Origin of the sequence: Sediminibacterium sp., assembly GCF_051861365.1 — a bacterium.
Taxonomy (GTDB): Bacteria; Bacteroidota; Bacteroidia; order Chitinophagales; family Chitinophagaceae; genus Sediminibacterium.
Genome location: NZ_JBHYCW010000005.1, coordinates 1 through 115343, shown reverse-complemented (window position 1 = coordinate 115343; position 115343 = coordinate 1). Strand labels below are relative to the sequence as shown.

Annotated in this window: 111 protein-coding genes and 1 riboswitch (1 of these 112 running past the window's edge); of the genes, 49 read left to right on the top strand and 62 right to left on the bottom strand. The window is 38.3% G+C overall.

Going from position 1 to position 115343, the window contains the following annotated elements; translation table 11 throughout:
* From ACTIEV_RS03775 to ACTIEV_RS03755, 5 genes are all read right to left on the bottom strand, one after another.
* On the bottom strand, nucleotides 1-742 hold the 5' portion of the coding sequence (locus ACTIEV_RS03775) for a 3-keto-disaccharide hydrolase (protein WP_439516119.1). Its footprint begins 29 nt before the window's first position; only the first 742 of its 771 coding nucleotides appear in the window; the start codon lies at nucleotides 740-742; the stop codon falls past the left edge of the window.
* Between the two features lie 72 nt (nucleotides 743-814).
* Entirely contained in the window at nucleotides 815-1744 is a 930-nt protein-coding gene (locus ACTIEV_RS03770) for an ABC transporter six-transmembrane domain-containing protein (protein ID WP_439516118.1), read from the bottom strand.
* Between the two features lie 98 nt (nucleotides 1745-1842).
* Entirely contained in the window at nucleotides 1843-3309 is a 1467-nt protein-coding gene (locus tag ACTIEV_RS03765; RefSeq protein ID WP_439516117.1) for an SET domain-containing protein-lysine N-methyltransferase, read from the bottom strand.
* A 10-nt stretch (nucleotides 3310-3319) separates the two neighbouring features.
* Complete coding sequence (locus ACTIEV_RS03760) at nucleotides 3320-4474, bottom strand: hypothetical protein (protein WP_322196476.1); 1155 nt, start codon at nucleotides 4472-4474, stop codon at nucleotides 3320-3322.
* Between the two features lie 7 nt (nucleotides 4475-4481).
* On the bottom strand, nucleotides 4482-4976 hold the full coding sequence (locus tag ACTIEV_RS03755) for an SET domain-containing protein-lysine N-methyltransferase (protein WP_322196475.1): 495 nt from the start codon (nucleotides 4974-4976) through the stop codon (nucleotides 4482-4484).
* A gap of 156 nt (nucleotides 4977-5132) precedes the next feature.
* On the opposite strand from ACTIEV_RS03755, the gene ACTIEV_RS03750 reads away from it, so the two are divergent.
* The 3 genes from ACTIEV_RS03750 to ACTIEV_RS03740 all read left to right on the top strand — a co-directional run bounded on the left by ACTIEV_RS03750 (nucleotide 5133) and on the right by ACTIEV_RS03740 (nucleotide 7285).
* Nucleotides 5133-5606, top strand: coding sequence for a RidA family protein (locus tag ACTIEV_RS03750; protein WP_250687054.1), 474 nt, complete (start codon nucleotides 5133-5135; stop codon nucleotides 5604-5606).
* Complete coding sequence (locus ACTIEV_RS03745; protein WP_439516116.1) at nucleotides 5603-6721, top strand: D-TA family PLP-dependent enzyme; 1119 nt, start codon at nucleotides 5603-5605, stop codon at nucleotides 6719-6721. The genes ACTIEV_RS03750 and ACTIEV_RS03745 overlap by 4 nt, the downstream gene beginning before the upstream one ends.
* Nucleotides 6722-6820: 99 nt before the next feature.
* Nucleotides 6821-7285, top strand: coding sequence for a hypothetical protein (locus ACTIEV_RS03740; protein ID WP_439516115.1), 465 nt, complete (start codon nucleotides 6821-6823; stop codon nucleotides 7283-7285).
* A 48-nt stretch (nucleotides 7286-7333) separates the two neighbouring features.
* Here the strand turns inward: ACTIEV_RS03740 and ACTIEV_RS03735 are convergent, their stop codons facing one another.
* Nucleotides 7334-10111, bottom strand: coding sequence for a S8 family peptidase (locus ACTIEV_RS03735; RefSeq protein ID WP_322196472.1), 2778 nt, complete (start codon nucleotides 10109-10111; stop codon nucleotides 7334-7336).
* 260 nt (nucleotides 10112-10371) lie between these two features.
* Here ACTIEV_RS03735 and ACTIEV_RS03730 point away from each other — a divergent pair, with 260 nt between their 5' ends.
* Nucleotides 10372-11184: a M57 family metalloprotease gene (locus tag ACTIEV_RS03730; protein WP_322196470.1), complete on the top strand. Its 813-nt coding sequence runs from the start codon at nucleotides 10372-10374 to the stop codon at nucleotides 11182-11184.
* A gap of 93 nt (nucleotides 11185-11277) precedes the next feature.
* Here ACTIEV_RS03730 and ACTIEV_RS03725 read toward each other — a convergent pair whose 3' ends face one another.
* The 4 genes from ACTIEV_RS03725 to ACTIEV_RS03710 all read right to left on the bottom strand — a co-directional run bounded on the left by ACTIEV_RS03725 (nucleotide 11278) and on the right by ACTIEV_RS03710 (nucleotide 14673).
* On the bottom strand, nucleotides 11278-11745 hold the full coding sequence (locus tag ACTIEV_RS03725; protein WP_439516114.1) for a hypothetical protein: 468 nt from the start codon (nucleotides 11743-11745) through the stop codon (nucleotides 11278-11280).
* A gap of 65 nt (nucleotides 11746-11810) precedes the next feature.
* Nucleotides 11811-12332: a DMT family transporter gene (locus ACTIEV_RS03720; RefSeq protein ID WP_322196467.1), complete on the bottom strand. Its 522-nt coding sequence runs from the start codon at nucleotides 12330-12332 to the stop codon at nucleotides 11811-11813.
* Nucleotides 12280-13521: a DEAD/DEAH box helicase gene (locus tag ACTIEV_RS03715; protein ID WP_322196466.1), complete on the bottom strand. Its 1242-nt coding sequence runs from the start codon at nucleotides 13519-13521 to the stop codon at nucleotides 12280-12282. The genes ACTIEV_RS03720 and ACTIEV_RS03715 overlap by 53 nt, the downstream gene beginning before the upstream one ends.
* A 78-nt stretch (nucleotides 13522-13599) precedes the next feature.
* A complete protein-coding gene (locus ACTIEV_RS03710) occupies nucleotides 13600-14673 on the bottom strand; it encodes an iron-containing alcohol dehydrogenase family protein (protein WP_439516113.1) in 1074 nt (357 codons plus the stop codon).
* A gap of 386 nt (nucleotides 14674-15059) precedes the next feature.
* Here ACTIEV_RS03710 and ACTIEV_RS03705 point away from each other — a divergent pair, with 386 nt between their 5' ends.
* Complete coding sequence (locus tag ACTIEV_RS03705) at nucleotides 15060-16118, top strand: hypothetical protein (RefSeq protein WP_439516112.1); 1059 nt, start codon at nucleotides 15060-15062, stop codon at nucleotides 16116-16118.
* Nucleotides 16115-19711 (top strand): sulfatase-like hydrolase/transferase, encoded by a 3597-nt coding sequence (locus ACTIEV_RS03700; protein WP_439516111.1) that lies wholly within the window; start codon nucleotides 16115-16117, stop codon nucleotides 19709-19711. The genes ACTIEV_RS03705 and ACTIEV_RS03700 overlap by 4 nt, the downstream gene beginning before the upstream one ends.
* Here ACTIEV_RS03700 and ACTIEV_RS03695 read toward each other — a convergent pair.
* The 8 genes from ACTIEV_RS03695 to ACTIEV_RS03660 form a co-directional block, all read right to left on the bottom strand.
* Complete coding sequence (locus ACTIEV_RS03695; RefSeq protein WP_439516110.1) at nucleotides 19708-20913, bottom strand: hypothetical protein; 1206 nt, start codon at nucleotides 20911-20913, stop codon at nucleotides 19708-19710. The two genes, ACTIEV_RS03700 and ACTIEV_RS03695, sit on opposite strands and share 4 nt — an antisense overlap.
* Nucleotides 20895-22157: a YaiO family outer membrane beta-barrel protein gene (locus ACTIEV_RS03690; protein ID WP_439516109.1), complete on the bottom strand. Its 1263-nt coding sequence runs from the start codon at nucleotides 22155-22157 to the stop codon at nucleotides 20895-20897. The genes ACTIEV_RS03695 and ACTIEV_RS03690 overlap by 19 nt, the downstream gene beginning before the upstream one ends.
* A gap of 16 nt (nucleotides 22158-22173) precedes the next feature.
* Entirely contained in the window at nucleotides 22174-22542 is a 369-nt protein-coding gene (locus ACTIEV_RS03685) for a response regulator transcription factor (RefSeq protein ID WP_439516108.1), read from the bottom strand.
* Between the two features lie 49 nt (nucleotides 22543-22591).
* Nucleotides 22592-25561, bottom strand: coding sequence for a PAS domain S-box protein (locus ACTIEV_RS03680; RefSeq protein WP_439516107.1), 2970 nt, complete (start codon nucleotides 25559-25561; stop codon nucleotides 22592-22594).
* A gap of 99 nt (nucleotides 25562-25660) precedes the next feature.
* Entirely contained in the window at nucleotides 25661-26395 is a 735-nt protein-coding gene (gene kdsB, locus ACTIEV_RS03675; RefSeq protein WP_322196459.1) for a 3-deoxy-manno-octulosonate cytidylyltransferase, read from the bottom strand.
* Between the two features lie 36 nt (nucleotides 26396-26431).
* Nucleotides 26432-27253, bottom strand: a complete 822-nt coding sequence (locus tag ACTIEV_RS03670) for a sterol desaturase family protein (protein ID WP_178886543.1) — start codon at nucleotides 27251-27253, stop codon at nucleotides 26432-26434.
* Between the two features lie 197 nt (nucleotides 27254-27450).
* Nucleotides 27451-28566 carry a DNA polymerase III subunit beta gene (dnaN, locus tag ACTIEV_RS03665; RefSeq protein WP_439516106.1) on the bottom strand — a complete coding sequence of 372 codons (1116 nt, stop codon included), beginning with the start codon at nucleotides 28564-28566 and terminating at the stop codon, nucleotides 27451-27453.
* A 113-nt stretch (nucleotides 28567-28679) separates the two neighbouring features.
* Nucleotides 28680-29096: a response regulator gene (locus ACTIEV_RS03660; RefSeq protein WP_439516105.1), complete on the bottom strand. Its 417-nt coding sequence runs from the start codon at nucleotides 29094-29096 to the stop codon at nucleotides 28680-28682.
* A gap of 74 nt (nucleotides 29097-29170) precedes the next feature.
* Here ACTIEV_RS03660 and ACTIEV_RS03655 point away from each other — a divergent pair, with 74 nt between their 5' ends.
* The 4 genes from ACTIEV_RS03655 to nagA are packed head-to-tail and all read left to right on the top strand — an operon-like array spanning nucleotide 29171 to nucleotide 32548.
* Nucleotides 29171-29653 carry a regulatory protein RecX gene (locus ACTIEV_RS03655; RefSeq protein ID WP_322196457.1) on the top strand — a complete coding sequence of 161 codons (483 nt, stop codon included), beginning with the start codon at nucleotides 29171-29173 and terminating at the stop codon, nucleotides 29651-29653.
* A 38-nt stretch (nucleotides 29654-29691) separates the two neighbouring features.
* A complete protein-coding gene (locus ACTIEV_RS03650; RefSeq protein WP_416194684.1) occupies nucleotides 29692-30624 on the top strand; it encodes a lipid A-modifier LpxR family protein in 933 nt (310 codons plus the stop codon).
* A 28-nt stretch (nucleotides 30625-30652) separates the two neighbouring features.
* On the top strand, nucleotides 30653-31444 hold the full coding sequence (locus tag ACTIEV_RS03645) for an amidohydrolase (RefSeq protein ID WP_439516104.1): 792 nt from the start codon (nucleotides 30653-30655) through the stop codon (nucleotides 31442-31444).
* Between the two features lie 3 nt (nucleotides 31445-31447).
* A complete protein-coding gene (gene nagA / locus ACTIEV_RS03640) occupies nucleotides 31448-32548 on the top strand; it encodes an N-acetylglucosamine-6-phosphate deacetylase (RefSeq protein WP_439516103.1) in 1101 nt (366 codons plus the stop codon).
* A gap of 113 nt (nucleotides 32549-32661) precedes the next feature.
* Here nagA and ACTIEV_RS03635 read toward each other — a convergent pair whose 3' ends face one another.
* The 3 genes from ACTIEV_RS03635 to ACTIEV_RS03625 all read right to left on the bottom strand — a co-directional run bounded on the left by ACTIEV_RS03635 (nucleotide 32662) and on the right by ACTIEV_RS03625 (nucleotide 36030).
* On the bottom strand, nucleotides 32662-34140 hold the full coding sequence (locus ACTIEV_RS03635; protein WP_439516102.1) for a S41 family peptidase: 1479 nt from the start codon (nucleotides 34138-34140) through the stop codon (nucleotides 32662-32664).
* A gap of 6 nt (nucleotides 34141-34146) precedes the next feature.
* The gene (thiL, locus tag ACTIEV_RS03630; RefSeq protein ID WP_439516101.1) at nucleotides 34147-35181 is read right to left on the bottom strand and encodes a thiamine-phosphate kinase; all 1035 of its coding nucleotides are present in this window, start codon (nucleotides 35179-35181) and stop codon (nucleotides 34147-34149) included.
* A gap of 66 nt (nucleotides 35182-35247) precedes the next feature.
* On the bottom strand, nucleotides 35248-36030 hold the full coding sequence (locus ACTIEV_RS03625) for an inositol monophosphatase family protein (protein WP_439516100.1): 783 nt from the start codon (nucleotides 36028-36030) through the stop codon (nucleotides 35248-35250).
* Between the two features lie 104 nt (nucleotides 36031-36134).
* Between ACTIEV_RS03625 and ACTIEV_RS03620 the strand changes: the two genes are divergently transcribed.
* The 6 genes from ACTIEV_RS03620 to mtgA all read left to right on the top strand — a co-directional run bounded on the left by ACTIEV_RS03620 (nucleotide 36135) and on the right by mtgA (nucleotide 41579).
* A complete protein-coding gene (locus tag ACTIEV_RS03620) occupies nucleotides 36135-37286 on the top strand; it encodes a glycosyltransferase family 2 protein (protein WP_439516099.1) in 1152 nt (383 codons plus the stop codon).
* Nucleotides 37287-37347: 61 nt separating this feature from the next.
* Nucleotides 37348-38883: a GH3 family domain-containing protein gene (locus tag ACTIEV_RS03615; protein ID WP_439516098.1), complete on the top strand. Its 1536-nt coding sequence runs from the start codon at nucleotides 37348-37350 to the stop codon at nucleotides 38881-38883.
* Complete coding sequence (locus tag ACTIEV_RS03610) at nucleotides 38880-39506, top strand: peptidylprolyl isomerase (protein ID WP_322196449.1); 627 nt, start codon at nucleotides 38880-38882, stop codon at nucleotides 39504-39506. The genes ACTIEV_RS03615 and ACTIEV_RS03610 overlap by 4 nt, the downstream gene beginning before the upstream one ends.
* Before the next feature lie 76 nt (nucleotides 39507-39582).
* A complete protein-coding gene (locus ACTIEV_RS03605) occupies nucleotides 39583-40236 on the top strand; it encodes a LysE family translocator (RefSeq protein WP_322196448.1) in 654 nt (217 codons plus the stop codon).
* Nucleotides 40237-40319: 83 nt separating this feature from the next.
* On the top strand, nucleotides 40320-40841 hold the full coding sequence (locus ACTIEV_RS03600) for a hypothetical protein (protein ID WP_322196447.1): 522 nt from the start codon (nucleotides 40320-40322) through the stop codon (nucleotides 40839-40841).
* A 12-nt stretch (nucleotides 40842-40853) separates the two neighbouring features.
* Nucleotides 40854-41579, top strand: coding sequence for a monofunctional biosynthetic peptidoglycan transglycosylase (gene mtgA, locus ACTIEV_RS03595; protein ID WP_322196446.1), 726 nt, complete (start codon nucleotides 40854-40856; stop codon nucleotides 41577-41579).
* Nucleotides 41580-41582: 3 nt separating this feature from the next.
* Here mtgA and ACTIEV_RS03590 read toward each other — a convergent pair whose 3' ends face one another.
* The 11 genes from ACTIEV_RS03590 to ACTIEV_RS03540 all read right to left on the bottom strand — a co-directional run bounded on the left by ACTIEV_RS03590 (nucleotide 41583) and on the right by ACTIEV_RS03540 (nucleotide 50669).
* Nucleotides 41583-42170 (bottom strand): ATP-binding protein, encoded by a 588-nt coding sequence (locus tag ACTIEV_RS03590; RefSeq protein WP_322196445.1) that lies wholly within the window; start codon nucleotides 42168-42170, stop codon nucleotides 41583-41585.
* A 33-nt stretch (nucleotides 42171-42203) separates the two neighbouring features.
* The gene (locus tag ACTIEV_RS03585; protein ID WP_416194685.1) at nucleotides 42204-42527 is read right to left on the bottom strand and encodes a four helix bundle protein; all 324 of its coding nucleotides are present in this window, start codon (nucleotides 42525-42527) and stop codon (nucleotides 42204-42206) included.
* Nucleotides 42528-42678: 151 nt separating this feature from the next.
* Entirely contained in the window at nucleotides 42679-43299 is a 621-nt protein-coding gene (gene pnuC / locus ACTIEV_RS03580; protein ID WP_322196444.1) for a nicotinamide riboside transporter PnuC, read from the bottom strand.
* A 44-nt stretch (nucleotides 43300-43343) separates the two neighbouring features.
* Complete coding sequence (locus tag ACTIEV_RS03575; protein ID WP_322196443.1) at nucleotides 43344-44015, bottom strand: DUF4377 domain-containing protein; 672 nt, start codon at nucleotides 44013-44015, stop codon at nucleotides 43344-43346.
* A gap of 71 nt (nucleotides 44016-44086) precedes the next feature.
* A complete protein-coding gene (locus tag ACTIEV_RS03570) occupies nucleotides 44087-44620 on the bottom strand; it encodes a DinB family protein (RefSeq protein ID WP_322196442.1) in 534 nt (177 codons plus the stop codon).
* A 146-nt stretch (nucleotides 44621-44766) separates the two neighbouring features.
* A complete protein-coding gene (locus tag ACTIEV_RS03565) occupies nucleotides 44767-45366 on the bottom strand; it encodes a NifU family protein (protein ID WP_178886563.1) in 600 nt (199 codons plus the stop codon).
* A gap of 522 nt (nucleotides 45367-45888) precedes the next feature.
* On the bottom strand, nucleotides 45889-46713 hold the full coding sequence (locus ACTIEV_RS03560) for a hypothetical protein (RefSeq protein WP_322196441.1): 825 nt from the start codon (nucleotides 46711-46713) through the stop codon (nucleotides 45889-45891).
* Nucleotides 46714-46721: 8 nt separating this feature from the next.
* Complete coding sequence (locus tag ACTIEV_RS03555; protein ID WP_439516097.1) at nucleotides 46722-47351, bottom strand: c-type cytochrome; 630 nt, start codon at nucleotides 47349-47351, stop codon at nucleotides 46722-46724.
* A gap of 385 nt (nucleotides 47352-47736) precedes the next feature.
* Nucleotides 47737-48315, bottom strand: coding sequence for a response regulator (locus tag ACTIEV_RS03550; protein WP_439516096.1), 579 nt, complete (start codon nucleotides 48313-48315; stop codon nucleotides 47737-47739).
* Nucleotides 48316-49141: 826 nt separating this feature from the next.
* Nucleotides 49142-49984: a hypothetical protein gene (locus tag ACTIEV_RS03545; protein ID WP_439516095.1), complete on the bottom strand. Its 843-nt coding sequence runs from the start codon at nucleotides 49982-49984 to the stop codon at nucleotides 49142-49144.
* A 79-nt stretch (nucleotides 49985-50063) separates the two neighbouring features.
* Entirely contained in the window at nucleotides 50064-50669 is a 606-nt protein-coding gene (locus tag ACTIEV_RS03540; protein ID WP_439516094.1) for a hypothetical protein, read from the bottom strand.
* A 254-nt stretch (nucleotides 50670-50923) separates the two neighbouring features.
* On the opposite strand from ACTIEV_RS03540, the gene ACTIEV_RS03535 reads away from it, so the two are divergent.
* The 5 genes from ACTIEV_RS03535 to ACTIEV_RS03515 all read left to right on the top strand — a co-directional run bounded on the left by ACTIEV_RS03535 (nucleotide 50924) and on the right by ACTIEV_RS03515 (nucleotide 55202).
* A complete protein-coding gene (locus ACTIEV_RS03535) occupies nucleotides 50924-51430 on the top strand; it encodes a hypothetical protein (RefSeq protein WP_439516093.1) in 507 nt (168 codons plus the stop codon).
* Between the two features lie 87 nt (nucleotides 51431-51517).
* Nucleotides 51518-52231 carry a 5-oxoprolinase subunit PxpB gene (pxpB, locus tag ACTIEV_RS03530; RefSeq protein ID WP_439516092.1) on the top strand — a complete coding sequence of 238 codons (714 nt, stop codon included), beginning with the start codon at nucleotides 51518-51520 and terminating at the stop codon, nucleotides 52229-52231.
* The gene (locus ACTIEV_RS03525; RefSeq protein ID WP_439516091.1) at nucleotides 52228-53184 is read left to right on the top strand and encodes a biotin-dependent carboxyltransferase family protein; all 957 of its coding nucleotides are present in this window, start codon (nucleotides 52228-52230) and stop codon (nucleotides 53182-53184) included. Before pxpB ends, ACTIEV_RS03525 begins: the two co-directional genes overlap by 4 nt.
* Nucleotides 53185-53286: 102 nt before the next feature.
* Nucleotides 53287-54030, top strand: coding sequence for a 5-oxoprolinase subunit PxpA (locus ACTIEV_RS03520; RefSeq protein WP_439516090.1), 744 nt, complete (start codon nucleotides 53287-53289; stop codon nucleotides 54028-54030).
* Nucleotides 54027-55202 carry an NRAMP family divalent metal transporter gene (locus ACTIEV_RS03515; protein WP_439516089.1) on the top strand — a complete coding sequence of 392 codons (1176 nt, stop codon included), beginning with the start codon at nucleotides 54027-54029 and terminating at the stop codon, nucleotides 55200-55202. Before ACTIEV_RS03520 ends, ACTIEV_RS03515 begins: the two co-directional genes overlap by 4 nt.
* On the opposite strand, the gene mnmH is transcribed toward ACTIEV_RS03515, so the two are convergent.
* Entirely contained in the window at nucleotides 55183-56313 is a 1131-nt protein-coding gene (gene mnmH, locus ACTIEV_RS03510) for a tRNA 2-selenouridine(34) synthase MnmH (RefSeq protein ID WP_439516088.1), read from the bottom strand. The genes ACTIEV_RS03515 and mnmH overlap by 20 nt on opposite strands.
* A gap of 39 nt (nucleotides 56314-56352) precedes the next feature.
* Here mnmH and ACTIEV_RS03505 point away from each other — a divergent pair, with 39 nt between their 5' ends.
* Nucleotides 56353-56847, top strand: a complete 495-nt coding sequence (locus ACTIEV_RS03505; RefSeq protein ID WP_439516087.1) for a SixA phosphatase family protein — start codon at nucleotides 56353-56355, stop codon at nucleotides 56845-56847.
* A 113-nt stretch (nucleotides 56848-56960) separates the two neighbouring features.
* Here the strand turns inward: ACTIEV_RS03505 and ACTIEV_RS03500 are convergent, their stop codons facing one another.
* Together ACTIEV_RS03500 and ACTIEV_RS03495 are read right to left on the bottom strand one after the other, a co-directional pair.
* Nucleotides 56961-57851, bottom strand: coding sequence for a DMT family transporter (locus ACTIEV_RS03500; RefSeq protein WP_439516086.1), 891 nt, complete (start codon nucleotides 57849-57851; stop codon nucleotides 56961-56963).
* A gap of 32 nt (nucleotides 57852-57883) precedes the next feature.
* Nucleotides 57884-58939, bottom strand: coding sequence for a glycosyltransferase (locus ACTIEV_RS03495; RefSeq protein ID WP_439516085.1), 1056 nt, complete (start codon nucleotides 58937-58939; stop codon nucleotides 57884-57886).
* Between the two features lie 228 nt (nucleotides 58940-59167).
* Between ACTIEV_RS03495 and ACTIEV_RS03490 the strand changes: the two genes are divergently transcribed.
* The gene (locus ACTIEV_RS03490; RefSeq protein WP_178886588.1) at nucleotides 59168-59416 is read left to right on the top strand and encodes a hypothetical protein; all 249 of its coding nucleotides are present in this window, start codon (nucleotides 59168-59170) and stop codon (nucleotides 59414-59416) included.
* Nucleotides 59417-59491: 75 nt separating this feature from the next.
* On the opposite strand, the gene ACTIEV_RS03485 is transcribed toward ACTIEV_RS03490, so the two are convergent.
* The 6 genes from ACTIEV_RS03485 to ACTIEV_RS03460 form a co-directional block, all read right to left on the bottom strand.
* Nucleotides 59492-60769 (bottom strand): pyridoxal phosphate-dependent aminotransferase, encoded by a 1278-nt coding sequence (locus tag ACTIEV_RS03485; protein WP_439516084.1) that lies wholly within the window; start codon nucleotides 60767-60769, stop codon nucleotides 59492-59494.
* A gap of 218 nt (nucleotides 60770-60987) precedes the next feature.
* Nucleotides 60988-61452 (bottom strand): helix-hairpin-helix domain-containing protein, encoded by a 465-nt coding sequence (locus ACTIEV_RS03480; RefSeq protein ID WP_322196411.1) that lies wholly within the window; start codon nucleotides 61450-61452, stop codon nucleotides 60988-60990.
* A 12-nt stretch (nucleotides 61453-61464) separates the two neighbouring features.
* Nucleotides 61465-62466, bottom strand: coding sequence for a virulence RhuM family protein (locus ACTIEV_RS03475; protein WP_439516083.1), 1002 nt, complete (start codon nucleotides 62464-62466; stop codon nucleotides 61465-61467).
* A 63-nt stretch (nucleotides 62467-62529) separates the two neighbouring features.
* Entirely contained in the window at nucleotides 62530-64743 is a 2214-nt protein-coding gene (locus ACTIEV_RS03470) for a DNA/RNA helicase domain-containing protein (protein ID WP_439516082.1), read from the bottom strand.
* Entirely contained in the window at nucleotides 64740-65069 is a 330-nt protein-coding gene (locus ACTIEV_RS03465) for a nucleotide pyrophosphohydrolase (protein WP_322196408.1), read from the bottom strand. The genes ACTIEV_RS03470 and ACTIEV_RS03465 overlap by 4 nt, the downstream gene beginning before the upstream one ends.
* A gap of 260 nt (nucleotides 65070-65329) precedes the next feature.
* Nucleotides 65330-68518: a WD40/YVTN/BNR-like repeat-containing protein gene (locus ACTIEV_RS03460; protein ID WP_322196407.1), complete on the bottom strand. Its 3189-nt coding sequence runs from the start codon at nucleotides 68516-68518 to the stop codon at nucleotides 65330-65332.
* 258 nt (nucleotides 68519-68776) lie between these two features.
* On the opposite strand from ACTIEV_RS03460, the gene ACTIEV_RS03455 reads away from it, so the two are divergent.
* Nucleotides 68777-70036, top strand: coding sequence for a DUF5690 family protein (locus ACTIEV_RS03455; RefSeq protein ID WP_322196406.1), 1260 nt, complete (start codon nucleotides 68777-68779; stop codon nucleotides 70034-70036).
* Nucleotides 70037-70238: 202 nt separating this feature from the next.
* Here ACTIEV_RS03455 and ACTIEV_RS03450 read toward each other — a convergent pair whose 3' ends face one another.
* Together ACTIEV_RS03450 and msrB are read right to left on the bottom strand one after the other, a co-directional pair.
* On the bottom strand, nucleotides 70239-70436 hold the full coding sequence (locus ACTIEV_RS03450; RefSeq protein WP_250686998.1) for a hypothetical protein: 198 nt from the start codon (nucleotides 70434-70436) through the stop codon (nucleotides 70239-70241).
* 277 nt (nucleotides 70437-70713) lie between these two features.
* Entirely contained in the window at nucleotides 70714-71274 is a 561-nt protein-coding gene (gene msrB, locus ACTIEV_RS03445; protein WP_322196405.1) for a peptide-methionine (R)-S-oxide reductase MsrB, read from the bottom strand.
* Nucleotides 71275-71453: 179 nt separating this feature from the next.
* On the opposite strand from msrB, the gene ACTIEV_RS03440 reads away from it, so the two are divergent.
* The 3 genes from ACTIEV_RS03440 to ACTIEV_RS03430 all read left to right on the top strand — a co-directional run bounded on the left by ACTIEV_RS03440 (nucleotide 71454) and on the right by ACTIEV_RS03430 (nucleotide 73844).
* On the top strand, nucleotides 71454-72032 hold the full coding sequence (locus tag ACTIEV_RS03440; protein ID WP_250686996.1) for an adenylate kinase: 579 nt from the start codon (nucleotides 71454-71456) through the stop codon (nucleotides 72030-72032).
* Between the two features lie 184 nt (nucleotides 72033-72216).
* Nucleotides 72217-72921: a murein L,D-transpeptidase catalytic domain family protein gene (locus ACTIEV_RS03435; protein ID WP_178886597.1), complete on the top strand. Its 705-nt coding sequence runs from the start codon at nucleotides 72217-72219 to the stop codon at nucleotides 72919-72921.
* 71 nt (nucleotides 72922-72992) lie between these two features.
* Nucleotides 72993-73844 carry a helix-turn-helix domain-containing protein gene (locus tag ACTIEV_RS03430; RefSeq protein ID WP_178886598.1) on the top strand — a complete coding sequence of 284 codons (852 nt, stop codon included), beginning with the start codon at nucleotides 72993-72995 and terminating at the stop codon, nucleotides 73842-73844.
* A gap of 83 nt (nucleotides 73845-73927) precedes the next feature.
* Here ACTIEV_RS03430 and ACTIEV_RS03425 read toward each other — a convergent pair whose 3' ends face one another.
* On the bottom strand, nucleotides 73928-76390 hold the full coding sequence (locus tag ACTIEV_RS03425; protein ID WP_322196404.1) for a TonB-dependent receptor: 2463 nt from the start codon (nucleotides 76388-76390) through the stop codon (nucleotides 73928-73930).
* Between the two features lie 179 nt (nucleotides 76391-76569).
* Here ACTIEV_RS03425 and ACTIEV_RS03420 point away from each other — a divergent pair, with 179 nt between their 5' ends.
* Nucleotides 76570-77259, top strand: coding sequence for an alpha/beta fold hydrolase (locus ACTIEV_RS03420; RefSeq protein ID WP_322196403.1), 690 nt, complete (start codon nucleotides 76570-76572; stop codon nucleotides 77257-77259).
* On the opposite strand, the gene ACTIEV_RS03415 is transcribed toward ACTIEV_RS03420, so the two are convergent.
* Together ACTIEV_RS03415 and ACTIEV_RS03410 are read right to left on the bottom strand one after the other, a co-directional pair.
* Entirely contained in the window at nucleotides 77253-79625 is a 2373-nt protein-coding gene (locus tag ACTIEV_RS03415; protein WP_439516081.1) for an ATP-binding protein, read from the bottom strand. The genes ACTIEV_RS03420 and ACTIEV_RS03415 overlap by 7 nt on opposite strands.
* A 2-nt stretch (nucleotides 79626-79627) precedes the next feature.
* Nucleotides 79628-79828 (bottom strand): hypothetical protein, encoded by a 201-nt coding sequence (locus ACTIEV_RS03410; protein ID WP_439516080.1) that lies wholly within the window; start codon nucleotides 79826-79828, stop codon nucleotides 79628-79630.
* Nucleotides 79829-79874: 46 nt separating this feature from the next.
* On the opposite strand from ACTIEV_RS03410, the gene ACTIEV_RS03405 reads away from it, so the two are divergent.
* A complete protein-coding gene (locus ACTIEV_RS03405) occupies nucleotides 79875-80558 on the top strand; it encodes a hemerythrin domain-containing protein (protein WP_439516079.1) in 684 nt (227 codons plus the stop codon).
* 81 nt (nucleotides 80559-80639) lie between these two features.
* On the opposite strand, the gene ACTIEV_RS03400 is transcribed toward ACTIEV_RS03405, so the two are convergent.
* The 4 genes from ACTIEV_RS03400 to uvrB all read right to left on the bottom strand — a co-directional run bounded on the left by ACTIEV_RS03400 (nucleotide 80640) and on the right by uvrB (nucleotide 85971).
* A complete protein-coding gene (locus ACTIEV_RS03400; RefSeq protein WP_250686989.1) occupies nucleotides 80640-81551 on the bottom strand; it encodes an OmpA family protein in 912 nt (303 codons plus the stop codon).
* Between the two features lie 92 nt (nucleotides 81552-81643).
* Nucleotides 81644-83284 (bottom strand): AMP-binding protein, encoded by a 1641-nt coding sequence (locus tag ACTIEV_RS03395; RefSeq protein WP_439516078.1) that lies wholly within the window; start codon nucleotides 83282-83284, stop codon nucleotides 81644-81646.
* A 20-nt stretch (nucleotides 83285-83304) separates the two neighbouring features.
* Entirely contained in the window at nucleotides 83305-83874 is a 570-nt protein-coding gene (locus ACTIEV_RS03390; RefSeq protein ID WP_439516077.1) for a 1-acyl-sn-glycerol-3-phosphate acyltransferase, read from the bottom strand.
* 57 nt (nucleotides 83875-83931) lie between these two features.
* Nucleotides 83932-85971 carry an excinuclease ABC subunit UvrB gene (uvrB, locus tag ACTIEV_RS03385; RefSeq protein ID WP_322196398.1) on the bottom strand — a complete coding sequence of 680 codons (2040 nt, stop codon included), beginning with the start codon at nucleotides 85969-85971 and terminating at the stop codon, nucleotides 83932-83934.
* 141 nt (nucleotides 85972-86112) lie between these two features.
* Between uvrB and ACTIEV_RS03380 the strand changes: the two genes are divergently transcribed.
* The 5 genes from ACTIEV_RS03380 to ACTIEV_RS03360 all read left to right on the top strand — a co-directional run bounded on the left by ACTIEV_RS03380 (nucleotide 86113) and on the right by ACTIEV_RS03360 (nucleotide 91068).
* Entirely contained in the window at nucleotides 86113-87198 is a 1086-nt protein-coding gene (locus ACTIEV_RS03380) for a PAS domain-containing sensor histidine kinase (RefSeq protein WP_322196397.1), read from the top strand.
* Between the two features lie 230 nt (nucleotides 87199-87428).
* On the top strand, nucleotides 87429-88028 hold the full coding sequence (locus ACTIEV_RS03375; RefSeq protein WP_322196396.1) for an energy transducer TonB: 600 nt from the start codon (nucleotides 87429-87431) through the stop codon (nucleotides 88026-88028).
* Between the two features lie 164 nt (nucleotides 88029-88192).
* Nucleotides 88193-89323, top strand: a complete 1131-nt coding sequence (locus tag ACTIEV_RS03370) for a hypothetical protein (protein WP_322196395.1) — start codon at nucleotides 88193-88195, stop codon at nucleotides 89321-89323.
* A 141-nt stretch (nucleotides 89324-89464) separates the two neighbouring features.
* Nucleotides 89465-89803, top strand: a complete 339-nt coding sequence (locus ACTIEV_RS03365; protein WP_322196394.1) for a YciI family protein — start codon at nucleotides 89465-89467, stop codon at nucleotides 89801-89803.
* Complete coding sequence (locus ACTIEV_RS03360) at nucleotides 89803-91068, top strand: RNA polymerase sigma factor (RefSeq protein ID WP_322196393.1); 1266 nt, start codon at nucleotides 89803-89805, stop codon at nucleotides 91066-91068. The genes ACTIEV_RS03365 and ACTIEV_RS03360 overlap by 1 nt, the downstream gene beginning before the upstream one ends.
* Nucleotides 91069-91112: 44 nt before the next feature.
* Here the strand turns inward: ACTIEV_RS03360 and ACTIEV_RS03355 are convergent, their stop codons facing one another.
* The 11 genes from ACTIEV_RS03355 to ACTIEV_RS03305 form a co-directional block, all read right to left on the bottom strand.
* Complete coding sequence (locus ACTIEV_RS03355; RefSeq protein ID WP_322196392.1) at nucleotides 91113-91694, bottom strand: DUF4136 domain-containing protein; 582 nt, start codon at nucleotides 91692-91694, stop codon at nucleotides 91113-91115.
* 219 nt (nucleotides 91695-91913) lie between these two features.
* A complete protein-coding gene (locus tag ACTIEV_RS03350) occupies nucleotides 91914-92645 on the bottom strand; it encodes a hypothetical protein (RefSeq protein ID WP_322196391.1) in 732 nt (243 codons plus the stop codon).
* A gap of 27 nt (nucleotides 92646-92672) precedes the next feature.
* Nucleotides 92673-93440 (bottom strand): hypothetical protein, encoded by a 768-nt coding sequence (locus tag ACTIEV_RS03345; protein WP_322196390.1) that lies wholly within the window; start codon nucleotides 93438-93440, stop codon nucleotides 92673-92675.
* 80 nt (nucleotides 93441-93520) lie between these two features.
* Nucleotides 93521-94306 carry a HEAT repeat domain-containing protein gene (locus ACTIEV_RS03340; RefSeq protein ID WP_322196389.1) on the bottom strand — a complete coding sequence of 262 codons (786 nt, stop codon included), beginning with the start codon at nucleotides 94304-94306 and terminating at the stop codon, nucleotides 93521-93523.
* Nucleotides 94303-94821 (bottom strand): RNA polymerase sigma factor, encoded by a 519-nt coding sequence (locus ACTIEV_RS03335; protein ID WP_322196388.1) that lies wholly within the window; start codon nucleotides 94819-94821, stop codon nucleotides 94303-94305. Before ACTIEV_RS03335 ends, ACTIEV_RS03340 begins: the two co-directional genes overlap by 4 nt.
* A 174-nt stretch (nucleotides 94822-94995) precedes the next feature.
* Complete coding sequence (locus tag ACTIEV_RS03330) at nucleotides 94996-95781, bottom strand: hypothetical protein (protein ID WP_178886616.1); 786 nt, start codon at nucleotides 95779-95781, stop codon at nucleotides 94996-94998.
* Entirely contained in the window at nucleotides 95778-96149 is a 372-nt protein-coding gene (locus tag ACTIEV_RS03325) for a hypothetical protein (RefSeq protein ID WP_439516076.1), read from the bottom strand. The genes ACTIEV_RS03330 and ACTIEV_RS03325 overlap by 4 nt, the downstream gene beginning before the upstream one ends.
* 10 nt (nucleotides 96150-96159) lie before the next feature.
* Entirely contained in the window at nucleotides 96160-96558 is a 399-nt protein-coding gene (locus tag ACTIEV_RS03320) for a hypothetical protein (RefSeq protein ID WP_178886618.1), read from the bottom strand.
* A 148-nt stretch (nucleotides 96559-96706) separates the two neighbouring features.
* Nucleotides 96707-97294, bottom strand: a complete 588-nt coding sequence (locus ACTIEV_RS03315) for a peptidylprolyl isomerase (protein ID WP_178886619.1) — start codon at nucleotides 97292-97294, stop codon at nucleotides 96707-96709.
* Complete coding sequence (locus ACTIEV_RS03310) at nucleotides 97291-98433, bottom strand: esterase-like activity of phytase family protein (protein WP_322196387.1); 1143 nt, start codon at nucleotides 98431-98433, stop codon at nucleotides 97291-97293. Before ACTIEV_RS03310 ends, ACTIEV_RS03315 begins: the two co-directional genes overlap by 4 nt.
* A 63-nt stretch (nucleotides 98434-98496) precedes the next feature.
* The gene (locus ACTIEV_RS03305) at nucleotides 98497-99288 is read right to left on the bottom strand and encodes a serine aminopeptidase domain-containing protein (protein WP_178886621.1); all 792 of its coding nucleotides are present in this window, start codon (nucleotides 99286-99288) and stop codon (nucleotides 98497-98499) included.
* A gap of 160 nt (nucleotides 99289-99448) precedes the next feature.
* On the opposite strand from ACTIEV_RS03305, the gene ACTIEV_RS03300 reads away from it, so the two are divergent.
* From ACTIEV_RS03300 to ACTIEV_RS03230, 15 genes are all read left to right on the top strand, one after another.
* Nucleotides 99449-100606 (top strand): tyrosine-type recombinase/integrase, encoded by a 1158-nt coding sequence (locus ACTIEV_RS03300; RefSeq protein ID WP_178886622.1) that lies wholly within the window; start codon nucleotides 99449-99451, stop codon nucleotides 100604-100606.
* A gap of 148 nt (nucleotides 100607-100754) precedes the next feature.
* Nucleotides 100755-101543 carry a hypothetical protein gene (locus ACTIEV_RS03295; protein WP_322196386.1) on the top strand — a complete coding sequence of 263 codons (789 nt, stop codon included), beginning with the start codon at nucleotides 100755-100757 and terminating at the stop codon, nucleotides 101541-101543.
* Between the two features lie 264 nt (nucleotides 101544-101807).
* Entirely contained in the window at nucleotides 101808-102413 is a 606-nt protein-coding gene (locus ACTIEV_RS03290) for a hypothetical protein (protein ID WP_439516075.1), read from the top strand.
* Complete coding sequence (locus tag ACTIEV_RS03285) at nucleotides 102410-103240, top strand: AAA family ATPase (protein WP_439516074.1); 831 nt, start codon at nucleotides 102410-102412, stop codon at nucleotides 103238-103240. Before ACTIEV_RS03290 ends, ACTIEV_RS03285 begins: the two co-directional genes overlap by 4 nt.
* Before the next feature lie 32 nt (nucleotides 103241-103272).
* Entirely contained in the window at nucleotides 103273-103572 is a 300-nt protein-coding gene (locus ACTIEV_RS03280) for a hypothetical protein (protein ID WP_322196384.1), read from the top strand.
* A complete protein-coding gene (locus tag ACTIEV_RS03275) occupies nucleotides 103565-104059 on the top strand; it encodes an exonuclease domain-containing protein (protein ID WP_322196383.1) in 495 nt (164 codons plus the stop codon). The genes ACTIEV_RS03280 and ACTIEV_RS03275 overlap by 8 nt, the downstream gene beginning before the upstream one ends.
* Nucleotides 104049-105740, top strand: a complete 1692-nt coding sequence (locus tag ACTIEV_RS03270) for a DUF262 domain-containing protein (protein ID WP_322196382.1) — start codon at nucleotides 104049-104051, stop codon at nucleotides 105738-105740. The genes ACTIEV_RS03275 and ACTIEV_RS03270 overlap by 11 nt, the downstream gene beginning before the upstream one ends.
* Nucleotides 105730-107925: a DUF262 domain-containing protein gene (locus ACTIEV_RS03265; protein WP_439516073.1), complete on the top strand. Its 2196-nt coding sequence runs from the start codon at nucleotides 105730-105732 to the stop codon at nucleotides 107923-107925. The genes ACTIEV_RS03270 and ACTIEV_RS03265 overlap by 11 nt, the downstream gene beginning before the upstream one ends.
* A gap of 47 nt (nucleotides 107926-107972) precedes the next feature.
* Nucleotides 107973-108842, top strand: a complete 870-nt coding sequence (locus tag ACTIEV_RS03260; protein WP_439516072.1) for a helix-turn-helix transcriptional regulator — start codon at nucleotides 107973-107975, stop codon at nucleotides 108840-108842.
* The gene (locus ACTIEV_RS03255; RefSeq protein WP_439516071.1) at nucleotides 108817-109215 is read left to right on the top strand and encodes a hypothetical protein; all 399 of its coding nucleotides are present in this window, start codon (nucleotides 108817-108819) and stop codon (nucleotides 109213-109215) included. Before ACTIEV_RS03260 ends, ACTIEV_RS03255 begins: the two co-directional genes overlap by 26 nt.
* Before the next feature lie 310 nt (nucleotides 109216-109525).
* Nucleotides 109526-109721, top strand: a riboswitch (cobalamin riboswitch).
* 117 nt (nucleotides 109722-109838) lie between these two features.
* A complete protein-coding gene (locus ACTIEV_RS03250; protein ID WP_026765173.1) occupies nucleotides 109839-110810 on the top strand; it encodes a ribonucleoside-diphosphate reductase small subunit in 972 nt (323 codons plus the stop codon).
* 25 nt (nucleotides 110811-110835) lie between these two features.
* Complete coding sequence (locus ACTIEV_RS03245; RefSeq protein WP_026765174.1) at nucleotides 110836-113235, top strand: ribonucleoside-diphosphate reductase subunit alpha; 2400 nt, start codon at nucleotides 110836-110838, stop codon at nucleotides 113233-113235.
* A gap of 9 nt (nucleotides 113236-113244) precedes the next feature.
* Nucleotides 113245-113688, top strand: a complete 444-nt coding sequence (locus tag ACTIEV_RS03240; RefSeq protein WP_157611567.1) for a hypothetical protein — start codon at nucleotides 113245-113247, stop codon at nucleotides 113686-113688.
* An 11-nt stretch (nucleotides 113689-113699) separates the two neighbouring features.
* A complete protein-coding gene (locus ACTIEV_RS03235; RefSeq protein WP_051417388.1) occupies nucleotides 113700-114161 on the top strand; it encodes a PAS domain-containing protein in 462 nt (153 codons plus the stop codon).
* 3 nt (nucleotides 114162-114164) lie between these two features.
* Complete coding sequence (locus ACTIEV_RS03230; RefSeq protein ID WP_439516070.1) at nucleotides 114165-114545, top strand: acyl-CoA thioesterase; 381 nt, start codon at nucleotides 114165-114167, stop codon at nucleotides 114543-114545.
* A 473-nt stretch (nucleotides 114546-115018) separates the two neighbouring features.
* Here ACTIEV_RS03230 and ACTIEV_RS03225 read toward each other — a convergent pair.
* A partial coding sequence (locus ACTIEV_RS03225; RefSeq protein ID WP_439516069.1) for an integrase core domain-containing protein occupies nucleotides 115019-115343 on the bottom strand: 325 nt, incomplete at its 5' end.

Below are 115343 nucleotides of genomic sequence, written 5' to 3'. Positions count from 1 at the left end.
AACTCAACGGATTACCCCCGTCATTACCATGATCTTGTAAGATGATGGGTTCTTTGTCGCCATGCTTTTTATAGCTGGCCGGACCAATCCATTCTGTTCCTCCCTTGATCTCTACATTGTTTTGTACCAATACCCCATTGTGAAATACGGTGATTCTTGCGGGTGTTTGTATTTGTCCATCTGCATAAAACTGCGGCGCTGTAAAAATCACATCATAAGATTGCCACTCTCCGGGTTTTCTGCTGGCATTCACCAGCGGAATATGTTGTTTGTAGATGCTGGCTGCTTGTCCGTTTACGTAGGTGGGGTTATTATAAGAATCCAATACTTGCAATTCGTATTTGCCCATGAAAAAAATACCACTGTTCCCCCGTGATTGTCCGTTTCCTGCAATCACCGCCGGTGCTTTCCATTCTATGTGTAACTGGCAACTACCGAAACCTTGTTTGGTTTCAATATCACCCGACATTTTCACTACGGTCAATGATCCATCTTTTTCAATTTTCCAACCGGGCTGTCCACCACCTTTTTTTTGAAAGCTGTTGAGATCTTTTCCATTAAAAAGTACGATTGCATCTGAAGGTGCATCAGTGTTGGTTTTACCGGGTGTAACCACTGTGGGAACAGGCTCCCATTGTTCTGTTTTTTTAGATTCTTTCACCAGACTGTCTATATTCAGTCTTTGTGCCTGTGTAAGGGTTCCGCACAGAATGGCAGTCATCAGCAGTAGCTGTTTTTTCATATGTTCCTTGCTTTGTAGTTGATAAATGAGGGTATAATTTAAGAAGATTTTATCAGATACCCTGATCTGCTTTTAAGCAGCTGTTTCTGACTGCTTCCATACATGAATAGCCACACCATTTTCCTGATCCGGTTCATCGGGATATTCATCTGCTTGCAAGCGAATTCTTTGTGTAATATCATTCAATGCGGCAATCCTTTGTACAGTATATGGAATGGTATCTAAGCCTGAAACAAACTTTAGTATATAGTTATAAATGCCAATGATATTACCGGCCAATACAGTTGTACCTGCTACCTGATTGGTGATTAAAAGCGACAATGCAATCACCACCATCACCATCAATTCCATCATTCCAAAATTCCATGCTTCCTGATCACTGATCCTTATTTGCCATTTACGAAGATTATTGAAATGTTTTCGAATAGCAATTGAGTCGCCTGAAGAAATGACATTGACTTGTTTTTCTAACTCGTCATTCTTCAGTTGTGTCAAACGTTTCATTTTCTTGCCATAAAAATAACTGATAGTCATTACCGGCAAGAGTATAGCGAGACAAAGCAGTACAACTGAGGATTGATAAAAGAATAGTAAGATCATAGACCCCAGAATATTATAGACTGCTTCAATGATATATACCAGATCGAATTCCAGAAAATCTACAAACTCTCTGGCAAGCGTTGAATGAGCACTTAGTTTAGAAACCTCTTTGGCTTTTATTTTTCGCGAAAGAAAATGAGTCACTAGTGAAGTATAAATAGCAGAATAGGTACGGGTATCATAACGATGTCGAATAGTACCAATTACCAACCATACAAAATGTACCAATGACAATAATATCAATCCTCTGTAGGAATGTTCCATCAAATCATTGATCGCCATTCCCAGAAAAAAAGGACGTAATAAAGCCCCTGTCATTTCCAATGAAAACAACACATAGGTAATGCCTAATCTCATTTTGTGCGCTTGCACCAACTTACCCAAAACATTCATTCTAATCATACACATCAGTTCATTACAATACATTCACAATCGCCTGCATCAGACCATTGAAGCAAAAAAATTGGGTTAGTAGTTGGACAATTGAACCAGCGCTTCGTTTAAGAACGACGAGTACTTTCTCTTTGTGTTATGGTATTACCCGTTGTGCCGGTGATCCGTTTTCTGCAGTTGGTGGAACCGCATTGGCATTCAAAAGGCTCCATGTGTTCATCCAAGAATGTGGCGTAATCGAGGGTTAGTTCTTCACCTTGTTCTATATGTCGGATGGCGATGACATTCAAGCCATCATAAGCAGTATTTGGTTGGCAACTGTGGTTTTGCGGAGCCCATGCTGCCGGATCATTATCCCAGAGCAAAAATACTTCATTGCTTACCGGATAAGCATAGCGACGAAAAATTTCTTTTTCAACATCATTCCAATGTGTTTCTACATGACGTTTTGTGACCATGCGTTGAGACTGTTCTTCGCCCATGAAAATCACTTCATTACACATGATAGATCGTGTTGCATAAATACCAAAACCGGACAATGCATTTCCTTTGATCTGATATTTTTTCTGCATGCGTAAGTGACGTGAAATTCCTTCTTCAATCATTTTTTTTAAAAATCCGGCCTGACCAATTCCATCATATTGTAAAATATAATCTGCCGATCCTTCATATCCATCTGTATAAAAAACAGAGCAGGTAAAATTGATTTCCAGGAAATACAAGTGCTGATTTGCATCCATTCTAAAATCCAGTCTGGCATAACCCACGCCATTGAACCCTTTGAAGATTTTAATAGCAGCTTCTTTTAACGCATCACTGATTCTAGTATCCTTACAAGGAATATTGGCAGAAGGATGTAAGGCTGATGTTTTTAATGCATAGGTCTTGAATTGATACCCTTCCGGAAAAATAAATTCAACCGGTTGAAAAGCCGTAGCGGTTTTTCCATTGGCATCAGCCATCACTAAAACCGTGAACTCTCTTCCTTCAATATATTGTTCGATCAATAACTGTGGATATTCCGGCAATAATAGCTGTACCTGTTGCAATAACTCTTCTCTATTGTGCACCAAGGAATGTTCATCAATGCCAAGACTGTCTCCCGCTTTAGAAGGTTTTACAAACAATGGAAAAGGAATATCAACCGTATTCAAATCATCTAAATCATTCACCAATGCGTAAGCAGGTGTAGCAACCCCCTCACAATAAGCCAAATATTTCATGATCTCTTTAGATGGATCATATAATTTGGTATTAGGTCCCGTATAAGGTAACCCTAATAACTCCAAGGTATAGATCACATCAATGGAAGGAACTTCCCATTCCAGATAGCCTTCGCAAAGGTTGACGAATACATCATAGTTTTTGTATTGTAACGCTTTCAGTTGTTTGTAGGTAGTGAGTTTATTCAGAAACACATGATCAACCTCGGCGCCGGGTAGTAATGAAGAAAGATCTCTTGGCGGATCATAATTTTTATAATCGACATTGGTAGTGCTGTAATCGGGTTGCAGTACACAAATTTTTTTACCCTTTGCCCAGTTATTATTCACCGTATCTACTGTTGTTTTCACGAAACTTTATTTAATATCCTGCATACACCGGAGCGGGTTGGTATTTCTCCGTTTGTTTCAATTGATGACGTTTCACTGCTTCTGTAAGAATGGTTTGTATCAGTGTAGTAAAACTTTCATCATTCACTTTTAGGATAGCACCAATGGAAGTATAATCTTCATCCTCACTCAATCCGCATTGAGCATTCACTTCGAGTACATACAATTCTCCGGTATTAGCATCTTGTCGGATATCCACTCTTGTATAACCCGTTCCTTTTACTGACAGGAATGCAGCCAGACTCAGTGCTTTTATTTGGTCTTGAAGTGATGTAGGCGCTTTTTGATATTCATAAAAATTTTCATCGGAAGGCATGGGTGTTTCTTCTTCATAGATCTCCCATAAACGATCAAATGACAAGAATTTTTCTTTTTCGGGAAGAGAGGAATGAAATACTCTTTCCACCGCATCATACACCCTGCAATGATCCGGTTCATACCATGAACCCACAATCATAGTAGTAAATTCAGGACCCTGAATAAATTGTTCTGCTATGATTCCATCGGCCGCCAAATTCCATCCACGGTAGCCTTTGAACATTTCCATCACTTGCTCTTTTAGTTCTTGTTCATTACTTACCACATTGCGAATACCCACGCCCATGCTACCACCGGAAACAGCCGGTTTTACAATCAACGGGATTCCCAATGCTTGAACTACTTCTTTTGTGGCATCTTCCGGTACTAAAATGGTTTTCCATGCTGCAGTAGCAACTCCCCCAGCATCAAAAGCTTTTTTCATCGGGATTTTAGAAGTGGTGATCCGATAAAAATATTCATCAGCACCGGTATAGATCAATCCTGATGATGCTAATAATTGTACCACTGAAATACCGGGTGTTCCATTGACTTCATCGCCATCACAAAGATTAAGTACGATGGGAAAACTTTTTCCGCTTTGCTTTTCATTGAGAATCGTTGCAATGATAGCTGCATAATCTTCCATTGTTACAGGCTGCCATTGCCAATCCATATTCAATGCAGCAAAAACACGTGTATACTCACCGATGCTCTGTGAAAAATCGTAGTAATAATCAATGTTCGGATCATTTGTTACCAAAGAAGGAGCCAGTACCCAAATTTTTAAACGACCATATTCCTCCGCAGTTAATAAATTCATCAACATGTAAATCTTATCTGTTTTTCAGTTGCAGGTGTATAAATGAATTCAAACGATAGGCTTGCAAAATTTCTTCTCTTAATGCAGCAGCACCTTCAATAATACCTAAACAGTTTTTAGCGCCACAAGTACAGTTAAATGCGCTTGCCATTTTCCATTCTGTAGAAGGATAAAAAAATACCATTTCATCACCCGGCTGAACTGCTTTCAACGCTGTCAATTGTAAATTATCTGTATCGAAGAATACATTGGGATCACAACTATGATTGGTATACTGCAAACAATCAGGAGATAAAAGAATATGTTTTCTCAAACCCAATTGTAAAGTTTTATAACTAGGTGTATCTACAATTTCAGCAGCACTGAATTCACAAATGATTTCTCCCTGATCAAAAAAAGCATTGGCGTGTAAAGAAAATTGTCCGGTTGCGGGGTTTCTAACTACCCTTGCAAAATCAACCCGATCATTCTTGAGCGGTTCGGGAATCACGAGTGGGAGTGGTATCATGCCGGGTTTATCGTTGGTTGCTTAAAGTTCTCCAATAGAACAGTATACCTGTATGAATTACAGCGTTTATTAGTCCACATTTTGAATATGAATTATCAACAATGAACAGCTTGTTACAGGATTTAATAACTTGCCGGTAAAGAATCACTGACCATTATGCCACAACATACCCCGGAACAAGCATTTGCCGCATTGAACCTGAGTTTACCTCCCGCTCCTGAACCGCTTGGTTTGTATAAGCCTTGTTTGGTTGATGGCGAGTACTTGTATTTATCCGGACACGGTACTTTACAAAACGATGGCAGCTGGATTGTAGGTATTGTTGGATTGGATATGGACAAAGAAGCAGCTAAGCTGGCAGCCCGACAAGTTGGATTGGCCATGATTGCCACCATTAAAAAAAACATAGGCAGTCTTGATAAAATCAAGCGTGTGATCAAAGTTTTAGGGATGGTCAATGCTGTTCAGGGTTTTGCAGATCATCCTTTTGTAATCAATGGTTGTAGTGAATTGTTTGCTGCGATCTGGGGACCCGATAATGGTATTGGAGTAAGAAGTGCCGTAGGAATGAGCTCCTTACCCGGAAATATTCCTGTTGAAATTGAAGCCATTTTTGAATTACATGTATGAATCATCATCAAGATAACTGGTATACAGTAACTGATCCATCTGTATTGGATACACCCGCATTATTGGTATATCCTGAACGTGTGCAACACAATATTGATGCGGCGATTCATTTGGTAGGTGACCCTTCAAGACTCAGACCACATATCAAAACACATAAAACGCAAGAAGTTACTGAGTTACTGATACGTTCAGGCGTACATCAATTCAAATGTGCTACGATTGCCGAAGCAGAGTTGTTGGGAATCTGTAAAGCAAAAGATGTGTTGCTGGCATATCAACCCGTTGGACCTAAATTGAAACGTTTTCTTGCACTCATTGAACATTATCCGGATACACAATATGCATGTTTAACAGATACGATTGCTGCGGCACAAGAAATAGCGCATGCTGCCCAACAAGCAAATATTGTTCTCCCTGTTTTTATCGATTTGAATGTGGGGATGAACAGAACCGGTATTGCACCGGAAGATGCATTGAGTCTAGTTGATTTTTGTTTACAACAATCATCTATTCAACTTGCCGGATTGCATGCTTATGATGGACATATCCGTCATCCTGATCCCATAGAAAGAAAACAAATTTGCGATGCTGCATTTGCAAGAACAAAAGCTTTGCAAAAAAAGATAGAAGATCAGTATGGGAGCACTTTATCCATTATTGCAGGTGGTAGTCCCAGTTTTCCTATTCATGCGCAAAGAGAAAACATGGTTTGCAGTCCGGGTACATTTGTGTATTGGGATCATGGCTATGCTTCTTTATTTCCTGAACAACCTTTTATTCCTGCAGCATTGGTTTTAACAAGAATTATTTCTTTACCTGCTCCCGGAATGATCTGTACAGATCTTGGTCATAAATCTGTTGCAGCTGAAAATCCATTGGATAAAAGAGTGGTGTTTTTGAATGCTCCTGAATTAAAAGCCATTTCACAAAGTGAGGAACATTTGGTTTTGGCCGCACCTGAAAATCATACTTACCGACCCGGTGATATTTTATACGGATTACCGATGCATATTTGTCCAACCTGTGCTTTATATGAAAGAGCCATTACTATTATCCGGCATCAAGTAGAGGGGGAATGGATGATTCGTGCACGCGATAGAAAAATTCAATACTGAATAAACAGTACCATTATAAACAACTGTAAATCAACTAATAATTGATTGGGTACCAAACTGGCATCCTATTTGCACTATACAGGTATAAAACTTTGAAACATGAAGAAAGTACTATTACTCTTATTGATTTCGTTGGGATACTTGAGTCAAGAGAGTGCACATGCACAAATACGTATCAATGCCAACATTAATATTGGAAACCAGCCTTTATGGGGACCTGTTGGGTATGATTATGTAGATTATTACTATATGCCTGATATTGATGTGTATTATCATGTTCCGCAGCGCCAATTCATTTACCTGGATGGTGGCAGATGGATTTTTGCAGCTTCTTTACCGGGTAGATACAGAGGTTATAATTTATATGCATCCCCAAAAATTGTGATCAATGAGCCCAGACCTTATCTAAGAGCAGATGTATATCGTGTAAAATATAAAAACTGGAAAGGGCCGAAACAAATTGTAATCAGAGACAGTGATGATGATCGTTACAGAAATCATCCGGGTAAAGGCAATGGTCGTGGAAATGGTAACGGAAAAGGGAAAGGAAAAAACAAAGGATAACATATACCCCCTTGATGAAAAAAGCTGTTCGTTCATCGGGCAGCTTTTTTATTGTACTATAAGCCGTCCATTCAGTGTTCGATTATTGGCTTGCATGATCACATAAAAATAAATGCCTCTTTGCAATAAAGGCATGCGAAGCTGATTACGAAATCCTGTTAGGGATTCTTTCATCATCAATCTGCCAAACACATCGTACAAACGAAATTCTCGATTATCAGGATCCGCATCCATAATATTTAACGCAGCGCCCGGCTGTATCGGATTTGGAAATACATAATACGCTGCTGTACCAAAAAGAAGTACTTGCTCCGGTTGTGTATAATAAGTAGCTCCATTTTGCAATTCAATTTTTGCACGATACACATTCAATCCATTATTGGCAGGAGTAGTAATTATTAACTGGTTAGTAGTAACAGGTGCTATTTCGCTAAACGCTGCAAATCCGGAAGCGGTTAATTTTTCAAATACCACTTTTACAACCTGATAAGTTGTACCCAGCTGTAAACTAAGTCTTGCAGCATTCGTACCGGAGGGGTCTGCAATAAATCCACTGATATAACAAGCCACTTGTTGTTGTCTATAATCAAATGTGTAAGCACGTCTTCCTTCTATTTGCGATGGTAGTATGGGTGCTACACTGAAAAAACTATACGGATTATTCTGCTTCAATTGAATCAAAGCGGTATCACTAAGTGTAATAAACGGTTCGAGATATTTTTCTCCAAGTCTATATACGCGATAGCTGTCAACTTTCGCTTTTTGCCAATAGATCAGGAATGAATCTGAACAATTGAAACCAGTATTGATCTGTAAATTGTTAGAGATGCCAACAGTATCACTCAACCAAAATCGCTGTGCTATCTTCATACGTAACTGAATAGCAGCCGCAGTATCAGGTGGTTGCCACTGAAAATAGCGTTGCGCAAGATCCACGCCGTGAGCTACTGTTTGCCAGTTACCATCATTTAATTTGTATTCTAAAGTAGCCGTGTCCGTTATTGTGCTTTCCCAGCGTATTGTATTTTTTCTTGCAGGATCAAGTAAGTCATCTTTTACAGGATAACTAAATACAAAATGTGAACTCGTATCAAATTGCCAGGCAATCACAAATGCTTGTTTAAATAGTGGAATAGATGCTCCTATGATTTTGATGTTATAGTTACCCGGAGGAGGTGTGGCAATGGTTATTTGTTCATGATTATTGAGTGTATCTCTTTTTCTTACTGCAGGTTTACGCAACGAATCTGCGTGTGGAAAGGAATTCAAAACCCAGGGTTGCCATGTTTGAGAACTTGACGGATGTTCTAATACCAAGTCTAAATCATTCACCAACGCCTTGTAGGAATTGCCTTGTCCTGGATGATCTGTCCAGCTAAGTGTTACTTTCAAATTAACCGCCCCATTGGGTATCGTGATTGAATGCAATCGCTGTTCTTGATCACTGACCAAGTCATGCAAAAACCTATTTTCTTGAATGGTTTGTATAGCCCTGTAAGCATTCACCATTCCATATCCCGAAATAAAATCAGGACCGGGTGATTCAATATCATCGGCACTGTTAAATAGAACAGCACGAATCATATCATTATTAGCTTCTCTACTATTTTTTTGCTGATAGGACTGCTGTACTAAAGCAGCAATACCAGAAACGATCGCAGCAGCTCCTGAAGAACCATCCTCACCTAAAGCAACCAATTCTGGTTTTAACCTACCATCATAAGCAGGTCCGCGAGAGCTAAGTGGTGGCACCACTCCAAAAGAATCGATTGCACCAACTGATATAGTATTCTTCGACATTTTAAAACTGCCGGTGAGATTGGCAAAACCATTGATACCTGCATAGTTTCCCGACGAAGAGGTTTGCATGCCCTGATTTCCTGCGGAAAAAACATGCAGTAGGCTGGTCATCTCAACATTTGTCTGTTGATCATACGCGGCAGCATCCGCCCCATAATAGTTTTCGATACCTGTTCCGTAAGAATGATTTTGAACACGCACACGCATCTGCATCAAGTCAGATAATGGATCCGGAAGTAGATTCGCAAAATCTGATGAAGCAATAGAAGCCCCATAAGCAAACCCTTTCCCCGTATAATAAGTATTTCCTCCTCCTGCTGCTATAGTTGCCATAGTAGTGGCATGTGTTTCCATTCTGGGTGATGCCAGCGATGAAGAAAGATAGCGTCCTTTAAAATCGATATCTGCTGTATCTAATTTATTTTCTTTGATTGAAATAGTACGACCACTACCATTGATCGATGGCCATATACGATGTGCAAGATTACCTTTATTGGTAGATAGATCAAATCCGGTCAATTCTCTTTCTAGCCTTGGTTTAGATACGGGCGCAATGAATACAATAGAGGGATCTTGTATTACATGATCTTCCATCCATTTCCATGAGGTTTTGATTTGGATGTATTTGCCGGATACACGCATCACCGTTACCGAATCCCTTGATGCAACCCATTGCTTTACGATGGTTGTATCAAAGGTTTCAATCAGCCATGTTTGTTGTGAGTGATCGCTGCCAGTTCTTGAAGGCATCACAAACCCGGAAGGAAATTTCCAAAGATCATTCACAGGCATCAACTTTCCCTGAGGTAAAAGAGACGCAAGGGTTTTAGTATCCTGTATCCGTACAATAGCAATGGTATCTGCCAGTTTTCTGAGAACCTGTGTATGGGGAGGTAGTTTTCCGGTGCATGCAAATACTTTTTTTGTTGAGTCTTTTTTGAGTGAATGTGATTGAAGTGGTTCAACAAAACTTTTCAGTACATCCGGGATGATTTGTCTGTGCATAGATTGAGTCCGAGCAGACATAGTAATCAGTAACGATAAACAAAGCAAAACACTTCTCATGTATATAGGAGACTGGAATATTAAAGATAGGTAAATCGTTTTTTCAGTTATCTACGTATCTAAAATAAGAACGGACTGCAATTTTTTTCGTGTTTCTGAATCAGTTTGCGGTTTTGCAACGGCGTTGCCCAAATTTGCTTTCGTCTGATTCATACATTGCTTAAATTCAGTCTGAAATCCAATGATGCTGTAAACCATTTGTAAAATCCAAACTAAAACACATGAGAAAAAACATGCGCCTTTCTTTAGCTGTTATTGCTTTATTGATAACAGCTGTTTCCTGTCAAAAAGCAGTTGCTCCCGAGCAAGAAATCCAAAAAGAAGTTACACAAGATGTTATTAACAGTGTAAAAGCACTGGGCTTCTCTTCTGATAATATTATTGCAGAAGATGGCGGTTATATTGTTGAGGGAGATATTTTTATTCCTGCTAATGAACTAAAACGCTCTTTAAATGGAGCCATTCTTCGCGTTGGTGATGTGGAGCAGTACCGAACTACCAATTTGGTAACTGGCTTACCAAGAACCATTACTGTTGCATTGACCAGCAGAATTGATGCCGCTATTTATGGTCCTGTTTTGGATGAAGTGGTTCGTCGATTTAATGCAGAAAATTTACAAATCACTCTTCAAAGAGTAAGTTCAGGAGCAAATATCACTTTCGATCGTGCAAGTGGTAGTTATCTTGCTTCAGCAGGTTTCCCAACTTCTAGCGGACAGCCTTTTAACTCTGTAAAAGTGAATACCAGAGCAATTGGCTCCGGCACCTCTTCTACTTTTATCAATTATGCAGCAACCATTTTTGCACATGAGTTAGGTCACTGTATTGGTTTCCGTCATACAGATTATATGAACCGTGCTTATAGCTGTGGTGGATCTGCCGTGAATGAAGGTGCTTCAACTGTTGGCGCTATTCTGATTCCAGGTACTCCAAGCGGACCCGATCCCAATTCATGGATGTTAGCTTGTATTGGCAGCGGTGTAAACCGTCCATTCAATGCTAACGATAGAACAGCATTAAATTATTTGTATTAATACCCAAAGCATTATTAAATAACAAGCAAGAATGGTTTACAGCAAGAAGGGCGACAGAATCTGTCGCCCTTCTTAATTTCAGTATAAAGATCATTACGCTTCTTTTTCTTTTTTTCTGCTATTTCTTCCAACCGCATAATGTGGTTTCAAGTCTTTATAAATCTGACCAAATTGTTCACTTCCCGATAATGCTGCATTTTTTGAATTATGGAAATACGCCCTGGTTTGCTTCAAAATTTCATTCCCCAACAATAGTTTCGCATCTTCCATTTTAGTTTTTACTTCTTCCAATTCATGTAATAGCTCATTGTATTGCTTGTATAACTGGATATAATTATTACAAGTATTCACATCTACATAAGAAGGAACTGTGGCCGGGTTTTTTCGCATGGATAAAACGGCCTTCTCTACAAACTCTTTCTTTTTATCATTCAACTTGAACATACTTCTGCGTTCAGCAGGCTTTAATTTAATATGCTGCGGAAGCATATTTCTGAGTGCGGCAATATGCTGTCTAAAAGACATTAACTCTGATCCTACAAAGCTTCTGAAAGAGGCCATAAGACGTTATTTTTTACTATAACGTCTATTCAAATTAGAAAATTGCTCATTCCGAGCATTTTAATCTAGCCCTTACGATTAATCAGGTAAGCACCCCCAATCAACATCAATACACCCATTATTTTACCCCAGTTAATGGGACTTTGCTTAAATCCAAATAGTCCGAAATGATCAAATACAAGGGCAAATAATAGTTGTCCGGCTATCACCAACGCAAATACATTGGCTGAACCGATCTGTTGAACGGAAAAAATAATGACAGTTACAAAGAACGCCCCAAGTAAGCCCCCGGAAAATTTATACCACTCTATTTGTTGCAGTTGTTGGGTACTCGGCAATGTTTGTTTGGTGAAAAGAATGATTAATGCCAGCGCAATGGTTCCGACCACAAAAGAAATGAATGCCGCCACCCACTGATTGTTCACGGCTGTTTTTAGCTGACTATTCACGCCCGCTTGCGTGGTAATCGTTAATCCCGCCAACAGGGCAGGATATAAACCAGGTATTTCATGAAATGATGTTTGGTATAAAAGTTTATGACTGTCTTTGTCTCCCGCCTCTTGGTGGACCCGATCTTCTGTTTCCATTGGATCTTCTGTTTTGTCCGCCTTGTCTGGGTGCACGAGGATGATAAGCAGGCGTTGCGCCAAATTCTTCAGGTACTGTTCCTTTTAAAACCGGCTCACCGAGTAGTGTTTCAATGGCGGCAAATTTGTTTTGCTCTTTTTCGCTTACCAGTGTAAAAGCTGTGCCTTTGCTGGCTGCACGGGCTGTTCTGCCGATACGGTGCACATAATCCTCCCCATCATTGGGCACATCAAAATTGATAACGAGATCAATATCTTCTATATCAATTCCCCGACTCAAAATATCCGTAGCCACCAATATGTTTAGCTTCTTATTTCTAAAATCTTGTAGCACCTGCTCTCGTTTGTTTTGATCCAAATCAGAATGAATTTCTTCTGCAGAAAGTTTGGCACGCTTCAATTCTGTTGTCAGCTGTTTTACATTTTGTTTCTTGGAACAAAAAACAATGACATTTTGAAACTTATTACTACCCAACATATCTTTTATGATGGGAATCTTTTGTGGTTCGTATACAATAAAAGCTTTTTGAACGATTTGTTCCGGTGGTTTAGAAATGGCAATATTGATTTCTACCGGTTCACGTAAAATCTTTCTCGCCAGCTCTCTCATTTTCATCGGCATGGTGGCTGAGAAAAGCAGGTTCTGTCTTTCTTTGGGCAGAAAAGAAATGATCTTCATGATATCATCATTGAATCCCATATCCAGCATTCTGTCTGCTTCATCCAATACCAAATACTTCAAGCCTTTGAGCTTTACATATCCCATGTTCAGGTGTGCAATCATTCTTCCCGGTGTACAAACCACAATATCTACCCCCTGTGTCAAAGCTTTCTTCTCGGCATTAAAAGAATCACCGCCACTTCCGCCATATACCGCAATAGAACTTACGTCTGTGAAGTAAGAAAGCCCTTCCAGACTTTCTGCAATTTGAATGGCCAGTTCACGTGTAGGAACAATGATCATGGCATTGATCTCATGAGAATCATGTGGAACCGTTAATAAGCGATGTATTAGTGGCAGTAAAAAAGCAGCTGTTTTTCCGGTGCCGGTTTGTGCAGAAGCAATGATATCTTTTCCTTCTAAAATGGGTACCATCACCTGTTGTTGAACCGGTGTGGCAGTTTCATAACCCATGGCATCGATGCCGTCTAAAATGCGTTGATCAAGTCCTAAATCTGTAAACTTCAAATTGGTCTGTATTTAATTGAATTCCTGTAAAGATACTGTTTAATGTTCGCGTCTTAGAAAACAAACTAGAACCAACCGTTACAGTTTCTCATACAAAGCTCTTAATTTTTCTCGGGTCATAATCTTCTCCCAGTCTTTTCCCAAAGCATTCTCCCACAAGGGTTTCATACCTATTGAAACGTTAATCATCGTATCAAACTGTTCATCTGTGAGTCCTTTACAGATCCCTTGAGGGATATCGATCTTATTTTTTTCAACCATGTATTTGAATTCTTTTACCCCTGCCGGATAGTATTCTTCCAGATGATTCATCACAATACAATTACCAATTCCATGTTTGGTGCCGAGTAAATAGCTGAGTCCATAACTCACGGCATGTGCAACACCCACCTGAGAATACGCAATACTCATTCCACCTGCATAGGAAGCCATCATCAGTTGATCATCGCTCTCATCATCCCAATGATCTTTGGCTACAAATACTTTCTGACAAAGCTCCAATGCTTTCTCGCCATAACTTTTGCTGAATTCATTCAGGTAAGTACCTTCCAAACTTTCGATGCAGTGTATATAACAATCCATTCCGGTATAAAAACGTTGATTCACGGGTGCGTACTTAGTCAATTCCGGATCCAATACAATTTGATCAAAAGGTGTAAAATCGCTGTTCATTCCCAATTTCCTTGTAGGACCGGTAAGTACGGTTGTTCTACTTACTTCTGCTCCGGTTCCACTCAGGGTAGGAATACCCGCTTTATATACTCCCGGAAACTTCACCAGATCCCATCCCTGGTAATCGGCAGAAGAGCCGGGGTTATTCATCATCAGCGATACAGCTTTCGCCAGGTCCATGGTAGAACCACCACCAATACCTATGATACCACTAACGGTTCCAAAGCTTTCCTTTAAACTATTCGCCAAAGCATCTACCTGCGTTGTTTTAGGCTCGTAGGTAACATCAGCAAAAATGATCTTGTCTTTTCCACGCAAGGGTATTCTGTTCACCAATGGCTTACCCTCAAAGAAATGATCGACCAGAAAAATCATGGGTGCATCTGCTTTTCTCCGAGGCGCCAGTATCTCATCTAGCTGGTTAAAAGCCCCTCTACCAAAGACAACATAATCCACCATTTTAAAATTGCGAAAGCTCATATCAAAAATTTTGAATCCCTATAATAGTACAAACATAGTCAGAACGATTTACTTCCTAAAGATCTCTTAGCCAAAACAAGGCTGCCGGCTTAAATTTCAACTAAATTTTATTTGATTAAAGTCATTCGATGGTTTTACAGAATAACTTTGAAAAAACATATTCTCCTTATACCTCAGGTAATAATTAGCTAACTATTTCGTTATTGACTGTTTTATAAGAAACCGGCAATTTTGAGAGCTTTTATGTTCAGATTGCGTAAATTAATGTCTTAAATATTCCCTAGCGGGAGCCAATCATTATTATTTGCCCGATGACTTTAACTGGGACTATTACGTTCTGCTTCACATTCCTATCCGGATCTATTGGAAGGGACTTTCTCAAATTCATGAATCCGGAAAATCTCATGGCAGGTGTGGAGATCATGTCTGTGTGTATTTTGTTGGTCGTAGCATTGATCTATATACAAACGATTGCTAAAAAAAGGCTTTTCTTTCACACCGAACGTATCAAAAGTAATATTGAAGTATGGATCAGTCATATCATTTTGGAGGAAACGATTGAAGGTATTGAGATCCCTAAAAAATTCTTCCGGATGTTAAATGATCCTAAAGCCAGACAGGTAGCGATTGATGAGTTGATCAAATGCAAAAAAAATTTTTCAGGTTCCGTTGCAGATAATATTGTTGCCTTGTACAACAAGTTGGGACTTCGGGAAGATTCTTTATTAAAAATGAAGAATAAGCGAAAATGGTATATACAAGCCAGGGGTATTCAGGAATTGTATTTAATGGATCAAAAAAACCTGTTGACAAAAATTTATCGCGAAACCAATAGTAAACATGAGTTTGTTCGTTCAGAAGCACAGATAGCAGTCATTCATCTGACGGGTTTTAATGGTCTTCGCTTTTTGGATGTGATTAGTTATCCGCTTACTTTGTGGCAACAAATTAAATTGCTGGAACAACTAAAATTATTTGGAAAGAAAGAAGATTTATCTGATAGAATACCCAAATGGTTAGCATCCAAAAACGATACTGTTGTTGTATTTGCACTAAGGCTTGCTGCGGAATATCAGCAGTTTGCTGTTAAAAACAATGTGATAGACTGTCTCGTACACCCAGCTAAAATTGTTCGAACCCAAGCGATCAAGACCCTTATTGTATTATCAGATGAGAAAACACCCTTTATGCTAGTAGGCTATTTTGCAAAAGAAGATTTTGAGAACCAAGCACATATTCTCAATAGTCTTCTGAATATGGCTACCGACGACCAAAAAGACTTTATGATCAGATTATTGGATGCCCCTGATAATATTATTAAAGTAAAAGCTGCTGCTGTACTAGTCAATAATTGTACAAATGGTATGCAAGTCGTTGAACAAAGAGCGGCAATAGAGCCTGAACCGTTTGAAAGAATACTCAGACATGTAAAAAGTGTGAAATGAACTGGGATACAGTTTTAAATATTGTTTTTGATATACTCACGTATGGAATATTTATTTATTCCACACTACTATTATTATCCTATATCGCTATTGCTATTTTTTCAATAGGAGAAACGAGAAAGTACATCCATAAAAATAGTTTTACAGATTATAGGATTCTTGCTTCATCTACGCATGCTCCATCTGTAAGTATTCTTGCGCCGGCTTATAATGAGGGAATGACCATTGTAGAAAATATCAGGTCCTTACTCTCTATATATTATGTAAACCTCGAAGTAATCGTCATCAATGATGGTAGTAAAGATGATTGTTTACAAAAAATGATTCAAGCCTACGATTTGGAGAAAATTGATTATTTCGTTGATTATAAAATTCAAACAAAAGAAGTTAGGGGTGTTTATAAAAGCCGCAATCCTATTCATCATAAACTATTGGTGGTAGATAAAGTAAATGGTGGTAAGGCAGACGCGTTAAACGTGGGTATTAACATCTCTTCCAATAAATACCTTGTTTGCATAGATGTGGATTGTATTCTGGAGCAGGATGCTTTATTAAAAATGGTAAAGCCGTTCCTCGAACAAACTAATGAACGCGTTATTGCTTCCGGTGGTGTTGTTCGTATTGCCAACTCTTGTATTGTTGAAGATGGTCGTTTGGTAAAGGTAAAATTGGCGGAAGATTATTTGCCAAGAATGCAGATACTCGAATATATCCGTGCATTTATTTTAGGAAGAATGGCCTGGAGCCGATTGAATGGATTGATGTTGATCTCCGGAGCATTCGGTGCTTTTGATAAGGAAATTGCCATCAAATGCGGTGGCTATGATCATAATACGGTTGGAGAAGATATGGAATTGGTGGTGCGTATGCGTCGTTATATGGAAGAGCGCAATGAAAAATACCGTGTAACGTATATTCCCGATCCGCTTTGTTGGACAGAAGCACCCAGTTCTTTTGATATTTTAGGCAGACAACGTAATCGATGGACCAGAGGAACGATTGAAACATTGAAGTTTCACAAGAAAATGTTTTTCAATCCGAAATATGGATTGCTGGGGATGCTGAGTTACCCCTATTGGTTTTTCTTTGAAATGTGCGCTCCGGTTATTGAATTCTTTGGTTTTGTGTGCTTCTTTTTATTTGCAGCTTTTGGCATGCTCGACTGGGGTTTCTTCTTTGCCTATTTACTATTCATTGTTTCATTTGGATACCTGTATTCTGCCTTCGCCATCCTCATGGAAGTGATTACTTATCATCAATACAAACGAAGAGTTGATGTTCTGATTTTATTTTTAACTGCATTGACAGAACCTTTTTACTTTCACCCATTTGTTGTGTGGAGCGCTATAAAAGGATATATTGACTATATCAGAAAAAAGAAGAGTTGGGGTGAAATGACCCGACAAGGATTTGCAAAGAAAACAGCTGATACACCACAGCCCATTACAGTTGTAGAAGAAGAAGTACCGGTTATTGATGCCGTACCTGTTGTAGAAGTAGTGCCTGAACCAATACCTGTGGTTACGGAAGAAGCTACTGTAAAAATTTCTTGGTACAGAAGAATTGTAGCTCCTATTTTGAATCAGATACCGGATGTATTATTCCAGTCGTTCCGTTATTATTTGGGGCACATACTTGCATTATTGCTTTTATTCATCATAGCCAGAGGCGTTGAAATTGGATTGGATTATAAAGAGCATGGAGAACCTGAATTTTTCAAACAAGTAATTCTGTATGGCTTAGCAAAAGATATTGCATTCATGTCCTCGTTAACTATTTGGTGTTTTGTTCCATTTACACTCATCTATGTATTTAGTAAAAAAGTAGCACATATCTCTTTTATTGTTTTGGGTTCACTGGCTGTATTAGTTCAGTTGGCATTGTCGCAATACTTTATACAATCATTTGTACCCTTGGGCGCAGATCTCTGGAGTTATTCATGGGCAGATATTCAACAAACAGTGGGTGCATCTGGTGGATTATCATGGATTGCCATAACGGGCTTATTTATCGCAATCACTTTATCCATTTTTGTTTTGATAAAGCTTCCAAAAAGATTGCTTGCAAATGATGGTATTACCGTATTTTTTATTCTGATGATTGTGACTGCAGGTATTAGAGACTTGAATACAGTCACTGCCGAACTCCAACCCGGAAGAGAATACAGTAACAATTTATCTCTCAATAAATCTTATTATTTCTATTCATCCAGCTTCCAGCGATTTTTCCCGAAAGATCTGGAAGAAGATATTTATCGTGACGATTATCAGTCAGACAATATACTTGCTGATACGGAAATTGATACCAAGAATTATCCATTTCTACATAAATCAGATAGTACTAAAAATGTGTTGGGCAGTTTCTTTTCACGGGAAGACTCTATACCTCCCAATATTGTCATACTCTTGGTGGAAGGATTGGGTAGGGCTTTTAGTAATCAAAATGCATATTTAGGTAGTTTCACACCTTTCCTTGATTCGCTTTCAAATAAAAGTTTATACTGGGAGAATTTCCTAAGTACAGGTGGAAGAACCTTTACAGTACTTCCTTCATTATTAGGCTCGCTTCCTTTTGGAAGTAGTGGATTCAATGAATTAGGCGATCAGATGCCAGCACATTTGTCGATTGCTAATTTGCTTAGATACAATGGCTATCAAACTTCATTCTTTTATGGTGGAGAGGCTTCTTTCGATAATATGGAAGCGTTTTTGAAAAAGACGGGAGTAGAAAAAATCTATGATGAAAGAAGCTTTAATGGATCCAAATACCAAAAACTTCCTGCTTCCTCCTCCGGTTTTAGCTGGGGCTATGATGATGAATCCCTCTTTAAACACGTATTGGCGAAATCTGAAGATGATAGCTTACGATCACAGTTGAATATCATCTTAACAGTAGCAACGCATAGTCCATTCCTGATCAATAATCAGCAGGAATACCTGAATCGTTTTGAAAGAAGAATGAGTGAATTAAAATTTGCTGAAGTACAAAAAAGAAATTATCGAAAATACCAAAATCAGTACTCCAGTATTCTATATGTAGATCATGCGATTCGACAGTTTATCTATGAATACAGTAAAAGAAAAGATTTCAAAAGAACAGTATTCATCATAACAGGCGACCATCGTATGCCTGAAATACCTATGAGTACGAAGCTGGATCGTTACCATGTTCCTTTGATCATTTACTCTCCTATGCTCAATAAAGCAGAGAAATTTTCAGCTGTTTCCAGTCATTTTGATATTGCGCCAACATTAACTGCATGGTTAAAATACAATTATGGCTTGGCTATGCCGAATATAAATACATGGTTGGGTACAGGTATTGATACAGGTAAAGTATTCCGAAACAATCACTCTATTCCACTAAAACAAACAAAGCCTGACTTAATTGACTATGTTAGGGGTTCATATATGCTCAATGGGGATGATCTATTTAAGATCAATGGTAATATGGATTTAGAACCGGATCCAACAAATGATAAGAAGTTTCAATTAAAATCTTCCTTCAACCAATTCAAAAGAAAGAATCTTCAGTTCATGCAAGAAAAGAAACTAATTCCTGATAGCCTTATTCAGAAATATACCCGCTATTAATTCTTATCTTTTTTGATACTATCATGATAATCATTCAGTATAGTGGTTACTAGAGGACGGTATAAACGCCAAAAGAAACTTTTACGCTCGAGTGGTTCTCTTTCTGTATACATCATCCATTTGAACAAAGCCACTCCTTTGAAATAAGAGGAAGAGAGTGAAATAGGATTATCACAGAAATCTGCTGAAAAATAAAAGAACCGATAATCGGAATTCATATGTGTAGTGATCGCCGGAAAAGTTGAAGGTATCTTGTATTGTGCCAATTCCGCCTGTCCGGCCTCATTCACATCTATCCTGAAATCTGAGATTACATGATTCACATTTTGATTGACATTGATGATATCGAACCAAAAAGAGTATTTCATTTTTTCTGGCATGCCATAATGATCCACTCCTTCTTGAGAAGCGTAAATATAGGGTAGTCCGTTTTTTAGATGCTTTTCATTTTCCAGAATCACTACCAGATCATTGTCTGCATTAATAAATGCTACTCCACCTTTTCTAAAAGGCCATTGATCATTATGTGTTCTTTTATAATTCTTGATGAGCCAGCTAGGTATTTCCTTGTTAATGGTTGTATCAAAAGATTCAAAATATCGACCAATCCAACCTGACCAGTGAATACCAAAAGTTTGTTCAAACTTATTTCTGATGGCGGGATCTGTTGGAGAACCAATAGAGTTAAACTCGGTGATAATGAGTTTTCTTTTTTGTTTCATTAATTCCAAAAAATAGAGATCCTGTTTACTCATGCCGCCATATACGATACCGGATCTGTCTTGTATATTACCTTGCTTAAACCATTCATTCCGAAAAACACCATAGGCATCTGTAATATAAGCTGCATCAGCATCTACACTCAACTTCTCTAGCTGAGTAGAATCGAATCGCTCCAATCCTTTTAGCTTATATTTTTCATCTTCTAATGGGAAAAAGCCAAAATAATCTTCATTGGGCTCGTAGCGATCGGTATTATTTTTCAAAAATTTTTCTTGATTCAATATCCAATGCAAAGAGAGGTGTTCTTGTCCTGGATATTCCACAACTGTTTTATCAACAATAGCAATCAGCAATTTTCTACCGGGCAGAAAAAACCAAACTACCAACATCCAGAAAGGCAATAGGAATATCACAATAGCGAGTAATCCTCGCCAAGAACTTTTAATAGGGGATTTTTTATTTAAAACCTTCTCAGACATCCAATACTGAATTGATATTGATTACCGATTGTTTTTGGTAGGTACTCTTGGTTCAACCAGCTACCATCAATCGTGAGTACATTAAATTTGGCAAACTTTTTTCTGAATATAAACCCTGCTTTATAAGAGGTTAGTTGCTGTACCCCATTTAACTGAATTACATTGAGTCTATCGTCGGGGGAAACACCATAACCGATATTGAAGCCTAACATATCATCAGCACTGGCATAATAGTAACGAGCAGATAAATTATAAGATGAAGAAACAGTACTAGTAAAAGTACTAGGTGTTATATAGGCTCTTGCACCAAAGAGCCAACTCTTATAGTATTTACCAATATATCCGGTATACACATAAGTAGGATCTCCTGAAAATTTTAGATAACGTACGCCTAATTCTGCTTCATAGCTTTTAGGAAGATTGGCATATAAAGAAAATCCACCTCGCCAACGGGGGAAAACACCAACATTATCAGAATAGGCCAACCCGACATAACTATAGAAAGTATTGGAAATACGCGGATAGGCTTCTAATTCATATTGATATCCATTTGACGCAAAACGATTGGCATAATTGAATCTTCCGATGATAGAACCGATACCGGTATTTCTGCCATAGTCTACACTCACCAGATGCCATGGATCATTAAACTGTTTATCGAAGGTTACAAAATCATAACTTACCCCAATTCTGTTTTTCACTGCATTTTCTCTGATACGATTGGCCAATGCTCTAGCTTCCGTATTATTTTTATTCAGTGATATGACCATCTGAATGGCTTTATCTGCCTCAATGAATCGTCTCATGGAATTCAACACCCGTGCTTTCTTTAGATACAATCCTTCTGACTTTGGATTGTACTTAATACCTTCTTCACAAATGGTTAATGATTTTTCATCCTCATCATTCCAAAATGTCATGTCTGCATAAGCCATGCATGCATCTTCATAACCCGGATTTTGTTTCAATACTTCTTCAAAACAAATCCTCGCGCTATCATAGTTTTTTGTCCAGGTATAGATTCTTCCTAAAAAAACACGCAGATCAGCATAATTAGGGCTTTTTTCTATGGCTTTATACAAATAGGTTTTAGCCTGCGGATAATTATCTTCATCGAATGCGGTTTTACGTGCAGCTTTTAACAATCCATCTGAACTGCTGGTATCTATTTGAGCAACAACAGGAGATACCGAAATGGCTAAGACCACAAAAAGAATTCGGTTTATGTTCACAATAAAAGACATACAATAATATTAATCATTAGGATTTTCCTAATCGTGTCATGAGTCTTTTTACACGAATAGAAAGTTCGTTCAAACTAAATGGCTTGGTGATATAATCATCGGCGCCTAATTCAAAAGCTTCCATTACTACTTTTTCCTGCTCCATAGCAGATAATATAATAATGGGTATTTGCTTCTCTCCTTTTTTCAGTATGGCCGTTAACTCTAAACCCGAGGCATAAGGCATCATAATATCCGAAATAACCAGATCAGGTTGTTCAGATTCGATCTTTGAGATCGCTTCTCTTCCATCAATTGTAGCAATAACCTCATAACCCTCTTTCTTAAGCTTCAGCTCAATCGTTTTCAATAACATGGGTTCATCTTCTGCAACCAGGATTTTCATATTTGTCTTTCAGACTTTAAGGTATTTGATAAAAATACGAGATTTCGGGTTATCGACCCTTGATCTGCTCTTTTTCGTCAATCAATTGGGTTTTCATCTGATCAAATAGAGTACAGACTTCTGTTACTTTAGCCGGTATCTGATCAATGTCTATTCGCTCTCTTGCACTCGATTCTATTTTTCCTAACAATTCAGAAATGTGGGTTGCTTGCAACATAGCAAGCGCTCCTTTCAATTTATGCGCCAACTGATAGAGGGCATCCCATTCTGCTTTTTTGGAAAGTTCAGCAAGCTCGGTCATTTGATCAGGCGTATTTTCAAGGAATAAGTTCAATACATCCAATAGCGAGTCTTTGTCATCCAGACCTTCGAGTAAAGAGAGGTCATATAGTTTCTGGCTATTCATGGCATCATGGTTATCAGGTTCGATTTCCTCTTTGATGAGCAGTCGTATCAATCTTTTGTAGAGATCATCAAAATCAAAGGGTTTCAGCATGAAATCATTCATCCCCACTTGTACTGAACGTTCACGATCGTCTTTTAATGCGGTAGCCGTCATAGCGATGATGGGAATTTGTAATTGTAAAGTTTTCCTGATGTATTCCGTTGCTTCATATCCATCCATCACCGGCATTTGAAGATCCATGATGATCAAATCATATTCGTTCTTCTTTTGTTCCAAAAGATCAATAGCTACCCTGCCATTATTGGCTATGTCTACGGTTCCACCTACTTTTTTCAAAACATAACTTACCAGTTTTTGGTTCACCTCATTGTCTTCTACCACCAAAAAGTATTTATCTTTTAAGAGCTTTGATTCATCTTTTTCTCCTGATGAACCTTGTTGTACTTCATACGGAACCTGGATAATGAATTCAGCACCACTACCTGACTTATTCGCAAATTGGATGGTTCCTCCTTGTAACTCTAATAGTCCTTTACAAATGGATAAGCCCAATCCGGCACCACCATAATTTCTGGCAATCTCCGGACCCGCCTGCATAAATGGCTCAAAAATGATGCTTACCTTTTCATCCGGCACACCTATTCCGGTATCAGATATAGTGAATCGAAGGGTGGCTTTATTGCCATTCTGTTGAGTTACTTCTGTCTTTATGCGTACTTCTCCACTAACTGTAAACTTCACGGCATTACCAATGATGTTCACCAACACCTGGTTCAAACGATAGGGGTCACCAATTACAGTTTCCGGTAGCCCTATATCATGATCAAAAATGAGTTTCAATTCTTTTTGTGCTACTTCATGGTCAAATTGAGATTTGACCTGACTCAGCACATCTCGAATTTGAAATGGAACTTTATCCAATGTAATTTTCCCGGCTTTGATCTTGGAAAAATCAAGAATATCATTCACGATAACCAACAGATTGTTCACCGATCTTTTGATTATAGACGTGAATTCCTTTTGCTGACCATTGAGTTCTGTCTGCAAAAGCAAATTCGTCATACCTTGAATACCATTCATCGGCGTTCGAATCTCATGACTCATATTCGCCAGAAACTGTTCTTGCAACTGTTTGGCCTCTTCTGCATTTTTTCTTGCTTCTATGAGTTTCTGCTGGTATAAAACCCTATCTGTAATATCTGTAGCAATACCACCAATACCGAATATTTTTTTCCTATGATCTAGCAGCGGAAACTTGATCACCAATAGGTTTTTTCTTCCTTCCGGACCAAAGATCCACTCTTCACTTTCTACCGGCTTACGGGTACTGATGACTTCTTCATCCAGACGTTTGTAATGATCGCCTGTTTCTTTCTCACTGAAATCATAATCTGTTTTGCCGATTACCATCTCATCCGTAACACCTATTACATCTTTAAATCGTTTGTTGATATTGATATATTTTCCATCTAAGCCTTTGATAAAAATGAGGGAAGTGGTATTCTCTAATATCGCTTCCAGTCTTAGTTGGTTTTCTTTTCTTCGCTGTTCCGATTCTTTGAGTTCTAACTCAATTTTCTTTTTCTCTGTAATATCTCTCACCATACACTGAAAGCCTTGTATCATTTCATCTTTAAAAATGAGTTGAGATGTCTGTTCTACCCATTTTTGATTACCAGCTTTTGTTCTGATCACAAACTCTAGTGAAGTAGACGCTATTTTACTTTGAAACTGTTGTGTATAATGATTGAACACTTGTTGCATCCAGGAAGGATGCAATAGAAAAGAAAAATCTTTCCCGATGAGTTCTTCCACTGAATATCCCGTCAGATCGCCTACTTGTTGATTTGCAAATGTGATAATGCCATTAATGTCTGTAGTATACATCACCATACCGGCATTCTCAATAAGATTCTTGTAACGTTCATCACTGTAGCCAACAATTTCTTCGGCTTTTTTTCTACGGGAGATATCTCTATTGAGTTGCACAATCAATGACAATACAATAATAAACGCAATGACGGCACCAATCATAGCCGCATAGATACTGTTTGAATAATTTTGTGCATTTGCTTGTAATCTTTCACCAAGAACAACTTCACCACATACCGTTAATCTATTAAGAATATTAAATATAGCCTGAGACTGTTGTGGTCCTTCACCCGTCGAGGAGAGCCTTTTTTTAATAAGTTCTTTTGTCGCGCTATCAGTAAGTACCGCTTTTTGGAAGCGCTCTTTATTCTTGACAAGCTCTTCTAATGTGCTTAATGATGAAGAAGAGAAAGCTGTGTCATTTTTAGTTTTAGAAACTATTTGCGCAAATAAAGTATTTGTCTTCTCATGGAGCTGCTCGATAACGGGTTGCCAGTTTTTATCATTCGTAATCAACAAGCTTCTTGTAGCTGACTCAGCTTGTCCCAACGAGCTTTTTAATTCAGCAATATCTTTTAGAACAGAATAAGTAAAGTCAACTGAGGTCCTGGTTTTATCAAGGTCTTTTTTGATGAGGTAGAGCACAATAGCAAAACTGATCAATGTAAGTACTGCAAAAAAGAATAACCATCGAACCCTTCCATGCATTACTACCGATCTGTTTTTGTTATTCTTGCTCATGCTTACATTGTTCGTAAAATGATCTTGGGGGTATTGTAAAGATAAAGTTTTGCCCTTTGGGAACAGCATCCATCTGACCGGCACAGTATTAAAAATACCTTATTGTTGATGCAGGTATTGCTCGGCTCTTATTAAATCTTCAGGTGTATCAATCTCAACCCCCATGTATCCGGTCACCACCATCTTAATGGGTATGCCATATTCCAGATAACGTAAGCACTCAATTTTCTCAGCGGCTTCCAATGGCGTCATTGGCCAGTTGGTAAAATTGATCAGTGCTTCTTTCCGAAATGCATACACACCAATATGTTCATAATAAGTAATGGCTGCCTCCGTACTTCTTGGATAAGGAATCACACTTCTTGAGAATAATAGGGCATTATTGTTTCTATCCACCACCACTTTTACATAATTAGGATCTTGAATGAATGTTTGGTCTTTCAACACTTGCATCAGTGAAGCTACCTGTACAGATTTCCCTGATTCCCCTTCAAAAACATGCAATAATTTTTCCAAGGGCGCTTTTTGAACAAAGGGTTCATCCCCCTGCACATTTACAACAATGTCAATATCCATGTCTACCACAGCTTCTGCAATTCTGTCGCTACCGCTCTCATGCGGCTTTTTACTCATGATGGCCTTACCGCCATTGGAGACTATTTCCTGATAAATAATATCGCTATCTGTTACCACATATACTTCGTTAAACAACCTTGTTGCCGAAGTATTATCATAAGTATGTCTGATTACCGGCTTGTTCCCCAACACCTGCATGAGTTTTGCAGGAAAGCGAGTAGCGGCATATCGGGCAGGAATAAACGCTGCGATCTTCATGAAACTATTTTCAGCAAAGATGAGCTTTTCTTAGGTTTAGTAATCGGTCTTTACAGATCGGTCAAAAGGTATTTTCAATTGATAGGAAAGATCTTCATCTGTACGATCGTCCAGAACATCCAATCCATAGCGCAACTGTTCAACGGGTGTATAGTTAAAAGTGCCAAAGAGTCTGTCCCAGATCGAAAAAATATTGCCATAATTAGAATCCGTTTGCGGACGTACATAATGATGATGCACTTTATGCATATCCGGAGAAACAATGACCCAACTGATGGCTTTGTCTAACCATAAAGGCAATCGAATATTGGCGTGATTAAATTGCGATAATACTGCACTCAGACTTTGGTACATCATCACCAGCCACATGGGTGCACCACAAACCAATACACCAATGGTTGTGAACACCGCACGAAACACACTTTCTCCCGGATGATGACGATTGGCGGTAGTAGTGTCTACATGGGTATCTGCATGATGTACCATATGGAATTTCCACATCCATTTGAACTTATGCTCAATAAAATGAATGAACCAGGCACCAATCAAATCCAATAACAATAACCCCCCTATCATGAATACCCATACAGGCATTTCTACCAGTTGAAGCAATCCAAATTGATGAGCAACAGCCCAGTCGCTGGATTTGACAATCACCAAAGCAAAAGCAAAATTGATGACAATGGTAGTGATGGTAAAAAAGATATTAATGGACGCGTGTTTCCATTTATTGTACCGAAAACCAAAAAGTGGAATCACGCCCTCTATCAACCAAAAAAAAGTGATCCCTCCGGCAAGAATCAATGCACGGTGCAAACTGGGAATGGTATCAAAATATTGAATGATGTTCTCAAGCATGGTTAACAATTGTATACTCACTAATGTACAAATTAATCAGCAGTACGCGTTTGCTTGTATAAAAAAGAGGAAGTCTCAAAAGTAAAAAGAAGGCTTTGAGAATCGCCTAAATGAAAACTTTCTCCATCAGGTACCCGAATAAAAAGAGGCTGTATCGGACTTTTGATACAGCCTCTCAAACATATCTTTAGAAATGATTAGTTGTTTAACATCAACGGCATTACCAGCATTAGCAGATCTTCCCCTTCTGCTTGTTCTGTAGGTTTAATCAACCCTGCTTTGGTAGGGGTTGACAATTCCATCTTTACATCTTCCGTATCTGCAGCACTTAGCATTTCAATCAGGAATTTGGCATTGAATGCGATTTGAAGGTCTTCGCCATCGTATTGACAGCTCATACGTTCATTTCCTTCAAAACTAAAGTCGATATCCTGAGCGGCCAATTGTAACTCACTTCCTGTAATACTCAATGCTACTTGATTGGTGCTTTTGTTACTGAATACATTTACTCGGCGTAAAGCATTTTGGAAATCCGCTTTATTGACGATCAGTTTGTATGGATTATCGGCAGGGATCACCACTTTATAATCAGGGAAACGCGCATCAATCAATCGACAGATCATTTGAGTAGATCCATGATTCACAAAAAGATGATTGCTGTTATAACTCACAGTGATAGCATCATCGTTATCCGGCAAAGCGTTCTTTAACAGGTTCAACGGTTTTTTTGGAACAATGAATGAATCTGTTTTAGAAGCATGTGCATCTGTACGCTTATATCTTACCAGACGATGTGCATCGGTAGCCACAAATTGAACCCCATCTTTAGAAAGTTCAAAGAAAACACCTGTCATAGCAGGTCTGAGATCATCATTACTTACCGCAAATAAGGTTTTATTGATGGCGGTCAGCAATCCGCTACTGGTCATATCAAAACCTGTGGTATCGTCTGCTGCAGGTTCTTTGGGGAAATTATCCGGATTTTCGCCCATGACTTTATATTTACCATTATCGCTGGTGATTTCCACCGCAAAATTCTTGTCAATATTGAATGTAAGTGGTTGATCTGCAATGTTTTTTAACGAATCCATGAGGATTTTAGCGGGAATACAAACCTTTCCATTGGCCTTACTTTCTACATCCATTTGAACACGCATGACGGTTTCCAGATCGGTTGCTACAACACTCAATTTCTTATCCTGAATTTCAAATAGGAAATCTTCCAGAATGGGTAATACAGTATTGGCATTAATAACACCGCTGATCTGTTGCAGGTGTTTCAAAAGAGAGGAGGAAGAAACGATAAATTTCATTCTGCTGAATTTAGATACGCAACAAACCTAAGGCAAAATGTTAACATTCCGTAACCAAAATTCAGGGGTTATCCGGACAAGAAAAATAGATTGTGAATGAGTTGTGGATTGGATCAGGAAACAGAGCCGATACCTTCTAACAATTCCTGATAACGCACGCGCGTAATGGGCTTCACAATATAATCTGTCACTGAGTTGTATTGTCGAGAGCGTCGGATATCCGCATCATCAACAGAAGAGCTTACCACATATAAAGCCATGGATTTGGGAAACTGGTTGCGGATCTTTTCATATTCTTCGAGGAACTCCCAACCATTCATGATGGGCATATTGATATCCAGAAAAATAACATCCGGTAAATTCGCGGGATCTTTGCTGTTCTCCCCGGAGAAAAAAGCGATGGCTTCGCTGCCATCATAAAAAGAGCGGATATCTTTGGTCATACCCGTCGCCTCCAGCATTTTCTTGGCGGTGAACTGATAGATCTTATCATCATCTATCAAACAAACGGTATGTTGTATCTGACTCATTTGGGATGTATTTCCGAAAACGTTTCCATACAATAACAAATATAATTAATAAAACAGTAATTTAATCAGCTCTCATGTTTTCGAAAAGACTAACTCCAGAACAGGCATGGCAAAAGATCAAACATTTTTGTGCCTATCAGGAAAGATGTCACTTTGAAACCAAAGAAAAACTATTTGGCTTTGGGCTCTCCAAAACCGATGTGGAGACCCTTATTAGCAGACTCATAGAGGAAGATTACCTAAATGAAGCTCGTTTTGCTGCACAATTTGCGGGTGGACATTTCAGAATAAAAAAATGGGGTCGCGTCAAAATCGTCTATGCTTTGAAGCAAAAAAGAGTGAGTTCGGTCAATATTAAATCTGCCTTAAAAGAAATTGATGAGGAAAATTATAAGGCAATTTTAATGAAGTTGGCTGAAGCTAAATGGAAATTATTGAAACATGAACAATATTTAAACCGACAAGCAAAGACTTCTCAATACTTAATGAATAAAGGATATGAGCCAACCTTGGTTCAGGAAACAATTCAACATATTCGTCGTTCTGCAAAAGATTAATTTTATCTTAGTAGCATCCTCTCTCTTGAAAACACTATATGCGCTTTTTGTTTCTGTTTATATGGCTTGTCTTATCCTGCCTTACGCATGCACAGGAAAAAAGATTCTTGCGCAAGGAACTTTCATTTACAACTGAAAATGATGCCTTTTTACTAAAAAAAAAAGACGCTTATTATACCAATGGTTTTTTTGTACAGTATCGTTTCGCCGATACTGCAACTGTTCGTAAAAAAGTACATGCGTGGGAAATCGGGCAGATGATTTTTACGCCCTTGTCTAAAAAAGAAACCATTGCCGATATTGACCGTCCTTATTGTGGTTATTTATATGCCCGGTATAGTCAAACTATTGCCAGCGCCAACGACGCAATATTACAGTGGTATGGTACTTTGGGAGTAATTGGTAGTGCCTCGCTTGCAGAAAAACTACAGAATGAATATCATAAACTGTTGGGGTTTCTGCGCTTTAAAGGATGGGAGTATCAAGTAAGAAACGCTATTGGACTAGATGCAGGTGTCTCTTATGCTTTTACTGCTCTTTCCTTTAATGATATATTCAAGATTGTACCCATTACACAAGCGAATCTGGGTACCACATTCACCAATACTAAAATAGGTGCGGTTTTATTAGCAGGAAGTTTTGAAAAAAATAATAGCAGCATATTTTTTAATACAAGAGTGCATAATGGAAGGTCTGTACCTCAAAAGAAAACAGAAATTTTTCTATACGCCTATCCATCTATTACTTACCAGACATACAATGCTACTTTACAAGGCGGACTATTACACAAAGGTACTGGCGCTGTGCTCGCAGACCCCAAACCTTTTGTATTGGAACAGCGATATGGCATAGCATACGCTAAGGAAAGAATCAGTACCAAAATTGAATTGATCTATCAATCAAAAGAAACTGACAGACAAACACGTTCTCAGGTTTATGGTTCTCTTCAAATTGGTTATCGCATGTTTTAAAACAGCAGTTTCTAGTTAACTTGCATACATGTCATCACTTCATATCTCTTTGATACAAACCAAGCTTTTTTGGGAAAACAAAACTGCCAACTTATTGATGCTGGAAGAAAAGATCAACAGCATTTCACAAAAAACAGAGATCGTTGTATTGCCTGAAATGTTCAGTACGGGATTCAGTATGAATCCACCCGCCTTCGCGGAAACCATGGATGGACCTACTATTGAATGGATGAAAAAGATGGCAGCTGAAAAAAAAATTATTCTGACAGGAAGTGTTATTATTCAAGAAAATAATCAGTTTTTTAATCGGCTATTGTGGGTATTACCCAATGGTACGATTGGTCATTATGATAAGCGTCATCGATTTGCTTTTGCCGGAGAAGATCAACATTATTCCAACGGACATAAAAGACTCATTGCGCAAGTAAAAGGATGGAAAATCAATTTACAGATCTGTTACGATCTACGTTTTCCGGTTTGGGCCAGACAACAATCGGATGATGAGCCGGAGTATGATCTGCTTTTATATGTAGCCAATTGGCCTGAAAGAAGAAACCATGCCTGGAAAACATTACTTACCGCGCGTGCCATCGAAAACCAAGCTTATGTAATTGGTGTGAATCGTGTAGGTGAAGATGGCAATGGTATTTATCATAGTGGCAACAGCATGGTCGTTGATCCACTCGGTGAGGTATTGTATCACAAAGAACATGAGGAAGATATTTTTACCATCATACTTGAAAAAACCACATTGATTGAAATAAGAAATAAATTTCCTTTTTGGAAAGATGCAGATGATTTTCACATCACTCAAGACTAGACCATGGCAGAACGTAATACTTATTATGCAAACCGATTATTTACAGGAAGCAAATGGCTGAATCAATATGTAGTTGTTACGGAACGTGGTGCTATTATTGATATTCTTCCTGCTACTGCTATTCATGAGCCATACACCGCACAGTTCTCATTGATGGCGCCGGCATTTATGGATATTCAGATTTACGGGGCTTATGATCGTTTACTTGCTGTGTATCCCGAAGTAACTTCATTGGAACGTCTATACGAGTATTGTAAAAAAGGGGGTGCTGCTTATTTTCAACCCACCGTTGCCACTAATAGTTACGAGGTATTCAAAAAATGTATTGATGCCGTTCGTGCTTACAAACAAATGGGTGGTAAAGGCTGTATTGGTTTGCATGTTGAAGGCCCTTGGATCAATCCGCTGAAGAGAGGAGCACATCAGGAGCAATACATCCACGCCCCTACATTGGAGCAAGCACGTGAACTACTGGAATATGGCAAAGGTGTTATCACCATGATCACACTTGCGCCGGAGGTTTGTAGTCAGGAAGTATTATCCATGATTCGTTCTTATGGTATCGTGATCTCTGCCGGACACAGCAACGCTACTTATGAAGAAAGTATGTTGGCATTTAAAAACGGAATAGGTGCGGCAACTCATTTATTCAATGCCATGAGTCCTTTACATCACCGTGAGCCGGGATTGGCAGGTGCTATTTTAGACCATGAAACAGTGATGTGCAGTGTGGTACCCGATGGTTATCATGTTGACTTTGCTGCCATTCGTATTGCCAAAAAACAAATGAAGGAAAGATTATTCGCTATTACGGATGCTGTTACCAATACGACCACCGGACCCTACCCACATGCACTCAAAGGCGATTATTATGAATCGGATGGTGTATTAAGTGGGTCTGCTTTGAACATGGTGAAGTGTGTACAAAATCTGGTACATAAAGCCAATATTCAACTGGAAGAAGCTTTCCGAATGGCCAGCCTCTATCCTGCACAAGTAATGGGCTTAGCACACAGAAGTGGAAGAATTGAAAAAGGATATAATACCGCATTGACAGGGCTTAGTGAAACGTTGGATGTAATTGAGGTAGTTGATGGTCCATAGTCTATGGTTCATAGCAAATGGCTCATGGCAAATGGTTAAAAAGGAAGAGGCAGTATCAAAAGTCTGATACTGCCTCTTCCTTTTACTATGGACTATAAGCCATTTGCTATGAACTATCGACTATTGTCTATCATCCTCCTCACTTCACGCAACTTAATATCATATCCTTCACGAATAGCTTTTGAAGAGGGTTTGATAAATGTATCCGGCATGATGCCTCTTCCTTTAGGTCTATTTTTGTCGATCACCAAACGATACAAAGGCAAACTCACTATGAGTCCGGAATGGGGTAATGTGATCTTGGGAATATGCATGGCTGAATTACCATAATATCCACCACCACTTTCTTCTCCCAATACTTTTACATTCGATTGTCCTTGTAAATGCGATATGAACATGGTAGCTGCAGAAAAAGTATAACCACCTTGTATCAAATACAGTTTGCCGTCATAGTGATGTTTTGTAGCCGGTTTATACTGATGTTGTTCATACCTGCGGTAATGAATTTTTCCATCTTGCATTTTCTTTCCGCCAAAATTCATCGCTAACCAATAGATAAATGATGGCTTGATATATCGACTATATTGCATTCGTCTACTGAATGCGACAACACTATCGCCTACTTTAAAAGGTTTGTTGATGAGGTATCTGGTTAAATCAATACTATTGCCAACATTACCACCACCGTTTTCCCTTAAGTCTATCACGAGGTTTGCAATGGAAAGACGATTCAAGGTTTTGAAACTTCGCCTGAAAAACGTTTTGAGTCTTCCTCCTGAAAAAGTGGTTAAACGAATAAAAGCAGTACTATGTAAAGTATCAATCACCATCGAACGCTTATTTAACAACCGGAGTTTTCTCAATTCTCTGCGTGTTAATGTGGGTGTTATTTCGCGTATTTGTTTTTTTGTGGAGTCTTTTATTGGACGATATGCTTTGATACTGGCTTCTTTCTCTTGTCCAAGTGAATCTATGTATTTGATAACATATATCGAATCGCCATCACCCCAAATGGTTTTATACCAACCGGGAAAATTACCACTGATGACCTGACTTTTATGATTGGTGATATACCCATCTGTACTGATATATTGGTAAAGGGTATCTAAAATCTCTACAGGTGATCTTCCATTGATAGCTGTTACAATGGTTCCGCTTTTGAAAATTGAATCATTATTATAAGCACTACCCAATACTACCAAGCTATCATCCCAAGCCTTTAATGCCAATGGAAATTGAGGAAAGCGGTAGCGATTGGCAATTTTACCATATGCTTTTGAAAATCGAACAGTAGTATGTCCACAACGAATGGTTGCAATGAGTTTAGATAATCGGTTTTTATAGTCTACTTCATTCAGTGAATCGGTAATACCTGCAATGGTTGTTTCAAAATAATAATCGATACTGTCTTTAGATGTGTACCAATATAAACTTGGGTGATTTGCTTCCAGCACTTTTTTAAGAATCCGAATATCTTCCTTTAAATCTGCCGCTGCCATTTTAGGAAGTGGAGGAAAAAAGTTTTGCGCAGGTGCTGATGCTGAAACAATCAGCATAAAAACAACGGGTATCGATCTTCGGATAAAATTCATAAGTTTCTACTGCTGAAAAGCATTCCATCCCTGTGCAGTAATATCAAAACTGTTTCCTCCTTTGGTCAATAGCTTACAACCCTCCTCGAGTTCAGCCATGTAACCAATTACACTCATGTCTTCATTGAGTGTAATTTTATCATAGTCCTCTTGTTTCAGTGTAAAGATGAGCTCATAATCTTCTCCGCCATTCAATGCACAAACAGTAGGATCTAAACCAAATTTAAAAGCAGCTTTTCTGCTATCTTCTGCAATAGGTAGCTTTTCTTCATAAATACGACAACCCAATGCGCTTTGTTTACAGATATGTAAAATTTCGCTGCTGATGCCATCGCTTACATCCATCATAGCAGTAGGAACGATATTATTTTGTTCAAAAAAATCAACGATCTCTTTTCGAGCTTCCGGTTTTAATAATCGCCCTACTATATAACTTTCATTCTCTAGATCAGGTTGAATTTTTGGATTTTCAAGATAAATCTTCTTCTCTCTCTCCATCAGTGTAAGTCCCAGATAAGCGCCTCCCAAATCGCCACTCACGCAAATCAAATCGCCTTTTGAGGCAGTACTTCTTTTTACAAATTTTTCTGGTGCCACTTCTCCAATAGCAGTGACTGATATAACAAATCCTTTTGTAGAGGAAGAAGTGTCGCCACCAATGAGGTCTACTTTATGTTTTTCACAAGCAAAGTGAACGCCTTCATAAAATTCAGTAACTGCTTCCAAACTAAAACGATTACTGATACCAATGCTCACGGTGATTTGTGTTGGCGTTGCATTCATCGCATAGATATCACTCAGGTTCACCATCACTGCTTTGTAACCCAGATGCTTCAATGGCGTATACATCAAATCAAAATGAATACCCTCCAGTAATAAATCGGTGGTAATCACTGTTTGTTTACCGAAATGATCGATCACAGCTGCATCATCACCTACACCCAAAATAGTTGACGCATTATGCGTTTCAAAATTCTTGGTGAGGTGTTCGATCAATCCAAATTCACCCAAACTCGCTATTTCTGTTCTTGTTTCACTCATAATTAGGTATAAATGATGAATAATGAATGTCGAATATCGAATATCGAAATTCAATATTCGATATTCTTAATTGCCAACCTGACGCCCATTTACAATCGCTACCAGTTCGTCATGTATTTTGCCGTTGGTGGCTATGATATGTGGCTGGTAGGGTGAGTAATGATTCCCTTTAAAGTCGGTCACTTTACCTCCTGCTTCTTCTACCATTAAAAATCCGGCTGCACTATCCCAGGCTTGTAATTTATGTTCATAAAAACCATCAAAACGTCCGGCAGCAACCCAACACAAGTCAATAGCAGCACTACCCAATCTTCTAACCGGAACGCCTTTTCGGATCAGCTTTTCAAATACTTGTAGCGGACCGTTTTCCATATCTAAATAAGTATAAGGAAACCCTGTCACCAAACAACTTTTAATGACTTCCGTTTTATCACTCACCTGAATTTTTTTATCATTCAATGTGGCACCAAATCCTTTTTGAGCGAAGTAAAATTCATTGATGAATGGATTATACACAGCACCGAGTATCATTTCACCATCTTGTTCAATACCAATACTCACACAACAAATGGGAATGCCGTTTGCGAAATTTACAGTACCATCAATCGGATCAATGATCCATTTATAAGAAGAGTCTTGAATAATTTCTCCTGTTTCTTCACTCAGAATAAAATGATCAGGAAAGTCTTGTCGGATCACCTCAAAAATGGCTTTTTCAGCAGCATGATCTGCTTCTGTAACCAGATTATTGACCCCTTCCTTATTGCTGATCGTAAATTGTCCGTTGAAAAAGTGTTGTAATTGTGCGGCTCCTGCCTCGGTTGCTTTGATAAGTGTTTGTTTCAACATAGGGCAAAAATAACGAACCTGCGGTTAAGGGACAAGAAACAAGACACAAGTAACGAGATTGAATACAGTGCTTCTGAGTATTATTGCATATTGAAAACCATCATTTGACACTCAGTATCATCATAGTTAATTACAATGTGCGTGCTTTTTTGGAGCAGTGTATACGTACTATATTGATGTCGTCCCAGAATATCGATACAGAGATCATTGTAGTGGATAATGGTTCTTCCGATAACTGTATTCCCATTTTACAACCCTTGTTTCCGAAAGTACAGTTTATCAGATCGAATATCAATCTGGGTTTTGCCAAAGCCAATAATCTGGCATTGCAAAAAGCTTCAGGATCATTTGTCCTTTTTTTGAATCCCGATACGCTGCTAACTCCTTTTGCTTTGTCAACCTGTTTGCAGCATTTTGCTACGCATGAACAAACCGGGGCAATAGGTATTCGGATGATCAATGGGTTGGGGGAATTTTTACCGGAAAGCAAAAGAGCTTTGCCTTCACTTTCAACCGCATTTTTTAAGCTTATTGGATTGGCACGTATTTTTCCTTCTTCCGGTATATTCAATCGGTATGCACTCGGACATCTTTCTCCACTACAAAACCATCAGGTAGAAGTACTGGCCGGTGCTTTTATGATGGTTCGTAAAAAAATTTTGGACACGCTTGGTGGATTTGATACTGATTATTTCATGTATGGTGAAGATATCGATCTGAGTCTACGCATTTCCAAAACAGGTTATACACTGCAATACTTAGGAGAGGCTACTATTGTACATTACAAAGGACAAAGCTCAAAACACAGAACTGTTTTTCATACGGCTATCTTTTTTCAAGCTATGAAAATCTTTGCGCAAAAAAATTATCGTCTGGGTTGGATGCTGATCCCTTTTATTCAGTTACTCGGTGTATGGACACAATTCAAGAAAAAGATTTCAAAATCCGGTTCAACCGAGGCTTTATTGCAAGCACATAAAAACTTATTGGTTATATGTAAGAAAGATCACGAATCCGATATCCTTTCTGTTCTTGAGCAACAAAACAGGTCTCACTGTTATTTGTCGAGTGTACATCTTCATCAACAATCCATCAGTATGCTTTCTAATGAAATCAGGCAGTATAAAGCGGAACAAATATTGATCCGTATCCCTGATATGGATATGTCAGATGCCATCAGTTTGATGGAAAAAAATAAAGGCATATTTTTTCGGTTTATTTTTGCCGACTCAGCTACCATTAGCTTTAACAATTGAGCGCTCTGTTTTTACAAGCTTTTAATGTAGTTTCGTATATTCACTTAACCCGATTCTGACGATGGCCATTTTCGATATTAAACTTCCCAATAGGATTCTTAAAGCATTAAGACTGCCGCAAAACAATCCGCGCAGACAGCAGATCAGGGTATTAAAGAAGTTATTACGGAAGGCCCGATTTACGGCTTTTGGTCAACAATATCGTTTTGATGAGATTTTATTAAGTAAACATCCGGGAAAAAAGTTTCAAGAACTGGTTCCTACTTTCAACTACAATAAAATACATCAGGAATGGTGGCATAAAACACTGGAAGGCATACCTGATATCTGTTGGCCCGGTAAGATTCGCTATTATGCATTGAGTAGTGGCACCAGTGAGGCAGCCAGTAAATATATTCCTGTTACCAATGATTTATTGAGTGGCAATAAACTCGTAATGATTCGTCAACTTTTTAGCTTGAGAAATTATGAGAATATCCCTTATAGTTCCATCGGCAAGGGTTGGCTTACCTTGGGAGGCAGCACTGATTTACAAAAAGAAGGTCCGGGTTATTATGCAGGTGACCTGAGTGGTATTACCCAGAAAAAAGCACCTTTTTGGTTCCAGCCATTTTATAAACCGGGAAAAAAGATCGCCAAACAGAAGGACTGGAATAAAAAATTAGAAGAAATCGTTGATAAAGCTCCTGATTGGGATATTGGCTTTATTGTAGGCGTGCCTGCATGGATTCAAATGTGTATGGAGATGGTGATTCAACGATATAAGCTGAACCATATTCACGAAATGTGGCCCAACCTGGCATTCTTTGTACATGGTGGCGTAAGTTTCGAGCCGTATAAAATAGGTTTTGAAAAACTACTTGGTAAGCCCATTACTTATATTGAAACCTATTTGGCTAGTGAAGGTTTTATTGCATATCAGGATCGTCAATTTGCAAAAGGGATGCGATTGGTGACCAGCGAGCATATTTTTATGGAGTTTGTTCCATTTGATGATACCAATTTCAATGCAGATGGTGAAATGATCGACAATCCTGAAGCCTTGATGATTCATGAAGTGGAAGAAGGAAAAGATTATGCGTTACTCATTAGTACTTCTGCGGGTACCTGGCGCTATCTCATTGGTGACACCGTTCGCTTTGTTGATAAAGACCGTTGTGAAATTGTGATTACCGGTAGAACCAAACATTTTCTAAGTTTGGTAGGAGAACATCTCAGTGTCGACAATATGAATAAAGCGATTCAACTCGCCAGTGAAAAGATGAATATTTCTATTCCCGAGTTCACAGTAGCCGGTGTTCCTTATGAAAGCTTTTTTGCACACCACTGGTATGTTGCCTGTGATGATACCGTTGATAAAAAACAATTATTACAGCTGATTGACGGCGCACTTAAAGAATTGAATGATGATTATGCTGTTGAAAGAAAAAGTGCTTTAAAAGAAGTTTTTTTGGATGTACTCTCGGAACATCAATTCATGGAATTTATGCGCTCTAAAGGAAAAGTGGGTGGACAACATAAATTTCCTCGTGTTTTGAAAGGAAAAATGTTGGAAGACTGGCAAGCTTTTTTAAAAAAAGAATTGGTGACTGAATGAGAATATTATTGACCTTATTATTAGCGGTTTGTCTGCTGCAAGCACAGGCACAAGTACCTAAAGACGCATTGCTAAAAAGAAAAGCACCCGAAAGCTTTCAGGTACTCTTCACAACTACAAAAGGTTATTTTATTTTAGAAGCGTATAGAAGATGGTCGCCATTAGGTGTAGATCGATTGTATCAGTTGGTACTCAGTGGTTTTTACAATAACAATATGATCTACCGTGTAGAACCCAATTATGTGGTACAGTTTGGTATATCTGACAAATTTGAATTGAATTTTTTCTGGGATCGAAAAAAAATTACTGATGAGCCTGTGTTGTACCAACACAAAAAGGGAGTCGTAGCGTTTGCCCGTGATATTGCCAACAGCAGGGCTACACAGCTTTTCATCAATATGGTTGACAATCCAACATTGGATACCACTATTCGTTCCGATGTCAAAGGGTTTTCACCGATTGGTAAAATTATCAAAGGAATGGAAGTGGTGGCAAAGTTCAATTCCCAATACGGCAGACGCATAGTCCCGATACAAGATTCCATTTATCTCTATGGTAATGCATACCTACAAGAAAATTTTCCCGGTCTGGATTATATTATTGCAGCACAGATTATTCGCTGAGTTGATCCACTGATCAAACATTCTTCTGATTTTACAATTTTTGCCATTATTTTCGGCATTTAACCAATACCCCTTCATGGTTGCCCCATTTTTAAAAGGAATATTGCTGGGTCTTATCCTTAGTATCTCTGTAGGACCCGTGATCTTTGCCATCATCAAGCAAAGCATCAATAATGGGCATAAAGCAGGTTATTTATTTGTGGCTGGCGTTTCGGCAAGTGATATTTCACTGGTATTGATCTGTAATTTTTTTACTTCCTTATTCAATACAGCTATATCACATAAAACATCCATTGCTATTGCAGGTAGTATTTTCTTAATCGCTGTTGGTATCTATACGCTGTTCTTTAAAAAAGTACATACGGATGAAGAAAATAATATTGCTGATAAAAAATTCAGAAAAAGAGATTACGCTGCTATTTTTTTATCCGGTTATTTCATGAATACACTGAATCCGGGTGTTTTTCTTTTTTGGTTTGCTTGGACTGCCGCTATACTGGCTGATTCACAAACTGCAGAATACCCAAATGAATACCGTTTGATTGTTTTTGGTACCTGTTTGGTATTTGTTTTAGTTTCTGATATCCTGAAAGTAGTATTAGCAGGTAAACTACGTTCCCGATTAACCGCTAAGAATCTACATTACATCAATAAATTATCAGGATTGATACTCATTGGTTTTGGTATTGCCTTGTGTTGGGGTGCTGTTTCTTTATTGAAACAGGTTTAACAATTCTGCAAGTCAGGGAACTTGTTTTCTAATTATCTTTCCTGAACATGAAACTGCTTTCTGTCTTTCTTTTACTGTTATGTATGGAGAAAACATACGCTCAAACCAACATTCTTGTTTTTAAAGAAAAGAACAGGAATGTGAAAAGTTGGGTGCACGATAACTTCATTCATTTTCAATATATAACAACACAATGGATGGATGGAAAGATCAAAAAAATCACATCCGACTCCATCTATATCAACACTTTTGCTTTGAGGCAGATCCCGAATCAATTTGGGTTTCCGACGATCGATACTTCTTGGTTTGGTTTAATGGGCATTCATGTATCAGAGATTATTGGTATGCCGGGAAATCGATATCGAAGTGGTATTATCGGTAATGGAACATTATTTCAGATAGGAGGTTCAAGTTATATTTTAGTCAATATACTGAACAGTATCATTAAAAGTGACAACATATTCCGTAGTGCCAATATTACGAGCATTGGTATTGCAGCAGGTATTATACTCATCGGAAAGTTACAGTCGCTGAAATACCGACCTTATATTCGGATTCGAAAAAAATATTCTATGCAGATCATTTCTACGCAAGCGGTTAAATAGTATCTTGTATTGATGGCTGAAAAAAAATCATTTTGGAAAAAATGTCGCAGTATCATTTGGCGAACGACTGTGTTTCTATTTTTAAGTTCATTGGCATATATCATCATCTGCAGATGGGTGATGCCGCCCATCACCATTACTCAGATTGCCAATAGTTTTTCATATGGATTAAAGCGTGATTATATCTCATGGGATCAATTACCCTATAATATCAAACTTGCTGCTATAGCCAGTGAAGACCAAACTTTTCCCGATCATAGCGGATTTGATTGGGATGCGATTGAAAGAAGTATGAAGCCCAAGAAAAAAGGGAAGAAAACAAAGATTCCACTGGGTGGTGGCGCCAGTACCATTACACAACAAACAGCTAAGAACGTTTTTTTATGGCAGGCCGGAGGTGTAGGGCGATATATCAGAAAAATTCCTGAACTCTATTTTACAAAAATGATTGAATGGATCTGGGGAAAGCAGAGAATTCTAGAAGTATACCTCAATATTATTGAAACAGGACCGGGAATTTTTGGGGTAGAAGCCGCCTCGCAAAAGTATTTTGGTAAACCTGCTGCAAAATTATCAAGAGCCGAAGCTGCAATGATCATTGCCAGTTTACCCAATCCTAAAAAATTTACACCAAAACCTATGAGCAGAAGGGTGAGTTGGCGTTACCCGCAAATATTGAAACAGATGCAGAATATTGAAGATGATGCTGATTTACAACAATTATTAAAAAGCAAATAAAACCTACTTGCGTATAGCATCCACAGCAGCAATAGCCTGCAGCAATCGCTGATCATAATCGCCACTGATCTCAACCCAGGGAGTAGATTGATTCATCATAATGTCTCTATAAATATGATATAGTTCTTGTCTAGGTTTCTCCTCCGGATATTCGCGTAATTCATCCTGTACCCAAGGAAGATCCGGTTTGCATAAAAGATATAGATCGTATTGTCGGTTCACAATTTGATCTAAAATATACTGATGACATTTCTGAAACACATACTCGCACCACACTTTCATCACATACATATCCGTATCAATAAAGAGAAGAGGTTGCCGTGCGGATGTTTGCATGGTTCTACTATTCACCCAAACACCATTGACCATTGACCATGGACCCTGGACCATAGAACTAAACTCATCTTCCAAAGCCAGTTGTCCCTTCGCAATGGTGAGTAGATCTTCAAACTTATAATCAGTTCCGTTCGTCAACAGATATTCCCGAGCAAATTCAGGGCACCAAGCTGTTGCATAATGCTGCGCCAGCAACTCACACAATGTGCTCTTGCCGGTAGACTCGGGACCAAGTATGACGATCTTTTGAATCATGAATACTGAATAATAAATTTTGAATGATAATGATTAATTGATTCTGTTCTTTTGTGTCGTAGAAATGCTTTTTGAGAAAATAGAAATTAACTCTATCGTTTCTGTTATAATCAATTTTATTTCATCATCATCAGACCAACCCATTTGCCGGATAATTAGTAGGTTGTTTTTAGTTTCTCTTAATTCTTTTAATGCGATCTTAAGTTTATGAATAAAATCATTTCTTGACTCTGCTGATTGCGCTTCCCCATAATGAAATGCTGGTGCAGTAGCGCTTCGGATTAATTGTCCAGATAAATGTTTTCCTGCGTATGACGTAGGCATTTTTTCTGCAAACCGAAAGCAGATACAGAAAATCTTATAAGACGTTGTTTAAGATCAAATTTTCTTTCCATCATATATAACTTTGATAGAAACAAAATAAGCAACAATGCCTATCCTCGTATAGCGTATAAATACGCTTTTTTACTGCATATCCCTTCTACATTCATTATTCAATATTTCTAATTTACCGCGCTTTTTTCTTCCATTCTATTAATCCGGAAATGGCAAGGATCAACAAAATCAGAAACTGCACGCTGGTAAATACATAACCTTTCACAAAATACAACGGAATAGAAGCAATATTTGTTGCGATCCACCAGATCCAGCTTTCTGTTTTTTTTCTAGCCATTAACCACATCCCTGTATATGCCGAAGCACTGGCAAATGCATCCGCCCAAGGAATGGCTTCCGGTGCAAAACCAGACTGTAACCAGCTCAAGAGTGCAAACAGTAACAAATAGAAGAAAGCAAAAAACAACAACTGTTGTATCCACTCTTTCCGATTACTATTCGTGATGCGTAAGACGAATTCTTTTTTTATAGCATCTTTTCTGGTCCAAAGAAACCATCCATAAATACTCATGACAGAATAATAGACATTTACACTTGCTTCTCCGAATAGTTGTCCTTTAATACTTAGATAGATATAAATCAGTGTATTGATCAATCCAATGGGATATACCAGTATATGTTCTTTTCTACTAAACCATACACTGCCAATACCCGCCAATACAGCTACAAACTCAAGAAGTGATGTTTGTCTAATGCCTTGTATAAACTGATCAATGAATACTTGAATGCTCATAAAGAAGAGCAAAATACAGATTCAGACTTGAATACAATCAATTGTTAATTCTCCGGAACGATGAATTGCAATAAAAGTTCCTGATCACGGTATAATTGAAGGTTATTGCCTGATAATTGATAGCGGTTCACTGCTGTAAGATGTTTCAGGTACAGCGACTCCATTTCCATATCTGTACAAGCCATTTGTGTAGAGCCTACCCCGGAAATAAAAATACGCTGTTGGTCAAAACTTACTTTACCGAAATAACGGTTACATCCTGCTTTACCGGAGATTCTTCCATTTCTTTTATCAAAAGAAATACTGGGAACAACGTTGTTGCCTACGATTTCCATTTTCCCACTTTTACTGATACGCACCAATGAAAGAGGGCGCTGATCAGGTATCGGCGTATTTTTTAATGCATAATTTTTAGACCGCTCTTTACTAATAATATTTATCAAGTAGTAATTATAAATACTGCCATCTGACGGCGGACGTTCTCTTTTTACACGCATCACTTCCAGCTTATAATGATAGCCTTCTTCGTAAGAAAATCCTTCAATACCGGAATAAAACAAAGCATAGGGCTCATCCGGTTTTTCTTTTATCTGTAAGCATAGTCCCCTTCCTACTCCATAACAATCACCCTTTATATCAGCCACATAGAAAATCATTCGCTGACTAAATGCAAAAGAAGCGCATACAAGTAATAATAAAGTGAAGCAGATTTTCATAATAGTATAACAGTAGCAAAGGTCATACCATAACAAATATGATTCGCATCTTTTAACAGATGGCTGTTCTTTTAATTCAATGAAATCAGTCCGTGCTCTATACTTTTCCCGTGATGAGAAGCATGATAGGCTGTAAAATAAAGCATTTCACGAAGTGTTAATTTTCCTAACAGCGGATGCGGTAATACATATCTGTCTAGCGACAACTCACTTTGTTTCAATGTTTTTCGTACGAGTTTTTGTACCAGCCGCTGCAGCTTTTTCAGTAAGACTTCTTTATCTGCCGGGTTTATTTGCATAGGAGGAACAAATGCGTCGGAAGCTCTACCACCGGCTTGTAGTTTAATGTGATAACGATCTACGAGTGCATCATAGCTACGGGAAGGTCTGTTTGCAATTCCAAATCTCCAGCTGAGTACGAATTTAGGTAAGCCCATCGCCATATTTACAGGTGCCACACTTTTGATCAAATGATCTAGCTGTTGTAAAGCATTCCACTTGTCCTTGGGAGCGTATAACAATTCGCGATCACTCAGATTTCGTATTTGGTCAATAACGTGCAGATAATTTTGTTGCAGCAACTGTGCAAGCGCTTCTTTTTCCATGTTAGACGATTGCAGGATTGGATCTGATAACAAATATAGTTTCCATCTACTATATCACAATGATAACAGCTAAGTCAGGCAATTACCCGCAAAAAAAAGCGTTGTACCCATCTAGATACAACGCTCCAAAAAATCCAACACTTCATTTATTCGGCCTCGGCCACTACTTCTTTCACTTCCGGGATCATTCGCTTCATCATTCCTTCAATACCTGCTTTCAGGGTAATCATGGATGAAGGACACCCACTACAACTTCCCTGTAACATCAGGTTCACAACACCATCATTATAACTCTTGAACTGAATAGCACCGCCATCCATTTCAACAGCAGGCTTTACATAATTCTCCAATAATTCTTTTACGCGTTTTACAATATCATCATCGTCTGCACTCACTGTATTACTTGCTTCCTGCTTCACTTTGGCAACTTCTTCTTCATTGACTACAACGCCGCCATTTTCCAGATACTCTTTCAAGAATTCTTTGATGGTAGGGATCACATCCTGCCAATCTTCTGTGTCAGAGGTCTTAGTAAGGGTCACAAAATTGCTGGCAATAAATACACTTTTGATAAATGGAAAGCTGAACAATTCTTTTGCCAATGGAGACGGACCCGCCAAAGCTTCTTCAGCGAAATCGATACTCTTACCGGGATACAATAGCTTGTTTGCCACAAACTTCATAGTTTCCGGATTGGGGGTCATCTCAGTATAAATGCTGATTACGGGATTGCCTGTTTTAATCATACCTGTTCATTTAAGCGGTGATAAATTATTTATCACTCCACAAAAATAATCAAAATACGAGGGCAATCAGGCGCTTGTAGAGGGTTTTTCGGATATCGAAAACCTGCAAACCCTTACCAAAGCTCAAAACGAGCCGAACCCTCCAATACCGATACCTGTACCGGCTTGGTCTCTTTTTGCTGCGTGAAATAAGGACGCTCTTTTACACAAGATGGTCTCGAAAAAAGCTTTACTCCATCATTTTTAGCTGGATGTGAAAGAAGTGTTGAATGGGTGGGGGCAGCCAATACAACACTTGCTGCACAAGTAGAGTACTAAGTTTTGTAATGCTGCTTTCATGTTTTTATCAATTACCCGACAAAAGTATCCCCGTTTCTGCCGCTTTACAACCGCACAAACATGTGAAATGCACGAATTTGCGGGTTTTTATGTCGGATTTTTATCACATAAAAAAGCCCCGATCTATTGACCGAGGCTGGATTCACACAGGGTTATTCTCTATAACTAACTGATTTTCAAATATTAATATTGAAATGTAGTGTTGGTTACATCATCTGCCATGCCCGTTTCCTTGATCACCGTTTTCCGGGTCAATGGATTTCCCTGGTCATCATAGGTGTAAGTATGGGTTACACTAGCATACTGTTGACCGGCTTTATCATAATGCTTTTCGGTTAATGGATTATTGGGCATCATTAACAGCAAAGGGATATAGGGGTTATTTTCAAACAGTAAGCTGGTATTGTGCTTATTATCATAGGTTTCGATCTCGTATACATCTGATTTCTCTAATACGCCACTGGTATGATCCTGATACCAAGTGGTCATAGATTTGATATCCCCATTGGCGTAATAAGCCAGGTCAAAACGCATATTGGGCGTATTACTGATGGTCCCCATCATGCTTCCATAGGCATCTGTTCTTACCAAACGTCCATCCTGATAAGTATATGCATAATAGGCAATCACTACATTATTAGGTGTTACAATCTCAACCTTCGTAACATTTGAACCCGTATATGTGTACTTATATTTGGTTCCATCTGTTACTTTCATTTCAACCAACTTATCGCCATTATAGGTTAATGTATAAATGTTGGTATCATCGCCACCGCTATTCTTCTGAAGGTCTGTAATTTTTATCGGCTTGCCTTCGGCATTGTATTGAATAGACATATAACTACCATCATCATAACTAATCTTACTCAGTTTTTTGGTATTGCTTGGTGTACCTGGATTATTATCCGGAAGATCTGCTTCAAATTCTTTTGTACATCCCGCTATCAATACAATCGTTGTAATCAATGCCAATAAACGGCCCATCCATCTGTGTATGCCCTTTTTCATCTGCTTAATTATTGTTTAGTAATCTTGATTTCATTCGGTGGAATAGCTGCAGGAACTCGGTTACTAATTGCAGGTAATGACATCAGATACTGATACACAGAGCTCAGATCTTCATCCGTCATCTTAGCGATCATATACCATGGTATGGGCGGCATTACTGGTCTTCCTCCTTCTTGTCCAAGATGCTTACCCGTGCGAATGGTTTTTACAAACACTTCTTCAGTCCAGTTACCAATTCCCGTTGCCTCATCCGGAGTAAGGTTCGCTCCAAAAGTCATTCGCCAAGGACCGGCAAATGCTGTAACATCATGAGACATCTTCACCCAGCTCTGGTCTTTTGCCAAAGCCTCACTCAATGTTGGTATTCCTTTTTCTGATGGATAACCAGACATCAATCTTGTTGTATCTGGAATCGGACCCATTGGTGTCATGATCTTAGGTGAATGACAATCGTTGCATCCTGATACAGTAACCAGGTATTTGCCACGTGCAATCAATTCATCTTTTTCTTTTTTACGAATAGTTGAGATATCATCTTTTTTAGTCTCTTTATCATTACTGCCAGCATCGCTACAGGCTGCAATGATTGCCATTACCAATAGTACTACTACGGTTATCTGCAAGGTTTTACTTTTCATGTTCATGTTTGTCGGTATTAAGTGTTTCGTTTGTGATCTGCAGAAAACAAGCCGCTTTATTGCGATCACGGGGCAAACATAAAACGGCAAATTCCCGCAGCCAATCACACAAAAATGTGGTTGGGATGGAGGGAGGGAGAGCGTTGCAAGCGGTAAGCTGCAAGCTACAAGTGGGGTATAGGATCATTAACCTACTTATAAAACAAAAATACCCGGCAACAAAAGCCGGGTATTTATAATGATGTTCTTCTTTTTTGAAATAGGTCTTACTATAGTAAGGTCGATTTCTCCTGCATTTCCTCGCCGAATTAAAGCCCGACGCTATTTAATTGGAGCTTGTTGCTTATCACTTTCTTGTGTCTTGTTACTTTGTTCTTGTTCCTTCCTACACAATTTTATTTCGAAACGCCTTCGCAACAGCCTCACTCTTACTATTTACATGCAGCTTCTCATAAATTTTTTTGATGTGTGAACGAACCGTATCAATGGCGATAAACATTTCAGAAGCAATCATCTTATAACTATAGCCATTTACTAATAGTAGTAACACCTGTTTTTCTCTTTCAGACAAATCATAGTCTTCACCTTTTTCATTATTCAGAGAAGAGAACATTCTCAATACCTGTGTAGCAATAGAAGATGTCATGGGTGCGCCACCGGTTTGTGCTTCTTGAATATATTCCAATAAGCGCGCAGGTGGTGTTTTCTTCAGTACATATCCATTTGCACCATTGCTGATAGCATCAAATACATTTTTGTTATCATCGAAAACCGTCAACATCAGAATTTTTACATCGGTATCAATTTCACGGATTCTTTTTAATCCTTCAATACCATTGGTTCCCGGCATATCAATATCCATCAATATTACATCGGGTTTGAATGCTCGTACCTCATCTTCTACATTGTTGCAATTCTTAAAGGCAGATAACACTTCAAATCCATCTGATCCATTGATCAACATGTTAGACCTTCACGTAGCTGGGGGTTGTCTTCGTAAATCAATAATTTGGTCATAATTTTCTTTTACTACATCAAAACTACCAGCTATTACTTTGTTAGCCAACCGCATAATAATGTTAGGGTAGTCCATGGCTTATGGTTCATAGTCGATAGTAAAGAAAGTAATAATCATTAAATACTATGGACTATTGACCATGGACGATGAACTAGATCCATGGTCTATTAAAGTTACTACTCTAAGCCCCTGCTTCAAAATATTTACATCGAAAACCACATACTTATGTCATGTGTTTTTAACAGCAAAATCAGGCATTTGGCTGACAGACGGTGATTAATGCGGATAGAATGTGATGAATGTTAAAACAAGTAGGCTGCAACACAATTGGGGTACTTTTTTTCACATGGAAATGCGGTTGAATAAGGGTTTTTATCGATGCATTTTTTGCACCATCAAATTAAAACAATCAGCACATGAAAGGAAAATTCATCACTACCGCACTGATCATAGCAGTGATCGCCGGTGGCAAAAAATCAACTTCACTCGCATAAGGCGAGAACAACCCTAGTAAGGGTTTTCAAATTAGGCAAGTTTGGGTTTTTTATAAGCAGTATGTTAGAAGCAGAGCAAACAGGTTACATAACAAGTGTGTAACCTGTTCTCATTTTAGCACCTACTAAATACATCAAATAAGATTTCGCATATTTATTTCAGAAAAAAATAGAGCCCGATAAGACTACCGGGCTCTTCCCTTGGCAGGGAACCTATAGAAAACAAGAGTAAAAATCACTTCATCATTGGATATTCTTTATTGGATATTCCCCTGTTCTCAAAGCCTGATACCGGCAGAAAGATTCAGATAAAACATGCTTTTACCCCGCTCTGAAAGATCTGGTCTTCCTGCCGTAGTTATAAGGTTTTGTGGCATTACATAAGATGGTGTAATGGCCAGATTACATTTGCCCTTGACAAATACAATGGGCATGGCTATTTCATAGGAAAGTATATTGAACTGGGTAATATTCTCCGTAGTTCTTTGTGTTACAGGAATACCCAATACATTTTTTCTTTCGAGATAGGTATTGCTAAATTGTTGTGTCCCTAAATTGGCAGTAAAAGAAGGCGCCAATGCAATGGCTGCATTGTTCATGCCCTTATTGATAAGAAACAAATGATCTACACCAAAACTGGCATTGACATCTGTTTTATCACTGAATAATAAATTCAAGCCACCATTCAGGTTCAATATTTTATTCAGATAACTAAGGTTAGCCCCCGTTTGTGATTTGATGGCTGATTGTACCAATGTACTCTCATCTTTGTACAAAAAGCGAGAGAAAAATAGGTTACCGGAAAAATGATCTGTCTCCGGAAAACGATACCCGGCTTCAATCGTAGCACCCGTATAAGCCGTCGATTGCATACCATTCTGAACAAAAATGAAATTCCCTTGTGCATACAATCCACCTTTAAGCTGAAAGCCTAACATGGGAAACAAACCACTGCTTCGCAAACTATCGGTTCGACCAAAAAAGTGCAAGGCCGATTGATAATTCATAGATGCATTGAATTCATTTTTTTTCTTGGTTTCATCACCGGCCTCTTGTGCCAGCATGAATAAGGGACAAAACATTGCCAGCAAAAGCAATGTGGTGCTTTTGAACTTTTTCATAACAATAAAGTTTTAGTATGTTTTTATCGACGGCTTATGAGGGTACTATCTACGATTTAGGTATCGCAATACTGTTTTTTTAGCTGCCAGACTTTGCTGATCCTTTCGCTTTTACTTCACCTGAAGCTGATACAGAAGGTTTCACTTCCTTCGCTTTGGTTTTAGCTTCTGCTGCTTTGTTCATGCCCGCTTCTTTTGCAGCTTCTGCTTTCGCTTTAGCATCTGCTACTTTTTCTTTTGCCATGTCTTTTTGCTCATCGGCCATTTCTGCTCCTTCACGGAAAGGAGTTTTAGCATTGGCGTTGGCATTCACATCGGCTTCAGAGCGAGAAGAAGCACGTACCAGTCCTCTTTCTTCTCCGCCTGCATTACTGTTCAACTCTGCCTGACTAGATGCTTTTACGCTCGCATTGGCATTCACATCAGTATTCGCTGTTACACGTTTTACTGATCCAACCGTAGCGGCAGTAGTAGCGCGTGTAGCATTCACGGTAGCAGATGTTACCTTACCGGTAGCTACTGTTGCTCTAACAGCTGCATTGCTGGCTACTGTGGCGGCGCGTGTGGCATTAACGGTGGCATTGGTAGCTGCACTGGTGGTTGCTCTGACACCTAATTGTGCTTCTGCGGTCTGTAAAAAGAAAAGACTCGCTAAGGCTGCTGTTGCTTTCATCATTGTTTTCATGATAAATAGATTTTAGTGAATAATCGGTTTCTTATTTCTTCCATTTCAAGTACTGTGCCAAAAATTAATTTTTGCCTGAAATTCTTTATTATCAACGATTCTAGAATAAATCAAAAAATACATATGTACGATATCGACAAATTTTCGGATTGCCGAAATTGTTAAATTTTGGGGTTGTGAAATTTTTAAAAATCTTTTTTTAAACAAAATCGGGCAACCAATAAGTATTAATTTGGATGAACTAAAACTGCGGTATGAAAAAAATATTTGTCGTGATCACATGTTTGTTCTCGTCTTTCTCCTATGCACAATATCAACAAGATGTAGTTTCTGAGGATGCTATCATTAAAGCACTGTATGATGTGATTTCAGGACCTAGCACACAGAACCGCGACTGGGACCGATTTAGAAATCTTTTTACAAAAGAAGCGCGAATGATCACAGTGGCATTGCATAAAGACAGTGGTAAAATAGTGCGCACCATCACACCGGAACAATACATTGAAAGAAATGGAAAAAGATTACAGGAGATTGGATTTATAGAAGCAGAACTCAATCGAATTACAGAAAGCTACGGTGCAGTTACACATGCTTTTTCTACCTATAAATCGGATTATACAGTGAATGGTAATCCCATGAAAGCAAAGGGTATCAATAGCATTCAATTATTCAATGACGGGAAAAGATTTTATATCGTTTCTGTGTATTGGGATGGAGATAGTAAACTTGTAATGTCCGAAAAATATCGCGGTAAGGAATAATTCATCTTATAATTGTTATATTAAAATACAATGATTTGTCTCTTACTCGCCTATTGAACATGCTTTATTAACATGTATATTTAAGTCGTGTCAGTAAAGTATACATATCAGTGTTACGCAATAGGAGACCATGCATTAACTTTTTCATTCGGTGATCGCATAGATACCACCGTTAATGAATATATATTGCAATTGTTTCATCTGTACCGTAATTTTCCCTGGCCCGGTATCAAAGACTGTATTCCCGCATATACTACCATCACTTTTGTATATGATGCCCTGTATTTTCTCAATAGAAAAATAGATCCCATTGATACCATTCAAGCGCTAGTTGATGAATTATTGATTCCCAATACCGTTACTCACAAGAAAAAAACAAACAATCTCGTTCGCATTCCGGTTTGTTATGCTACCTGTTGTGCTCCTGATCTTGCATCACTGGCAACCATCAAACAAATTACTGCCAGTGAGCTGATTCAACTTCATTCATCAGTTACTTATCGTGTGTTCATGAATGGCTTTTTACCCGGTTTTGCTTATATGGGTAAAGTAGATGAAAAGATCAACGCACCGCGATTAACATCGCCCCGACAAAAAGTACCTGCCGGTAGTGTGGGCATTGCAGGAGATCAAACAGGTATCTACCCCATGGAATCTCCGGGTGGATGGCAGTTAATCGGTCGAACACCTCTTTCTCTTTTTAACACTAACGCTGTGAAACCTTGTTTACTGGAACCCGGTGATCAGGTTCAGTTTTATCCGATTTCATGGAATGAATTTCAAAACTGGTCTGCCCAATGAGTATCCGCGTTATCAAAAAAGGAATACTCGATACCATTCAAGATGAAGGTAGGTATGGATACCAGCACTTGGGTATTCATCCATCCGGTGTTATGGATACTGTAGCCATGCGCATGGCCAATACGTTAATAGGAAACCCTATTCAAGAACCTGTTTTGGAAATGCATTTTCCAGCTCCCTCACTTTTGTTTGAAGAAGATACATTGATTGCCATTAGCGGCGCAGATTTTGATGCAAGATTAAATCGTGATCTACCTATTCTGATCAATCGATGTATTGCTATCAAAGCAGGTACACAATTGTCTTTTCAACAACAGATCCGTGGAGCACGGGCTTATATTGCTGTTCGTGGTGGTGTTCAAAGCACTCTTTGGCTAAACAGTGCCGCTACACCCGTTGGATTTACTTCCATTGGTACACAATTGCAAAATGAAATGATTCTTCCTTTCAAGAATAATGATTTTCAGGTTGCTGAAAATAAAATATTCTCTTGGACCGCCCTCTCGCCCGTAAATTATCAGAATACAATCATTCGTTATACTGCAGGACATGAAATCAGCCGATTGAATGATGCAATGCAAACATTAGTAGACAACAGTACTTTTATACTCGACAAAAGCAGTAACAGAATGGGGTATCGATTAGTAGGACCTTCCATTATTCCGAATACCCATACCGAAATACTTTCTACTGCCGTTTCCCGAGGCACCATACAATTACTTCCTAGTGGACAACTGATCATTTTGATGGCAGACCACCAGACCACTGGCGGTTATCCAAGAATTGGTCATATCATCACTGCAGATTTCCCTAAGCTTGCGCAGCGAAATCCTGGAGAAGGTTTTCAATTCAAGCAAGTTTCTCTTCAAGAAGCACACAAAGCCTTACAAGCACAGGAATTACATTTGAAACAATTGGAAACAGGTTGTAAATTGAGAATGGGAGATGTTTGATCGCAGATCGCAGATGTCGGATGTCTGATATAAGGTATACGAATAGTAAAAATATAAAAATCTGAGATCTGACATTTAAAATCAGACATCACAAATAAAAAAATGGCCATCGATATCAACTGCGACTTGGGTGAGGGTATGCCGAATGATGCTGCACTGATGCCGTATATCAGCAGTGCCAATATTGCCTGTGGTTTTCATGCAGGTGATGAAGAGACGATGCGTCGAACCATTGCATTGGCGATTGAACACGGTGTGGCCATTGGAGCGCATCCGGGTTTTCCGGATAAAGAAAATTTCGGTAGAACAGAAATGCAGTTTCCTGAAGAAGATATTGTATCCATTGTATCTGAGCAGATTTATATTATGCTGGATCTTGTTTTTGCGATGGGAGGAAAATTACAGCACGTAAAACCTCATGGGGCTTTGTACAACATGTCTGCAAGAGATAGCTCTCTGGCAAATGCCATTGCAAACGCAGTAAAAGACATTGATGAAAATTTAATTCTTTTCGGTCTCAGTGGCAGCAAGAGTATTCAAGCTGCGGAATCTATTGGATTGCAAACAGCAAACGAAGTATTTGCTGATAGAACCTATTCCTCGGATGGAAATCTTATATCCCGTAAAGAAAAAAATGCATTGATCAGTGATGTAAGCAAAATGGAAAAGCAAGTATTACAAATGATTCAGGAACAACAGGTAACCAGTATTGACGGAACCATTGTTCCGTTAAAAGCTGATACCATTTGTATTCATGGGGATGGAGAACATGCCATTGTTTTCGCGAAACAGTTACATCAACTATTACACGACCATCATATCATCCTTCAATCATTCATGCGTTGAAACAACTGACGAATAATAGTGCCATTACGGGTGCAGCATTTCTGATGGCCACTTCTGCAATTGGTCCGGGTTTTCTAACACAAACCACCGTGTTTACACAAAGTTTGCTTGCTAGTTTCGGTTTTGTGATCCTGATTTCTGTTCTGTTAGACATCATTGCACAACTCAATATTTGGCGCATACTTGCTGTTACCGGTAAACGTGCGCAGGATATTGCCAATGAAGTAGTGCCGGGATTGGGTTATTTATTAGCACTACTGATTATTTTGGGTGGACTTGCATTCAACATTGGCAATATTGGTGGTTGTGGATTGGGATTGAATGTGCTCACAGGTATTTCTAACACAACAGGTGCAATTATCAGTTGTGGTATTGCCTTATTCATTTTTTGGATGAAAGAATTCAGCAGCTTGATGGATGGTTTCACCAAAGTGTTGGGTATATTGATGATTCTACTCACTTTGTATGTAGCGATCAGTTCCACCCCTCCTGTGATGGATGCCATACATTATAGTTTTGTTCCAGAACAAATAAATGCCAAAGCCATCGTTACACTGGTTGGTGGTACTGTGGGAGGATACATTTGTTTTGCGGGTGGACATCGGTTGCTGGATGCAGGATTAACCGGTGTAAACTCCTTACCGCAAGTAAGCAAAAGCGCGGTAACAGGAATTTGTGTGACAGCAGTGATGCGTATTGTTTTATTTCTCGCTGTGCTAGGGGTAGTAAGTAAAGGACATTTACTCGATAGCGTAAATCCACCGGCCTCCGTTTTCAAAATCGCTGCGGGTGAATTGGGATATCGATTCTTTGGAGTAGTGATGTGGTGTGCTGCTATTACTTCTGTTGTGGGGGCGGCTTATACTTCTGTTTCGTTTCTAAGAACCTTTCACCCTTGGATCGAAAATAATTATCGGATACTTATAAGTGTATTTATTCTATCATCAACATTGATCTATATCAGCATAGGCAATCCCGTAAGTATATTGGTAACGGTTGGCTCACTGAATGGGCTTATATTACCCATTGCACTTGCAGTGATGCTAATTATTATGCAACGAAAAAAAATAGAGGGATATCAACACGCGAAATGGCTCAGTATCTGCGGTTGGATAGTTGTTGCTGTGATGACATACATGAGCTTTCTGACGATCAAAGACTGGCTGAACTAATTGGTTCATCTTGTTGATGAGTAGTCAACACTTTTTTTGCATTCTCAACCTTGTCTACTGTTTCCAAACTAATCTTTTTAAATACTTGTTCCGGCTTTTCTCGCATGTTGCTCATGCTTTTGGTATAAAAGCGATCGTAGTAATGAAGTAATACTCCAAAAGCACCATGCAAATCATTTTCGATCAAATAATTCACAGTCGTTTTTGCTTCTAGTCCACCCAAGCGTTTTTGTATTCTAACTGTTGCGTTGATGAGGTCTTCTTTTTTAAACTTACCATATCCTGCTATCACATAATTCAATCGCTCTTCAAAAGGTATATCTAAAAAGTATACGCGACAGGTACGCATATACTTAAAAATTGAAATGGGAATATTGACTTCACCAATACGCTGACTTTCATCTTCCAGCCAAATGGTACTGTTATTTGCAGATGCAACAGCCAAGGCATTGGCTAAAAGGTTTTCAAACATTTCCTGTTTGGGCTGTTGTGGTTGTCCGAGATTACCAAAAGCAGAACCTCTATGACAAGCCAATCCTTCTAAATCAATAATCGTTTCTCCTTGTTGTGCAAGTGCATGTAGTACTTCTGTTTTACCGCTACCCGTATATCCACCAATGATCTTGAATGGATATTCTTTTTCAAACTGTTTCAACACCCAATTGCGATAAGATTTATATCCACCCACTAATGTATACACTTTAAATCCATACAAATCCAACAACCAAGCCACGCCCGCACTCCGCATTCCTCCCCGCCAACAATATACCAGTACCACTTTATCTGCTATCTCTATCGGCTTACTCTCTTTCTTCCCATTCTTCTTCCCGTCAACTGTCAATTGTTCACTACCAACCACTCTCTCCACTTCCTCTACCATCTTCACCATCTTGGGACCAAAATATTCCAATCCCAGTTTAATAGCTTTCTGTTTACTCTCTTGTTTATATGCGGTGCCTACCACTTTTCGTTCTTCATTGTTAAACAAAGGAAGACTATGGGCAGTCGGGAAACAGGCATGCTGATACTCTCCTTCGCTTCTTACATCGAAGACGGGATATTGCTTGGCCATTGCGATAAAATCTTCTATGAGCAGTCGGGTTACAGGCATGCATACAAATGTAAGTGGACTTTATTGTAACTTTTCAGCATGAAAGAACTTCTTGTGATCAGACATGCCAAAAGCGGCTGGGCCAATGCTTTTCAAGGAGATTTTGAGCGTCCGTTAAACGACCGCGGACATCGCAATGCTCCTGCAATGGCCGAAAGAATATTGAAACGGGGTATCGGTATTCAATGTTTTGCTTCCAGTACCGCCAATCGTGCACTTACTACTGCTGTATATTTCGCAGAAGCGTATGGTAAAAACAAGAAAGATATTCTTTTGTTCCCCGAATTGTACCATGCACCCAAAGAAACGTTCTATAATGTAATCGAAAGGTTACCCGATCATTATAATACTGTTGCGATCTTCTCTCATAATCCCGGCATCACTGATTTCGTAAATAGTCTCACCAACACGCGCATAGATAATATGCCCACTTGTGGCATTTTTTCCATCAAGGCAGATACCAATGAATGGAACTTGTTTGAGCGTGCGGAAAAGGAGTTTTGGTTTTTTGATTACCCAAAGCTGGATCTGTGATCTTTGATTTCTTGATTTTTTGATCCCTGTCTGCCGATCGGCAGGTGTGATTTTTTGAATTTTTACTTTTTAATTCTTCTAAAAATCTCTAATGGAGTCCTTCAGACAAAAAATCACAGATTTCTTTTTCGAAGATTCACCAAATAGACACCGCTAAAAATACAGATGGCTGCCAGTGCTTTTGTGATAGTAAAATGTTCCCCCATAAATACCATGGCGATAATAGCGGCGAAGACAGGTTGGGTATAGATATATGAACCTGTTGCCGATGAACCGATCACTGAAAGTCCGTATACATTAAAGAGGTAAGCAAAGAAGGTTACAAACAAAGCCACAAAAGCCAATGCGATCCATTGAGTTGTACCAAAAGCAGCCCAGTTGGTATCCATGAATTGTTCAAGTCCGAATGGAAGAATCATGAAAGTACCAAATGTAAAGACCCAGCGTAATACATGTATCGGTTTATAATGCTCCATTAACGGACGCACCAACACCAAATAAAATGCATATGAAATGGCATTGATGATGATCAAGATATCGCCTAGTAACATATCTTTTCCACTCGTGCTATTATCTTTCATGAGTATCAACATGGCAGCACCGCCGATACCCAATGCAAGTCCGGCAATTTTATAAAGCGTGAGCTTTTCTTTGAGTAACCATGCTGCTATGATGGTAATGAAAATGGGTGTCCCCAGTGATAGTAAAGAACTATGGATGGCCGTTGTCAACGATAATCCCTTGATGAAAAGTAATTGATTGATGGCTACACCTGTTAGTGCACACAATAAAAAACGAGGAAGATGTTTTCTTTCAAATCCCGCATTACTGGGTTTCATCAAAAAAAGCAACCAGAATAATAATAAACTGGATAGTACCCGTACCACATTCAAAGCAAAGGGAGCAATGAATTCCGGTGTAATGGTCTTTACTACAGCATAACCCGCTCCGAAAATAAAGTTGGCTGCTAATACAGCGAGATGTGCTTTGGTGGTTTTATTCATTGCTTTGCAAAAATAAGATAGGCGAGGTCGATTTAAGAAGAAGCTTTTACAAATACTGTTGCCATTAGTCTTTTCAAATCTGTTTCTTCAAAAAAATTAAAAGAAGCAAAAACAGCATTTGATTGATCTGCTTTTGTTAATACATCATTCAAATTCAGTTTAGATTGATCAACATACATCGCATAACCTTTTTCTGCACATCGCTTTGCCAAGTATTCTTGTTCTGTTTGTCCGGGTGTAGGTATTAAGAGGGTCTTGCATCGCAAGCGTGAAAAATCCATCAGGCTACTATAACCACTTCTGGCAATCACTAGTTTAGTTTTCAATAATTGTTCCTGTAAATTGGCTGCCGAAAGATGGTTCACCAATTTCACATGCGGTGGTACCGAGATGGAAGAAGTGTCCGCAGGTAATCCTCTTACCAATACTATCGGTTCTGTGAATGTTGACAATTGCAACACTATTTTTTCTTCCAATATTGTTCTTTGCGGTTCAGGACCGGATAATAAAATAGTGATTGCTTGTTGGTCGGTATGATTTCCTTGCTCAAAACGCGACAGTAATCCCATATAAGTAACCGGAATGGCAGGTTGCTTACTTGGGTGTGAAAGTGTTCCCGCCAATCCTCCCGCTTGCTCCTGATCGGGTACCCAGCACGTAGTAAATCGATTGATAAACCGATAATGAAGCCATCGAACGATTGGCTCGAGTAGTACTGGTGCTTTGATATTTAACTGATGGGTCATAAAAACCGATGGACATTTTTGACTCCATAGTCCATAGCGGTTATCCGATATCACCAGATCGATACCATATTGTTCAATTGCATCCTCCAACCAGCGGTGTTCCCATTGAACAATACGTAGTAGGGCTGGCAATTGTTGCATTATTTTGAAGGGCAGCCAACCTTTGGTTCGACTGTAACGTACCTGGTAACCGGGGAGTTTGATAAAACGATGATGAGGAAACTCTTGTTGCAAAAGGGTTTGTTGAGGTCCATCGGTAGCTATGAAAACCTTGTATCCAGCATTGTTCAAAGCACGAATCAATGGAATACAACGTGTGGCATGACCGAGACCCCAGTCCAATGGTGCGATCAGTATGTTTTGTATGTTAAAATCGGTAGGCAGTGCTGATGGGTTTATGATGGTTTGATCGAAAGCTGTATTTTAGATCATTATGAAACTCAAAATAAACCAAATATTCGTTCTGCTGTTACTTATTACCATGGCCAGTTCCTGTGGTATATTCCAGAAAGGAAGGAATGGCAGAGGGGGCTGTAACTGTCCCAATAATGTTCGATAAACCATAGAGGTATGAAAGACATGAACCGTGATCTCTGGCTGCTCTGTAAACATGATTACATGACACAGTCTGAACTCGATCGTCAGGTGAGCCTGTTGAATACCCTTTTATACCATGCTGAGAATTGGAATAATTTCTGTTCTTCCCACGAAATCCTCGATATCAACCGCCGCAAAATCATCCGCAAGCCACATCTGATGCAAAGTATTTTGCATGAAAGAAGGTTGAAGGCGTTTGTGTTTGTGAATAATCTAAATTAAGCTGCTAGCTTCAAGCTACTAGCCTCTAGTTTTTAACTGGTTATTAGAAGCCCAAAACACTCTTCTAGCTAGAAGCTAGTAGCTAGTAGCTGATAGCTTGCTTAAAGCACTTTCCAACTTCTCCAACATCTCCCCAATTTCTTCTTTCTTACAAGTGCCCACACTTAAACGATACCATGGACTATTGGCGCCGGCACCGAAGGCTGAGAAGGGTACTACTGCTAGTTTGGCTTCTGCAAGGATGTAAGATGTTACGTCTGATTGTGTTTCAAGTTTTTTTCCGTCGGCTGTGGTTTTACCTACGAGGTCTATTTTGATGGTAAGATAGATCGCAGCTTGTGGTGCAACAGCATCAACCGGATAGCCCTTTTGTTTGAGGGCAATAAAACCATCATGAATATTTCTCAAACGCAATTCCACTTCTGATTTGAAATGGCTGAGGTAGCGTTGAATATTTTCTTTCTGCAATAAATATTGAGCCACCGCTTTCTGTTCTGCCATGGGTGCCCATGCACCCACATGACTTAAAATTGCTTTCATCTTGGCGATCACTGTACTCGGTCCTAAAGCCCAACCTACACGTACACCGGTAGCTGCAAATACTTTGGAGATACCATCAATGAAAATAGTATAGTCTTTCATCGCAGGTCTCAATTGCAAGGGGTTGTGGTGAACTGTTGTGCCATAGGTAAGTGTCCAATACATTTGATCAAACATCAAATAACATTTCTTCTCGCCTTCACCTCTTTTTGCATTTTCTTCCAATATCAGATCACAAATAGCTTCCAGACTTTCTTTTTTGAGTGTGGTGCCTGTAGGATTTTGTGGTGTACAAATACAAATAAGTGTAGCGCCACTGATATTTTTTTGGATGTCTTCTACAGTTGGCATGAAATCATTCTCTACCCTACACTCTACCACACAATGCACCGCATCGGTCAAGTGTGTATAGTGATTGTTATTCCAAGAGGGAACACCATAAATCACTTTATCGCCTTTGTCAACGATGGCTTTGAATAAAGTATAGATCAACGGACGGCCACCGGCTGCTATTTGAATTTCATTCGGTTCAAAACTCAATCCTTCCCATTCTTTAATGAATGCTGCTACCGACTTACGCAGATCCAACACACCTTCTGCTGCAGGATAGCTTGTGTTTCTATTGCGATAAGAATCGATGATGAGTTCCTCCAGCTCTGTAGGAATGGGAAATACAGAAGGATCAAAATCACCAATAGTGAGGTTATATATCTTTTCACCATTACGAATACGTTCACTGATGGCATTACCTAGTTTCACGATCTCACTGCCCGATAAGGTTTCAGCTAAATGACTCAGTTTTGGCGTACTCATACTAAAGGTTTTGTTCCGGCGGCAAAATTAAGTTTTTCCAATGGAGAACGGTGGAAATATTGAATGTTGAATAATGAATATCGAAGGGAAATTGACGGTTGGGTGACATGAGAGAGGTAAAGCCGCAGATTTGCAGATTAATGTCATTAAAAATCTGCGAATCTGCGGCTTTATATATTATTAAGAAACTTTTGGAAAGTTCCGGAACTTTCCAAAAGTCAGCGATCAAACCAAGCTTTTTGAGGTCTGGTTTTTGGATAACCGTTTTCAGCGCGAAACTTTTTTCGTTCTTCGGTAAAGTCCCACCAGGTTTTTTGCATGTCATGTGTGTTTGCAAAGTTCACGACCAATCTAAATTGGTCTTCCACACAAGGGTCAACCCAATAACCTTTTTTCTGTTCGTATTCGTCTGTGAGTTGAGCGCCGTCTTTTTGTTTGAGTTCATTGAGTGAATAATAACCCAAAAACACAAGGTCTTCAGCAAACTTTATTCCGACTGAAGGAACCGTTTGAAATGCTGCTAACGCATAAATTTCTTTTGCGCGTTCTTTTGTGGCGTTTAATAATGCTTCTAATTCGTCGGATGCGAAATCAAGGATATGAGCAATTTTGATTTTATGCCTTCTCAAATTTGCTTTCTCGATTTCCGTCAGCGGAAGTTTTATGTTTGTCTTATTTTTCATCCTCAGTAAAAGTTATTGATCCTTTTTCTTTTTCAGAAGCGCAATATCTCTTTCCAACTCTTGTAGGCTTTGTTCTTTTTCGATTGCCTTTTGTGCGAGTTGGTATTTTTCAAATTCTTCTTCTGATTTCTTCACCGCCATTTCGTGACTGATTTTTCCTGCGTGAGAAAGTAATTCTCTTGCGTTTAATTGCAAAATGGCATCTAGGCGCTGAATCCAGTCATTCATATACATGGGCGTACGCTGCTGCGCCATTGTTTCGGCAAAAGCAAGGTATTGTTCTACCAAAAGTCCGAGCAGTTTTATTTCATCTTCATTCAGGTAATTTTTGGCAATGCCGGTATCTGATTTTTTGATAGGAACAGCTTCTTTCTTATCATACGATTGCATACCCATTAAAGGAAGCGTTGCATCTGCTCTGCGATACACAAGCTCCGCTGCTGTTTGCTGGCTGATAGCCCACAATAGTTTATTTTGAACCCCTTTAAAGAATGTGATTGTTTTTTCGTCTTTAGGGTCGTAATCAATACTGGTGGTGTAGATGTCTTTTATTTTTTGATAAAAGAACCGTTCCGAAATACGTATTTCCCGAATGCGTTCCTGCAATTCGTTGAAATAGTTCATGGAAGTGCCCGACTTAAATCGATCATCATTCAACGCGAATCCCTTAATAATATATTCCTTCAATCGCTGGGTTGCCCAAATACGAAACTGTGTGCCCTGGGGGGATTTTACGCGATAACCTACTGAAATGATGACGTCTAGATTATAGTATTTTGTATCATAGTTTTTGCCATCAGCAGCAGTATGTCGGAATTTCCGACATACTGAGTTTTCATTCAGTTCTCCCTCTATAAAAACATTTTGTATGTGTTCTGTAATGGTGGTTCTGCCTTTACCAAACAGTTCTGCCATTTGCGCCTGTGTAAGCCAAACGGTTTCTTCTTCCAGCCGAACATCTATTTTAATGTTGCCTTCCGTATTTTGATAGATGATGATTTCGCCGCTAGTCATTGTACACTGATGCTTTTTATAACCATTACTAAAGAACCTAAGAAACTTTTGGAAAGTTTTCGATTACATACTTATTACCTTTTCAAATATTCCAATTACTTTAAAGTTTATTAACTTATCATTTGTTAGTTCAATATCCGAGTACTCTTGATTATCTGATAAAGATTTCAAAATTATTACTGCATGATTCCATCCATCTGATGAAATATTCTTTACACTATGGTATTCTTTTACTGTATAACCTGAGCCAAAATCGCTGTCATGGATATCTGTTGATTCTACTAATACTATTTTACCATCTCGAGATCCTCCCTCGTATTGTTTGAAGAGGCAATATGAACCGTTAGGAATTTTTTGATTCATAGATTCTCCTAAAACCTTACAAATAAAGTACCCTTTTTTAGCAGAAATATTAAATGGTGGCTCTACCCAAGTTAATTCGGAGTGAATTTGTAGATCACTAAACTTTCCAGCTGCAGCTGTAATATCAATTAAAGGAATAGAATTTATGTATGGAATTACCTCTTCCAAACGTAATATCCTAAATGGAAGATCCTTTTTGAAAGTTTCTATATGTTGTTTCAAATAATCTTTTAGTTCTTTATTACAAGCATATATAAAAGTACCCCTAATACCTCGATACATTATCGTTTTATATATATTGACGATGTATGACTTCAAAGACTCTGGATCAGAAATTCCTTTTTTTCCATTAATATCAAAATAGTGATTTGAATCAATTTCAATACAGCCTTTCTCTTTATTATAGTTAATCTCTTTACCAAATATTATTACTGCATAATTCAAGTCATAGCCTTGCGTTGTATGTATGCACCCGATTTCATTAAAAGCATTAGCTGAATTTATCCAATCCTTATCTGTAGAGTTCCATTTAAACTTCAAACCATCTAACTCAATATCAGTAACTTCAGGAGATGGTTTTGGATCAAGTTTTGGATTTGATAACCAAGGCCATGAATATCCCGCTATCATTCTACACAGTCCGAATTCATTTTCACGATCGATTAACTCGGTATGTAGATCACAAAAATTCTCAAATATGTACAATTCATAATTTTCTTCTCTGTATTTATTTTTTTCCGTTCTTTCCACATGGAGTAAATCATGAACAAATTGAATATAATTATTACCTCCCTTCACCCGCATTTGAGACTTGAGTTCAATTTTTAATGTGCTCTTTTCATTTAAAAGATCAGTAAATCTTATTGCGTCAACATCTGATGGTTTTATAGATTGAGCAGAGTCATAGAAGAAAATTTGGTTTTTATTATTTGCCATTATCCAATCTAGCTCTGTTCCTGTATCATCAAGTCCTAATTTCTCATTATTCTTTTTAAAAATACCCATCCATCCTATATTCTTATACTTCCTTAATCGATGAGCCTCATCAACAATTAATAAATCATACTTCTCTTTCGACTTAAGTGTTTCTGATGGATTTATAACCATTGATGACTTTAATCCCGGTACCTTCTTAAAGACTTTTTCTAAAGACTCTCTAAGCGATGTCATTGCTACAACTAAACCAATTTTTGCATTTGGATATTTTTTATTAAAGTTCTTTATATAGTTGATCTCTCGTAACTCATCATCATTTAACTCCTCAATTCGTTCATTTTCTACATCGGTAGTAAGTAGTTTCATTAAATATGTAGCCAATATAGTTTTCCCAGTTCCAGCACTACCACTTATAAATATTCGATTTGATGTATTTGAAGTCAACCCATCTAGGATTTCTAGAACTGAATTATATTGGTCTTCATTCAGAGATTTATATGGAGAATATTTGAATAGTTCTGAGTTTTCAATTTCATTCAAAGATTTAGTTACAATCTTTTTCTCAATTAACTTATTCCAAACTTCTTTGAAGAGGTTCTTGTAAAGATCTTGCTGATAGTATTTATGATTGATTAAACCAAAGTTTCCATTTTGAAGTTCGTAGGTTCCTTCCGCTGTGATATATTGAATTAAACTAGATTCAATATCTAATGTAGCTGATTTATTAAACTTGTCAGACCCAATTATTGAAATTTTATTGAGTTTACATCTTTCGGGATTGGCTAAATGGTTTTGTATTCGCTTAGATGCATTTGTTGACTCCCCAACATATGCCACTTTTATTGAATCGTTCTGAATAAAATAAACCAGTGGCCATTGACTTTTAACCCATAGATTTTGCTCAATCTTATTTAAAGACTCTTTGGAGAAATCATATTGTTCTGAAATTTCAATAGATAATTCAAAAGAAGTACTCATAGCTCATCATATTTTTTTGCAGATCCTTTTGCTTTATCAACAGGATATTTCTCTCCATTTTTTTTAATCTTATCAAGAACTATCTGCTTTACATCGAATTTATATTTTTCAGCAAGGAGGAAGGCAAAAGCAAAAACATCTGCTAATTCTTCTTTTACACTTTCAGGATTTGCATCATTTGCATTCTTCCAGAGAAATAATTCTAAAAGCTCTGCGGCCTCAATATTGACCGCTAACGCAAGATCTTTAGGATTATGAAACTGCTCCCATTCTCTTTCGTTTCTAAACTTCAAGAGCGCTTGTATAATTTCTTCGCATTCTTTCATTTCTTTCTGTGTTTAAAGATAAAAGCATTACAAGGGTATCGTGAATAGCTAAATTTTTATACGCGATTTTGTATGAATCTGTTTTTGAGCTTAATTCCTTACGAAGAAATCTCTTTCAACATAATCGCTTTCTGATAAACATACGATTTTTTTTATATGGCTTTAAGATGATTTCTATGAATTAGGCGAATTTTTTCAAGACTTTAAATTAAAAGGGACCACCAATGGTGGTCCCTTTTATGCTCTTTAAAAAATATTTCCTACTCTATCGCCTTATAATCCTTAAACAACTTCAACTCAATCTTATCCGCCACTGCTCTAAATGCTTTCCACTTGGTATCAAACAAGGTATTAGCACGGTTGATGACTTCTGAAATTTGATCTTCTGCTGTTTTCATCAATCTTTCTTCTTGCTCTCCCGGTACCATTGTTTTACCGGTGATATTGGAGCGCGCTTCATTGAGATAGCCGTTAATGGTTACCTGCGGTATATTACCATAACCTTGTTTGGTTTGTGGTTTACCATTCAGCATTTCACGAATGGCTTGTATTTCTTCACGAATAGGCTTCATGGTTTTGCGAATGGTATCTGCTTGTTTCGCATCGATATCGCGCAAAGCTGTTTCTACTTTATTCATGATTCCTTCTGCATCACTGAAACGCTCATTCAACGTACCCAGTCTGATCGAACTCTTATTCAAACGATCCGTCGCTTTACGCAATGCATCACGCACTGCTTTTGGCGTTGGTGCATATGGATCATCATTCACAACAATTGTGGTACTATCACTGATATTTCTTCCAAGGTTCATTACTACTTTATAGGTACCCGGATCAACAGGTAATCCTGCCGGTTCTGCAGTAGCTCCACCACCACCACCAAAACGTCCGCCACCGCCGCCTCTTCCGCCAAAACCTCCACCACCGGGTATTCTCACACCTCTTCCTTCCATTCCCCAGTAGTAACGGTTCAATCCGGTATCTGCTTTAGCAGTAAGTGTTCTTATGAGTACATTGTTTGCATCATAAATGTGCATGGTTACGGTATCACTCAATTTGTTTCGTCCGGTATCGGCTGCTGTTTTATTTACAAAGAAACTGATCGGTGCTCCTGATCTTCTGTTCTCTCCTTCATAAGTACCCCATACACTATATTCAATACCCGATGCATTTTTACGCTTGGCCTGATAACCATCAGGTAATGCAAAAGCAGTCAGTTTATTGCTGAACACTTGTCCTTTATTCGCAGCCAATTTGCGAAGCGGACGAATATCATCCAGTATCCACAGTGCACGTCCAAAAGTTGCGATCACCAGATCCGCTTCTCTTTCTTGAATCACCATATCATACGTAGATACAGAAGGATATCCATTTTTGAATTGCTGGAAGTTGGTTCCATAATCCAAACTGATGAACAAACCTTGCTCTGTTCCAAGAAAGATCAAATTTGGTTCTGTTGGGTCTTGTACTACACACAAAGTATATCCGGTTACTTTTTTCTCATCTACCAAATTCGTCCAGGTTTTACCATAATCGGTTGTACGGAATAAATAGGGTTTGTTGTTACCACGACGATAATCATTCACTACTACATATGCTTCACCACCATTATGTCTAGATGCACGGATCTGTGGAACCCAAGCGCCCGTTGGCATGCCTGGGATTTTACCGCGGAAATTTGTCCAGGTTTTACCACCATCTCTCGTGAGTTGAACATTGCCATCATCGGTTCCTACCCAAATCACTCCTTTTTCTTTTGCAGAGGGTTCGATAGCAATAATGGTACAATGGTTTTCTGCACCCGTAATATCTACCGATAAACCACCATTATTACTTTGATCAATTTTTGCACTATCATTGGTCGTGAGATCACCAGAGATCTGTGTCCAAGAAGCACCTTTATCGGTACTCATATTCACTAGCTGACTTCCATAATAGATGGTCTTCTTATCAAATGGATCTTGCGCGATCGCAGCATTCCAGTTGAATCGCTGACGAACACCATTTGCAGTTGTTGGCGGACGAATACTCCATCTTTCTCCGGTAGTAATATTATAACGTCCTACATTTCCTCCCTGACTCATACTGTATACCCAATTTTCATCTTCCGGATCAGGCATTACATCAAAACCATCACCACCACCTACTGCTTCCCAGAATGCATTGCGGATACCGCTTTGTCTCCATACATAAGCCGGGCCATGCCAGCTACCGTTATCCTGCAAACCACCCATGACATTGTAAGGAATTTTGTTGTCTACATTGATATGATAGAATTGTCCGAGTGGTAATTTCTCATCAAACTGCCAGTTCTTTCCGCGATCACGCGTAATGGCGATACCACCATCATTACCATCAATGATAAAGTTGCCATCTTTTGGATGGATCCAGAAAGCGTGGTGATCAGGATGAATACCTGCATAAGGGATCACGGTTTTGAAGGTTTTACCTGCATCTTCACTTACAGTAATGATCTGATTGATATTGTACAATCTGTTTTCATTGGTAGGATCCACCGCGATATCCTGAAAATAAAACGCACGATTGGTCACTACTGCTGCATCGCTGTTCACCAGTTCCCAGTTATTACCTCCATCATCACTTTTATACAATCCATTTTTAGTAGCTTCTACCAATGCATATACACGCTTTGGATCATTGCGTGCAATGGTGATACCGATACGACCATAATCACCATCAGGCAAACCATTGGACTTGTCTAGTTTGGTCCAGTTTTTACCGCCATCATAGGTTACATAAAAACCACTGCCTTTACCACCGCCCTGTAAACTCCAGGGAGTACGCTGGTGCTGATACATGTTCACAAACAATTTATTCGGATTGGCCGGATCCATCGCCATATCACCTACACCCGAAATATCATTCGTGTACAAAATTTTATTCCAGGTAAAACCACCATCGGTTGTTTTGTACACACCACGCTCAGGATGTGCGGCGAAAGGATTGCCGATCACTCCAACATACACTACATCCGGATTATTTGGATCGATAATGATGCGGTGGATATTACTGGTTTTTTCCAGTCCCATCATTTTCCAGGTCTTACCACCGTCAATGCTTTTGTAGATACCGCCGCCTAAACTAATAGAGTTACGCGGATTACCCTCACCGGTTCCTGCCCATACCACACTTGGATTACTTTGTGTGATAGCTACAGCACCAATATTTAAAATGGATTGATCATCAAAGATCGACTCCCAGCTGGCGCCACCATTTTCAGTTTTCCATACACCACCACTCGCTGTTCCGAGGTAAATGATGTTGGGATTGGTCCACACTGCATCGATAGCAGTTACGCGTCCACTCATACCGGCCGGACCGATATTGCGTGGTTTCATGTTTTTAAAGTGTTTTGAAAGATCTGCCTGTTGGGCAAAAGAAAGAATTGCAGTGCCTAATAGCATTGCAGCAAACAGTAGTTTTCTCATTCCATTGGTTTTTGGGATCGGGAATTTCTGCAATTAATGGGGGATTGCCAAATTAGATGGATAATTGGGTGAGGAAAGAGGCTACAAGCGGCAAGCTGCAGGCGGCAAGAAATTTTGATACTAATAAAACTCAGTGTCCTCTGTGCCGCACTCTGTGTAACTCCGTGGTAAAAAACCACAGCGTTACACAGAGGTTTGCGCGGAGTTACACAGGGGGTTCTTTGGAGTTTACCTATATTTATTGCAAACAACCAACACTTGAATACAAAATCAGTTTTCAGAGGCTCTCCCATACAAGTAGGTATCTATGCTGCAGTAGCCGCTTTTCTTACGTACACCATGATCTTCGGTTTCCGCAAATCATTCACTGTTTGCACATTTGATGGAATGACCGTTGGTACGCTGAGTTATAAAACCGTATTGGTGCTGAGTCAAATGATGGGTTATCTGATGGCTAAGTTTTATGGTATCAAATTCATTTCCGAATTAAAACGTTTTGGCAGAAATAAGATCATTCTCTTATTGGTAGGCATTGCATGGATGGCATGGCTTTGTTTTGCACTGATACCCGCTCCTTATAATATCATCTTTCTCTTCATCAATGGTTTTCCATTGGGCATGTTATGGGGTGTCGTCTTTTCATATGTAGAAGGCAGAAGAAGTACTGATTTTATTGGAGCTGCATTGGCGGTGAGTTTTATCTTTTCGTCAGGTTTCGTGAAATCGGTGGGAGGATGGTTGATGCAATTAGGAGTTACTGAATTCTGGGTGCCGTTTTGCACAGGATTGGTTTTTGCATTACCGCTGTTATTATTTATTTATTTGATGGAACGCATTCCAGCGCCAGATGCCGAAGATGAAGCGGCAAGAATGAACCGAACACCCATGAGTGCTGAACAACGCAAAGCATTTGTTCGCTCTTTCTTACCGGGTATTATTGCTTGTATTTTTATTTATGGTTTTGCCACCATCTTCCGCGATATCAGAGATAATTTCAGTGCAGACATGTGGAAGGAAATGGGCTATTTGAATCAACCGGCTATTTTTTCAAAAACAGAAACACCCATCACGCTCGTGATTCTTGTACTCATTGGCAGTATGGTCATCATCAAAAACAGTTTTAAAGCATTGATGATTGCACATCTATTTATTGCCATTGGATTTATCATTGCAGGTGTAAGCACTTATTTATTCACTCAAGGAATGGTGGCGCCTATTTGGTGGATGACATTGGTGGGATTGGGTTTGTACATGGTATACATTCCTTTCAACTCTGTATTCTTTGAAAGAATGATCGCAGCTTTTCGCTTCACAGGCAATGTGGGTTTTCTGATCTATCTCGCTGATTCATTTGGGTACCTAGGCAGCGTGAGTGTATTGTTGAGTAAAGAAATTTTCAAGGTACAATTGAATTGGGTTCAATTCTTTTCTAATAGTGTGATGATATTATCTGTGGTGGGAGTTGCAATTACTGTGTATGCGGCTTGGTATTTTTATCAGAAGAAAAAGACTATTTGACTTTTTGCGGAGGATGGAACGCAGATTTTTATGATAATCATGCTTTGCGCAGATGAGTTACAAAAAATCATGACGTATCATGACAATCATGTCCAAAGGACTCTGGCGGAGAAAATCCGTGTTCAATTTCATTAATGTTGCCAACAATAGCTTCTTCCAGATTGCGCATTTCTGCTACACCTGGTTCCTTTTTTTGTTTTTGCTATACATTGACCAGATGATTTTTCAATGACAGGTTTCTTTTCCGCAACAGGTTTTCTTTTAACAGTACACACACCGCAGCTTCCTCCTGATGTACAATATTTACAACTCGAACAGCTACTACAAGCTCTACATGTACTACTTCCGGTACATTTACCAGAAGCCGTAATACAACATGGGTCTTTTTTAGCAGATACATTGAAGAGGAAAAATAAAACGTAGATAAATATCAATCCTCCTTTTTTCATATAGAAAACATTCTACATGAATATAGAAAATGGATTTCGGATGTGCAAGTTTTGAATCCAATAATACATGAATTGAAATGGGACGCAGATTTTTATGATTGATTATGATCTAGGCAGATAAAATATCATCATAACCCATCATAAAAATCCGCGTCCCATCCTTCGCATAAAAAATGGTTCATAACAAACAGTCAATACCATTTGCCATGAACCATCAGCCATGGGCTACTAACCCTTCTTCCCTTCCTCGTATTTCTTCTTCGCCGCTTCTGCTTTTTCAAAATCGAGGATCACGCCATTAATACAATAACGCAAACCGGTTGGGGGCGGACCATCTTCAAATACATGCCCTAAATGACTTTTACATCTTCCACATTGTACTTCTGTTCTTACCATGCCATGTGTGTTATCCGGCAGATAGATAATCGCACTCTTGCTAATAGGCTCATAAAAACTTGGCCATCCGCAACCGCTATCAAATTTGGTATCACTTTTAAACAAAGCATTACCACAAGCCGCACAATAATACGTTCCTATTTCCTTGAAGTTCTCAAACTTGCTCGTCCATGCACGCTCAGTTCCTTTTTGTCGCGCGATATAATACACATCAGGTGAAAGAATTTTCTTCCACTCCTCTTCTTTCAGATTCACTTTTGATTTGTCGGTTCTCGAATACACCGGATTGTTCTTTTCTGTACTATCCATTTTTACCTCTTTCTGTTTTGTTTGTTGTGAATAACAGCCCTGCACTATTAAAGTTGCGAGGAGCAGCATCTTAAAGCCCTTCATATGCCCATACTTTTGATACATTAAAATTACGTTTATCGTGGGTGAATAGTTTACTCTTAAACTGACGAACAGTTGTTTTTTACCTTACAATTTGCAGTTATTCAAGGTTTTAATGTCTTGTTAAATGTTTTTTAAACGATGAGGCTTATATTTGTTCTTCACGTAAGGTTAGTTAGTACATGTTTAATATTATTCTGTTTGGACCTCCGGGCAGTGGAAAGGGAACACAAAGCGAAAAACTGATCGCTGCTTACGGACTGAAGCATTTATCTACCGGTGATTTATTAAGAAGTGAAATTGCAGCCCAAACACCATTGGGACTGGAAGCCAAGTCTATTATGGACAAAGGTCAGCTGGTACCCGATGAAGTGGTGGTAGGTATGATTAGCTCTGCGCTGGATCAAAACCCTCAAGCCAAAGGATTCTTATTCGATGGTTTCCCCAGAACCGAAGCCCAAAGTATTGCGCTGGATAAGCTGTTGAAGCTGAAAAATACCGAGATTGGAGTGGTGCTGGCATTGGATGTAAGCGAGGAAGAACTGGTAAGTCGTTTATTGAATCGTGGTAAAACCAGCGGTAGAAGCGATGATACCAATGAGTCTGTGATTCGTGCCCGTATTGCAGAATACAAGGCCAAAACTACTGTGGTAGCTAACTATTACAGCACTTTTGACAAAGTAGTGCATATCAAAGGAGAAGGTTCTGTTGACGAAATTTTTGAATCACTACGCAGCGAGATCGACAAAAGAATGTCTTAATCTAATTATATATAAGAGTTTAACAACCAATAACCAACTGCACCCGCTCTGTTTTTTGAGCGGGTTTTTTTATGCCTGATGGCTGTCAAGATGCTGTTAAAGCTGAACGATCACTACAACCCCTTTCATTTTACACCCTTAGTTTTGCCCTCCCCCGTGTTGAAGTGGCATGGAACAAATGTGTATGATCAGCAAAAAAATTCAACTCGTTCTATTCTGTCTGGTAATAGCTACCGGTTTTTCTTTCAAAGAGAAATCAACAGCTATTACAAACAAGCATATATCAACTTCGTATGTTAATGCAGCCACTGCCATCTATGAAAACCTGGATCTCGCGTCACTCGGACTTTCCAAAAAAGCCTATGAATGGGCATTAGCGGGTTATGAACGTTTAAAGTCGGGCGGACAAATTATGCAAGAGCATATTTTATCCGTAGTTGATTTTAGTCTGCCTTCTAATCAGAAAAGATTATTTGTGATTGATGTATTGAAAGGCGAATTGCTCTTTCATACCTATGTATCACATGGAAAAAATTCCGGTAAGTTGATGGCCAAAAAATTCTCGAATAAAGCCAGCAGTTTTCAGAGCAGTATTGGTTTCTATACTACCGGAGAGCCTTATCAGGGAAAACATGGCTTATCACTTCGTTTGATCGGGAAAGAAAAGGGCATTAATGATAAAGCATTGCAAAGGGGTATTGTAATTCATGGGGCGGATTATGCAGAAGAAGGCATTGCAGCCAGACAAGGTTATTTGGGAAGAAGCCTGGGGTGTCCCGCAGTACCTCAATCTATTCATCGCGAATTGATCGCTACCATTCAAAATGGAAGTTGTTTTTTTATCTATGCACCGATACTCGGCTACTCCAAACGGTCAAAATTCATTTAATCATTTGTTCCGACCGTACAACCTATTTTAACAGCTATTTGCCCTTATGAGCTGTCTATCTTTATTATAAGGTGCAACACGTAGAATTTTTTCATACCGACCATTTCGAACAGAACTACAGACGACAGAGGGCGGCTTCGTCTATTTCGTATTTCATCGACTTTTTCTGGGAAACAGATTTTGATCACCTGTGGGACTTGTATCCCAAGGGTTTTTCAGATGCCCTATTCCCAAATACCGGCTACACCTATCTGATCAATTTGGGTACTCCTTTTGTAATGCAGGTAGGAGAAAAGCGTTTTGACATGAAGACCGATGGTTTTCTTCCCAGACATCGCGCCATTGAATGCTTCCATCAAAAGGGAAATAAACTCTTTGGTATCAAGTTCAAAATATCACCTGTGATTTTTGAGAAGAAAATCAACTTCTCAGAATACCGAGAATATATTTTCCCCTTAAGTTATTTGATGGACTCTGGTATGTTGAGTAAAATAAAAATCTGTTCTTCATTTGATGAGCGGGTTTCTATTCTCACTGATTATTTTGAAAAGATCATTGATCAATATTCCGGCTCTTTAAAGCCTATTGAAATTGTTTCGAAAATATTGGCACATTGTGAAACCAAGAGAGATTTTATAACACCGGTTGAAGATTTTGCCAAACAATACAATATCTCTTCCCGAACATTACAGCGCTACTTTGAAACAGCTACCAGCATCAGTACCAAAACAGCTATTCAAATCATGCGCATCAGAAAAGCCACTGAACATCTGGCTATTGATCCGGACACGTTTAACAGTGCAGACTATGGCTACTATGATCACAGCCATTTCTACAAACACCTCAAAAGTTTCCTCCAAAAAAATACACTTAAAAAATTACAGCCTCATTTGAAGTTGTTGGAGAAGTTGCATGGGAGATAGTTAATAGCTAATGGTCCATAGTCCATAGCAGAACCCATATTCTTCTTGCTATGGACTATGGACTATCGACTATGTACAAACCCCTAGTTCCCCGCCCTACTTCTTTCTTCTTCCGACGCCGTTGTTCTTCTGCGGGCGGCTTGTACGGTGTTTTTACCGAAGCGATAAGTGAAAGTTAAGTTGGCTACTCGTGTTTCACGATACGCTCTCCATATTTCGATATAGTTATTATAAGTGATGGTTGCACGTGGTAGATTGGTCCAGAAAATATCTGTTACATTGAAACGGATAGTTCCTTTTTTATTCAAAATAGATTTCTGTACACCCAATGCCAAACCCCATTGCGGGCGCGCTACCATGAAACCGTATTGTCCACCGGAATTATAATTCACATTCAATTCACTGAGCCATCCGTTACCCATCGTGAAACTGTTATTGGTTCTGACATCAAAAGCAGGTTTACCATTGTTCAATGTGGTACTGCCCAATTTTCCATTGAAGTGATTATAAAATACATTTCCATTATTCACCATATTCCACCAGCTGTTGATACGGAAAGGAGCAGACACAGTCAGTCCATAATAATCCTGTGAGCTCAGATTGATAGGTATCTGCACAGTGACATTATCATTGGATGGTAAATTAGGGAATACATCCTTGAATCGTGCAATAGCAATATTTTGATTTTGTTTGGTATGACTATAACCAAATGTGAAGTTGATATTCTTCATCGTATAACTTAACTCATAAGACCAGGTCAATTGTGGAAGCAATCCGGGTCTGCCGGTGGAATAGGTCGTTACATCAATCAAAAACAAGAATGGATTGAGTTGCCCGTAACCCGGACGATCAATTCTTCTACTCACAGATACACCAAGTGTTTGGTCTTCTTTCAATTTGTAATTGAAGAAGGCACTAGGGAATAATTGAAAATAAGAAGAATCAAATTTTTGATTACCCTTGATCTGGTGTGTATTGATTTTGGTATGTTCTCCTCGCAGACCCAGTTGAATATTAAACTTTTTAAACTCCTTACTAAAATTTACATACGCTGCGTTATTGTACTCGTTGTACTTAAAGCGGTTAGTTTTGTTCACATCATCTTGCGGAATACCGGTACTCATATCAAAGAACTTCGCATCATTATCTGCCGACACATAACTGGTTTTTGCACCTACTTCAAATCTACCTCCGTCTTTTAGTGGATTGGCATAATCGATTTTAGCTGTACGTAAAATCAATTTACCTTCCTGATCACCATCTAAAATATAATCCGGTTGTAAAGGTGTGCCGTTGAGAGTATAATATTTGGTAGCCACCCTTGAAAGTGAGGAAGAATTGTATTCGCCATAATCGATATCAGCTGTTAATTCTTTACCATTGGTATTGAATGAATGTTTGAAATTGATATTGGCAACGATATTCTGCGCATCATCATTATTATTGGCTAGTGTAGCAAAAGTGGATGCTTTATGTTTTTGTGCATCGATTACATCAGATGCATTGATCGTTTTTCTTGAAAAATTGTTGAAGTTCGCACTCACTACAGCTCCAATAATCGTTTTCTTTGATGGAAACAGATCGATACCAAATCGTGTATTGTGAAAATGAAAAGGTGCGGTGGTGTAATTATCCTTTAAGTCACCTCCGCTGTATACTTTGTTATCATCGAAGAAATTTCTATCCAAAATCAAATGATTCAGGTTTTTTCGATATCCATAGGTATAGTTACCGAATAGGTTGATTTTTTTATTGCGGTGATTGAATGTAAGTCCTGCATTGGATTTAGGATATACCCCTTGTCCATAACCAAGCGTCATTGTACCATTGGTTCCTAAACGTTGGTCTTTTTTCATTCTAATATCAATGATCCCTGAATTTCCGGCGGCATCATATTTGGCAGAGGGATTAGTAATGATGTCAATTCGTTCAATCGTATTGGCAGGTAGACCTCTGAGATAGTTGGCCAAATCAGCACCAGACATAGGTGTTGGTTTACCATCAATCATAATGATCACACCTTGTCTGCCTCTTAATCCAATCACATCATTTTGATCCACCGTTACTCCGGGTGAGCGCTCTAGCACTTCTAAAGCAGAACTTCCGGCACTCACAATACTGTTCTCTACATTGACTACAATGCGGTCGGTAAGTTTTTGAATAAAGGGTTTACGACTGGTAACGGTTACTTCGCTGGTACTGCTGATAGCCGTTTGTAAGGTAACGGTGCCAATATTTACTTCGTTGGCTGATTCGTCAATTGCAATTGGTGCCGAATACAAGGTGGTATAACCTACCATTGAAATACGGATGCGATAATTACCTGTAACTAAATTTTCGAAAATGATGGTTCCTGTTTTATCGCTAATTGCTGCTTTTAACAATGAGGAGTCTTTCAGACGCAATAACTCAGCGGTTGCATTCTCCAAGAACTGTTGTTGTTCATTGCGAATACTGATACTGATTTTCCCATTTTTAGATGACTGAGCTATGGATGAGATACTTATGAAGACCAAGCCCATTAAAAACAGATACAATTTTCTCATCGTTTTCTTTTTTAGCAGTCAAATATGAAATTGTTCGTAGAAACGACCCTCGGTTTTCGTTTGAACAGTCAAAGAAGAACAATGAGTGGAACCTCGTTAAAAAAGCGCCGTCTGATTTTTACATTAATTATATAAGGTCTTTATAGATCCTCGCTCAAGATCCCTTTTTATATTTGTTAATGCAACCTTTACTACTGTTACACGGTGCCATTGGATCAATGGATCAACTGATTCCTCTTAGAGAGGAACTTCGTTCGGAATTCGATGTTTACAGTTTCAATTTCCCGGGTCACGGTGGTGCAGGCCCTTTTGAATCCTTTTCGATAGATGCATTTGCCAAAGCAACCGCTGATTTCATAAAAACACATCAACTCAAAAATCTACCGGTATTTGGTTATAGCATGGGTGGTTATGTTGCGTTATACTTAGAGTCCATGTATCCAAATACTTTTCAAAAAGTGATTACACTGGGAACCAAATATGAATGGAGCGAAGAGATTGCCGCGAAAGAAATCAAAATGCTGCGACCGGATATTATCGAACAAAAACTACCTGCATTTGCGCAGCAATTAGCCCATAGACATGGCGCCACGGAATGGAAAAATGTGCTAGATAAAACCGCCGCCATGCTATTAGAATTGGGTAAACGACCATTACTTTCTTCTACCGTTTTACAAAAGATTACTTGTCCAACACTTGTTTTATTAGGTGAAAAAGACAATATGGTTTCACCAGAAGAAACACAAAATGCTGCAGCGGCTTTGGTTAATGGACAGTATGAACTTTTACCCAATACCGCCCACCCCATAGAACAAATAAGTGTAAGCACATTGTCAGCAAAAATCAAAGGTTTTTGCTTACGTCATTGATGATGAATCTTCACCAATAGTTTCAAGAACTCTTCAGGTTCAAAAGGCTTGGTAACAACGGCGTTGATTGAAAGATCACGCGCGCGCTCTTCTACTTCAGAAGGTAAGCTAGCAGTGAGTGCTATAATTGGGATATCAATACCCTTACCGCGAATGATCTTTACTGCTTCATATCCATCCATCACAGGCATGTGCATATCCATTAAGATCATTTGATGTTTCGTGGTATCCAACTTACGAATCGCTTCTTCGCCATTAACTGCCACATCAATGGTTGCTCCCCATTTTTCCAAAAATGTTTTTGCCACCAATACATTCAATTCATTGTCTTCGGCCATTAATAAAGAAACACCAGAAAGCGGACGTCCTTTTTCAATATCCTCCGGCACGGTTTCTCCTTGAGAAAAATTAAACGCTTGTGATATAGGGAATGTTTGCGTGAAAAAGAAAACTGATCCTTTACCCGGCTCACTTTTTAGTTGCAGTTGTGATCCTTGTAGTTCCAGTATTTTTTTGCAGATGGCAAGACCCAAGCCCGTGCCGCCAAAACTTCTGGAAGTAGATGTATCAGCTTGTGTAAAGCGATCAAAAATCAATTTCTGTTTTTCTGCCGCGATACCAATACCGGTATCCTCTACTTTGATGGTAAGCGTGATGTGTTGTTTTTGGATTTTCTCTTGCTGAATGATCAACCTTACATGACCTGATCTTGTAAACTTGATCGCATTTTGTAACAAATTTCCAATGACCTGACTAATACGAGTAGGGTCTGCAATAATACGATGATGAAAGGCCGGATCTTTTTCTAAGATCAATGCAATTCCTTTTTCATCGGCCAGTGTTTTCAATCCTGATAAAAGGTCGTGTGATACTTTTACCAAGTCCATATCAATGTATTCAAAATTGATCTTACCGGCTTCAATTTTATTATAATCAAGAATATCATTCACAATATTCAAAAGATTATTGGCAGAAAAGAGCAGCACATTTAATTGCTCTTTCTGATCTTCTCTTGGTTGATTGTCTAAGAGTATGTGTGAAAGTCCGATCACAGAATTCAGCGGTGTTCTGATTTCATGTGACATATTGGAGAGGAAGTCACTTTTAGCAATCAATCCTTGCTCAGCTTCTCTTCTGGCTTTATTCAATAAATATGAATAGCGATAAGAAAGAATCAATGATTGCAAAAAGAAGAATGATAGATATCCAACAAACAAAAGCTCTTTTTGTGGTGCTACAAAACCGAAATACTGTAAGTTGATGATGATAAAAATGATCATCACTACACCAGTGCTTAGTAGCGCATATCCGGCCCCCAATCTTTTTCTTTTATAAGCAATTATATATACATAGAATGCATGCGCAATCACAAAAAACATCACCACCAGAAATGGATTGATCAATTGTGTGAAAACGGCAGGAGGAAAAATGAGGGTGATCAATGATAAAATGATACAGGCCCACATTTCAATGGCTGTAATAATCTTATTGGAATCCTCCGGATATAGATTTTGTGTGTAACGTGTAAAAAAGATAACACTGACAAATAAAGACAGGTATTCCAAGTGTATGGTAAGCGCCCAGGGAAGATCCGGAAAAACAGTATGTAAAGAATATTGAGATGTGCCAATGATCCGATAACTATAAGTAATACAGAAAAGCGCAAAATAAAGAATGGTTGAATCGTATCTACCGAAGAAGTATAAACCAAAAAAGAAGAGCCCGCACATGATGATACTTCCGGTAAGAATAAAGTTGAAAGCATTGTCTCTATTTCTTTTACTGAACAACTTTTCTTTGTTGCCTATAGTAATCGATTTATATGGCCCCCCTTTTGAGTGCAAGAAATTAGCTACCTGTAAAATCAGTCGAACCGTATCTTTTTTTATAAATAACTCTCTCGTAAACTGTTGCCATTTAGGTTGGGTTGTTTCAGCAGAAACACCCGGTACACCCGATTGTACAAAAACCTTATCATCTACAAACAGTTTATAGCTGGTATAAGTATCGGGAATATCAAGTGCTAAATTGGATGCATTCTTGGGCAATAAAATGGTAAGCATATAAGAAGCATACCCTTTTGCCGTAATTTTTTTTCCGCCAATGATCATGTTGTCCCAACGTTTGGGAAAACTGATCATTCCGGTCATCTTGTCGGCGGTTTCACCGGGTTCACATAGTTTCTCCCAACAAAGTCCCCATTCACCATCCAATGGAACAGATTGTTTGGATAAATCGATAGTACGAAGATCGATGACACCATGTTTAGCGACCGGTAATTGTGCAAATGAAGAAAATGAAAAAAGAAAGCAACAGAAAATAATCACGGAAATAAGTATACCTGTTCTGTTGAATATTGAATACATGCTTATCTGCTTGCTTGATAAAATTCGCTGCAGGGGGTATCAGCGCTTCCGTTTCTTAAATGTATTAATTCTTCTGCGAAAATTTCTATTTTAATCTGTTTCAATAATAAAAAAATCAATCCGTGCTTTCTTATAAAAATACTGCCGCCATCATTGTTTTTAAGCCGCTCATCCGCAACCACATTTTTATGTGATTCAGACAACTCTTGTGTTGTAGCAGTTTTGTACAAATAAACTAAAAACAATCACATGAATCATTTAACACGTTATAACCCTTTTCATCAGATACATCAGGGTTTAAGAGCCATGTTGTACCACTGCTCTTTACAGGTACAGCATACCAATTTTTCCGACGAAGAGCAAGCGTCTACAACTATTGCACAACTTAAAGAGCTGATTTGGCTCTTCGATGGACATGCACACACCGAAGACACAAAAGTGTTTTCATTACTCGCAGATAAAGCACCTGAAGTCATTGCAGATTTTGAGCAACAGCATGATAAAGACCATATGCTGGCTGCTCATTTACAGGGCTGTATTGAACAGTATGAAGTAGCGGTGAAACCTTCTGATAAAGTTTTTGCAGGCAGACAAATACAGTTCTCTCTTGCGGAGTTTACTGCATTCAATTTGTCGCACATGAATATGGAAGAAGTAATCATTAAAGAATTGATTTGGCAACATTATACAGATGTGCAGTTGCATGAGTTAACCATGGAGATTGTTGGCTCTCTTCCACCCGATAAAAATGCACGATACAGCTACTGGATGTTAAAAGGATTATCGATCCAAGAAATTGCAGAATGGTTTCGTGCCATTCAGGCTACAGCGCCGTCTTTTGTAATGGACCAAATGATGGAATTAGCTGCAGCTGCATTGGATTGTGCCGATTTTAATGAAGTTCAAAAATCTTTGGCACTGGAAATGGCTTAATGATTTTCTTATTGCAAACAGAAAACCCCGCAATGCGGGGTTTTTCTTTAGGCGTATATGGTTGGGTTAGTAAGCGCTTTATTATTGTGGTTTTGTCTCCAATAATTTGAAGAACTGATCCAACATCGGCTGAATAACAATACGTGTTCTACGATTAGCTGCACGTCCTTCAGATGTACTATTATCTTTCAAAGGAATATACTGACTTCTTCCGGCTGCTGTCATACGCTTGGGATCAATTCCATAGGTTTCTTGTAGGATACGCACCACTGTTGTTGCTCTCCGTACACTCAAATCCCAGTTATCTTGAATTGCCGCCGTCTTAATAGGAAGCGAATCTGTATGTCCTTCTACAATAAACTCTATTTCAGGTTGGGCATTCAACACTTTGGCAACCTTACCAAGTACTTCTTTTGCTCTGTCTGTTACTTCATAACTCGCGCTTTTGAATAAAAGCTTATCAGAAATATCAACATATACCACTCCCTTATCTACTTTGATATTGATGTCTTCGTCATTCAAGTTACCAATGGCACCTTTCAGGTTCATCACCAATGCCATATTCAAAGAATCTTTGCGAGCAATAGACCCTTGCAGATCGCGGATATAAAGATCTTTCGCACCAATATTTTCAAGCGACTTCTTAATACTTTCAGCCTGTGCGCCCGTTACAACAGAAAGATCTTTTAGCTGATTCAATACTGTTGTATTATTCTGCTTCAGAAAATCGATCTGCTTGTTCAGGTCTGCAATTTGATCTTCCAATGCCTGCTTACGGGCATTCAGTTCATTGTTTTGTCCTTTTGATTTGGCCAGTTGATTTTCCAGGTCTTTAATCTGGTCTTGTAATTCCCGATATTTTCCCTGCATTTCCAGATAAGCCCCGCTCAGTTGTACATACTTGGCTTCTGATTCTTTGAATTTTTTACTACTCACACAGGAAAACAGCAGTACAGAAGAAGCTACTGCAACTATAAAACGATTGGTTCTCATGCATTTATGATTTGAAATGTGATCATTCGATAACTATAACGAAAGAACCATTACAATATTGTGCCAAAAATGAGAGAAAGAGCGGACCAACCCTATTCAAAAACAATCAATTGTTCCGAACGCAGCCAATCTGTATATGCATGACCGTATTGTTGATCAATATTTTTTCTTTTGATCTTAAGTGTCGGGGTTAATAAACCATTTTGAATACTCCATTCTTCTTTACAAACCACGAGTCTTGCCAATTGCTCATGGTGTTCTAGTTGTGCATTCAGGTTTCGCAATAAAATCTCTAGCTCTTGTTGTATATCATTTGCCGGAACCGTTTTTGCCTGTTCCGATAAAGTACACAAGACCAGTGCCGAAGGCATACCCGAGCCTACCACACAGACCTGTCCAACATAAGCATGGGCCCCTAATGTATTTTCCATCGGAGCCGGTGTAATGTATTTCCCCTTTCCTGTCTTGAACTGGTCTTTGATTCTTCCTGTGATGGTCAGATACCCTTGTTCATCAATGGATCCTTCATCTCCTGTTTTCAAAAATCCATCTTCGAAACATTGGGCCGACAATTCCGGTTCTTTATAATAGCCTAACATAGAGGCCGGACTCTTTACCTGCACTTCATTGTCTTTACCTAATCTCACTTCAACAGTTGCATAAGGTTGACCCACTGTTCCAAATTTGGCAGCATGTTTTTTATTCACGTGAGACAGTGCTACGTTCTCTGTCATACCATATGCTTCTTGGATAATGATTCCCAGTTTTGCATACCAATGTAATAATGCCGGATTGATCGGCGATGCTCCTGTGAAAATATGCTGTGCTCTTGCCAACCCTAATTTTTTGCGGATCATTTTTTTAATCAAGGTACTGATCAAAGGAATTTTTAATAAACGATCGAGTTTTGCTTGTGGCATTTTTTTCAGAACACCTTCCTGCATCTTTTCCCAGATACGGGGCACTGCCAGAAAAACAGTAGGCTGTGTATGTGCAAGATTAGCAGCAAAAGTATCCAGGGATTCTACAAAGTATACCGTACTGCCTGTGAAAACGGTTCCACATTCTACCAGCATTCTTTCTGCTACATGACAAAGCGGTAAATAAGAAAAGAAGATTTCTTTTTTGATCTCAGGAAAATTATCGAGGAAGGACTGTACTGCAAATGACATGGCATGATAAGTATGCATCACACCTTTTGATTGTCCGGTAGTTCCTGATGTATATACAATACAAGCCAAAGCATAAGGATCTATTTCAGGTACTCCTTGCAATGGTTCATGGCTTTTTACCAAATCATTCCAATTGATACAATCTGCATTCGGATAAAAAGGAAATGTGATCTGTAATAATGAATCAGGTACTCCCTGGCGAATGGCTTCCGGATTGTCCAGCTTTCCAATAAAGATGGCCTTGCTTTCGCTATGAATAATGATATCGCGCAAAGCATCTGCAGTAATATTGGGATACAAGGGCACAGATACACATCCTGCCATAGCAATGGCCAGATCGGCCATGATCCAGTGAGCGCAATTTTTACTAAGTATCGCTATTTTATCATCTTTGCCATATCCGAAAGAACGCAAAGCCGCAGCCATACTTCTGATTTGTACGCCTGCTTCTGCCCAAGTAAAATTTTGATATACACCCTTCACCGGTTCCGCTAAAAACAGCTTTGAGGGTGTTGCTTTTTCATACTCGCAAAATTTGTCAACAATATTGGGTTGGTTCATGTTTTGGGGGTTATCATGAATTAAGCAAATGATGATTCTTTCAGATGTGAAAGTCCTTGTTCCGGAATTTTTCCTTGAACAGGTGCATAGAAATCTATGATCTTTTTGAAGTCTGCTTCCTCGTTGTCTGTAGTAAGAAAAGGTTCTGAAAACCAGGTTTCTTTTTTCGTGAAATCCATGGCAGCCATCACAATGGGTACTTTCGCTTTTTTGGCAATATGATAAAAACCGGTTCTTAACCGATCTACTTTTTTTCTGGTTCCTTCTGGTGAAAGTGCCAATACAAATTCATCATGTTGTTCAAACAGCTCAGCCACTTGATCTACCATATGCTTATTATTGAATCGATCTACCGGATAGCCACCCATTCTGCGAAAGAAAAAACCAAATCTTCCCTGAAACAGTTCTGCTTTGCCTAAATATTTTACATGTGTGAGTCGGAGTACACTTCGAATGGCAAGACCCATTACAAAATCCCATGCACTGGTATGTGGCGCAACTATGACGATGCATTTTTTCAGATGGTAAGGGAAATTATCCCGCACTTTCCATCCCGTAATCCACAGGTAGATTTTCCAGAGTATTCTCATGGCAAGCAATTAATACAAGATAAGAGATAATTTGAAAGTGCAATAATTTGATCTGCCTTAGGCAGACAAATTTTCTAGTTTTTTCTTCAACGCAAACATTTCATCTCTCAATCTTGCAGCTTCAATAAAATCAAGATCGCGGGCAGCTTTTTCCATTTGCTTTTTGATGGCGTTGATGGCTTTCTCCAATTGCGGAATCGTTTTATATTCTACTTGTTCTTCTGCTGCTGTTTGTATGAGTGGTTCATCTTTTTGTAGTGCATATGGATTGGACGGATCATATCCTTTAATATCCAACACTGAAGTTTGTGCAAATACTTGTTCCTTACTTTTTGAAACCGTTTTAGGTGTAATACCGTGTTCAATATTATAAGCAATCTGCTTTTCTCTTCGTCTGCTGGTTTCGTCAATGGTTCTTTGCATGCTTTCTGTGATCCTATCCGCATAAAAAATCACCAATCCATCCACGTTTCTGGCTGCACGTCCTGCTGTTTGCGTCAATGATCTTTCATTACGCAAGAACCCTTCTTTATCGGCATCTAAAATGGCAACTAAAGAAACTTCCGGAAGATCCAACCCTTCTCTTAAAAGATTAACACCCACCAATACATCAATCACTCCTAATCGCAGATCACGCAAAATTTCAACACGCTCTAAGGTATCTACATCACTATGTATGTATTTGGATTTGATATTGATACGTCCCAGGTATTTATCCATCTCCTCAGCCATTCGCTTCGTAAGTGTGGTTACTAAAACCCGATCTCCTTTTTTTACTCGTTTATCAATTTCATCCAAGAGATCATCAATCTGATTCACACTGGGTCTGATCTCAATCGGTGGATCTAATAAACCTGTTGGTCTTACCACTTGCTCTACCACCACACCTCCTGTTTTTTCCAGTTCATAATCACCCGGTGTGGCACTTACAAAAACAGTTTGTCCGATCAGTGATTCAAATTCATGAAAGTTCAGCGGACGATTATCCATAGCGCTGGGTAAACGGAATCCATAATCTACCAGTACAAGTTTTCTGCTTCTGTCGCCACCGTACATACCTGCGACTTGAGGAATGGTTTGATGACTTTCATCAATCACACATAGAAAGTCTTTGGGGAAATAATCCAACAAACAGAAGGGACGGGTACCGGGTTTTCTTCGATCAAAAAAGCGGGAATAGTTTTCAATACCATTACAATATCCCAATTCGCGAATCATTTCCAGATCGAACTCTACTCTTTCCTTGATACGTTGTGCTTCAATAAATTTTCCGGTATTCTTAAAATATTCAACCTGTGCCATCATTTCATCCTGTATCTCATTCATCACCTGTTGTATCATGTCTTTAGGTGCGAGGTAAAGATTGGCCGGAAAGATGGCCGCATTTTCCATCAACCCAATTCTTTTGCTCGTAGCTGTTTCAATGCTTTCTATTTCTTCAATTTCATCGCCAAAAAAAGTAATCCGGTATCCAAAATCTACATAGGGTAGATTAATATCCACCGTATCTCCTTTCACACGAAACGTACCGCGCTTGAATTCTTCCTGACTTCTATTGTACAAGGCATTCACCAGTTGATGTAAAAAACCTTGTCGTGAAATGACCTGACCTTTATGAATTCGAATGATCCCGTTTTCATACTCGGTCGGGTTTCCCATACCGTAGATACAACTTACGCTGGCAACAACAATGATATCTCTTCTTCCGCTCAGCAATTGTGAAGTGGCCTGTAGGCGCAGCTTATCCAGTTCTTCATTGATGCTCAGGTCTTTTTCAATATAGGTATCGCTCACCGGCATATACGCTTCCGGCTGATAGTAATCATAGTAACTAACAAAATAGCCTACCGCATTTTCCGGAAAGAATTGTTTGAATTCACCATACAATTGTGCTACCAGTGTTTTATTATGTGTCAATACCAACGTGGGTCTTTGTACATGTTGAATCACGTTGGCCATGGTAAAGGTTTTACCACTACCTGTTACGCCTAATAAAGTCTGGTACTGTTCGCCATTCAGAATACCCTCTGTTAATTGTGCAATGGCAGAGGGCTGATCGCCTGCGGGGGAATAAGGTGAATTGAGATTGAATGGCATTTGATAACACTTAAGAAAAGAGGTTAAAGTTACAGGAGATAATATTTAAACAACAGAGAATTTTGTTGGGCTGTATCTCTATTTTATAAGTATTTGATACAGTATATTTACAAGAGAAGCGTTGCATCAATTGATTATTCCATGGAATTGAGTTCAAGACCTGATATCGATATCTCAGCTTACCATCTTGAAAATTTTTTCGAGCTCTCTGCAGATTTATTTTGCATTGCGAGCTATGATGGTTATTTCAAAAAAATAAACAGTTCTGTTATTAAAGTGTTGGGTTTTTCAGAAGAAGAATTAATGTCTCGGAAAATATCCACCTTTATTCATCCGGATGATCAGGATAAGACAGCGCAACACCGAAAAGAGTTACTCAACGGCTCCCCTCTGTATCATTTTGAAAACCGCTACATCACCAAAAGCGGTGATATTGTTTGGTTATACTGGACCTCCATGCCGGTTGCGGAAGAAGAGCTGGTTTATGCAATTGCAAAAAATATTACTCATAAAAAGAAAGAAGAAGAAGACAGAAATAAACTGATTTCTGAATTGTCTGCATTGAATGCAGATCTAAAGCGACTGTCTTATACAACATCCCACGACCTTCGTTCACCGGTCAATAATTTGTTGAATGTTTTTAACCTACTCAATAAAAGAAAAATTGAGGATGAACAGGTACAACAGTTTTTATCAATCCTTAAATCAGGCACAGAACAACTGAAAGCAACTTTGAATGATTATGTAGACGTGCTCACAGAAAATGACCGTTTAAATGCTGAAAAAGAATCTGTACTCTTTGAGGAAGTGTTGAAAAAAGTAACACATTCTATCAGTAGCCTGATTATTGATTCTCGTACCATTATTCAAACAGATTTTGAATCGCTTCCATCTGTTCTTTTCAAAAAAAGTTATTTGGAAAGTATTTTTCTTAACCTGATCACCAATTCCATCAAATATGCCATGCCCGGCAGAAACCCCCTCATTGATATACATAGCTGGGCAGAAGATGAAAAACAATACCTAAGTATTACCGATAATGGAAGTGGATTTGATATGGAGCTGGTAAAGGATAAAATATTTGGAAAACACCAGCGTTTTCACGACCATGCAGATAGCAAGGGAATTGGTCTGTACCTCGTTCACAATCACATTACCAGTATGGGCGGAACCATTCAGGTGAATAGTGAGATCGGAAAAGGTACCAGTTTTGTGATTTGTTTTTAAATCCATTTATTTTATTGATTGATATGTCAACTCGAAAACATTTTTTTCTTTTGTCCGGTCTCATTTGTTTGTTCCTGACAACAAGCGCTCAAAAATCAAATGAAGAATTCTTTGCTTTTAAAGAAGATTGGTCGCCCGCAAACAGTATCGATAGGGCTACCTATTTTATGTACAAGCTAAAAGAAAATGATACCACTTTTTCTTGCCGCTTCTACCATAAAAACGGCCCCATGATACGATGTGAAACTTATCGTGATAACGAACTGCAAATACCACATGGCCGTTTTGCATGGTATAATAACAGTGGTCATATAGACAGTACCGGACTGGTAAGTTTCGGTAAAAAAGATGGTTACTGGGAATACAAAAGACCGGATGGAACCACAATAAGCGTAGTGCATTTTAATAGTGGCAAAAGAATCTGGACAAGAAACTATGATACCAGAACCGTTTATTATACTGACGGAAGACCCGACGAGCCGATGGATGCATTGTTTTTCATGAAAAATAATTTTACCAGCGATAATAAACCTCCTGAATTCAAAGGTGGGGTACGAGGCTGGATCAACTACCTCGAAAAAAATCTGGAGACGCCGGGAAGATTCAGACAAATATTCGGCCCTGGTACAAAAGGAACCGTTGTAGTAAGTTTTAAGGTTGACACAATAGGAGCCGTTTCAGAGCTGAATATTGATAAATCGGTAGAGTGGTCGGTAGACATGGAAACACTTCGTGTTTTTAAAAGAAGCCCAAAATGGGAGCCCGCCATTCAAAATGGAAAAATTGTCAGCTATTATCATCGACAATCTATTACCCATGTAATTAATTAACTAAAAATCAAGGGGTTAGTAGATAGGTCAAAGATTTAATATTAAATAATTGTTACCATTTCGTAAATTCATTAAGCATAAATGCAGTGAATTTGACGAAAAAGGGGTACATATTATTCATAATCACAGTTTTATACATATCCACGGCCTTTTCACAGACCCGCGTGGAAGGCTCTTTGGTAGTCGTTGATTTTTACGGGGACAGCTTATCCTTTCCTGTTGACGCTTCCGTTCATGTCCCTTTTGAAGAACAACTTTCTAAAAAAAGCATCAGCAGTTTTTATGAGAACATGCTCAAAGGGCCTTATCAACCCATGATACAAACCTTGGTTCAGTACCGAGATGAGAAGAAGTTGGACGACTGGTTCTATTATCAACTCATCAGAACCACCGCCGAAAAGCTGAGTCCGAAAGCAGATAATTACCATCGTTATACTTTGTACAAATGGTTTTTATTGAATGAATCCGGCTATTCCTCCACTACACGTTTTAGAAATGATACTTTGTTATTGTATGTAAGAAGCGAAGAAGTGATTTATGATGTGCCATATTATATGGCAGGTGATCAACAATATGTTTGTTTAAATTATCACGACTACAACAGCAATGTAAATTTTGATGCCATCACTTTTACTACGCTTTCTTTGTCGGTGGGAGGCAACAATCGATTCTCTTATAAAGTAACCAGCTTGCCTGTCATTAAAAAGAACAATTACACGGTTAAGCAAATACAGTTCGACTATAAAAACAAAGACTATCGGTTTAATGTGGTATTGGATCAGCAGATGCAAAAAATATTTACCAATTATCCGGTAGTAGAATATGCTTCACAATTCGGTATTCCGTTAAGTCAGACCACCTATAATTCTTTGATTCCCGTACTGCGTGAAGCCGTGAAAGGAATGACACAACAACAGGGAGTAGACTATTTGATGCAATTCACACGCTCGGCTTTTTTGTTCCAAACAGATACAAAAGCATACGGTAAAGAAAAGAGGTTGTCTGCAGAACAAACCCTGTTTTACGATTACAGCGATTGTGAGGATCGCTCGGCATTCTTCTTTAATATTATTAAGGAGATCTACAACCTACCCATGATTGTCTTGTCGTATCCAACACATATTACTGTTGCTGTTCACTTTGATTTTGCCAATGGCACCCCCATTGTTTACAATGGAGAACAGTATTGGGTTTGCGAACCCACTCCACAAAAAAAGAACCTCAAGATCGGAGAGATTCTTCCTTCCTTGAAAAAGCAACCCTATGAAATAGTGTATGCTTATAAACCTTTTTGATTCCGCTTATCCTTCTTTCCAATAGCTTAACCCTTCTTTTTCTTTTAAGGCTGAAAAAAAATTTATCTTTTTTGTCTGATCGGGTCTACGCTGATCGTCTCTTAGTAGTAAACCGTTCATTTAATCTTTAAAACAATTTGTATGAGCAATTTTATGTTTCTATTTCGCGGTGGTTTAGACCCTTTTACTTCTTCTCCGGAAGAATTGCAGCAAAACATGGAAAAATGGATGGCTTGGGTTGGACAGCTCCAGGCCAATGGCATTTATGTTGCCGGTGAAGCGTTGATGCCCACGGGTAAAACCTTACACAAAGCCAATGTAGTAACAGATGGGCCGTTTATTGAAAGCAAAGAAATGGTTGGCGGCTTCTTCATTGTGAAAGCCGAATCCATCGATGCCGCCATTGAGATCGCAAAAGATTGTCCGGATCTTGCTATCGGTGGCTCTGTTGAAGTTCGTGACGTTGTTGTATTTGAGTAATGAAGCAGCTGGAACCAACAGAAGAATTCATCGACCATCTTTTCCGCCAGCAAGCGGGAAAGATGGTTGCTGTATTATCACATCTAGCCGGATTCAAACACTTACATCTGATTGAAGATGTTGTGCAGGAGTCTTTTATTAGTGCTTTTCAACAATGGAAACTCAAGGGAGTTCCTGAACAGCCGGAAGCATGGTTGATGAAAACAGCCAAAAACAAAGCCATTGATCTGCTCCGAAGAATCAACTACCATACCCGTTATGTACAGTCGCAACAGTCAAGGGATTATACAGAACAAGTAACGCAATTCTTTCACGAATATGAGATCAGCGACAGTGAGCTGCGAATGATCTTTGCCTGTTGTCATCCTTCATTGAAAACAGAAGATCAAATTGCGCTTACCTTAAAATTGGTTTTCTCTTTTTCCATCAATGAAATAGCCCGTGCACTGGTATTGACAGAAACGGTAGTACAAAAAAGAATGAATCGCGCGAAGTCTCTCTTGGCCAATCAATCTATTCCTTTGGAAATACCTGCGGGACAAGCATTACAAGACAGAATGGAATCTGTTCGTACGGTTCTATACCTATTATTTAATGAAGGTTATTGTTCCGGAAAAGCGGATGAAATGATTCGAAAAGATCTTTGTGTAGAAGCCATGCGCTGTGCTAAGATTATTGCAGAACATAAATCGGTTGCAGATCCCGCCAATCAAGCTCTACTAGCTTTGATGTGTTTACATGCTTCCCGTTTCGATAGCAGGTCTTCTAATGAACATGGAATCATTTTATTAGAAGAACAAAACAGAGATTTATGGGACCGAGAGTTGATGGGTATGGGTTTCTACTATCTCAATATGGCATCATCCGGTGAAATACTCACACGGTATCATTTAGAAGCGGCCATTGCTGCCGAACATTGCAAAGCTTCTAAATATGGTGATACCAACTGGCAACAATTGTTACAATGGTATGAACTACTGCTTCGTATCGATACATCTCCTGTTATCTTATTGAATCGTTCGCTGGTAATTCACGCAATGGGTGAAACCGAAAAAGCCATTCAAGCTATTTTAGCAATACCGGGAATAGACATGCTCATTCATCATGATCCACAATACAGCGCTGTGTTGGGTTATTTGTATATGAAGCACAGTGATACAATGAAAGCCAAAGATTATTTACAAAAAGCACTGGCTATAACAGATTCTAGGGCAGAGAAAGAACTGCTGCAAACGCGTATTGATCAATTATCTACCAAAAATTAAAGCCGCCTCTTTTCAGAAACGGCTTTGTTCTCATTCATCAATACTTATTCTTCCAGTTTTCTTACAATAGCCTTTACTTTACTATCGATCTGTTTATCACTTAACTTTCTTCCGTTTATTTCAGAACTTGTCCATCCTTGCCAGATGGTTTTATCCGTATCCGCATCCATCATGGTTAAAGTTAGTGTTCCTTCTTTTACAGTTCGCGCATTCTCATCAAACCCAAGAAAATGTGATGGATAAAATACCGCCACCCATCTTCTGCTACCCGGATTAAAAAACCAGCGGGTGAAGGGTTGTGTATATACCGCATTGCGATCGATTTTCTCTTCTTGCTCAATCATCACATCATACACCAGGTATACATCAGGATTGCTCTTTACTTCTTTCCATCCTTTTTCGGCAAGATTTCGGTCAATGGATTGCCTGATCTTTCGATTGGTAAGGTCATCGTTTTTCGTTGATGCGTTGGCCTTTTCTTTTTCAGCCTGTGTTCTTACCCAACTATATGTTTTTATCTTACTGAAATCAACATTGCTGTCTTTTTGAACATAGGCCGTACGACTACAAGATACCAGCAAAAACATAGCTGATACAATTGTTGCTGTCCATTTCATTGTTTTCATAATAGTATGTTTTATGTTCAGGATTCTTTACACTATTATAGATTCAAGCATCGTGCCTATGATTGCGAAAAAGAAGATAAAATTTTGTCAATCTGTTGTTAAAAACAATGGGTTATTTGGTGGATGTAAGGTTTAATATGTGCATAAAAAAAGCCGCAATGATTGCGGCTTTCATACACATGAGAATTGGTGAACGAACTGTTGAAACAGTTTGCGTGGTTATTTAACAGATTTACGCAGGTAAAGATTACCATAAGTTGATTTCAACGAATAGGCGGGTCCTTTACCGGTCGCCAAAGTAATAGAAGTATAAAAATCTTTTTCTTCTTTTTCGGTGATATTCAATTTTAGGTTACTGTAGATCTGTCCATAATGAGTGGTAACAGATAACTTACCGGTTGTTGCTTCGTTGATTGAGGCATCAATTCCTCCGTAAGTGGCATCTACTTTTAGTTGTCCATTGAAATTGGCAAGTTCTACAATACCATAAGTAGATTTTACAAATGTATTTACGAGGTTTTCAGGAACTTTGATATCTAGGGTAATCTCTATTTCCACACCTTCAGAATAATATTTAGCACCTTTTAAATCGGCCGTAAATTCTTTATACGCTTCTTTGGAAGTAAATACAGTTTTCTTTCCATCTTTCATCACCGTGTATCGCTTGGGTAGCTTGTCCATGTCTTTGATGATGTTCTTAATTGTTAGTGTATTACCCTCAGAACTTTCGATCAATTGAAAAGCATCATTGTTTTCGCCATTGTTGATGCTGACAGAAGCGGTGATAGAAACTTCATTTTTATCCCAGGTGCTTACTTTCACCACTTTCGGATAATCAAAAGACAATTTTAATTCCTGTCCCGATTTTACCGGATAATTTTTTGTGATGGTCTGTTGTCCTTGGGCAAGACACAGCAGGGTGCAACACAATACAGTGAGTATCGTTTTCATACAGGTATATTTAATAAGATGAAAGTATTAGTTAGCCTTACGGAGGTATACTTTTCCGTAGTTAGAAGTAAGCGTCATATCAATACCGCCGCCATTTAATTTTCCTTTGATATTGTTATCGCTATACTTGACCATATCACCGGATTTTTCGATCTCGATTTTAAAGTCAGCAGAAGCCAATATCTCACCCCATGAAGTATTCATTTTTAAATTGGCTTTCGTGGTTACAGGCATCTCTACATCCACATGTTTGTAAACCGATATCAGCGATATGGGTCCTTTAACATTCTGACCCAGTTTTACATCTACACTTCCGTAAACTGATTTCACAGTAAGTGGGCCGGTGGTATTTTCAAGTTCTATATCGTTGTATAATGCAGATACTTCAATTTCACTTTCCACATTTTTGAAAGACGCTTTGGAATTGTTCATTACCTTGTTGAAAGAGTATGAGATAGAAACACCTTTGGGTACTTTGATCCTGATCTTGTGATCTCCTTTACCAACCGGATTTACTTCGATGTTTCCGCCTTTATCTGTTACATTGATTCCGATTCCGGTATTATCTTCCAAACCAGAGCCGCTGATCGGACGCAAGCCTTTTGCTCTTTCGTCATCTTCTGATTTCATTTTACTGGATGAAAAAAGGATTTCATTTCCATCATATCCTTCAACAGATACGCCCGGCAAATTGATGATGAGCTTTCCTGAACTTTTTGCAATCTTATAATCCTGTGCAAACGCTGCTGTTGTTGCAATAAGTGCTACAATAGTGGTGAATATGAACTTTTTCATTTTTTGTTTTCGTTTTTATGGTTTTATGATAATGATTCAGACTTAACCGTCATGCATGAACCGGTAACTGTCTGTTTGTATTATGAGCCAAGTGTTAAAATGCTTGAATAGGCGCGTTCCTTTACTGCATCATTCGTATTTACATCCTGCACCATTTTTTGTAGATCGTCAAGAATTGATTTTTGTTTCATTTCTGTCAACACGTGTATCAATTCTATCTGTACCATCGGATCTTTTTGTTTTTTCAGCGATGCGATCAGCTTTTTCTTCACATAATTTTCTCTGTGAAAACGTGACAGCGCTTCCAATGCCGCCAGTCTTACATTGGTGCTGGGGTCTTCGTTCATGGTTGAAACCAGCGCATCAACGATATCCTTGTCTGCCGATTGCATGCGATATGCTTTCATGGCTGCAGCAATTCGCGTGCTGGGCGATTCCATATTTCCCAAACTGGCAAACAACATCTGTTTTTGTTGATCATTTTCTTTGATCAATTGTTGAGATGCTTCGTTCATTGTTTTTTCAGGTGCTGTTGTAGCTGCCATTGTATTTGGCCGAATCGTCTCCTCTTTGGGTACTATTGACTTGTTGTTTTGCTGTTGATCTTGTTTAGACGCAACCAACCCTTCCGCAGTTGATACATCTTGATTTACCCACCAAATAGCAAAGCCCGCCAATACGATTACACAAGCTGCCGCTACCATTCGCAAGGTTCTAAAAGAAATCACCAATGCTTTGGGACGCTCTTCTTTCACCGGCACTTGTGCCATTCTTTCCTGAATTCGAGATAACACATCTGCGCCCGGAGTACGATCATCAAATGCTTCTCTGTTTTGTTGTATAAATTTTTCCAGTTCACTGCTCATGCAACACCTCCTTCTTTAAGGCTTTTTAATATTTTTTGTTTTGACCGATGATATTGGATCCTCACGTTGTTATAGGAGATCCCCAATATTTGTGCAATTTCTTCCTGTGGAATATTTTCGAACAGGTATAGTTGTACAATGGCTCTATTTGATTCCGGTAATTGTTGGATCGCTTTTTTAACCTCGTCAACTTTAAACACAAATTCAGACTCATCAATACTCTCTTCTTGTTTTAAGTAGCTGTCTTTTTCTTCCAACTCCACCCATCTCACTTTCTGCTTCCTGATCCAGGAAATGGATTGATTGATGGCAATTCTTTTGATCCAAGCCCTGAATCCCCCCGTATTTTCAAACCGGTGAATGGCTTGAAAAGCTGCTACAAATACTTCCTGTAAAAGATCTTCTGCCTCGCCCGTATGGGGTACGAGACGGTAAATGGTGTTGTACACTTCTTTGGAATGCATGTGGTAGAGTGCGGAAAAGGCCGAGGTATCGCCCCTTTTACACTGTTCCACTATTTCCTCGCTCGTTATTGTTTTTACCAGTTCCAAAGATGTTTGCCTGTAGTCTTGTTATCTAATCGCAGTTTCTGCATTTACGTTACAAGATATTCTCAATTTTTTCTTTTAGGGCATAAAAAAAGCCATCCGCCTAAGGCGGATGGCTGAGATTTGGATGGGTGTATTGATTTAGTATTTCTTCTTCTCTCTGATCTCCAACACTTCTTTTTTCAGTGGAGCCAGTTCATTAGGATCCAGGTGATTCCAAGAAGTATTGAATACCTGCTTATAATAATCTTCCAGGGCTTCAATCATGGGGTTGATAACACCCGGATCGCGACTGAAACCAATATTAAAGCTTCTCTCAAGCGTATTGTACACGGGTGCGATATATACTTGTTTCTGCTTCAGCGGAATACTCTTCGCCCATAATTTTTCTTTGGTAAGTGGTTCAGCAGCAACCAGGTTTACTTTACCGGATAAGATAAAGAAGCCGGCATACTTATATGCTGTTCTGTAAGTGGCATAACGGCCTTTACCAGATACGTACTCAGAATAGGAGTTCCAGTTGACGTTGGAGCTATTGATATCAAAATCAATTTCTACCTGCAATAACAAGTCGCTTTCTTTTTTATCATTGTATACCACCTGATCATAATACTCGAATGGTCCACGTACCGAATATCCTTTAGCGGTTAATGATTCGTTGTAGTCGGCAGCCATTGCTTTAGAAAAATCACTGAATATTTTATAATTCGAGTAAGCAAATTTTTCTTGATAAGCCGGATCTACAAGCAGAAATACTACCTGAGCAGATTTAGCAGGTGCTTTTTGTGGTGGTTCAAAGTCATAACTAGGTGCTTTGATGGTAGGTGCCGGTGGTGGTGCCGTTACTTTTGGTCCGGAGCTTGCCACATACAATACTGCATAAGACAATACGACCAATATTGCCATTAGATTTTTTTTGTTTCTCATATTCGTTTTGTTTTGTGTAGGATATATACGGTTAAAATCGCCATTTGGTACATCAATACATCTATCCAGTCTCCGGTTCCATGCATCCAACCCAACCATTGAAATAATTCAGTTGCCGAAACCATCAATGCTATTCCAATTTTCCAGCCTTTGGGTATTTTCTCCCAACCATCCCAAACCATTACCATCGCCATCCACAGGGAAACACCCCACAAATAATCAGGTATCCATATGGAGCCGGGAAAAGAACTTGTTTCTTTTGAATTGTATAGCAACCATCTTTCAAAAAAAACCGGAACTTTTCTTCCTTTCAGGTAAATCAAAACTCCAGCGATCAGGGGAATCACAACCCAGGCCCATCTCACCATCAAAACCCTTCTATTCGCGCTCAAGCTCTTCTGTATTAATGCGGTCATCAAAAAAGACGACTACATAGTTTTCCGATTTCAGTTTTGCAATCAGATCATCACGGTATTCTATAATTTCCTGCAGTGTTGCAAACAGCTTCGGTGATTTCCATGTCTGTGTTACTTTATCTTTAAAATAGCCTAGCTTTTCAAACTTATTTTTAAAATGTCCAACTGATCTTGTTGCTACAGAACTATAAAAATCCCTGGCTTTATAAAAACCACTGATGATCGCAAATTTTTTATAGTGCGCTGAGCCTTTCGGGTTACACTCTATACAGGTGGTGGAAAGATACATGAATCCATACCCCCCCGTTGTGTCGGCAAATTTGTCGACTTGTTGGGTTGAATCAGGTTCTTGGGCCTTCAATACCGTAGTTCCGAAGATGAATAAGAGGCATACCAATAACTGGCGATAACTGAAAACTCGTTCACGCATTATATAGTAAAATTAGGCTTGTTTAAATCTATAAAAAATACCTGAAAATGAGTAGTTTATCTCTATTTTTCTATGATTCTTATTTTCTTTTGACATTATAAATAGCTACCGGTGGATCAAGGTACTGGTTTCTGTCATTCTGCATATAAATCTTTCGCACGATATTCATTCCTTTGATCACTTTTCCAAAAGCTGCATAACCCAATTTGTCTTCTACATTTTCTCCTCCTTCATCAAGTCCGGGTTGGTCATCAATGCAAATAAAAAATTCACTGCCTGCCGTTCCCGGTGCCAGTCGGGCAACCGATATCACACCGTCTTTATGTTTTACACCGGTTTTACCGGTGCTTTCATGTGGTATGCCTGTAATGCTTCTTGCTTTTTCATTTTTGGTTCGCCATAAACCGCCTTGCAAAATTTCTGTCTTAGGTGCATTTGATGGCTGATTGTTTACATTTAATACACGATAAAAAGAAGTGTTCTCATAAAATCCTGAGTCTACATAACTTAAAAACGCAGCGGTGGTAGCGGGTGCTTTATCTGCATACAGCTCTACTTCTATTTCTCCATATTTTGTTTCAATCACCACACGTGGATTTCCGGAATTGGTGGGCTCTTTACAGGTAATGAGGGCTGATAAAAGAAAAAGATAAATCAGTTGCTTCATAACGATTCATTCACTTCAAACAAAAATAACTGCGTCTTTTCCAAAGCTGAGAAATTATTATCAGCAATCATCCATAAAGATCGTTTTCCATTTTTTAATCTTGGGCCCAAACACATGCCTTCTACATTATCAGTATACATACCCAGCTCATCCAGATTCAATAATAATTTTTTTCGAAGTGGTTTTTGGGGTGGATTATTTTTTAAGTTGTTGATCGAGCTAATATCTTCCGCATCATTCAAATCAACCATAAAAATTTTAATCGTACATGCTAATCTACCCGTGGAGAAAGATCTTTCCATTACGAGTAATTTATTATTTCCGATATCCATGATATCGGGAATACCATTCACCATAAAACTCCCCGGCGGATTGGGTGCATACGCTACAGGATCGAGTTTATATGCATACTGCGCAACCGCTTTCCCATTGGATACATTGAATTTGTATAGGCGAACCCAAGCATCATTCGGTTCCAGGATTGCTTGCGGACCATCTTCATACCTGGGTTCTTCTAAGCTCACGAACAAGTTTTGATAGTTATTGGTGAATGTGGCTCCTTCTAAAACACCATTGCGTCTTGGCCCTTTTTCCAGAGCAGACATCCGCAAATTATCCGGCAATGAAAAGCTGCGAATATATTTTCCCGATCTATCCACTACTTGAATAGAGGGGTCTGCGATCACGGTATCTTTTGCTGTTACGATTCTTTCTCCTTCGCTGGTCCATACAATTTGTCTTGTGATGGGATGGTAACGAATGGATTCAGGATCAGGTGTCAGTTGTGGGTTTTCTTTAGAGGAAGGATAGGATTGTCCGTTCGGTTGTTGCAATGTAACGGCTTGTTGGAATAAAACCGTATCGATCTTCTCATCCTTCAATATAACCTTCATCGTGTAAAACCGCGCCGGTTGTAATGCAGATCGGTCATCACTAATAGTATAGAAAACTTGTTCTGTTTTATCAAAATCTATTCCCGATAAACCACCCACAGTTGTTTGCTGAAATGAAAACTGATACGGGATGTCATACACATCAATCAACCGAAGTGAGGTTGGCGTTACTTGCAGTGTTCCCTTTTTTGCTGGAGAACAGGCGTATATAACAAGTAGACAACAAGCAACTATAAATGATTTCAAAACCTAAGTAATTTTTCTGTGTCCTTCTGTGCCCTCTGTGGCAATCAATAAAAACAAACCCTCCTAATTTTTCTTCACCCTCTTCTTATGCGAAAACAACCAAGGCAATAATTTAGGCTCTGCAAAAGCATTGGTCCAACTATCATGTGCCACACCCGGATACTCTGAATAAGTAACATCTTTGGCGCCGGCAGTCATCAACGCTTTGTATAATTCGCGGTTGGGCTCCGGCGATACCACCGGATCTTTTTCTCCATGAAAAATCCACATCGGAACTTCTTTAGCATTTTGTACCAACAATGGAATATCAGCAATACCACAAATCGGAAATGCCGCAGCAAAAAAATCAGGATAACGACGTAAGAGGTCATAGGCACCAAATGCACCCATCGACAACCCTCCGAGATAAACCCTTCTTGGATTGACATGTCGATTGTCTACCAAACTATCCATCAACTGTTTTACCAGTTGTTGTGAAATGGGCGCTTCTCCTTCAGAGTCTACCGCAGCCCATTGTTTTTCTGCTGATCGTTTGTATTTAGACCAGGTCATGTTTTTGGGGCATTGCGGAAAAATAACAATGCCTTCAAAGTATTTACGATTGGTGGGTTCGAGGAAGAGTTTAGCACCATGGGTTAGCTGCGCTTCATTATCATTCCCTCTTTCTCCTGATCCATGGAGAAACATGACCAATGGATAGGCTTTGTTCTTTTTATACTTGGCAGGATACAGTATACGATAGTGTAGGGTATCGTTTCCTTTGATGAATTGTTTCTTTTCATAGGCAGAAAAGTCCTGTGCACTCAGTGTAGTAGAAAAGGAGAAAAGAAACAGCAATGACAGGATGTTTTTCATATGGGATTGTTTGGATAAATCTACTGCAATTTTTATAACTGGCAGTTTTCACTAGAAAAATTAATTGACCGAGTTTAAGCTTACAATCCATTAAAAATTGCGGTAAATACGGTAAGCCTATTTAAGAAACAGGTCTACATTTATTATTAAGCTAAAAACTATGAACCGAATACATTTATCGCCATTTTTATTGTTAGGAGAAGAGAGAATTGGATTAAACTATCCCCCTGATGCCATAATAACCGGATTAATTAAGTCATTAAAGGACGTTCGTTGGAGCCGTGAAAAAAATGGTTGGCACATTCCGTGTAATAAACCCGCTTATGAAGCTTTGGTAGACAAGCTGATGGGGATTGCTACAGTGGAGAATGCAGAATTAAGAAAATACCTTGAGCAGCGAAAAATTATAGTAAAGCAAAATCAAAATAAGTTGTCGTCGGGGACGCATAAAATGATGCTAAATCATCCCTTATCCGTTCCCAACCTTAGCGCGTATGAAAAATTCAGAGACATGCTGGTGCTGAAAGGGTATAGCGCCAATACTATTCGAAACTATAGTAACGAGTTTCATCAACTTTTGAGGGTTTTAGGTAATAAACCGGCTGATACATTAAATAAAGAGCAACTTCTTTCTTATTTATTATGGCTATTGAAAGAAAAAGGCTGTAGCGAAACGCAAGTTCATACGGCAGTCAATGCAATAAAGTTTTATTATGAACAAGTTTTGGGGAGAGATAAAGAACTTTATGATTTACCACGCCCGAAGAAGGCCTTTACCTTGCCGGATATTTTAGCAGAAGAAGAGATTGTGGAATTAATTCACGCGATACCCAATATAAAGCATCGATCTATGATAATGATTGCCTATTCTGCCGGATTGAGGGTAAGCGAAATTGTGAAGTTGCGAATTACTGATATTGACAGTAAACGAATGATGATTCATTTACGAGCCGCTAAAGGTAAAAAAGATAGGATGGTTACTTTATCAAAAAAAATACTAGCTGTTTTACGCGAATATTTTTTGCTCTATAAACCCAGGATATATTTATTTGAAGGCCAAAATGGTGGCGAGTATAGTGTCAGGAGTGTTCAAAAAATAGTACAGGATGCTAAAATAAGAGCCGGCATTACAAAGAAGGGGGGAGTACACAGTTTAAGGCATAGCTACGCTACTCATCTATTAGAAGCAGGAACCGACATTCGAATCATTCAAGAATTATTAGGACATAACAGTATTAAGACAACCATGTTGTACACCCATGTTGCGAATAAAATAATGAGCAAAATTGAGAGTCCTCTAGATAAATTAGATTGGTGACTACTATTTCGCTTTTTCGACCACATCAACCCAAAAAACGAAATCATAAATAGTTGCTTATGAATACATATTTCCATTTTTTTTGTTACTTTTTATGAGCGAGGAATTGCGTACTTTTATTGTTAGCTGCCAGCAGTAACAACCTACTATGTTTGGACTATTTTCAAAGAAAAATAATAATGAATGCCCGATAGACTCTGAGATGCGACTCTGGATGGAAAATTCTTTCTTGTGGTTGGCAACACAGTTTGGACACGACAACATTGCTACAAAACCAATACTTCTTCCTACACCTGAACACTTCCCAATTCGCTTTGACGGCTCAAAAGAATCATTGACAAAGACCGCAGAGATTGTAGCTCGTCAAATGGAGATTGACATCAATGAAATTAACCTTGATACTTATGAGCAAAACATTCAAGAGTTTAGTGGCGGCTTTGGACATAGAATCTGGACAGAGGTTGACAAGGACAATGATGAAAAAATGGCTGCGGGTTTATACTTTGACAAAAACGAACAAGGTAAATACGACATCCTAATTGAGAAAAAGAATTTAACCGATCCCGAAAATCTTACAGCAACCCTTGCCCATGAGTTTTCACATATTAAAATTTTAGGTGAAAAAAGACTTGATTTCAATGACGAACAGCTAACCGATTTGACACCTGTTGTTTTTGGTTTAGGCATCTTTAATGCAAACTCTGCATACAAAGAATGGAAGTCATTTGACAGTTACGGACACAACAGCATCGGTTATTTAAAACAAAGAGAATGGGGTTACGCTTTAGCACTTTATGCCTTTTTCAGACAAGAAGAAAATCCCGACTGGATAAAGTTCCTGACACCTAACATAAAATCAGACGTTAAAAAAAGTTTGGACTTTATCTATGCCAACACTGACAAAGTTTTTATTGAAGAATATAAAGGCGGCAGCTAACAGGCAGTTTTGCGTCAGCAGGGGCGACGAATAAATCCTCATCTTAGTGCTACTATCAGCTACATATCCGGCTGACCGAACACGAATGAGCAACAGAATATGTTTTCAACTTTTGTAACTTCGGTCGGCTGCAGTTCCGGGCTAGACGTTTTCCAAATGCCCTGCCGAACGCAAAGCTGTGGCCGTTATAGCCAATGGTAGGACGACCGTGCAAACGACAAACGACCGACCAAAATTTAAACGTTCAAACAAAGACAAACCATTTTGACAGGTGACCAACATACAGACCATATTTCTAACGGACAACGAGTAAGCCGACACTCATTGCCAACGCTTCAGTATTTTTTATTTTCCCCACCGCACATTTTTTTTAATTCAATTTTAGCCAACCGCACATTTGGCACATTTGGTTTTGCCCGAAACACAAGCCGACCCTTCGCAAAACCCAAAGAGCCAAATTTTCCCACCCACAGAAAGAAATTTTTAGAGCGACACACTTTGGCGTTTCATACTTCTACTTTTGTTGCAGAAATTAGAAATAAAGAAAGTATGCAAACAAATAATTTAACACTTAGCCCAACAATTGACAGACCTTTTGAACTTGCTAAGACATCAGCAAAAATGACTATTTCAGAAGTTTTTGCAGAACGGAAAGGTTCATACCTCAATGAGTTTACTTTATTTGTTGCTCAATTTAATTCAATCCCAAACTTTATTCATGACGTTGACATTGACTGCAAAAAGCCACCAACTGGTTTGCTGAAAATTACAAATCAGAAATCAAAGACTTCTATTATGACAAACGGTATTTCAACAGAAGCAAAAAAGCCGAAATTGATGATATTTTCTATTTCCTCTATGATGATTTGATTGTTGACTTTGATACCAATTGCTCAACAGTTCGTTTTTTATATCGTAAAACAGAACTTTCAAAAGTTGAGGAAATTGTAAATGCTATTCACAAATTCAAAAAAAGGAAACAAAAGCAAAAACCCGAAATATCGTTGCTTGTAAACAGCATGACTGGCATTGAAACAAAATCTTTGCAAATTACTAAGCCCAAATTAAGTATTGAAGACAATTACAACGAAGACTTTAAAGAAATTCATCGAACTATATTAAAAAGACTTTCTCGTAAAAAAGATAAAGGATTGGTATTACTTCATGGAATACCAGGAACAGGAAAAACAACATACATCAGATACTTAATTGCCTCTTTAAATAAGGATGTTATTTTCTTAACTCCAAATATGGCGAGTGTCATTACAAACCCAAGTCTTATTTCAATTCTCTTAGACAATCCAAATTCAGTTTTTGTAATTGAAGATGCCGAAAACATTGTTGTTGATAGAGAAAAAGAAGGTAGTTTGCCAGTTTCAGCATTATTGAATATTTCAGATGGCTTACTTGCAGACTGTTTGAATGTTCAAATTATCTGCTCCTTCAATACAGACATTTCAAAAATTGATAGTGCCTTGATGAGAAAAGGACAATTGATTTCAAAGTATGAATTTAAAGAATTGGAAATTGAAAAAGCCCAACAGCTTTCAAATAAATTAGGCTTTGATACAAACATCAATAGTCCAATGACTTTAACATCAATATACAACCAAGACGAAAAAGATTTTCAACAATCAAGAACAAGCAATCCAATAGGATTTAAAGCAATAAACAATAACAGGTTAGCCGAAAACTGAACAGAGTAGGCATTAAAATAAAAAAGTAAAACATGATTTCAGATGTAAGAGAAAAAGGAAGCCTCATTGAAGTTTTTGATGCAAACAGCAAAAGAATTTCATACATGAGTGCAGGAAGCAAAGAACTTGTAGGAGTTGCAAGCAACTTCTTTGTTATTATCAACGGTTCACTAATTGAAGTGTATGATGAAAAATGCAAACGTATTTCATACATGAGCCAAGGAAGCAAGATTGTAAGAGGTGCAGCAGGAAATACGTTTACAGTTAAAAACGGAAGCCTTATTGAAACCTATGATGATAATTGCAAAAGAATAAGTTACAAAAGTGCTTAATTCTTACACCGCCATAGATTTTGAAACCGCACAAGGCAAGCGTTGGAGCATTTGTCAAGTTGGATTGGTTCGTGTAGAAAATCAAATTATTACAGAGCAGCTATCAATTTTGGTTCAACCACCTGATAATTATTATTGGAATAACTTCATTGATATTCACGGAATTTCTCCCAAACAAACGGCAGATGCACCAACATTTGATAAAATTTGGTATCAAATTGAGCCATTCATCAAGAATCAAAATGTTGTTGCTCATAACGGTTTTGCGTTTGACTTTCATTGCTTAAAGCAAACTTTAGGTTACTATGAAATTTCATCGCCTGAATTTACTGGACATTGCACCTATCGTATTTTTGGAGATAATCTAGCGTCACTTTGTAACCAATATAAAATCAACTTAAATCATCATGATGCTTTGAGTGATGCTAAAGCTTGTGCAGAACTGTTTTTAATACATTTGAAGGAAAATAATGAATATGGAGCATAACAATATATCAATTAGGACTATAAACGATTTGCTGAAAAACAACTTTTTTATACCATCCTATCAAAGAGGTTATCGTTGGACAGAACAACAAGTGACAGAATTATTGAATGACATCAATGAATTTTCTCCAAAGGAAATTGAAAATTCAAATGAAAAAACATGGTATTGCTTACAGCCGATTGTGGTAAAGAAAAAAGATGATAATGAGTGGGACGTAATTGATGGACAACAAAGGCTCACGACAACTTTTTTAATCTTACATCATTTAAATCAAGGCTATGTTGAAAACCGTAGAAAGAAATTATTTGGCTTAAAATACGAAACAAGAGAAAATTCAGCCGACTATTTACAAAAAGAATTAAACGGAGAAACGATAAACGACACAAACATTGATTATTATTTTATTTCTTCTGCTTACAAAACAATTTGTGATTGGTTCAAAAACAAAGGAGAGCAATTTGATGTAAATACATTTGAATCAAAATTCAACTTTTCTACAAAAGTTATTTGGTATGAAACTTCGGCAAAAGATGATTCTATTGATATTTTCACGAGGATAAATAGCGGTAAAATTCCACTAACAAATGCTGAATTGATTAAGGCTTTGTTTTTAAATAGTTCAAATTTCGCAAAAGCAGACAGCGAAAAACTACGTTTGAAACAATTAGAAATTGCTTCAGAATGGGACAGAATTGAATATGCCTTACAAGACGATTCTTTTTGGTATTTCATCAACAAAAATGAAAATACCTTGGCAACGAGAATAGAGTTTATTTTTAATTTAATGTCAGACAAGCCAAGTGATGACAAGTATTCCACTTTCCATTTCTTTAATGAAAAATTTAAAACCAAATCAGAAAAAGAAATAAACGACAATTGGCAGGAAATTAAAAAGTATTTCCAAACTCTTGAAGAGTGGTATAATGACAGAGAATTATATCACAAAATTGGTTATCTAATTGCGATTGGAACAAACATCAAAAACATTCTTAAAGAGAAAAAAGAAAAATCAAAAACGAAGTTTTCATATTGGATAGACCAAGAAATAGAATCCAAATTTAAAAATGTGAATTTGGAAGAAGTCGAATATAACGGAAAATATGTTCGTGAAATTTTATTGCTTCACAACATACAAACTATGCTCAACAACGAAAACGAAACTAATCGTTTCCCTTTTGACCGTTACAAAAAAGAATCTTGGGACGTTGAACACATTCACGCTATCGCAACAGAAGTTAATGTGAAAATAGAAAATCAAATTGACTGGCTAAAAAACAACTTCATTAAAACAGACAATCATCACAACGAGGAGTTAAATAATCGAATTGAATTCATAAAATCAGGCAACACAATTGATGAAAATGAATTTGAAGACATTGTTGACTATGTATTGGGCGAAGAAGATAATAGCTTACGAAACCTGTGTTTATTAGATAGTGGAACTAATCGTTCTTACAAAAACGATTCTTTCAAAGAAAAAAGAAAGAAAATAATTGAAAGAGAAATTGAAGGAACTTTTATTCCCATTTGCACAAAAAATGTTTTTATGAAATATTATACAGCAAACGTGAAAGACATTGAAGTTTGGAATGAAAACGATAGAACTTCATATTTTGAAAAAATACAAAAAGTAATAAATCAGTATTTACCTCAAATGACATTGGCAGAAAATGAGCAATAATCCGACATCAAAAAAAATAAATTTTCTGCAATTGGTTTCTAACGAAGAAGCTATATATGAAAATGAAACTTGGCAACCGCTGAGTAAAATTGAAATTCCAATTATACAACGAGATTACGCTCAGGGTAGAGAAGGAAAAGAAGAACTAAGAGAAAACTTCTTAAAGTTTTTACTTGAAGCAGTTAATGGAACACCAAAGGAATTGGATTTTGTTTATGGTAGCGTAAGAAATAAAATTTTACAACCGCTTGACGGACAACAAAGATTAACAACATTGTTTTTGTTGCATTGGTTTGTTGCAGTTAAAGAAAACAAGTTAAATGATGAATTAAAATTTCTATTGACAAAATTCACTTACGAAACACGAACAAGTTCACGAGAATTTTGTATTGACTTAATCAACAAAGGAATTATTTACAATCCCGAACAAAATATTTCTACACTTATCATTGATAGCTCTTGGTTTTTTCTTTCGTGGAAAAGAGACCAGACCATAAAATCAATGTTGACAATGTTAGATGACATTCAGCAAACATTTCAAAATGAAACGGAAGTTTGGGACAAACTAAACAAAATTAGTTTTCACTACATAGAACTGCAAAACTTCGGACTTTCAGATGATTTGTATATCAAAATGAATGCAAGAGGTAAAGCACTTACTGATTTTGAAAATTTTAAAGCCAAGTTTGAACAACATATAAACAAAGAGGGTTGGGAAAGCAATGCAGAAGCAACCGAAACATTTTCACATCAAATTGATACACTTTGGACAGATTTGTTTTGGAATTATCGTGATAATACCGAAAATGTTTTTGACGAACAGCTTTTGAATTTTTTCAGAACAATGGCTGTAATAAATTACACACTAAAAGCCCCAAAAGACGATAAATTCAGACGCATAATTGATTTATTGAGAGGTGGTCAAAAAGTTTCATTCAATCAATATTTGGACTTAGGCTGTTTTGATGAGGATTATTTTACAACGTTGAAATTCGTTTTAAATAAAATATCTGATAAAAGCGGATTGAAGACATTTCTTTCTGACACGACTTATGCAGATGAAAAAGACATTTTCAACGGTGCAATTAAAAACAATTTAGGCTATGCCGAACTATTGAAATTATTTGCTTTATACCAATATTTATCTTGTGAAAATGATATTGATAAAGTGAATCTGCAAAATTGGTTGAGAATAGTCCGAAATTTTGTTGAAGCACATAGATTGTATTATGACAATGCAAATACATTTGCAGATTCACTATTGTTTTTATCAAAGATCATTCCGGTTAGAAATAACATAGTTGAATATTTTAAAGATTCCGTAAATCCAGAAGATAAAGGCTTTCCAAAATTCATAATTGAAGAAGAAAAGACAAAAGCGAATCTTATTTTACAAAATGATGATTGGAGAAACGCAATTATTGAAATTGAAAATCACGGTTATTTCAACGGACAAATCGGCTTTATTTTAGATTGGTGTAAAGACGAAAACGGAATATACAATATTGATAAATTCAAAGAATACGCAGAAAAAGCAAAAGCCGTATTTAGTAATGACGGATTGAAAAACTTTGACAATTATCTTTTTGAAAGAGCCTTGTTGGCAACAGGAGATTATTTGTTGAGTATTGGTAGAAATTATAGTTTTTTAATCAGCAAAGGACGTAATGAACGTGATATTAGTTGGAAAAGGTTATTAAGAGATGATAACAATCAACGCAAAGTTTTAAAATCATTATTTGATAATATCAATCCAACGACTTTGTTTCAAGATTTAGAAAAAATCATTGTAGATTTTTCAGACAAAAATGATTGGCGTTATTACTTCGTTAAACAGTTTGAAATGATTGACAATTGCGGAAGTCAAAAACTTGCACGCTTTAATGACAACAATGAATTTGATATTCTTTTATTAGGTTCAACCATGACAAGCGGTTTTCATAAGGAGTATTATTCTTATTCTCTTTTCGTGGAATTGAAAGAAAAACTTTCGTTAGACGAGAGCTCATACAAAGACCAAAAATCGGTTGATTATTGGAAATACTTTGAATTAAACGGACAGCAAGTCGCATTTGATTGCAAAACAGGAAAATACATTTGGACACAAAACAACGATTGGGACAATCCACAAGAATATGACGATAGAGAAATAGTAATATTTGAACTAACTGGAGAAAGCTACTAATGTCAAAACGAGGCTACATATCAAGATACCTGCTTATTCTCAAAAAGTTGAAAGTAAAACCTTATTCAACTTATGAGGAATTACAAGCCTATATTGAAAATCAGTTTGACTATCTGCAAATGCAAGACGATAATTTGCAAATAGGTTTTTCAAAACGAACCTTGCAACGTGATATAAAGGAAATCAGAAACGTATTTGGAATTGACATTGAGTATTCAAAATCTCAAAAGGGCTATTTCATCAGCCAAAATGAAAATGAAAACATGAATTTTCAAAGAATGATGGAGGCATTTGATATGTTTAATTCTCTAAACCTTGCACAAGACTTAACACCTTTTATTCATTTGGAAAAACGCAGACCGCAAGGAACAGAGAATTTATATGGTTTGCTTCATGCCATTAAAAACAGACTTCAAATCAAGTTCAATTATCAGAAATTTTGGGAAGAAGAATTAAGCCAGCGTTTTGTAGAGCCTTATGCCTTAAAGGAGTTTAAGAACCGTTGGTATATCATGGCAAAAGATAGTAAGGACAACAACATAAAGAGTTTTGCACTTGACCGTTTGACAAACCTTGAAATAACAAATCAAACATACCAGTATCCCGATAATTACAGCATTGAGCAAAGTTACCGCTACTGCTTTGGTATTATTAGCCCAAATGACGAAGAGCCGCAAGACATCATTCTATCATTTGACCCATTTCAAGGTAAGTATATCAAGACACTTCCATTACACAACACTCAACAAGTATTGGTGGACAATGACGAAGAAATGAAAATTAAACTTAAACTTTGCCTGACACATGACCTTGTAATGGAACTACTTTCTTTCGGTGACAACATGAAAGTTATTGAACCTAAATCGTTGGCTGACCAAATTAAACAAGCGCATGAAAAAGCGTATAGACAATATTAAAAGCCATCGCACAGGTGTAAGCACATTTGCAAGCCACGCAAGCCCAAGCACAGTCCAAAGCTTGCAAAAGAGCTTCCACCTTTCCAACGCGGACAAAATTGAATTTAAAAAAATCTCCTCCCCTTCTAAAAATAAAAAATACGCAACCGCACAGACCAACACGACAAAGACAATGACGGTGAAACGCAACAACGACAATGGTTTGCAAGGACGGACGACAAGAACCACTGGCTATAACAGCGGTTTTGCAAAAAAGCGGGTTCAGTGGTTAATTGAACATTCTACCTCGCATCAACTTTTGTGGTATGTTGACAGTTTTGAGCTCCGAAATCCGCTTCTTCGCAAAGCCGCAAAACGTTGTACGTCACCCTAACGAACTTCCTGCTAACATTCATCATTCCGACAAATACAAAAATCAGCCGACCCGACCCTACGCTATTTTTAGCACATGGCAAGGCACACAAACCCCGACACAAAGCCAACCTTGCCAAGAGCTAATAATGCCAAGGCCCCATGCCCACCCACCACCCAGCGGACTGAATTCTTATCGGCATCTCCTTAAATATGAAAAAATTACTACCATCAGCAACCCACAATATTTTACAACATCCTCCCATTGCGACTTTCCAATGTTTTCAACATAAAGTGTATAACAACTTGCCCCAATTTTAAATTTAGGTTATTATTTTACACCACATTTTGGTTGACAATTCGCCACAAGCGGATTTCATTAAAAGGGAATCAAGTTTAAGTCTTGAACTATCCCCGTAGCTGTAAGCTCCACCAAAGTTGTTTAATCCCCATGCCACTGTCATTTTGGACGGGAAGGCTTTAAACAATGGAGCAAGTCAGAAGACCTGCCAGAATCAAACATTTAGTAACAACGCTTTCGGGTGAAAGGCATGGTACTGACAGTCTTCGCTGCTTCATGCGGCTCATTCTTTCAGCACTATATTTTTCTCCTGTAGCTAAAAATTTTTGAAACAAATATTGATTATGGTACATACAGAAGAAATACTTTTAAAAGAAAATAAAGACCGCTTTGTTATCCTGCCAATTAATTACCCAAAAATTTGGGAACAATACAAAAGACATGAAGCCAGCTTTTGGACAGCCGAAGAAATTGATTTAAGTGGCGACTTAAAAGATTGGGCTGCACTAAATGATGGAGAACGCCATTTTATCTCTCATGTGTTAGCCTTTTTTGCTGCAAGTGATGGCATCGTAAATGAAAATCTTGCGGTAAACTTTATGAGTGAAGTGCAATTACCCGAAGCCAGATGCTTTTATGGTTTTCAGATAATGATGGAAAATATACACAGCGAAACCTACGCTTTGCTTATTGACACTTACATCAAAGACCCACAAGAAAAACATAAACTATTTCATGCTATTGACACTGTACCAGCAGTAAAGAAAAAAGCAGAATGGGCTTTGCGTTGGATTGACAATGGAAATTTTGCTGAACGCCTTGTTGCATTTGCAGCAGTAGAAGGAATATTTTTTAGCGGCAGTTTCTGTTCTATTTTCTGGATGAAAAAAAGAGGCTTAATGCCGGGGCTTACGTTCAGTAATGAATTAATAAGCCGTGATGAAGGTTTACATTGTGAGTTTGCTTGTCTACTTTATAGTATGCTGCAAAACAAATTGTCAGAAAAAAAAGTCCAGGATATTATTGCCGATGCTGTAACAATAGAAAAGGAATTTATTACTGAAGCATTACCTGTTGATTTAATTGGTATGAACGCTAAATTGATGCAACAATACATTGAGTTTGTTGCAGACCGTTGGCTAAGTGAATTAGGTTGTACAAAAATTTACAACGCCACCAATCCATTTGACTTTATGGAAATGATTTCATTGCAAGGCAAAACAAACTTTTTTGAAAAAAGAGTTGGCGATTATCAAAAAGCTGGAGTAATGGGTAATAAAGAAACTCAAGTATTTTCAACTGAAGAAGATTTTTGAACAACATTAAATATATACTACACCCATGTTTGTAATAAAAAGAAACGGTAAGCAGGAATCTGTAAAATTTGACAAAGTAACCGCAAGAATTGAAAAATTAAGTTACAGTTTAAGCCCAATGGTGAATGTAATTGATGTTGCAAAGAAAACCATTGAAGGTATTTATGCAGGCGTGCCGACAACAGAGCTGGACAACCTTGCAGCAGAAACAGCAGCATCGCTTACTATCACACATCCCGACTATGCAATACTTGCGTCAAGAATTGCAGTAAGCAACCTGCATAAGAATACCATTAAAAGTTTTTCTGCAACAATGCAAAGGCTTTATAATTATACAGATGCTGCAACAGGAAAAAAATTACCACTAATAGCAGATGATGTGATGCAGATAATTGAAGAACATGCAGAGTTACTGGACAGCACCATTATTTACGACAGAGATTTTGGTTTTGACTATTTTGGTTTTAAAACTTTGGAAAAATCGTACCTGCTAAAAGTTGATGGAAAAATTGCAGAACGTCCGCAACACATGTATATGAGAGTTGCAATAGGCATACACAAAGAAGATATTGAGAGTGCCATAAAAACATATCACTTAATGAGTGAACGATGGATGACACATGCCACACCAACATTGTTTAATGCAGGTTCTCCTAAACCTCAAATGAGTTCATGTTTTCTTTTAACAATGAAAGAAGATAGCATTGACGGCATTTACGACACACTAAAACAAACAGCAAAAATTTCTCAAAGTGCTGGTGGTATTGGTTTAGCCATTCACAATATCAGAGCCACAGGCAGTTATATTGGCGGCACAAATGGAACAAGCAACGGCATTATTCCAATGCTCCGTGTATTTAATGATACTGCCAGATATGTTGACCAAGGTGGCGGAAAACGCAAAGGTGCTTTTGCTATTTACTTAGAGCCATGGCATAGTGATGTATTTGAGTTTTTAGATTTAAGAAAAAATCATGGTAAAGAAGAAATGAGGGCAAGAGATTTATTTTTTGCTTTATGGATTTGCGATTTGTTTATGAAACGGGTGGAAGCAAATGGTGATTGGAGTTTGTTTTGCCCCAATGAGGCACCGGGGTTAAGTGAGTGTTGGGGTAAAGAATTTGAAACGCTTTACGTTAAATATGAAGCTGAAGGCAAAGCAAGAAAAACAGTGAAAGCACAGGATTTGTGGTTTGCGATTTTACAATCACAAATTGAAACAGGTACACCCTACATGTTATATAAAGATGCTGCAAACAGTAAAAGTAATCAGCAAAATCTAGGCACAATTAAAAGCAGTAATCTTTGTACTGAAATAATGGAATATACCAGCCCTGATGAAGTGGCAGTTTGTAATTTAGCTTCATTGGCATTACCCCGTTTTGTTATTGATGGAAAGTTTGACCAGCAAAAACTATATGAAGTAACTTATCAAGTAACAAAAAACCTCAACAAAATAATTGACAATAATTACTACCCAATAGAAGAGGCAAGAACTTCCAATATGAAGCACCGCCCAATTGGTTTGGGTGTGCAGGGCTTAGCAGATGTATTTATTTTATTGCGTTTGCCATTCGAAAGTGAGTTGGCAAAACTGTTAAATAAAAATATTTTTGAAACCATCTACTTTGCGGCAATGACAGCCAGTAAAGATTTGGCAAAAGAACAAGGTGCTTATGAAACCTTTGTAGATTCGCCAGTTTCAAAAGGTATTTTTCAATTTGATATGTGGGGTGTAACACCAACTGACTGTTGGGATTGGGCTTTGCTAAAAGAAGAGGTAAAACAATACGGAGTACGTAATTCGCTTTTATTAGCGCCTATGCCTACTGCTTCTACGTCACAAATATTTGGCAACAACGAATGTTTTGAGCCGTATACAAGCAATATTTATACAAGAAGGGTTTTAAGCGGTGAATTTATAATCGTAAATAAACATCTCTTAAAAGACTTAGTGAATTTAGGATTGTGGAATAACAGTATGAAAAATAAAATTATTGCTGCCAATGGTTCTATCCAAAACATTGCAGAAATACCAACCGACATAAAAGAATTATACAAAACAGTTTGGGAAATAAAACAACGCAATATTATTGATATGGCAGCTGACAGAGGGGCATACATTTGTCAATCCCAATCGTTGAATTTATTTGTTGACAACCCAAATACTTCTAAACTTACTTCTATGCACTTTTACGCATGGAAGAAAGGTTTAAAAACTGGCATGTATTATTTGCGTACACAAGCCGCCACACAAGCTGTTCAATTTACAGTAGAAAAGCAAGGTAGCAATGAAATAAGCCCTGTAGTTCCATCAACAGAAATAGTAAATCAACAACCACAAATAAATAATGATGTGGAGCCAACGCAAACTGATGCCCCAAGTTGCAATATGGAAGATGGTTGTATTAGTTGTGGTTCGTAAAATAAGCAAGTGAAAATAAGAAATCTCATAGTTGCTTTTTGGCTATTGGTATCGGCTTGTCATACGACTGCCAAAATTAGCCAGCAAACATTAAAGCAGATGCCATCTGCCTTACTTGGAAACTTTAAAGATGATTACGGAAGCAGCTATATTATTACAAACAAAGAATGGGTGCAAGGTAAAAGCATAAAGTATCACTTGTTACAGTACAACAAGGCTGAAAATTTTTTTATTGCAAAGAATGATGAAGCTAATCCTTCGGACGGTGGGCTGTACACAAGGATAGACATAATGTATTTTGAAAACATGAAACCCTGGCATTGGGGTTATTGCCTTACTACATATAAAGCAAGTACTATGGAGGAAGCAATGAATACAGCAACGGCAGATAGGATTAACCCCCGTAAAGGATGTAATGGTTATCCATTTTCAAGGATGAAACGAACTGATTAAAACTAATAACTATGGCACATCCACTTTTATGCTGGGATATATGTTTAGAAGGATTGCACAGAAGAATGCAATTAGCCAATGACTTGAGAATAATGCAAAGTATAATGAATGCAGGTAACTGGCATAAACCCCTCGTTTCTCTTGACAATACATTGGTTTGGGAAAACAAAGTGATTATTATTACGGATACGAAACTCAATATCATTCATGCTACTGAAAATATATTTGCCATGAATGGTTACAGACAGGAGGATGTAATTCACAAAAAGCCCACAATGTTTCAAGGTGCTAAAACTGAAATTATAGAAAGAGAAAAAATTAAAATAGCGGTTGATAAACAAAACCCATTTAAAAGTATCATTACAAATTATAAAAAAGACGGGAGTATTTACAAATGCCAAATTGAAGGTTATCCTGTCTTCAACAAAAAAGGGAATTTAGTAAACTTCATTGCAATTGAAAATGTTGCATAAATGATGAACGAAGAAAAAATTGAAAAATCAATCACAAGAATATTTAAAGCTGTATTTCCCGACAGTACAAATCATTATGACACTTTATTTGGTGGGACAGCAATGCACTTGATGGATGAAGTGGCTTTTATAACTGCAACCCGTTACAGCAGACAAAAAATGGTAACTGTTAGCAGCGACAGAATAGATTTTAAAATGCCCATACCTGCAGGAACTATAATAGAGTTGGTTGGTAAAGTATCTTATACCGGCAATACGAGCTTAAAAGTAAGAGTTGATATTTTTGTTGAACAGATGTATTCTAACGACAGACAAAAAGCAGTAAGCGGAGAGTTTACATTTGTTGCTATTGACGACAATAAAAAGCCAACGAAAATCAATTGACCAAACACACAATGACAAAAGGACAATAAGCGAAGTCTCCAATAGCCAACGCCGCAAGGCAAGCACATTGGCAGGCACACAAAACCCACAGCACAGAAGCCAACCTGCCAAAGAGCTTGCCTTCTTGCTCGGCTTGGGTAACAGTCTTTAGGTTGACACAGTTAAAATGCAACACTCTACTACTGGACAGAGAAAAGGGCGAACGTACAACAGGGGGTTTGCTGCTATACTGGCGGACGAACATATCCTCATCTTTTTGTTCGCTATCAGCACCAGTTCCAGCCGACGTAATTCTATTTGGCTTTTAGTTGTTAACTTCAACTACATATTTGCAATCATCAGGGGTTCCGGGCTGGACGTTCAATGAATACCAGCACAGCAGCAAGCCCTGTCCGTTAGCTGTTGTAAGCTCCCCTTTTTTTCGGGCCAGTTAAAAGTATAATTTTCTTTTTTCAGTTTAACATGAATACGGATTAAATGTATTCGACTGGCGGTACAAAACCCAGCGACTGATGTGGTCTTGAGCAATTATAATCCATACGCCATTCTTCTGCTTTTTCTCGTACCTCATCCAATGTTGTAAATACATACGCATTTAATAATTCCTTTCTGATGTTGCCATTACAACGTTCTACATAGCCGTTTTGCATAGGTTTACCGGGTTGTATAAAAGCCAGACTGATGTTATGCTCCCTGCACCAAAACTCAAGCTTGTGTGAGATGAACTCTGGTCCATTATCTACACGTATCATGTGCGGTAAGCCCCTAAACTCTTTGAGGTATTCCAGCACTCTGATC

Coding starts and splice junctions, on each gene's coding strand:
- ACTIEV_RS03770 (WP_439516118.1), bottom strand. CDS start 1,744: ATGATTAGAATGAATGTTTTGGGTAAGTTGGTGCAAGCGCACAAAATG.
- ACTIEV_RS03760 (WP_322196476.1), bottom strand. CDS start 4,474: ATGTTGATGAATTTATTAACTGCGGAGGAATATGGTCGTTTAAAAATT.
- ACTIEV_RS03755 (WP_322196475.1), bottom strand. CDS start 4,976: ATGATACCACTCCCACTCGTGATTCCCGAACCGCTCAAGAATGATCGG.
- ACTIEV_RS03750 (WP_250687054.1), top strand. CDS start 5,133: ATGCCACAACATACCCCGGAACAAGCATTTGCCGCATTGAACCTGAGT.
- ACTIEV_RS03745 (WP_439516116.1), top strand. CDS start 5,603: ATGAATCATCATCAAGATAACTGGTATACAGTAACTGATCCATCTGTA.
- ACTIEV_RS03740 (WP_439516115.1), top strand. CDS start 6,821: ATGAAGAAAGTACTATTACTCTTATTGATTTCGTTGGGATACTTGAGT.
- ACTIEV_RS03735 (WP_322196472.1), bottom strand. CDS start 10,111: ATGTCTGCTCGGACTCAATCTATGCACAGACAAATCATCCCGGATGTA.
- ACTIEV_RS03730 (WP_322196470.1), top strand. CDS start 10,372: ATGAGAAAAAACATGCGCCTTTCTTTAGCTGTTATTGCTTTATTGATA.
- ACTIEV_RS03725 (WP_439516114.1), bottom strand. CDS start 11,745: ATGGCCTCTTTCAGAAGCTTTGTAGGATCAGAGTTAATGTCTTTTAGA.
- ACTIEV_RS03720 (WP_322196467.1), bottom strand. CDS start 12,332: ATGGAAACAGAAGATCGGGTCCACCAAGAGGCGGGAGACAAAGACAGT.
- ACTIEV_RS03710 (WP_439516113.1), bottom strand. CDS start 14,673: ATGAGCTTTCGCAATTTTAAAATGGTGGATTATGTTGTCTTTGGTAGA.
- ACTIEV_RS03705 (WP_439516112.1), top strand. CDS start 15,060: ATGAATCCGGAAAATCTCATGGCAGGTGTGGAGATCATGTCTGTGTGT.
- ACTIEV_RS03700 (WP_439516111.1), top strand. CDS start 16,115: ATGAACTGGGATACAGTTTTAAATATTGTTTTTGATATACTCACGTAT.
- ACTIEV_RS03695 (WP_439516110.1), bottom strand. CDS start 20,913: ATGTCTGAGAAGGTTTTAAATAAAAAATCCCCTATTAAAAGTTCTTGG.
- ACTIEV_RS03690 (WP_439516109.1), bottom strand. CDS start 22,157: ATGTCTTTTATTGTGAACATAAACCGAATTCTTTTTGTGGTCTTAGCC.
- ACTIEV_RS03685 (WP_439516108.1), bottom strand. CDS start 22,542: ATGAAAATCCTGGTTGCAGAAGATGAACCCATGTTATTGAAAACGATT.
- ACTIEV_RS03680 (WP_439516107.1), bottom strand. CDS start 25,561: ATGAGCAAGAATAACAAAAACAGATCGGTAGTAATGCATGGAAGGGTT.
- kdsB (WP_322196459.1), bottom strand. CDS start 26,395: ATGAAGATCGCAGCGTTTATTCCTGCCCGATATGCCGCTACTCGCTTT.
- ACTIEV_RS03670 (WP_178886543.1), bottom strand. CDS start 27,253: ATGCTTGAGAACATCATTCAATATTTTGATACCATTCCCAGTTTGCAC.
- dnaN (WP_439516106.1), bottom strand. CDS start 28,566: ATGAAATTTATCGTTTCTTCCTCCTCTCTTTTGAAACACCTGCAACAG.
- ACTIEV_RS03660 (WP_439516105.1), bottom strand. CDS start 29,096: ATGAGTCAGATACAACATACCGTTTGTTTGATAGATGATGATAAGATC.
- ACTIEV_RS03655 (WP_322196457.1), top strand. CDS start 29,171: ATGTTTTCGAAAAGACTAACTCCAGAACAGGCATGGCAAAAGATCAAA.
- ACTIEV_RS03650 (WP_416194684.1), top strand. CDS start 29,692: ATGCGCTTTTTGTTTCTGTTTATATGGCTTGTCTTATCCTGCCTTACG.
- ACTIEV_RS03645 (WP_439516104.1), top strand. CDS start 30,653: ATGTCATCACTTCATATCTCTTTGATACAAACCAAGCTTTTTTGGGAA.
- nagA (WP_439516103.1), top strand. CDS start 31,448: ATGGCAGAACGTAATACTTATTATGCAAACCGATTATTTACAGGAAGC.
- ACTIEV_RS03635 (WP_439516102.1), bottom strand. CDS start 34,140: ATGAATTTTATCCGAAGATCGATACCCGTTGTTTTTATGCTGATTGTT.
- thiL (WP_439516101.1), bottom strand. CDS start 35,181: ATGAGTGAAACAAGAACAGAAATAGCGAGTTTGGGTGAATTTGGATTG.
- ACTIEV_RS03625 (WP_439516100.1), bottom strand. CDS start 36,030: ATGTTGAAACAAACACTTATCAAAGCAACCGAGGCAGGAGCCGCACAA.
- ACTIEV_RS03615 (WP_439516098.1), top strand. CDS start 37,348: ATGGCCATTTTCGATATTAAACTTCCCAATAGGATTCTTAAAGCATTA.
- ACTIEV_RS03610 (WP_322196449.1), top strand. CDS start 38,880: ATGAGAATATTATTGACCTTATTATTAGCGGTTTGTCTGCTGCAAGCA.
- ACTIEV_RS03605 (WP_322196448.1), top strand. CDS start 39,583: ATGGTTGCCCCATTTTTAAAAGGAATATTGCTGGGTCTTATCCTTAGT.
- ACTIEV_RS03600 (WP_322196447.1), top strand. CDS start 40,320: ATGGAGAAAACATACGCTCAAACCAACATTCTTGTTTTTAAAGAAAAG.
- mtgA (WP_322196446.1), top strand. CDS start 40,854: ATGGCTGAAAAAAAATCATTTTGGAAAAAATGTCGCAGTATCATTTGG.
- ACTIEV_RS03590 (WP_322196445.1), bottom strand. CDS start 42,170: ATGATTCAAAAGATCGTCATACTTGGTCCCGAGTCTACCGGCAAGAGC.
- pnuC (WP_322196444.1), bottom strand. CDS start 43,299: ATGAGCATTCAAGTATTCATTGATCAGTTTATACAAGGCATTAGACAA.
- ACTIEV_RS03575 (WP_322196443.1), bottom strand. CDS start 44,015: ATGAAAATCTGCTTCACTTTATTATTACTTGTATGCGCTTCTTTTGCA.
- ACTIEV_RS03570 (WP_322196442.1), bottom strand. CDS start 44,620: ATGGAAAAAGAAGCGCTTGCACAGTTGCTGCAACAAAATTATCTGCAC.
- ACTIEV_RS03565 (WP_178886563.1), bottom strand. CDS start 45,366: ATGATTAAAACAGGCAATCCCGTAATCAGCATTTATACTGAGATGACC.
- ACTIEV_RS03560 (WP_322196441.1), bottom strand. CDS start 46,713: ATGAAAAAGGGCATACACAGATGGATGGGCCGTTTATTGGCATTGATT.
- ACTIEV_RS03555 (WP_439516097.1), bottom strand. CDS start 47,351: ATGAAAAGTAAAACCTTGCAGATAACCGTAGTAGTACTATTGGTAATG.
- ACTIEV_RS03550 (WP_439516096.1), bottom strand. CDS start 48,315: ATGTTGATCAATGGATCAGATGGATTTGAAGTGTTATCTGCCTTTAAG.
- ACTIEV_RS03545 (WP_439516095.1), bottom strand. CDS start 49,984: ATGAAAAAGTTCAAAAGCACCACATTGCTTTTGCTGGCAATGTTTTGT.
- ACTIEV_RS03540 (WP_439516094.1), bottom strand. CDS start 50,669: ATGAAAACAATGATGAAAGCAACAGCAGCCTTAGCGAGTCTTTTCTTT.
- ACTIEV_RS03535 (WP_439516093.1), top strand. CDS start 50,924: ATGAAAAAAATATTTGTCGTGATCACATGTTTGTTCTCGTCTTTCTCC.
- ACTIEV_RS03525 (WP_439516091.1), top strand. CDS start 52,228: ATGAGTATCCGCGTTATCAAAAAAGGAATACTCGATACCATTCAAGAT.
- ACTIEV_RS03520 (WP_439516090.1), top strand. CDS start 53,287: ATGGCCATCGATATCAACTGCGACTTGGGTGAGGGTATGCCGAATGAT.
- mnmH (WP_439516088.1), bottom strand. CDS start 56,313: ATGCCTGTAACCCGACTGCTCATAGAAGATTTTATCGCAATGGCCAAG.
- ACTIEV_RS03505 (WP_439516087.1), top strand. CDS start 56,353: ATGAAAGAACTTCTTGTGATCAGACATGCCAAAAGCGGCTGGGCCAAT.
- ACTIEV_RS03500 (WP_439516086.1), bottom strand. CDS start 57,851: ATGAATAAAACCACCAAAGCACATCTCGCTGTATTAGCAGCCAACTTT.
- ACTIEV_RS03490 (WP_178886588.1), top strand. CDS start 59,168: ATGAAAGACATGAACCGTGATCTCTGGCTGCTCTGTAAACATGATTAC.
- ACTIEV_RS03485 (WP_439516084.1), bottom strand. CDS start 60,769: ATGAGTACGCCAAAACTGAGTCATTTAGCTGAAACCTTATCGGGCAGT.
- ACTIEV_RS03480 (WP_322196411.1), bottom strand. CDS start 61,452: ATGAAAAATAAGACAAACATAAAACTTCCGCTGACGGAAATCGAGAAA.
- ACTIEV_RS03475 (WP_439516083.1), bottom strand. CDS start 62,466: ATGACTAGCGGCGAAATCATCATCTATCAAAATACGGAAGGCAACATT.
- ACTIEV_RS03470 (WP_439516082.1), bottom strand. CDS start 64,743: ATGAGTACTTCTTTTGAATTATCTATTGAAATTTCAGAACAATATGAT.
- ACTIEV_RS03465 (WP_322196408.1), bottom strand. CDS start 65,069: ATGAAAGAATGCGAAGAAATTATACAAGCGCTCTTGAAGTTTAGAAAC.
- ACTIEV_RS03460 (WP_322196407.1), bottom strand. CDS start 68,518: ATGAGAAAACTACTGTTTGCTGCAATGCTATTAGGCACTGCAATTCTT.
- ACTIEV_RS03450 (WP_250686998.1), bottom strand. CDS start 70,436: ATGTATCTGCTAAAAAAGACCCATGTTGTATTACGGCTTCTGGTAAAT.
- msrB (WP_322196405.1), bottom strand. CDS start 71,274: ATGAAGGGCTTTAAGATGCTGCTCCTCGCAACTTTAATAGTGCAGGGC.
- ACTIEV_RS03440 (WP_250686996.1), top strand. CDS start 71,454: ATGTTTAATATTATTCTGTTTGGACCTCCGGGCAGTGGAAAGGGAACA.
- ACTIEV_RS03435 (WP_178886597.1), top strand. CDS start 72,217: ATGATCAGCAAAAAAATTCAACTCGTTCTATTCTGTCTGGTAATAGCT.
- ACTIEV_RS03425 (WP_322196404.1), bottom strand. CDS start 76,390: ATGAGAAAATTGTATCTGTTTTTAATGGGCTTGGTCTTCATAAGTATC.
- ACTIEV_RS03420 (WP_322196403.1), top strand. CDS start 76,570: ATGCAACCTTTACTACTGTTACACGGTGCCATTGGATCAATGGATCAA.
- ACTIEV_RS03415 (WP_439516081.1), bottom strand. CDS start 79,625: ATGTATTCAATATTCAACAGAACAGGTATACTTATTTCCGTGATTATT.
- ACTIEV_RS03405 (WP_439516079.1), top strand. CDS start 79,875: ATGAATCATTTAACACGTTATAACCCTTTTCATCAGATACATCAGGGT.
- ACTIEV_RS03400 (WP_250686989.1), bottom strand. CDS start 81,551: ATGAGAACCAATCGTTTTATAGTTGCAGTAGCTTCTTCTGTACTGCTG.
- ACTIEV_RS03395 (WP_439516078.1), bottom strand. CDS start 83,284: ATGAACCAACCCAATATTGTTGACAAATTTTGCGAGTATGAAAAAGCA.
- ACTIEV_RS03390 (WP_439516077.1), bottom strand. CDS start 83,874: ATGAGAATACTCTGGAAAATCTACCTGTGGATTACGGGATGGAAAGTG.
- uvrB (WP_322196398.1), bottom strand. CDS start 85,971: ATGCCATTCAATCTCAATTCACCTTATTCCCCCGCAGGCGATCAGCCC.
- ACTIEV_RS03380 (WP_322196397.1), top strand. CDS start 86,113: ATGGAATTGAGTTCAAGACCTGATATCGATATCTCAGCTTACCATCTT.
- ACTIEV_RS03375 (WP_322196396.1), top strand. CDS start 87,429: ATGATACGATGTGAAACTTATCGTGATAACGAACTGCAAATACCACAT.
- ACTIEV_RS03365 (WP_322196394.1), top strand. CDS start 89,465: ATGAGCAATTTTATGTTTCTATTTCGCGGTGGTTTAGACCCTTTTACT.
- ACTIEV_RS03360 (WP_322196393.1), top strand. CDS start 89,803: ATGAAGCAGCTGGAACCAACAGAAGAATTCATCGACCATCTTTTCCGC.
- ACTIEV_RS03355 (WP_322196392.1), bottom strand. CDS start 91,694: ATGAAAACAATGAAATGGACAGCAACAATTGTATCAGCTATGTTTTTG.
- ACTIEV_RS03350 (WP_322196391.1), bottom strand. CDS start 92,645: ATGAAAACGATACTCACTGTATTGTGTTGCACCCTGCTGTGTCTTGCC.
- ACTIEV_RS03345 (WP_322196390.1), bottom strand. CDS start 93,440: ATGAAAAAGTTCATATTCACCACTATTGTAGCACTTATTGCAACAACA.
- ACTIEV_RS03340 (WP_322196389.1), bottom strand. CDS start 94,306: ATGAGCAGTGAACTGGAAAAATTTATACAACAAAACAGAGAAGCATTT.
- ACTIEV_RS03330 (WP_178886616.1), bottom strand. CDS start 95,781: ATGAGAAACAAAAAAAATCTAATGGCAATATTGGTCGTATTGTCTTAT.
- ACTIEV_RS03325 (WP_439516076.1), bottom strand. CDS start 96,149: ATGGTGAGATGGGCCTGGGTTGTGATTCCCCTGATCGCTGGAGTTTTG.
- ACTIEV_RS03315 (WP_178886619.1), bottom strand. CDS start 97,294: ATGAAGCAACTGATTTATCTTTTTCTTTTATCAGCCCTCATTACCTGT.
- ACTIEV_RS03305 (WP_178886621.1), bottom strand. CDS start 99,288: ATGAAAAACATCCTGTCATTGCTGTTTCTTTTCTCCTTTTCTACTACA.
- ACTIEV_RS03300 (WP_178886622.1), top strand. CDS start 99,449: ATGAACCGAATACATTTATCGCCATTTTTATTGTTAGGAGAAGAGAGA.
- ACTIEV_RS03295 (WP_322196386.1), top strand. CDS start 100,755: ATGTTTGGACTATTTTCAAAGAAAAATAATAATGAATGCCCGATAGAC.
- ACTIEV_RS03280 (WP_322196384.1), top strand. CDS start 103,273: ATGATTTCAGATGTAAGAGAAAAAGGAAGCCTCATTGAAGTTTTTGAT.
- ACTIEV_RS03270 (WP_322196382.1), top strand. CDS start 104,049: ATGGAGCATAACAATATATCAATTAGGACTATAAACGATTTGCTGAAA.
- ACTIEV_RS03265 (WP_439516073.1), top strand. CDS start 105,730: ATGAGCAATAATCCGACATCAAAAAAAATAAATTTTCTGCAATTGGTT.
- ACTIEV_RS03255 (WP_439516071.1), top strand. CDS start 108,817: ATGAAAAAGCGTATAGACAATATTAAAAGCCATCGCACAGGTGTAAGC.
- ACTIEV_RS03250 (WP_026765173.1), top strand. CDS start 109,839: ATGGTACATACAGAAGAAATACTTTTAAAAGAAAATAAAGACCGCTTT.
- ACTIEV_RS03245 (WP_026765174.1), top strand. CDS start 110,836: ATGTTTGTAATAAAAAGAAACGGTAAGCAGGAATCTGTAAAATTTGAC.
- ACTIEV_RS03235 (WP_051417388.1), top strand. CDS start 113,700: ATGGCACATCCACTTTTATGCTGGGATATATGTTTAGAAGGATTGCAC.
- ACTIEV_RS03230 (WP_439516070.1), top strand. CDS start 114,165: ATGAACGAAGAAAAAATTGAAAAATCAATCACAAGAATATTTAAAGCT.